The sequence below is a fragment of the Aureibaculum luteum genome (assembly GCF_003449015.1).
Classification (GTDB): Bacteria; Bacteroidota; Bacteroidia; order Flavobacteriales; family Flavobacteriaceae; genus Aureibaculum; species Aureibaculum luteum.
Genome location: NZ_QRGD01000013.1, coordinates 1 through 96188, shown reverse-complemented (window position 1 = coordinate 96188; position 96188 = coordinate 1). Strand labels below are relative to the sequence as shown.

The following is a 96188-nucleotide window of genomic DNA, read 5'->3' as shown; positions in this document are numbered from 1 at the left end:
GAAGATACAAAAAAGTTATAAAACCAATATGATTCTTTTAAAAGAAAATGTTAGAAGTTATTAGACAGTCTGACGTTTATGTATAAGAATAGTTGCGGGTTTGTATGCGAGGATTTTCCGAAGGAAAATCAGACGTTACAAACACGCAACGACCTTTGATTAAGCACTAAGCCGCAATTATTTTTATACGGCTTAAGTTTACAATCTCTACTTTTAGAGTTATAATCAGAAAGAACAAAAGAGAGAATTAAGGTTAATTTATACGGTGAAGCTATAGACTTCGACAACATTGATAATCCTCTCTCTTTTCTACTAAAAATCACGTTCAGTTCTGTGAGACCTAGATCTCGTTTTCAAGTTGTTGTGAGTCAAGTAGGTTGTTCTTTCATAAATCATTTCTTATGAATAAATATACTGAAACTTTTGGAATTGATATTAGTAAAGATGTTTTTGATTGTTATGGCAGTAAGCAAGGTCATTTACAATTTAAAAATGATGAAACGGGTTTTAATAAGTTTCAAAAAAAATTAGTTATTAATAGTTTAGTTGTTATGGAAGCTACGGGCTATTACCATTACAGGTTTGCACAGTTTTTATATAGTAAAAAAGTAATAGTTTCCGTAGTCAATCCTTTATCTGTAAAGCGTTTTATCCAAATGAAATTAGCAAAAGTAAAAACGGACAAAAGTGATGCTAAGGCCATTTGTGAGTATGGATTAGTTAATGAAGTTCCACTTTATAATGCACTTACCGATGTGCAAAGCGAATGTTTACAACTCTTTAGGTTAATGGATAGTTTTTTAAAGAAAAGAACAGCTACCAAGAACAAATTACATGGAGAAGAAGTATTAGGTATTCCATCAAAATGGGTTTATCGATCTTTAAAAAGAGACAAGAAACATTTAGATAAAGAACTTTTAGGAATTCAAACCAAGCTATTATCATTAGTAAAGCAAGATCAGCAACAACAATTAACACTCTTGCAGAGTATTCCAGGCATAGGAATGAAGACTGCTTTGTTTTTAATTGTAATTACAGATGGTTTTTCCAAATTTGAAAATTCTTCTCAATTATGTAGCTATGTTGGAATTACGCCAACAATAAGAGAATCAGGCAGTAGTGTAAGAGGTAGAAGTAGAATTAGTAAGGTTGGCAATAAAAAGCTAAGAAACCTTTTGTTTTTATGTGCATTTTCGGCCTGTAAACACAATAAAGCTTGTAGAGAAGTCTATGAGCGTATTGTAAACAAAGGGAAAAGCAAGAAACTGGCTTTAATTGCAGTAGCTAACAAGTTGTTAAAACAAGCTTTTGCCATAGCAAAATCAGGATTACCCTATGATGAGGGTTTTGTATCTGTGCGAAGGTAAATGAATGCTAAATAATAATAAAAATAGTCAATTGAAACTTAGAATTTATTTTAATTGACAAAGAATAATAGTGTCAAAATTTAATGAAGAATTTGTTTGTTTTTTAACTCAGTTCTTTGTTAGCGGTAGTTTTTATTCGTTCATTTTGATTTTATGTTCCGTATATTTCAAAGATTCAATCTCCGATATATTAAGTCCTTGTTCAGAGATATAATCCGTATTTTCTTTCATTGAAACTTGAATTTCGTTGCTAATTGTTAGATTTCCATACTCGTCATAGGCTTCTGGTAAATAGATTGAAAATGATTTTCCGTTTCTAAAAGTTCCGATTTGCGTGTCTCCATATTCGTTTTCAGGGTCTAAAAAGAACAAGTAATCTTCTTGTGAATCAGTTTTATTTTTAGAAAATCCAATTGAAAGTTCGGGAATCGCTGTGTTTTCCTCATATCCACTTAACCAGCCAACAAGATTGTGATAAACATAAAAACTAATCGATAGGTCAGCTTTTATAATTTTCCAATCTCCGTATTCCGCAATTCCGAAATTGTATATTTTGTATTCTTCATTTCCTGAAAGTTCTCCATATTCTTTAATTCCTTTGAGAATGTAACTTTCTGTTGTGCTTTTTGTAAGTATAAACCTGTTGTAATCTTCGCTCTTTATTTTCTTTAATGTCCCGAGAGTCGGTTTTTCTTTTTCAGGTGTGTTTTCTTTAGTCTCAACACTATTTTTGTTTTGACTAATTACATTGTTTTCCTTTTTTCCTCTAAATTGATTGAAAAGAATAAAAATAATTACAATTGCAATTACGCTTATTATTATGTACTTCATTCGTTTTTTTTAAATTACCGCTAACTATTGTATAAACGTATTACGTTTATCCCCGTTAATTATTATCGTATTTTCTTGAATTTACGTAGCTAAGGTGAACAGCACTTCAATTGGGTTGGAGTAGGGTTTTATTTAGCGACAGCCTTTCAAATGTAGCATTAAAATGGCAATAAAGCAAATTATAAATCTAGGTAATAAGTGTTATCAAAGTGCTCTGTGAAATTTAGCATGAATAGCAGTATGTAAACAGTACTTTGTTGTGCTTTCGTTATTCTTTTTTCACTAATTCGGATTCAATTTGTACTATAATATTTTCAACAAACTTTAAAATATTTTTTTGATATTCCAATCTATTCTTTTCTAAATCAGATTTTGTTACCAAAACACCTAAAAACGAATCATTTTTTAGATGTTTAATAATTGCACTATTTCTTTCTTCTTCAGTTATTGGTTTGTTTAAACCATTACTTTTTCTATCTCTTTCAGGTTCCAAATAGGCAGCATAATTACTCGATTTCTCCACCAATGATGATGTCAATTCTAAACAAAAGTCTTCATCTTCAAAACCATATTTGATTTCTGCTGAAAATTCTGCAAGTAAACTCTTCAATTTTTGATTTTTTATAACGTCAGTTTTACCAGAGCCAATCAGTCCATCATAAGTTCCATTAACGGGTTCTACTCTCCAGTATGATATTGCTCCGCGATAAATATATTCTCCAATAGAATCAATATCTTTTTGTTCATTCATTGTCATTTGCAATTTGTAGCAAAACTTAACGACGGTTTCTTGATTTTTGATTGTCGCTTTAGTTCTGTTTTGGGTTTCCAAAAAATCTGTTTTCATCGCTTTTAGAATTGCGACTTCTTCATTTTCAGTAATTCTGTTTTGGTTCCAATTATTTATACCTAGAGCAATTAAAATTCCAATAACTACCAGAATAATTTCTCCGATTGCATATTTTAGATATTTTCCAGTTTTGTTTTCCTTAAGTAAGTTTTGACGAATACGTCTAAAAAATTTTATCATTGGTTAGTGGTTTTCTTAATGAAGCACAACGGTTGGTATAAAAAGGGTTGCGGGTTTACATGCGAGGATTTTCCGTAGGAAAATGAGACGTAGTAAACTTGCAACGAGCTTTGGTTACACCCAAAATTGAGCAATTATTTTTATACCGTGTTATACTCGGTTATTTATTCTTAAGTGTCGGAATTATTCTGTCTTGCAAAGCTCTATAAGTTGACTGTTCTGGCTCATTATTTATATTCCAACCATTAAAGACAATTATTAAATTATGTTTTGGTGCTATCATTAAATACTGACCTCCATATCCGTTGGCGGAATAAATATTGGTTTTGTCATTATCCGTATATTCAGGAATCCACCATTGATACCCGTATCCCGTAACACTTTTCCATTGAGGTTTTACGTTTTTAAGTAAAGGGCTTGTGGATGTTGTAACCCAACTTTCAGATACAATTTGCTTACCATTCCATTTCCCTTTGTTCAAAAACAATGAACCAATTTTAGCCAAGTCTTCTGCCTTAAGATATAAACCTCCTTCTGTATCAATTTCTCCATCAGGCGTTTCTTTCCAATAGTAATCTGTAATGCCGAGTGGCTCAAATAATTTTTCTTCTGCCCAATCATCAATTCGTTTGCCCGTAATGGTTCTAATGATTTTACCTAAAAGAACAGTTCCTCCTCCATTATACACGAATCTTATTCCTGGTATGATATCCATAGGCTTACTCAAAACATATTCTACCCAGTTGTCGCTTGATTCCAGCCTAAAACAGTCATTTGTAGTATCATTATGGTCAGTCTCTTCATTCCATTGTAATCCACTTCTCATTGTCAATAAATCTTTAATAGATATATTTTGCTTTCGTTTATCTAGAAAGTAAGTATCATAACCAGTCAACAAAGGCATTATTTTGTTGTCAACATTATAATCTTCGTTCAAATCTAACGTAATACCTAAAAGGATTGAAGTAATACTTTTGGTTACAGATTGAAGGGTGTGTAATTCAGTTTGCTTGTAGTATGGATGCCAATCTGTACTATTGAAATTATATTGATGATTAGTTGTGTCATATTTTTGAACAATAGTTTTATTGTCCTGCTTATATTTAAAATCTGCCAATAACTCATCATTTTGTATGACCATAAAGCGGTCAATTAATCCATAATATCCATCATTTATTTCTGAATGAATAGAATCAATCACTGAGGAAAGGACATTTTGGGAAGCCACTCTTTGAGCGTCTTTAATGGACTCTTTATCTTTGTTTTTTGAGTTACACCCCATTAACGCAACTATAAACAAAATTGAAAATGTTAGCGTTTTAATTTTATTTATAATTGTTCTCATAATTTTTGTTGTAATTAGATATAACGATTAATAGTTGGTACGTAGCATCACGAAAGGTGCTATGATTTTACATACCGTGTTATACTTATTTTACTTGTGTTTCTATATTGTCGATAAACTGCATGATTTCAGTATTAATAGTATCGCTATAGGAAGTAAAAAAAACATAATGGTCTTTTCCTTTCATTTCAAAAAGCGTTGAATTTGGTATTCTTTTGGCCGCATTCTGTGAGTGAGAATAAGGAACGTTATCATCTTTATCACCATGAAATAGGATGGTAGGAGACATTATTTGATCCAATTTTAAATCTTTTAAATGGAAGACCACATTGTTATCGTTTTCTAAACCATCATCAATTGACACGAATGGGAATAGACCTCTTTCAACAAACCAATCCATGATTTCACCTTCTTCCTTTGACATTTGAGTTTTAGCAATTTGAATTCCTAACCATGTACCAAATTCAGTTTGAAAGAAGGAACTTAAAAGGCCATTGTCATCCGTTGTGTCTTCCATTTTTTCAGAAACAGCTGCAGATAGTATCAGTCCTGCACATCTGTCTGGATAATCTATCGCAAACTGAATACTTGGGGGACCACCACCAGATATTCCATTGACATATACAGCATCAATTTTTAGCTCATCTAATAAGCTTTTATAGAGTGCCGCTTCATCTTTGGGGGTTCCCCCAGAGGATAAAGGTGTTTTATAATAACCAGGTCTTGAGACCGCCAACACACTAAAACCTTTCTTAAGAAATGATTCACCCCCTGCAACATGTACACTACCTGGAGATCCATGAATCATGAGCATATATCGGTCTGAATTACCCTTTAAAGTGTATTCTACAGGTCCTTCGGAGGTAGTTATGACTTTCGAATTTTGAGGTAAATTTTGAATTGCAGCTTTTTTCCAAAAGAAGAAAGTGATATAAAGGCCAATCATTAAAACTGCGATTAAGCCAATGATTGCTATTAAAATTCGCTTAATCCATTTAAGTAACTTTTTCATTCTAATCTTCAATTAAGTATAATGTTAAACATATGGCAAGTTGGGCAGAAAACAAGCGATTACTTTCGTTTTAGCCACAAGCCAAATCTTTCGCTCCCGAAACTTCGGGATTGTTTTAATTTTCTCTTTTAATACCAAATCAAAAGATTTGGCGACCTTATTAAGAATATAATATCGTTTAATTAAACTTTTCTTATTTACCAGCGTCTGGAAACAGATATTGAAAAGTCTCCACCTTTATATTCAGGATGCTTGATAAAAGTGATTTCATAATTTGGGTTTTCAACTAGTTGATAAACCCAATCTTTAAACTTGCTACTTCCCTCTTTATTTGGCATTCTTACATATTTTTTAGATGAAGAAACTGTTTGGTATAAATCATTAAAGTGTTGTTCATCATCTGTATAAATTATAGACATAAACTTTAGCTGGAAAACTAAAAAATAAATTGAATTTATTTTAGCCGTTTTATCTGTACTTTTTGGTCCGTAATGCATCTTTCTAGCTCCAATCTTACTGCCTGTATAACCTTCATCTCCTTTATCATAATCCAGTCTGGTATATTTATGTTCTTTAACAATTTTCACGAAACAACTACTTGTATCATAAACTTCATCACTCTTACAAGATACAATTTCAAAAAGTTGATCCATTGTTATTTCTTGTGCAGAAATAGATAAATGAATTAAGAAACATGTTATAAATAAGTAAATTACTTTCATTGTATATATAGTTTAAAATTAAATAATATAACCAAAAGGTATAAAATATTTTTCATCGTTTATTTAGACTCTAGAAAGCAATTTAGAAATAAAACGTCATAATCCCAAAAAATGTTCGTTTTATAAATATGTTGAAAATATTAATTTTGGAGTACTTGATTAGTGCTTTTCATAGGTCATGGTGTCTACATAGTGTTTTATTTTTTTATCAGTTTCAATGCCAGAAAAGGTGTTGCAATTCCAATTCCAATTAACATGGTTGAATAAAAGTCAAATGGTTCAATCAGCAAATATTCTGGAAACAATGGATTTGGACTTCTTCCAATATAAATAAGAAAATAAAGTCCAATTCCGAATATTATTAGTACGCAAAAAAGAACAGTTAGTAAATCCAATAATAATTCCGACTTTTTAAATTCCGCTCTTGTTGAGTTATATAACATTCCAAAAACAGGAATTGAAGCAAAGGTCAGATAATCTAAAGTATTTGTTGATATGCCAAAATGATATCCCGTCATTTTTTGAATCAAATTGATTGAATCAACTATTAAATTAATTCCGAACATAGAGTTAAGAGATAAAAATATCAAAGTTGAAATTCCAATTATGATGTATTTAATATTTTTCGGTATTTTTTTCAATTTGGATTTCGTTTTTCAACATTATGCACAACGTTGTTGTGAATTAGTTGCGTGTTTTAAGTACTAAAATAAATAAACACAGATAGAATTCCGAAGTCTCGGAACACTAGTCCCGTCGCTTTAAGATTCGTAAGTCGGCAGTAAACTAGCCATGAATTTTATACGTTATTATGTTTTCGTTATTTTTCTAATTCATTATCGATTATATTTTCGATTTCTTGACATTTCTTGATTAGTCCTTCCAATATTCCATTAATGGCAAAACTGTTTACTCTAATTACTTTAACTGTATTAATAAACTCTATACTAGATGAAAGGGAATTGTAGTCAGCAGGCTTCATAACAGGATCTTCATAATTCTCTATTGTGAATTGGGTTCTGGCAATTGGTCTTCCATAATCATGAATATTAATACGATAATTTTCATATTCATAATCCAACTTTGGATATTCTATGTTGTATAAGTCTAAAACTTGTTTTTTTAGTTTATCACTTGATATTAAGTCGATTCCTTTCGACTCAAGAACTTTATATATGGAAATTTGTGGCGAAAACATTTTTTCTATTCCTGCCATTGAAATAATAACGAATTGCTTATTAAGCGAATCATTATAAGGTAATTTTTTCTCTACATGATTTAGTAACGAAGTCGCATAATGAATATCCCTTTTGCCCCATTCCAATCTTAAATTTAATTGCTTAATGTCTGTTGATATTGAGTTTTTGAGTTCTTGAAGTATCTTTGTTTCTTCTATGGCGTTCTTTCTGTTTTCATTCCAATTATTTATTGATAGAGCAATCAAAATTCCGATAACTACAAGTACTATTTCACCAATGGCATATTTTAAATACTTTCCAGTTTTATTTTCCTTAAGTAAGTTTTGACGAATCGTCTAAAAAATTTTATCATTGGTTAGTGGTTTGTCTCGAGTACTCGGGATGAAGGCTAACGTTTCGTAAAAGCGGACGTTTTAATGCCGCCTATTCAATGTTAGCAGTAGTGCTTTATTGTCTTAATACAGTCACAATACATTTACATTACTTCAACTTCATCAACAAATAGGAAAACGTTAAAGCGTTTGATTTAGCTCTTTGTTCATTAGTAGATGAGCCTGCATGGCCTCCTTCTGTATTTTCATAATAAAAGGTTTTGTAACCCATATCATTCATTTTAGCTACCATTTTTCGGGCATGACCAGGATGAACTCTATCATCACGTGTAGAAGTGCCAAAGTATACTTCCGGATACTCCGTGCCTTTTTTAAGATTGTGATAGGGTGAATATTTTTTAATGTATTCCCATTCTTCAGGAATATCAGGATTACCGTACTCGCCCATCCAGCTAGCTCCTGCTAATAGTTTATTATACCGTTGCATGTCTAACAAAGGCACTTGACAAACCACAGCATTGTATAAATCAGGTCGCTGTGTAAAAGCAACTCCCACTAATAATCCACCATTACTTCCACCCATGACACCTAAATGCTTTGGCGAGCTTACTTTTTTGGAAATCAAATCTTCGGATACGGCATATAAATCATCGAATACATTTTGACGCTTTTCTTTTTTACCATCTTGATGCCATTTTGGACCAAACTCTCCACCACCACGGATATTAGCGAGAACAAAAACACCACCCTTATCTAACCATGACACTCCATATGTTGATGCGTAATATGGTGTTAAGGAAATTTCAAATCCACCATAAGCATATACAAGTGTTGGATTAGTGGTATCATTTTTCATGCCCTTGGCTGCTACCATAAAATAAGGAATCATCGTACCATCTTTTGACTTTGCTTTATGCTGTTTTATTTCATATTTACTCGCATCAAAAAAAGCTGGTAATGATTTATAGGTTTTAAAAGTATTGTTACCTGCATCTGCCGAATACAAGGTAGTTGGTGTTATAAAGTTTGTAAAGTTAAAGAAATACTGATCTGAGAGGTCATCGGTTGCTGCTATAGAAATAGTTCCAAAATCTGGTGCATTTACTTTTTCACTAGTCCATTTTTCATTATCGAATGAATAGATATGTAATTGACTAGTAACATTGGTCAGTAGTTCTATAAGTAATTTGTTTTTAGTAGTTGAAACCCCAGAAATACTCGAAAATTCATCTGGCTCTATGATTAGTTTAATTTCTTTATTTCCTTTTAATAATTCAGAAAAATTTATACTTAGTAATGTTCCGGTTTTATAGGTTTTGGTATTCACAGTCCAATCTGATTTCAATTGTATAATCATTTGATTATTTAAAATAGCACTAGGACTGGCATCTTCAGGAATGTCTAACTTAATTGCTTTATTATTGTCCCAAATGAAGCTGTGGCTTGTATAGAATGTAAGTGCCCGACTAATCATCGTATATGCTTGTGAACCATCACGCATAACGCCTCCCCAAGTACCTACATCAGAAGATTCTCCCTTATAAATTAGTTGAGCATCTTTTAACAGCGTACCACGTTTCCATAGTTTTACTTGACTAGGATAACCAGATGTTGTCATAGTGCCTTCTCCGAAATCGGAAGAAACAATCAGGGTGTTTTCATCTATATAACTGGCATTACCTTTAGATTCATCAATTGAAAATCCATTTTCTATAAATTGTTTTTTATTTACATCAAATTCTTTGGTAACCACCGCATCGCCACCACCTTCAGACAGTTGAACTAAAAAACGATTGTAATCAGGATATAAACCATTACTACCTTTGTAGACCCATTTTTTATCATCTTTTTTTGAAATTTCATCTATATCAAGGAGCGTTTCCCAAACTGGATTTCCACTTGTATAGCTGTCTAATAAGGATCTCCTCCAAATACCTCTCACATGATTTTCGTCTTTCCAGAAATTATAAACGTAATTCCCCTGAATAGATGGATATGCTATTTTTTCATTAGAATTATATATTTCTAAGCTCTTATCGTAAATAGACTGATAGTCTTTTTCGGTACTAAGTTCTTCAATGGTAGCTTTGTTTTGACTCGCTACAAATTCCAATGCTTTTTGGCCATCAACTTCTTCTAACCATAGGTATTTGTCTTCCTGTGCTTGAGTAATTAGGACTATTCCAAATAATGCTAAGAACAATAAAGTGTACTTTTTCATGTTTATTATTTTATTTTTTGTCAAACTATTTTGAGCTAATTGCCATTTTTTCATTACTGCTAACAATGGAATATATGTAATCCCTACACCATCCTTTAATTCTATAAATGTAATTAATTTTTTATAATAATGCTACAACCTATATTATTATTATTATGGGACTTCTTACATGGTTTAAATAGTATTAGCCGTTTGTTAATCGTTAAGCTACGGCTAAATTTTAGTAACATAAAAACCCACATAAAGCTTGGCTTTATTTGGGTTTTAAAAATTGTACATTTTTATAGTATAAACGTCAATTACAAACGTCCTTGGTTTTTCGGCGGGTACGGTTCTTTTTTTAGTAAGCTTAACTCTCTGCTGGTTTGTCCGGCTTCGGAAGTATTTTCTTCAGCCCTATATATTAAATAAGGCATCACATCTCTTACCGCTCCATAAGGCATGTATTTAGAAACATTACACCCTTCTTTTGCCAAATTGTACGTAATATATGATCATTCTTATTAAAGTCCTTTAGTGGAAAATTAATGAAGTTTTACTTGTTTTTTTACCACAGTACTTTGTTGTAGTAAGTTATTTTTGTTCCAATTCAAACAATATTCCAATAAAGTCAAAATAGATTTTTCCATTTTGGTATTTAATGATAATTCTTTTAGGCACAGTATTACTTGATATTTCGAAGAGTTCAATTCTATTTTCATTCGCGATTGTCCATTTGTAATCATATAATCCAATAAAAGGTGTTGAGTTTTTTTCGTTCTCAAGTCGATTTTTCTTGTCTCGATAAAGTAATTCTTTAGTTTCTAAAAATTGGATTGATGCTCCAATATAATCTTGTTTCAATCTGGTTTCTATTTCAGAGTTTGATTCCGCATTTGGTCCACAGTTTGAAATTATGGCGTTATATGTGACATCTTTAATAATCCATTTTCCAATAATTTCAGAATCGGTAGATTGAGAATAAGTAATTCCGTTAAAGCATAAAAAACAAAAGAATATTAGTGATGATCTCATATTCTAATGACGAATTGTATTCTGTTTTGTTACTAATGTAATTCCGTCACGATAAGGTTCCGATTAATTTACTACAACAATTGTATAACCGTATTGTGGTTATACCCTTTATCAATGCAAGTTAATGAAATTCCATGAAATTGTATACTGAACAGGTCGTAATGTAACTTGTCAATTTACAATAGCCGTTTGTTAACCGTTAAGCAACGGTTAAATTTTAGTAAAATAAAAAACCAGATAAAGCCTGTCTTTATCTGGTTTTTAAAAATTGTGAATTTTTATAGTATAATTGTCACTTATAAACGTCCTTGTTTTTTACGGCGGGTACGTTCTTTTTTTAGTAAGCTTAATTCTCTACTGGTTTGTCCGGCTACGGAAGTATTTTCTTCGGCTCTACGTATTAAATAAGGCATCACATCTCTTACCGCTCCATAAGGCATGTATTTAGAAACATTATACCCTTCTTTTGCTAAATTGTAGGTAATATGGTCGCTCATACCATACAACTGGCCAAACCAAATGGTTTTATTGTCTTTTTCTAATCCTTTTTTTGCGGCCAATTCCATCACCTTCATCGTACTTAATTCGTTATGTGTACCCGCATATAAAGACAAGCCTAATCCAGTTAACATATAATCGATACCGGCATCATAATTTTGGTCGGTCGTTTGTTTATCAGCACAAATAGGAGACGGATAGCCCTTTTCTTTGGCTCGCTCTCGCTCTTTTTCCATATAAGCTCCTCGCACTAATTTCATCCCTATCTTATAACCTTTGGCTTCCGCTCTTTGATGTAAGTTCTTTAAATACTCTAATCGATCCCATCTATACATTTGTAGGGTACCAAAAACAATGGCTTTCTCCGTATTGTATTTCTCCATCATGCTCTCAATTAAATCGTCAGCGGCATCTTGCATCCAACTTTCTTCGGCATCTATCAATAAGGGTACATCTTTTTCGTAGGCAGCCTTACAAACCGTTTCAAAACGTGCTACTACCCTACTCCAATCTTTTTGTTCTGCATCTGTTAAGGCAGTACCAGCAGTAATCTTTTCATACAATTTAAACCTGCCAAAACCAGTAGGTTTAAATACCGCAAACGGAATACTAGGCTTCTCTTTTGCAAAACCTATATTTTTTAGGGTCTTTTCTAAAGCCATTTCAAAATGCTCTTCGTCTTCTTTACCCTCTACGGAATAATCTAATACCGAATGTACATGGTGTTCGTACATCTTTTCTATAGTATCTAAACAATCCTTCTCATCTACACCACCACAAAAATGATCAAAAACAGAAGCTCTAATCAATTGTTCTACCGGTAAATGGGCTTTTAATGCAAAATTGGTTATGGCAGTACCAATTCTTACCAACGGTTCACTTTTTATCATCTTAAATAAAAAGTAAGCTCGTTCTAACTCGGCATCGGATTTTAATGTGAATGCCGTTTTTGTATCTTCAAATAATGTACTCATTCGGTTGATTTGTTTAAACAAATATAACAAGAAGATTGTTCTACTGATTCAATAAAATCAATTTATTTTAAGGGTAAAAACGGACTCTTTTTCACCTTTTTTTTGGCATTTTTATTTCCATATTCGCAACAATCCATTTCAAAAAAGCAGCAATTGCCCAGAATTATGACTTATTTTCGCTTTAATACCAAAAGTTGAAACCAGTTCGTATAATTTTCAATAAATTCGCAAATATTTTTATTACTTATGAAGCCAATTACATCTGCCAGTTATTCTATTTATTTTAATGACGATGCTTATCAAAATCTCAATGCTTATATTGCTAAAAATGAGATTGATAAAGTTTATATTTTAACTGATAAAAACACGCATAAATTTTGTTTACCAAAGTTTAAAACAAAAATTCCGAGTACTGTAACTATCCAAACCATTACCATTAACGATGGTGAAATCAATAAGAATATTAACACCTGTGTAGAAGTTTGGAAAGCGTTAACCGAATTAGAAGCCGATCGTAAAAGTTTAATTATAAACATTGGCGGCGGTATGGTAACAGATCTTGGCGGATTTGTAGCGTCTACCTTTAAACGAGGTATTAAATTTATTAATATACCTACGACGCTACTCAGTATGGTTGATGCTTCCGTTGGAAGTAAAACGGGAGTAGATTTAGACAATTTAAAAAATTTAGTAGGGCTGTTTTCTAATCCCGAAATGGTTTTAATTGACAGTACCTTTTTAGAGACTTTACCTGAACGGGAATTAAAGTCTGGTGTGGCTGAAGTGATCAAATACGGTTTAACTTTTGACGCCGACTTATTAGAGACTATAAAACAAGATAAATGGAAAGAGGTTGCTGCTTTAAACAACATTATCTATCAATCTATAGAAATAAAAAACAAGGTAGTTTTAGAAGATTTTAAAGAAACAGGATTACGAAAAGTGCTAAACTTCGGACATACCGTAGGCCATGCTATTGAATCTTATCATTTAGATCATAAAGATTTAGACCGCTTATTACATGGTGAAGCTATTGCCATTGGGATGGTTGTTGAAGCTTATATTTCTAAAGAACTCCATGGTTTTCCTGAAGAAGAGCTGGCTTCTCTTAAACAATATGTACTAAAAACCTATGGAAAAACAACCATTGCAAAAAAACATGTTCCTGCAATTTTAGAATTGATGAAACATGATAAAAAGAATATAAAAGGAACGGTTCGTTATATTTTATTGAAAAATATTGGTGAGTTTGTAATTGATGCAGAAGCTACCAATACCTTGGTTATTGAAGGCTTAGACTATTATGAGCGTTAGTTGAAAATTCTAAATAAGGCCTACTATAACTATCGAATAAATAGTATAAATGATAGATGAAATACCCTAAATGAGATTGCCACGGGCATTTTAAGAAGTTATTTAATAATGGACTTTATCGAATGGCTTCGCAATGACAATTACACTAATGACTTCAATACATAACTATTGATAAAAAATAAAACAACGATGAAAACAATAATTACAACTTCAAAAGCACCAGCACCAATAGGTCCGTACAACCAAGCTGTTTTAGTAAATGGTATGCTTTTTACTTCTGGTCAAATTGCTTTTGATCCGGCAACTGGGAATCTGATTTTAGAAGATATTCAATCGGAAACCAAACAGGTAATGGAGAATTTAAAAGCGGTATTGGCTGAAGCCGAGTTGACTTTTGAAAATGTAGTGAAAACATCTATTTTTATAGCAGACATGAACGATTTTGCTAAAATAAATGAAATTTATGGTGCCTATTTTAATGACGAAACAGCCCCAGCAAGAGAAACGGTTCAAGTAGCTTGCTTACCGAAAAATGTGAATGTAGAAATTTCTATGATTGCTGTTAAATAGCACCAATCAATAAATCTGCTGTTGCAGGATTAGTTGCCAATGGCACATCATGTACATCACACAAACGCATGAGCATTAATACATCAGGTTCATGCGGATGTTTTTCTAAGGGATCTCTAAAAAAGAGTACCATATTACATTTACCTTCTGCTACTCTAGCTGCTATCTGGGCATCGCCTCCTAGTGGCCCTGAAAGTAACTTCTGAACTTTAAATCCCGCTTTTTCCACTTTCTCTCCCGTTGTTCCGGTAGAAACAAAAGTGATATTTTTACCTAATAATATATCTCTGTGTTCATTTAAAAACTGAACCATCTCAGCCTTTTTTCCATCATGTGCTATTAAAGCGATTTCCATAAATCTTTATATTTATTTTTTACTTTTACTGTGGCAAAATTAATTATAATATAAATATGGAGCTCATATTTAACTTTACGATACTATTAACTCTTTGGCTTAATGAATATTCTTAGCATGATAAGAAACCAATCCTTCAATAGGTCTTCTCACAAAATTACCAACTTTGAAACCCATTTCTGCACCAACTTCATTTATTTCGTCTTGAGCATAAAAAGCAATAGAACCCGCAAAATGTACAGGTACTGTTTTTATCTCTTCTTTATATTGCATTATCATACTTTTAGTAAATACTCTAATGCCACTTTTAATTAAATCTGTACTATATTTTAAATCTTTATTTAAAAATAAAAATTCTGCAAAATCTGCTAAATACGCATTTGGGTTTGGTTGTTTGTAGAGATTATATTTAATAAAATCTTCATCCATATTATAACGCTCTGCCATACCTACTCGTAAACTTTCAGGCATTACCTTAAAGAAATAATCTCTTATCATCTGCTTTCCGTAATAATTACCACTGGCATCATCCATTAACATATACCCTAATGATTTTACGCGTTGCTCAATACCTTCTCCATTATAATACGTACAATTAGAACCGGTACCTAAAATACAAACGACAGCAGGCTCATTATTGTCAATAGTAGAATATATGGCTGCCAAGGTATCTTCAGCAACAACAACTTCTGCATTTGGAAATAATTTTTCTAACACTTCTGTTAGGGCTTTATTGGGGGCATCCGTGCCACAACCCGCTCCATAAAAATAAATATGTTCTACTTCATTTTTGTGTAGTTTTAGCCTATCACTTTCTTGAATTCTCCCCATTAACTCACTAGGAGTTAAAATAGCTGGGTTTAATCCTTTTGTTCTCACCTTTTCAAACAATTGGATGCCATTGTCATCAATTGCTATCCAGTCACATTTTGTAGATCCACCGTCTGTAATTATCGTCATAATTGTTTAATTTAAAAAATTGAACTGACTCAAACCCTCTATGTTTATGAAAAAGAAAGAGCTTAAATCAGTCCAGTAAAAGTAGTTAACGAATTTAAGAAAAAAGATGATAAACGTCATGATTATTTAGAAAAATCATCTTAATCGGTCAATGTTAATAGTATAGTTCATAACTAATTTCAAAAACGATTAGATAACCCCGTGAAAATCATAATTTTGATGTGTTATAATAAATTTTATTACAACAACTCCTTTTTTCCCTATAAAAGTCCTAGATGTCCAATTTGGGACTTTTTTCAACTTATATTAGCCCAAATCGCTTTATTCTTCGTTATTTCTTGATAAGTTCTCTTTAATTGTAAATGATTTGGATCTAATAAGTACGGGTCTTTTTTTAAGAGTTCAAAAGCCATTTCTCTTGCTCGTTTTAAAATAGCACCATCTTTAACAAGATCTGCAATCTTTAAATTTAAAACCCCACTTTGTTGGGTGCCCATCATATCTCCAGGACCACGTAATTTTAAATCAACCTCAGCAATTTCAAATCCGTCATTGGTGGCCACCATCGTTTCTAGTCTTGTTTTGGCATCGCTCGTTAATTTAAAGCTTGTCATTAAAATACAAAAACTCTGCTCTGCACCTCGCCCTACTCTACCTCTTAATTGATGTAATTGAGAAAGTCCGAAACGCTCTGCACTTTCTATGACCATGGCACTGGCATTGGGTATATTAACGCCTACTTCTATTACCGTTGTAGCCACCATAATTTGTGTTTCATGGTTTATAAAACGATTCATTTCGTAATCTTTATCGGCTGATTTCATTTGGCCGTGAACAATACTAATTTGATATTTCGGTTGCGGAAATTCTCTCGAAATACTTTCATAACCGTCCATTAAATCTTTAAAATCGAGTTTTTTTGATTCTTGTATTAATGGATATACCACATAAACCTGTCTGCCTTTAGCAATTTCTTCTTTCATAAATTTGAAAACACTCAATCTATTGCTATCATATCTATGAGCCGTAATGATCTGTTTTCTACCTGGCGGTAACTCATCTATTACAGAAATATCTAAATCGCCATAGACACTCATGGCTAAGGTTCTAGGGATAGGTGTTGCCGTCATTACTAAGATATGTGGAGGGATTGGAGCTCCACCTATCTCTGGGAGGCTTTTCATGGCTGCTGAAATTTGATGTAGCAAATTCTCGCTATTGCCCACAATCTCTTCCGTAGTAAAACGGAGCACATGGTAGCCAAATTCAGTTAAAATTTGACTTCTCATTTCACCGACGTCCTTTTGTTCTGGGCTATTTTTAGTAGCTACATCAATTTCAATAATCAATTTTTTAGAGCTACATATAAAATCAACAAGGAACATATCTACACTTTGTTTCCTTCTAAACTTGACATCTAATTTTCGGGTTCTTAAACCTTCCCAAAGCATTTGTTCTGCTTCTGCTGTTTGTTTTTTCTTTTCTTTCTGAAGCTCCTTTACTAAAGCATAAATAGAAGGGTTAGCCGTTTCATACTTTTTATGAATTTCAGCTTGCTTTCCTTCAGGCAATTTTGTGGGTGGACTCTTCATCCACATTTTTGCTCGTTGAGCTACCCCAAAGCGATGTTGCTCGTCAATAACCGCAATTCCTAACTTTTTGAATTGTACTTTATCTTCAAACAAGGCATGTGTACCTATTAAAATATCTAAAGACCCATCTTCTAACGCCGCATGAATAATTCTTCGTTCTTTTGTTTTTGTTGACCCTGTCAGGATTTTTACATGAATATCCATATCAGATAGTAATTCTGTTATGGCAATAAAATGTTGATTTGCTAATATTTCTGTTGGGGCTATTAAGGCCGCTTGAAATCCGTTATCTAAGGCAATTAAAATGGTTAAAAGTGCTACTATCGTTTTACCAGAACCTACATCTCCTTGTAAAAGCCTGTTCATTTGAGCACCAGTACTCATGTCTTTTCTAAATTCTTTAACCACTCGTTTTTGAGCGTTGGTCAATTCAAAAGGTAAATAATTGTTATAAAACGTATTAAAATTATCGCCAATGGTATCAAAAACATACCCCTTAATTTGGGTTTTATGAATCATGTTTTTGCGAATCAGTTGCAACTGAATAAAAAATAATTCTTCAAACTTTAAGCGTTGTTGGGCTTTCGTTAACAGTTGTTGACTCTTCGGAAAATGAATATTAAATAAGGCTTCCCCTTTAGAAATTAAATGCAAGGTATCAATAATACTTGCAGGTAGGTTTTCTTGAAATCTATTTCCTAATTCGAGAAACAAATTTTGAATCATTTTAGAGACAATCCTATTGGTGACTCCTTTTTTAGATAATAACTCTGTAGATGGATATACCGGCTGCATAGCCGTTTGTAAACTCTTTTTATATTCCGTGACCAATTCCAATTCAGGATGTGGCATACTAAAAGTACCATTAAAATGATTTACTTTTCCAAAAGCGACATAGGCTGTATTTAGTTTTAGCGATTCTTTGATCCACTTTACACCTCTAAACCAAACCAATTCCATAGTGCCCGTATCATCAATAAAGGTGGCCACAAGTCTACTTCCTCTTTTTTGTTGAACCGTTTTAATGTTTACTATTTTACCAACAATCTGTACTTCTGCCGAATTCTGGAGCAAACCGTTTACCTTAAAAAATTGGGTACGATCCATATATCTGTTCGGAAAAAAATGCAACAAATCAGACAAGGTTCTAATACCTAATTCCTTACGCAGCAAATCTGCCCGAGCGGAGCCCACACCTTTAAGGTATTCTATAGAAGTATGTAAATTAGTTCCTGCCAAAAATTAGTTTTGAGAACGAAGATAGTAATTTGGATAGTTTTAACGAATAAGAATTTCTATATTTGAATCGAACACTTTTCACAACGCAATGCAGAAACTTATAGTCCTGTTTTTATTTTTTACAAGTATAGTGGCTTGTCAAAAACCTAAAGTAAACGATAGCAACGAAAATAATAACACTGATTTTTCTACTATAGAGCTAACAGTAGAACGCGGTGCATTTCACTATGACACTTTTGTTTTAAAAGACACCACCATTACTTTCCATCCGCAAAAGGAAATGGATTCTGTAGAGCATCAAGAGTATTACACCAAATCTGAAAAGCATATTTCTAAAGCAGATAGAGATGTATTGGTTCAAAAAATAATAGCTGCTGATATTTGGGATTTAAAAGATAAGTATACCCCTGATGAATCTTGTACCAGTATGCTAACGGTTACGTTCAGTTTAAATGGTAAAACAAAGAAAATTGTTAGCGAAGACTTTGATCGTGGTTGTCCTGAAATTATTAAATATATTGAAAGTGAACTGGTACGTCTTCATGGTAAGGAGCTTAAACGGATCTTTTTACCAGGATAATTTAAAATAACCAAAGAGGTACTTCTTACAACATTAAATCAAATAGATATTCAAATTATAGTTAGATGAAACTTAAAATTCCGCCAGCAATTCAATTTTTATTTTTTGCGATTGCCATGTTTATCATTACAAAGTTAACAGGTAAAAATTTTTCATTTGCATTGCAAAATGTTGTTGTGATCCTATTATTTGCTTTTGGAGCCTTCATTGGTTTACTTGCTGTATTATCTTTTAGAAAAGCTCATACAACTATTAATCCCTTAGACCCTTCAAAAGCATCAAAGCTGGTAACGTCTGATCTCTACCAGTATACTAGAAACCCAATGTATTTAGGGTTGCTGATCATACAAACGGCATTGTTTTTCGGATTTGGAAATTACTATAATATCATTATTTTGTTTATCTATGGTTGGTATCTCACCAATTATCAAATTAAACCTGAAGAAGAGGCATTGACAAAACTATTTGGTGATGGGTACACGCAGTATTGTGAAAAAGTACGAAGATGGATATGAAAAAAGCGGAGCTAAAAGAATTTTTAGAGGTGAAGGTTATTGATTTTAAATTTTTTAACCGCAACTATCGCTATGGGGAACCGAAAAATGATGCGAATAGTATCTAAAATGTTAACTTTGGGTTTAAATTTAAAATCTAATATAGTGATGGATTATTCAAGGTTTTAGGTAGAGCTTAACTAATCATCATTCACTATAATATATCAAAAAAAATAGAAAAAATTTAATCACTTCATTCTTTTGCTTATTTAGCACTGAGTGTCGCATTATTCAAGACTTATAAATATTAAGAAAAATCTCATGAAACATCTTTTATCCCTTTTATTTTTTATACTATTCTATGGTTTCTCTCAATTTGTTAATGCTCAAGATTGCAAGGTACTCGTTCTAAAAATTGATAGTATTTACACTGGAAAATGCAAAAAAGGCTTTGCCCATGGTAAGGGAACCGCAATAGGAGAAGATACATATAAAGGGAAATTTGTTAAAGGATGGCCTAGTGGTAAAGGAACCTATACTTGGGCCAATGGCGACAGTTATACTGGAGATTTTCAAGAAGGAAAACGATTTGGAGAAGGAAAATTAACAATAAAAGGAATTGACCGTGATAGTATTATGGATGGTCTCTGGGAAAATGATATCTATTTGGGGGCAAAACCTAAAAAACCTAAGGTGATTATTAAAGAACAAATTGATAGGTATACTTTTAGAAAAATAGGAGATGGAAAAGACCGAGTACTCATTAATTTCTTACAAAATGGACTTCCAAATAAAACCCTTGAAAATCTAACTATTAATACTTCAAGTGGAACTGAAACTAGATTAGGAAATTCTACAGGCTATGAATTTATCGACTTTCCAGTCACCATTAGGGTATCTTATAGTACAATGAACAAATTAAACACAATGAGACATGAAGCCCTTTTTGAATTTAAAATAACTGAACCAGGAGATTGGGTACTAAATTTAGTCAATTGATAATTGACCTTTGCTTGAATTATTGTAGTTTATATTTTTAACATTTTACGCGTAAAACAATAAAGAAATAATTTCTCTAATTTTTGTAAAATAGTACGTCAATGGGTATGAAAAAAGCTGAGCTAAAAGAGTTTTTAGATGTTAAGGTTATTGAATACAATAACCCGAAGTTTATTGAGTCTGACCCTATTCTAATTCCACATCGTTTTCAGCTCAAAGAAGACATTGAAATTTCAGGTTTTTTAACGGCAACTATCGCTTGGGGAAACCGAAAAATGATCATCAATAATGCCAATAAAATGATGGAATTGTTGGATAATAGTCCACATGATTTTATCATCAATCATAAACCTAGTGAATTAAAATCATTAGAAAATTTTGTACACAGAACGTTTAACGGAAATGATTTTGCTTATTTTATCCAGGCATTACAACATATTTATAAAAATCACGGAGGCTTAGAAGCTGTATTTTCACAACATATTGAAAATAACTCGACCCAAAATGCCATTCACAATTTAAAAAAAGTGTTTTTTGAATTGGACCATTTACCAAGAACTCAAAAACACATATCAGACCCATTAAAAGGTTCTGCCGCCAAAAGAATCAATATGTTTTTACGATGGATGGCCAGAAAAGATACTGCGGGTGTAGATTTTGGAATCTGGGAGACCATTGCCCCTTCAACGCTATCTTGCCCTTTAGATGTTCACTCTGGTAATGTAGCCAGAAAATTAGGTTTACTTACCCGAAAGCAAAATGACGCCAAGGCGTTGGCTGAACTAGACTACAATTTACGTGAATTGGATCCAAACGATCCAGTTAAATACGATTTTGCCTTATTTGGATTGGGAGTGTTTGAAAAGTTTTAGTGCTCTACTTCGCTTGCACTGACAGTATTATTAGTTACATTTGCACATTAATTCAAAAATAAAATTATTGTTTTTGAATTCATAGTTACACGAATAGAAAATTCAACGATTACACAATAGCAAATGCGTTTACATAGAAATTTAGTACTAGCCGTTATAGATTCACTTAATTATATTTATAATGATGGTTTATATGCCGATAAAGTTGTAGAAAAGACTTTAAAAAGAGATACCCGTTGGGGAGCCCGTGACAGAGCTTTTATTGCCGAAACAATTTATGATTGTGTGCGTTGGAAAAGACTCTACAACGAAATTGCAGGAACAAAAAATCATTTTTCACAAGAAAACTTATGGAAAATATTTACGGTTTGGGCTACGTTAAAAGGAATTTCTTTACCAGATTGGAAACAATTTGAAGGTACACCTGTACGTCGTTTAAAAGGAAAATTTGATGAGTTTCAAAGTAACCGTGCTATTCGCGAATCTATTCCAGATTGGTTAGATGAAATGGGGGTTAAAGAATTAGGCAAGCAATGGGATAAAGAAATTGAAGCTTTAAACCAACAAGCAAGTGTGATATTGAGAACCAACACCTTGAAAACCACTAAAAAAATTCTGCATAAAGCTTTACTTGAAGAAGAAATATGCTCTGAATTTGTTGAAGGATACCCTGATGCCTTAAAACTGATGGAACGCAAAAATGTATTTAGAACAGATATCTTTAAACAAGGATTTTTTGAAGTACAAGATGCTTCGTCACAATTGGTGGCTGCCTATTTAGATGTACAACCAGGTATGCGTGTCATTGATGCTTGTGCTGGAGCTGGAGGAAAAGCATTGCATTTAGCCGCATTAATGGAAAACAAAGGGCAAATAATTGCACTTGACATTTACGGAAATAAACTGAAAGAATTAAAACGTAGAGCGAAACGAGCAGGAGCTCATAATATTGAACCTCGCACTATAGATTCTACCAAAGTAATTAAAAAACTATACAATCAGGCAGACCGTGTGCTTATCGATTCACCATGTAGCGGATTGGGTGTTTTGAGAAGAAACCCAGATGCCAAATGGAAATTGCAACCTGAATTCATAGAAAACATTAAAAAAACACAAGCCCAAATCTTAGAAAGTTATTCTAAATTTTTAAAGATTGGTGGAAAAATGGTGTATGCTACCTGTTCTATCTTGCCTTCTGAAAATGAAAAGCAGGTACAGGCATTTCTAAAAACACATGATAATTTCCATTTAGTTAAAGAGAAGAAAGTTTCACCGGCAAAATCTGGTTTTGACGGATTCTATATGGCTCTTATGGAGAGAACCGCTTAAAAATAGTAAATACCGTCCCCTTTCTGAACTTTAAGAACTCTGGGACTGTACTTTTGTTCCTAAAAATAATAGTTTCGTTTTATGGATTGGCATGCTATGCATACATAAAATGAAGGTAATGCTGTCTCGGTTATGATGGCATTTTTTTATTCTATATTCGTATACATTTCCTCCCAATGCATACAATTATCCTTTAATTGGTACGTTTTATGATATAGCTATTGAAAAATCATATAAACATACCCTGTTATGCTATTAAAGAAATCTATATTTACGTTACTACTATTAGTGGCTTTTACACTACCTATGAGTACCCTTTTTGCTCAACAAGACAGTATACCGAAAGAAAATTACAACGTTTCTATTGGTAAATCTATCCTCAATAAAAAACTGTGGTCACAACCCTATCGTTATGAGGAAAAAGTACTACAAACACTTAGTATTCAAGTAAATATTGAACGGTTAGACCGAAAAGCAGAAGAATTTGATTTCAACTTATTTTCAATGACTGATGAAGAGAAAAAATGGAGAATTAGACCTGTAGCCATTTATTATTACAGAGCAGATAGAAAGATCTATTTAAAATCAAAAGCCGACAATCGTAATTATGAAGATTTTGAAAAATACCCCATAGAAGGCTATGAAAATTTTGAAGCCAAAACCTATAAAACAAATACCCTAGGAATAAAAAAGAAGCGTAAAGAATCGCCTTCTATCCAGTCTTTAGATAAAATGAAATTGAGTAGTTCAAAAATTACTTATTATTTAGATTTTCCTGTAAGACCTGAATTTGACTATGGTAAAATATTTTTTAAAGATGCACCTATTGGATTTGCTGGTATAAAGCATTAAAAATCTATATTTCTGGCTTTTCCCATCCATTATGATACGATGCTTTTAGTAACGCATTGGCTTTAGCATTGTTTTTGAACATATTAGCATCAGCATCCCAAAACAACTTTTCGCCAGTCTTATAGGCTATATTGCCCATTTGTGCATTAATGGCAGCAATACTACCCGATTTTATTGGCGTATTTAAGATTTTAGAATTTTTAGATCTAACGGCTTCAACAAAATTCTGTGTATGTAAATCCAAATAATTGACATCTTTGGGTCGTGACTTTGGCAGTATCTCTTCCATCGAATCTTTCGCTGAATCTTCAACAATTACCTCATAACCTCCTCGGTTAACTACTAACGTAGCATTATTACCTATAAAAGCAATTCCTTCTGTTCTACCGTATGGACCTGAATCTATTCCCGTGGCGTGCTCCCAAAGCATATTAAAATTATCGTATTCAAAAATGGTTTGTAAGGTATCTGGTGTTTCAGAGGCATCATCAGGATAAGCTAATTTACCACCACTAGCCATTATTGATTTTGGAGCTGTTGCTCCCATGGCGTATAAAGCAATATCAATTTCATGCACCCCCCAATCAGTCATTAAACCTCCGGCATAATCCCAAAACCATCTAAAATTAAAATGAAAACGATTTGGATTGAACGCCCTTTTAGGTGCAGGGCCTAACCAAAATGGATAATCTACACCCTCTGGTGCTTCTTGATCTGGTTGTGGTTGTACAGGTTTCATCCAACCTTGATAAGCCCATACTTTAACTAGCCGTATGTTACCTAATTTACCTGATCTTACAATATCAATAGCTTCTTTATAATGAGGACCACTACGTTGCCACTGCCCTACTTGCACTATCGTATTATATTTTTCTGCAGCTGCAACCATAAGGTTACATTCTTCAATGGTATTGGAAATAGGCTTTTCTACATAAACTTGTTTACCAGCTGCACAAGCATCCACCATCATTTTACAATGCCAATGGTCTGGTGTACCAATAATTACTGCATCAATATCTTTATTTGCTAGTAATTTTCTATAATCACCATAGGTTTTAATCTTTTTAGCAGCCTTACTATCCTTTTTACGGATTTCTTCAACACGTCTGTTGATTACATTATTATCTATATCACAAATACCAATTAAATGAACGCCTTTATTTTTTAGTATAGAAACGGTGTTAGACCACCCCATACCATTACAGCCGATTACGCCTATACGTAAGGTTTCTTGAGAATTGAAAAGTTGACTTGAAAAAGCAGTTCCATAAGAGGGTATACTTAATGCAGCCATACCTAAGGCAGCATCTTTAATAAATTTTCTGCGTTGGTTTTGCATGGTGATGGTGTTTGGTTAAGCATATAAATTTAACTAAAATATTCTTAGCAAATATATCACCTCGTAATATGCAATTATGATGGTATTTGTAAACCAAAAAAAAACTGCTTAATTTTATTAAGCAGTTTTTTAAATTTTTTAAGAGTAACTTATCTATAATTAATCGTTATCATAGACACCGTTTGCACCAATACCAGCAGAAAAGCTAGTTATAAGAGTTCCATCAAGGTCATAAACTTTTACTTCAGAATTTTCAGTAAATCCTTTTACATCCGTATAAAACAATTTATCATTAACAACATTAAAGCCATATCCAATAAACCATGAAGCGTCATTTACCTGTGTGTCTAATAATTCCGTATTGGCCATTGACGTTACATCTGTAGCATATTTAAAGATTTTAGAACCTGATATAAAATAGATATAGTCATCTTCTACTTCCAATTTACTCACACTTGAAAGTCCATCTTCAAAAGCTATTTCACCTATAACATCATTCGTACTGGTATTTACTTTTGTAATACCTGTACTGTGTAATGCATATAATATACCATCTTCAATCTCCATTGAATTTAAACCATCTCCAACAGTTACTGAATCTATTACAGCATTGGTGCTAGCATCAATTACTGTGATTTCATTTCCGTAACCCCAAGCAGCATTCATAACATACAATTTGCCATTATCTTCTTTAATTTCTTCTACCGTTTTATTAAGAGCTATTTGAGTAATATATTCAAAGCTATTGGCATCAAAAACCTCAACCGATTGTTTACCACTATTGGTTACAAACAATTTATCGTTTTCTACCACTGCATATCTAGGTAATTCAATACTATCGGTTATGGTTTTAACACTATTAAAAGTATATCTGTTTACTACTTCAATTTTATTACTATTATTAACTACTAAAAAAGCATAATCGTCATCAAAAGCTATTGATTGCAATATATCACCCAAGTTACCTCCATTTATACTTGAAAATACAGTATTCGTTTCTTGTAAAAAGTCACTATCAATAAATGTTATTGATGAATTTGGAGATCCAAAATTACCTTCGTTACTTACAATATAACCATTTTCAAAATCACCTTTTGGTAATGGCTCTGGATCGTCAGAATCATCACACGAAGTAAATCCTAATAGGACTGCTAAACTTAATGTACTGAATTTAATAAATTTTCTAATCATTGTTTTTATAGTTTTAAAGTTAAATTAATATGATAGTTTGTACCAGGCATAGGTCTATAGGCCTTGGTTTCATAATTGGTATTAAAAAGGTTATTAACGCCGCCACCAACAATCCAGTTTCTATTTTTTGTAAATGCATAATTCATTGATAAGTTGGTCAATAAAAAATCATTTAGCACAGTGTCTGGATTGTTGTTAGAATAGGTAAAAACCTCTCCGGTATATATAGTGTTTAGCCGTGCAGAAAAATCTGCTATTTTGTAGGATACTCCTAAAGTTGCTTTATGATAGGGTACATATATGAGTTGATAATCTGTTTCTTTATTTTTAGATACGGTATAGCTATACAACGTATTGATTTTAAATTGATGGTCACCTAAGGAAATTCCATATTGCAAATTGGTTTCAATTCCATAAGACTGCACCTTATTTGTATTTACAGGCCTCCATAAATCACCAGAATAAGGCAACCAACGTATTAAATCCTTAATATCATTATAATACCCCGTTAGCGTAAATTTTAAATTCCGCAAATGAATTTCATTAGAAAGTTCATATTGTAAAGATGATTCTGCTTTTAAATCAGGATTTTCAGCTCCCGGCCAATACAGATCATTAAAAGTGGGAATTCTATAATTTTTAGAAATAGATGTTTTTAAGGTATATTCAACAAATGGATGCCAACTCGTACCCACTGAAAATAATAACGGACTATCATAATCTTCATTCAACTCCCCTCTTAACGTTGCCTGATAGGTAAAGTTCTTCGCTAACTTGTGTTTTAAATACACATTTGCACTTCCTGTATTTCGTTGTACATTATCATAGTTTGTACCCGTTGCCGTTGCTAAATTATATTCTCCACCTACATTAAATAATAACTTTTTTAATTGCAATTGATAATTGTAATTGGCAATGTACGTCCACCCATTACCATTATTTGATCCTTCGCTAGTATCCAAATCTGGATAAAACCGATACTTTTCATTAATTAAAGCCAGTTTTACCGTAGACTGATTTTTACCAGAATTATATTGGTATTTTCCCAATACACGTATGTGTTCATCGCTATATTTATTCCGAGTTTGTGTTGTTTCTATAATTGATAAATGTCTTTCACCTGTAAACCAATTAGAATAAATTGAAAAGGAGTTTTTTGCATTGGGCTTATAAGCAGCGTTTAGAGATGCATTGATGTTATAAAATTGGCCATTTTCATTCCTTTGGTCTGAATCTATGTATTCATAATCATTATCAGAATCTAAATAACTAAGCCCGATTTGCAGATTGGTTTTCGCACCCGATATACTGTGATTTGTACTTAAATTTTTGGTATTAAAGCTACCATAAGAAGTATATATTTCATGTGTGTTTTCGGTATCAATATCTAAATTATTATTCAGATAAACCACACCTCCAATAGCTCCTGTTCCAAATTGCGAACTACCACCACCAGGACGCACCAACACTTCTGAAATATTTTGAGTATTGATTAGATTAAAATCTGTTTGTCCTAAAAAAGGAGAGTTTATATTAATACCATTCCACACTACAGCGGTTTGTTGAGCGGTTGTACCTCTAAAAGAGGCTGAAGAAACCATACCAAAACCATTTTCTTTAAAATAAATAGGTGTTTCAAATTGTAACACCTCTGTTAGTTGTGGACGATAATTTTTTAAAAGTGCTTTACTTATTTTTATAATAGGTTGACCAACAGATTTGTCTTCTAATTTATCAGCAGAAAGAAAAACTGTATCCAAGACAGTACTAGTCACTTGCGAAAAGCAAGGAATAGTAAATAAAAAAATAATGATTACGATGTTGTATCTCATAATTTCTGCTTATCCCGAACAGGTAATTTGTTTTAATTGTTTTCAATTGGCAGGTCTCCTGGCTTGCGTCTTATTGTGAACCTTCCCGCGAAAAAAGCAGTGGTAAGTAGCATTACAATAAGCATCTTGAAATACATCAAGACTGAGCGTACAGTTGCGGGAACAGCTTCTGATTTTAACAGAATTCCCATTTAATTTTTCTTTTATTTCTTAAGATAAAAGTGTAAAACCAATAAGCGGCAAATATAACTATTTTTTAGATTTTGAAGTAGCGAATGACATCAAAGTGTCTATAATTTTATACTATTTCTGAATTAGATAATTTAGATAAAAAATAATTACACTATCCTTAAAATTAAGACAGTAATTTATATGATTAGCATAAACTCAACCCCTTTCTATTAGAATCCGCAAATAGATAGGGGTATTACATTCTTAAACTAGCCAAAAAAGGTTTTCTTAATAAATTACCTAAATAACTAGCGTGGTAAATCAATTGGTAAAAACAGGTAAAAGGTAGTTATCCTATTCCTTTTTTAAATTGTTATTTTTTTTCTAAATAACTTCCTATTTTTTACTAATTAGTTCCGAAAGTACTTGTTTAAAAGTTTCTATGGGCTGTGCACCCGTTACTGCACTTTTTCTATCAAATACAATTGTTGGAACAGAGTTTATCCCTAAATTTTTCCAATACCCTTCTTTACTTTTCACATTGTAACGAGCTTCGTCATTATCTAATCTAGCTAATCCCTCTACTGCATTTAAACCAACATCTAATAACGCTTGTTTTAAAACTTCTCTTTTAGATACATCTTTTCGCTCACTAAAAAACGCAGTTGTCAAACGCATTTTTAATTCCGTTTGCTTCTTAAAGTCTTTTGCATAATCTAATAAAACATGGGCATCAAAAGTATTGACCATTCGCATATCATCAAAATAATCGAATTTAAATCCAAGTGCTGCACCAACGTCGGTCATATTTTGTTTCGATGCTATTTGTTGCTCTTTCGTAGAACCATATTTTTCTGTAATATGTTCATCTACATTCTGACCTTCAGCAGGCATATCCGGATTCAATTCAAAAGGGTGCCATTCAATGGCTACTTGATCTTCAACACCTAGTTCTGCAATGGCTTTTTCTAAACGTTTGTAGCCAATGGTACACCACGGACAAACAACGTCAGAAACAATATCTATTTTTAATTTTTCTTTCATTTTTTTTATTTAAATATGTATCATAAAATTCCTAAAACGAATGGTAAGAGAATTTTACAACTTTTTTAGATATATGATTATCAGGTGCATAGTCATAAAAATAATGATATGCACCTTTATATAATTTAAAATTTCATATCAATATTTTCCTTTTTCAACCCTTTTATATAAGCAATAGTTTCATTCATAACTGGTTACATATCACCAACAAATGAAACTGTTATAGGGAAAATAGTGTAATCTTTATTCCTTGCTGCTACTACTTCGTTAGCAGGAACTTCTTCATTATTATCTCTAATATCTCTTAAATATGAATTCCTCTTTTTTTGTTTGATTTTGACTTCCAAACCGGAATTGAGATCATTTCCATAGCTGACTTCGTTTTTTGAAAATCATCTATCGTTGGTTAAAATGGCATTTGAAAAGCGATGTTAAAATCACCCGTATCTCTTGCTTTTAAGGCAACATCAGAAACAATATCTATTTTCAGTTTTTTATTCATGATTAGTAATTATCCTTCCAATAAAATTTGACGAATCATTTGATTTGTAAAACCCCATTCATTATCATACCATGTCATTACTTTTAATAAGTCACCATCAACTACCCTGGTCATACTCAAATCAACTGTTGAGGCATGTGGGTTTTTAACAATATCTGAAGACACTAGTGGTTCTGTAGTTGTCGATAATATGTTCTTGTATCTTTCTGATTTTGCTTCTTCTTCAAAAATGGAATTTACCTCTTCAATTGTTACTGGTCTTTCAGTTACAAATGTAAGGTCAGATATAGAACCAACAGGAATTGGAACACGAAGTGCTACGCCATCAAACTTACCTTTCAATTCTGGTAATGCTTTTGTAGTTGCAATAGCTGCACCTGTAGTTGTAGGTACTATATTTGCCGCTCCTGCACGCCCCATTCTAAAGTTCTTTTTTGATGGTGCATCAACGATCCCTTGTGAAGCCGTATAAGCATGTACAGTGGTCATTATAGCTTTTTTGATACCAATTCTCCTACCTAACACCTCTACTACAGGACTAATATTATTGGTGGTACAACTTGCACATGAAAATATATTTGTCTTACCATCCGCACTATTTACACCATGCACAACTGTGGGAATATCTTCACTTTTTGTAGGTGCAGAAATAATAACAGATTTCGCTCCTGCTTTAATGTGCTTTTTGGCATCATCGCTGCTTGTAAAAAAGCCTGTGCTTTCAATTACAACATCAATCTTATTGGCTGCCCATGGTAACTCTTCAGGATTACGAACAGAATTAAATTGAATTTTTTTACCATTTACATAAAGGTTGATATCATCATGAGTTACCTCATGCTCATAAATACCATACACAGAATCATACTTAATTAAGTAGGCTATATTATCAATAGATACTATATCATTTACTGCGACCAATTCTAAGGTTGGTGTATCTAAAATTACTTTTAGGGCAGCTCTACCGATTCTCCCCATTCCGTTTATTGCTATTTTTTTCATCATAATAAACTTTTAAATTGTTATTGATATCTTTTAATCTTAATCTCTAATACTTTTCTTTCATTTTTTAAAATGTTATCAATTCACTAATTTGTAATGCTCCTTTTACATTACTGTAATTTTTTAAGTCAGCCGCAAAAAATTCAGCATGTGGACCAAATGAAGACTGAAAAGAAGCTACATCATCAAATAGTAAATGTGCAATAGCAACATATGGAGCAGCCTCGCCAAGAACGCTACTTGCTACCCCTAAGTCTAACTCCAACCCTTTTAAGGCATCGCCAACTTTATTAGAAACCATTGGTAAATGATCGTTTTTGTAATAGTCTACATCAAACTTTACATCTTTACTGTTTGGATACATTACAGATACTTTTATCATAATTGTATTTTTTTAATTTACAAATTAATAATCCTTCCGACTAAAAAAACGAAAGGATTATTTATCAATTTAATTTTTTCTTTTTAAAGCTTAAGATGCGACATTATCTTTAGACCAAGCAAACTTTTGAAAAGGAGCATCTACAGGTGTATTCGCAATATGATTCGTGTAATTACTAATTACTTTTTGAGATAAACCTAATATAATTTCTAACACTTGTTGTTCTCCATAACCTGCTGCATAAAAAGTAGCTAACTCTTCTTGAGATACATGACCACGATTTCTAACAATTGTTAACGTCATTGTTCTTAATGCTTCTAATTTTGCACTTTCTAAAGGTGCTTCGTTACGTAAAGCTTCTGTAATACTGTCATCTACTTTCATCATTTTTGCTATTCCCGTATGTGCAGGTACACAGTAATGACATGCATGTTCCACATTTATTGTTTGCCAAACTACAGTTAATTCATCATTATTAAATGAAGATTCTGTAAACAATTTGTGTATTGTTTGATACGCTTCTAAGATACCTGGAGCTCCAGCTAAGACACCGTGCAACCCAGGAATCATTCCGTTTGATTTCAAAGATTGTTCTAATAAAGTTTTGCTTCCTTCTGGAGCTGATTCAATGTCGTGAATTTTTAATGTTGTCATAATTTCTGTTTTATTTTGTTATTGTTATTATTATTTTTTCTAAACAATCGTTTAGTTATTGTGCAAAAAAAAAGGCTTATATATTTTTAAATGTCATCTCAATATAGTCTTCTATTTCTTTTTGCGTATTTACTCTTGCTGCTGCCGCTAAGCCATGTTTAGCTAACAGTAAAAAATTGGCTTCTTTAAGAACCGTCTCTTCACTTTTTGTAGCATCCATACTTAATTTTTCAATAAATAAGGCTTTCAAATTATCCATAAAGGCAACCATTTCCTCTTTAATTAATTGATCCTGGTTTTCTGAAAACTCATTATACGTATTGGTTACCAAACAGCCTTTTTGATTTCCAGCTTTATAATTTGAACTTACAGAGTCATAGAAAAATTGTTTAATATCTTCTACACCACTTGATGCTTTTTTTAATTTATCTAGCGTAGCACCAACTTTCGTTTTATAACACTTTAAACTTTCAAGAAAGAGACCGTGTTTATTACCAAAACTAGAATAGATAGAAAATTTATTAATGCCCATTTCTTTTTCAAGCATTTGCATTGATGTTGTTTCGTAGCCTTTTTTCCAAAAAAGCTTCATTGCTTTTTCAACAACTTCATCTTCTCTATATTCTTTTTTCCTTGCCATTATTTCTAATTACGCTGCAAAACTAAACAATCGGTTAGTAATAAAAAAACTTTTCCGGATTTATTTCTATTTTTTAACCAAACTACGAAATTTCAAATCTCGTTTACTTTCAGCTAAGCCCCTATGAATGTTCTATTTATTTATTGTACAACACCCTTAATGGTTCCCATTTTAGAACTGATTATAGAATGGGGTTTACAGGCAGCAGAAACTAAAGGTGAATTTTATTTGATGAATAAAAGAACTTTAAAAGCATAAAAAGGCAGCCACTGGCTGCCTTTTTTATACATCATAAATTACAATTTTGTATGCATTAAATACTTACAAACCTTCAATAATCCCTTGATTTTAATCGCATCATTAGCATTTGTAAACGTTGATAAAAATAAAGATTTCCATGCACGTTTTCTTTATTAAAAGTTTGATCTTTTCGCTTCGTTTTGTATAACGTAAAAGTTGCCATAATACTCCATATTAAATTAGACACAAATGAAGGGATGGCATTATAATAATAACAATTTATTGCAATTAAAAGTGCTCCAAAAAGATTTAAGTACTTAGCATAATCAAAATACTTTTTATTTTCAATAAGTGTTAGTCCGTAAGCAAGAATTAAAAAGCCAGAACCTGACCATCCTAATATATCAATTACTAATTTCATTTCTCTTAATTTGTTTCATTTTTTGTTGTTAAACTATGAAGCAAAATTGCTCTAAGACCATTAATATATTATGATAAAAAAGCAGCTATAAATGGTAATTTTACGCCATTTTAAAATATTAAAATCGATTTCTAAATTCTATTGGTGTAATATGTTGATGTTTTTTAAAAAACTTCACAAAATTTGTAGGTTCATCAAAACCAAGCGTATATCCAATTTCTTTTACACTATCTGTAGTATGGACTAGCAAACGTTTAGCTTCTAATATTATCCTAGCATCTATCATTTGCTTTGGTGTAATATCCATTATTTTTAAGGTAGCATTACTTAAACGCTTTTGCGTAACATTGAGTTGAATTGCGTATTTACTAACCGATTTTTGTGTTTGAAACTGTTTGTCTAAAAAATCTCTAAACTTAATTACACATTCTAAATCTGACCCTTTATTTATTTGTGTACTATTTTGATTTTGTCTTTCTCTCTCAGACAACAGTAATAAGTTCTGAAGATAATTTCTAAGAATATCTGACTGATAGTTATCTACATCTGAAGCTAATTCCGTTTTAATAAGCTTCATAAAGCTATCAAATACAGCTGTTAAACTTTTCACCTCAATACTAGAAATAGCATATAAATCGTTAAAAAGCATACTACTTCTTAAAAACTTTGTGTCATATTCTGTTTTACAAAAAAAGTTATCCGTAAATAAAAGTATTTCTCCGTCTATAGGCTCTTTACTATCATAACATTGAACACTATTTTTATCGACAAATAAGATAGAATTTGGTTGTATTTCTATAGGATGAAAATCTACCATATGCTTTGGCATTCCACTTTTAAACCAAATAATCTGATAGAAATCTGTTCTATGTGGTATAATTAAATCATCAAAAAGATTCGCATAATGCGTGCCCAAGTCTAAAAGCTCAAACTCATGAGGCACCCCTTCTTTAAACCCATACTTTTTAATATTTGATGTCACGTATAGTGGTGTTTATTTATAAAACAAAAGTATCTATTTTTTGATTGTAAATTTCAACATACTCACATTGAATTATAAATATGAAAAATAAAGAAATAAGAACCCCTAAAAATAAAAAACTCCGAGAGCTATTGCTCTCGGAGTTATAAACTAAATCTATTTAAACCTATACTGCCTAATAAAGATTGGTAAAACTTAAAGAACTATTTATAGTAAACCGTTGGTAATACTTAATAACTTTTCGATTTTACCTTCGTCATACGCATCTGGATGTGCAGGAGAAAAATGTCCTTTAACTTCACCTTTATCATTGTCAAAATAGTTACCTGAATCATTTTTATAGTCTTCAGACAATGCTAAATCAACCAAAATATCGCTCCCTTTTTCCGCTGGTGACCAATGTTGACCATACGCCTCTTTAGCCATTTTTGTATTTAACAACGATCCGGGATTTACGGCAATAACTGTAATATTTGGCTCTTGTTTTGCTAAATTAAAACTCCACATCGTTAATGCTAATTTACTTTGTGCGTAGGTTGAATTTTCGGACTGTTGTTCTTTCCCTGTTAAAACAGCTTCTGAAACTGGTGCTTGTGCTGCAGAACTTAAATTGATAATTCGTGGTGCTTCCGATTTTTTTATGTTCGAAAGAATAGCATTCGTTAATACATAAGGAGCTAAATAATTCACCACCATTCTCATATCTAAACCATCTTTATTCTCTATTGCTTTACTTTTAAAAACACCTGCATTATTGATTAAAATATCAATTTTAGGAATTTCCTTTTTAATTTTATCTGCCATTTTTATAACGGATTCTAAATCTGAAAAATCAGCTACAAAACCTTCTATATTTTCATTATTTGAAGCCTCTTTAATTTCCGAAATTACTTGAAGCACTTTTGCTTCATTTCTTCCGTGTACATATACGGTATGACCTTTTTTCGCTAAATTTAAAGCCGTAATTTTACCTATTCCGTCTGTACTTCCTGTTACTATTATTACTTTAGACATGATTTTTATTTGTTTTATTCTAATGTCACTTTGAGCATAGTCGAAAGGTCTTTTTAGTTGTCGACTATATACATACTTACATTTTCTTATTTTTTTTTGAACCTTGGTATGAAATTCTGGCAATACCTTTTTTGCAATTCGCTCTAAAGTAACGTCCATATTCATCGTATTGAACCTTAAGTTTAAAGCTAAATGATTTACACCTTCTACACTAGTTATAAAACTGCATATACAACATGGTTTCGTCGCTACGCTTTGCCTATCATTAAAGTGGCACCCCTGTCTACTTACGTGGCGGATACATACATATGACCATCTGTGTGGTTATTACTTACACCATCGGGCAAAATTAAATGATCATCTTGTGTATACTACGGTCTTTTGCCAAAACCTCGACTACACTTTTACCCTATTTTAAGTAGCGTTAAATAAACAAAAATACAATCTAATTTCTGGATTATAAGACTCTGTTAATCTTCCGGTGGATGACCATGAATTTGTTCAAAAACGGCATCAAAATTTTCACGAAGATAGGTGTTAAGCTTTTTTTGATAATCCAGTTTTAGCCAACTTATAAAATTATTGGTGCTTTTACTTATACACTTGCCATAAACTTTTATCCTATTATCAATGTCTTCTTTAAGTAATTTTGCCAACGTAAGGGCATCATACACATCTTCACTGTTTTCTATACAGATATAGCCATGTTGTTCAATGGATTTTTCCAAAACCACTTTAGAGGATTCTCCGGAAAAGGTGGTATCCTTATATAAAGCATTAATATCCAAGTAAGTGTCCTTGGATTTTGAAAACTCTGACCGAATGTCATCGGCCAACTCATGTTTAAAGGCACTTTCAATATCTTCATCGTCCTTAATACGGTCTATGTAATAATTCGGGAATTTAAAAATGGCCTCCCAGTTTAGATCTGCACCCCAAGGACCAAAACGATAGATATTATTGCCAAGATCTATAACGGTAAATTTAGATTTGTTGTTCAACACCCGAGAGCCCCTACCAATCATTTGGTAGTACAAGGTCAAGGACTTTGTGGCCCTGTTTAAAATAATGGTATCGATAGTGGGTTCATCAAAACCAGTCGTCAGTATACTTACAGATGTTAGTATGGCGTCTGGAGTTTCATGAAACCACTTTAAAATTTGTTTTCGTTGTTTTTTGGTAGCGGTATTGTCCAAATGCATAATGGGTAACCCTGCATTGTTAAAGGTATGGTATACCTGGATTGAGGTATCTATACCATTGTTAAATATCAATGTTTTTTTTTCCTTGGAATGTATTATATAAGCTTCCAGTAATTTATTTAACATGGACGGACTCGTATACAGGTCCGAAGAAGATTTAACTGTATAATCCCCATTGGAACCTATCTCCAAAGAAGTCAGTCCCATGTCATACTGGTGCGTTTCGGCTCTCGCCAAAAAGTCGTTTTCAATTAAATTTTCTATGGATTCGCCAGGAATCAGCTCATCGTAGTTGCTATTCATGGGCAACTCCTTATTGGAACTTAAGGGCGTAGCAGTAACCCCAAGAATAAATGAGTTTTCGAAAAATTTGAACAGTTTTGTAAACGAATTATAATGAGCCTCATCTACAATGACTAAACCAACGTCCGAGATATTCAATATACCGTCGTTAAGCCTATTATTTAGCGTTTCCACCATGGCCACATAACAATTGTAGCGTTCATGGTCATCTAAATTGGCTTTGCTATTGACTACTTTATTGACCACTCCAAAACTGGTGAGCATTTTAGAAGTCTGGTTACAGAGCTCTACACGGTGTGTCATGACCAAGACCTTTTTTGAGTGATTTTTAAGGTATTGCCGTACCATCTCAGAGAAAATTACGGTCTTTCCCCCACCAGTAGGTAATTGATATAAGAGGTGGTAATCATCTCTTTCATTATCGAACTTTTCAAATATTTGATTAATAGCACCTTGCTGGTAGCTGTAAAGTTCTTTGTCCGTCTTTTTTTCCTGTATTTCAAATAGGGGCTGTTGCATAATATCTTTTTCTTGAGTGTGCAAATGTAAAACCTTCAATAAGTTATTACTAATATATTGAAAGGCTTTCTGAAACAATTCCCTGTTATTTTCTTAAATGATATCCATTGCCAGATATTCATCGTAGGAATTTCACCAAATTAATCCCCAAAACAGGCGGCTATCCGAAAGTTGGCCACTTGCAACCGATGATGTAAAGTCATTAAGTATTTAACTCGGTTTTATCTAAAAGAAACGCCTTCTACTATAGGTTTAAACCTGAAAATATAAAATGGTTTTGTAGAGAGATCTTTACCTTCATTAAATACGGCTCCTCTATTTACTTGTGCTGCAGAAACATACATATAACCATCTACATGATTATAACTTACACCATCTGGCCAAACCATATTAGGGTCTTTTATCATCGTTTTTACACTTTTATCTTTTGCTAAAACAACAGCTACGCTATTCGATTCTAAAGCGGTGAGATAAATATTCCCTTCCGTATCAATACTCATTCCTCCATTGTTTGGTTTCTCTGAATACATTTCAATTCTACCATCTAATTCTGTTTCTGTAAAGTTCTCATTTACTAAATCAATGGTTTTAATTCTGTAGATTTTAGTTCCGTTTAACGGACCATAATAAATGTATTCGAAATTAGCATCAGCGGTAATTCCGTCATTACCCACTAATAAATCAACACCATTAACCGCTAAATGTTTTCCGTTAATTACCGTTGGTGTATTTTCTGGCAACGTTGTACGCGTACCTTCTAATAATCGACGTGCTTTACCCGTTTTCATATCCACAATAATAAATGCACCACTGGTTCCATCTCCTCCATTGCCAATACCTTCATCTGCTATTATAAAATAACCGTTTTTAGTATCTACAACCATATCATTTGGTTGAGCATGCTCAGGTACTACAGGTTTTGGCAAATAATAAATACGCTCTAATTGATTGGTTTTTGTGTTCCAACCCACTATTTTGGGTGTTACATTATTACGTTGTGCCATATCTAACATCCAAACAATTCCGTTTTTATCGTTTCTAATGCCTAAAACATTACTTAAATAATTATCGTCGGTAGTTCTTGGTGTATTCCAAGCTTTATTAGGAAACGGTTGGCTTATTTTTGTTTTAGCATTCATAAGCATTACTCTATTATCTGGTGAGAAAAAGGGATGATGACTATACACTAAATCTCCAGTATTAGTAAACGTAATATTACCAACAGCTTGATCTGTAGTGGCAAAAACCTCTGCTTCAGTTATTGTGTTTTGTGCTTGTATTGACATAACTGTTGTGATGATAATAAATGTGATATTAATGATTTTCATTTTGAATTTAATTGTGTCGTCAGTTCGAGTGACATTCGTTATTTAAAATTTTGTATCAAGAACTTTTACTTAACCCAAACTTCTCGATACTAATTTCTCGTACCTCAAAATTCACTCGAAGTGACGTTCTATTTAAAGTTTTATTTACTCTTTTTTAAATACGCTGGTAATTCTTTGCTTAACCAATCTTCACGCACAGGAACGTGAACATCTAAATCAACCGTTTCTTCTAGAGCCCAAAACTCGTGAGGTACATTTTCTGGAAACACAATCACTTCTCCTGCTCCAACTTCTACAAATTGTTCTTTTCCGTCTATAATGGTCTTGATTTTTACTTTACCAGACATAATATATGTAATCTGCTCATTAGGATGCTGGTGCCAAGGAATATGTGCTCCTTTTTCTAAATTAAAAATGGTCATTTGACCTTTTTCACCATGAAACCACTTACGCTTTATCCCCTCACCAATAGTTTCTGATTCCATTTTATCAAAATTGAAATGTTGCACTTTTGAAATTGCTACAGAATCTTTGGTTGTTACTTGTGCATTTACCGTATTACCTACAAATAGTGTAGTGACCGCTAATGCCGCTATAATTGATTTGAAATTCATTTTTTGCATTATTTATTTGAGTCAGTTCGTGTGAACTTCTTTTTCAGAATTTTTTATTTAGAAATATTAGAGCTAATAAGCTTCTCGATACATTTTTATTTTCATTGCATTTCAATAAAAACACTCGAAGTGACAATTGATTTTTTATGTATTACTTCCTAATAAAATTAAAAACCTTCTAAAACTATTTTACCTTTTGCTTTACCTGTTTCTAAGAATGCATGAGCTCTACGAAGATTTTCAGCATTAATAATTCCGAAATTCTCACCTAAAGTGGTTTTTATAGTTCCTTTGTCAATTAATTCTGAAACTTTGTTCAAAATGTTGTGTTGTTCAATCATATCTTCCGTTTGAAACATAGATCGTGTAAACATCAATTCTATATGTGTTGAAACTGCTTTTCCTTTAAAAGGCATCACATTTAACACTTTTGGATCATCAATAAAACCGAATTTACCTTGAGGTTTTATCAACTTTACAATCTCATCCACATGATGCTCTGTAGCGTTTAAACTTACTACATATTCAGGAGCAGGAAGATTGTACTTCTCAAATTCCTCACTTAATTTATTTCTGTGATTTATAACGGTATCTGCACCAAATTCTTTTAACCAATTGGTCGTTTCTTCTCGAGAAGCCGTACCTATTATATTCAATTTCGTTAGCTTTTTGGCCAGTTGTACTAAAATAGACCCTACGCCTCCGGCCGCACCAATTACTAAAATAGATTTACTTGCATCGTCTTTTGAAACTTGTAATCTATCAAACAACATTTCGTAAGCTGTAAGTGATGTTAATGGTAAAGCAGCAGCTTCTGGAAAAGATAAACTTGTTGGTTTCTTGCCAACAATACGTTCGTCTACAATTTGGTATTGAGCATAACTTCCTTGGCGTGTAAAATCACCAGCATACCAAACTTCATCGCCAACCTTAAAAAGTGTAACCTCTTCGCCTACTTCTTTTACAATACCAGTTGCATCCCATCCGATAACTTTCCATTCGTCACCTTCTACTGGCATTCCTGCACGCACTTTATAATCTGCTGGATTTACAGAAATAGCTTTTATTTCTACTAAAATGTCTTTTCCAGTAGCTTTTGGTGTGTTTAATTCTATGTCTTGTAATGAGTTTTCATCTTCAATTGGAAGATTCTCTTTATACCCTATTGCTTTCATTTTTATTGTATTTTTTAGATGGAAGTGTTTACTTAAACGTAACTATATCTTCAAAGTTTCTTCTTGATTTTCCAAATTCTGGATCTGTTTTTCTATAACCAAAAGCAGCCATAAATGATAAACCATATTTATCTGTATCTATATCAAATTTTTCTTTTAATAAGGCTTCGGCTTTTTCTTGATGAAATCCTTCAATCGGACAAGAATCAATACCTATTAAAGCTGAAGCTGTTAACATATTACCTAAAGCGATGTAGGTTTGTTTGGCAGACCAATCGAATAATTTTTTGTCTGTATCTAAATCGAAATCATTTTCTTGAAATTCCCTATAGAATTTAGAATACATTTCAATTACATCGGCTGGTAATTGTTTAACATCCTTCATCATGTGCATAATATAATCTGCATCATGTTTTACCATCGGTGCTTTCATACTTAAACCCAATACAAAATGACTTGCCGTATCTAATTTTAAAGGTGCTCCCCAAGCTACAGGTTTTAATAATTCACGTAACTCCTTGTCTTGAACTACTATAAAATGCCAAGGTTCGAAACCAAATGAACTTGGCGATAAATTTGCTGTTTTTAAGATGAAATTCATGTCTTCATCTGAAACCTTTTTGGTAACATCAAACTCTTTAGTAGCATGTCTAAAATTAAATGCATTTAATATCTCTACTTTTGCAATGTTTGGTATCTTCATTTTATATGTTTTAATAAATTGGTTCTTAATTTTGTACAAATGTAAAACCACATACATTATTAAAAGTGTATAAAAAAAGGTGATATTGGTATAAATAAAGGTTTTTAATCATTTAAACCGTAAATTAATATGACATAAGTGTATTCACGTCAATAAAAACAATATTTTATACCAAAAAGGATAACATAATCCTTGAATAATACAAACTCCATTATTACGTTATCCATCTAAAAGTCAAATTGATTCTTGGTTTAATTTTCTTTGCTGTTTTTGGTATTTTGTGCTTCCAATTGTCTTGTGTAGCACCTTGCATCAACAATAAACTTCCGTGAGCTAGTGGAATATCAATACGTTTCAAATCCTTACGTGTAGCATGTTTTAACTGAAAAGGTCTTGTTTCACCATAAGTCACTGAAGCAATAACTGTGTTTTTACGTTGTTCACCTTCATAATCTTGGTGCCAATCTACACTGTCTTTTCCATCTCTGTAATAATTGAGTAAACAGCGTGTAAATTTTATATCTACCTCCTGCTCTATTCGGTTTTTAATAAATAATAAATCAGCATTCCAAGCATGCATTTTACTTCTCTTATCTGTATAAGACACATCTGTTTTTGTATCGCCATACCAAGCCGTTAACCGTGGTAAATTGACTTGTTTGCCGTAAATAATCATCTGATCTTGCTCCCAAACTGTATTATTTAACAAACTATCATAAAGCCTATTGCTTTCGTCAGTAGTAAAGAAATTTTCAAATAAAGTTACATCAGCACCAGGTAAATCAAACTCCGTTTTAAGAATTTCATCTGAAGAAAATAAGTCCATTTGACTAAATAAATTCATTTTGGAAGAATCTAAATTCGTTAATTATTTTAAAAGAACTAAAATATTCTTAATCCTTTGTTGTTTTTCTCAAGCCTATTATAAAATAACTGAGCATTATTATAATAAAAAAAGCAAAGGGTAATGAGGTTATAATTAACAGACGTTGTACAGCCTCCAAAACATTAATATCTGTTTTAAAATTACCCAATAACACCAAAGCAATTGTGGCTAAGAGAATAAAAATAGACCAAACTACCCGATGGGTTTTACTTGGGTTTTTAGAACCATTATCTGTAAACATACTTAACACGAATACAGCAGAATCTACAGACGTTATTAAAAAACTAATTAATAAAAACGCTGACGTTATATTTAAAAATGTAGCAAAAGGATAGTGTTCAAAAAAAACAAAAATAGAAGAGAATACATTACTAAATTGGCTGTTATAGACACCCCATTCATCAATCAAATTAAATGCGGATGTGCCAAAAACAGAAAACCAAAAAAATGTACCCAGAGAAGGAATAATTAAAACACCTAATAGCAACTGACGTATGGTACGACCTTTAGAAATACGAGCAATAAATATACCTGTAAAAGGTGCCCAAGACAACCAAAATGCCCAATAATAGAAAGTCCAGTCTGTTAAAAATTCCGTTCCTGGGTTATAAGATCCTATAGCCAAGCTCATCGGTATAAAATCTATAATATAATAAAAGGTGGCCGTAGCAAATGAGGCAAGAATAGCACTCATATCACTAGTAACAAAGACAAAAATTAAAATAGCAAGAGTGATTATAATATTTAATTTAGAAAATATTTTAATCCCCTTGTTTACACCTTGCCATGCAGAATAACAAGCAACAGTACAAATAAGCACGCACAGTAAAATAGTTGTCATTAATCCAAAATTCGCATCTGTAATATGATTAATACCACCATTAATTTGGGTGGTTCCTAAACCTATTGCAGCAATTAATCCAAAAACAGTCGTTATAATGGTGATGACATCAACTCCTTTTCTTACAATTTTGCTTTTTATATGATCTTCAATGGTGGCACTAATACTCACTTTCTTTTTTCTAATGTATAAACCATAGCCAATGATCATTGCAAATAGTCCATAAAAAGCCCAAGCCGTTAGCCCCCATTGATAAAAGGTAAATTCTAGTGTAAAGTATCTGCTGGTAAATTAGAAGTATAAGGTGGATTTTGTTGCATAAAAACAGGCTCTTGTACTGCACGTAACAAAATACCAGATCCCATTCCTGCACTATATAACATAGCAGTCCAAGCCCAAAGTGAATGTTCTGGTTTAGAAGTTGGCTTACCTAGTCTAATATTTCCATAACGAGAAAATGCGATAACTAATAGAGACAAAACTAAACCTAAACCCAAATAAAGATAAAAATATCCAAAATAATTTCGTACCCATAATGAGGCAATTTCTATAGCATTATAACTAGCTTCCGTAGCAAAAAACACCAATAAAGTACAGCTAAAAATAATACCAACAGAAATGGATAATATAGAATGTTTCTGAATGTATTTTAGCATCAAGTTTAATTTTAAACAAAAATAGGGATTAGAATTTAAATCTTAATCCCTAACGATTTCACTATTTATGCTTTTTAAACCTAGTTTATTATTTCGGTCATTTCATTTAAAATGAACTCGTTTACCTTACCCTCTGTAACTTTTAAATAATGAGCTAAATGCTTATTACCCATATGTTTTTGCCATAACTCACGATTAATCCATTTTTCATGGAATAAAAAGAAGTTTGGATTCCCATTATCTTGTTGAAGATCATAACTAATATTACCTTCCTCTACTCTAGTTACCTCTAATAATTTTAGTAATTCAGCTTTCACAAATTCTCTGTGTTCTTCTTTTACTAAAATCCTAGCCACTATTGTTAAATATGATTTTTCCATACTATTGTTTTGAATTGGTTTAATTATAATGCAAAACTATACGGACTCCCCAATCTTTTAATGTACTAAAAATGGATAATAATGTACATTTAAAGGTTTCAATCACAATTTTTTGCTTTCATATTTCTTTTTTATCTAATTTCGCATCAAATTATTACTAATACACATCAAAATGCAAGTAATTGAAGCATATAAACCTTTTGAAATACAAGAAATCGAACTGACAGAATGGAAACAACGGCCTGTTAAAAACAATTTTTTCGAATTGGTTTTAATAAAAAATGGTGAAGGATCGCAATGCATTAACTATAATGATGTCCGTTACAACAAAGGCAGTATCTTTTTATTGCCTCCATTAAAATGTCATTCGTTCAACATCGAAAAACCTACAAAATTTGTATTTCTAAAGTTTACGGATTCATTTTTTAAAAATATAAACAGAATTACTATTGATAGAAACGAATGGTTTAAAGAAGCCTCTTATATCTTATCTAACTATAATCAATTGCCTGGTGACATTATTAAAAATGATGTAGACCGAAATCATTTGAAAAACTTAATTTCTATGATTTTAGAAGAATCTCGAAGTTATGGTAACGAATCTATAAACCTAATAACTAGCTTAATGACAAGCATCTTAGAATTATTGATTAGAAACATAAAGAAGAGCAGTTATTTTGAAATGCCAAACAACAACTCAGACGATAGAATAACAAAAATGCTAACCTATATTAACGAAAACATCGATAAAACAGCGTTGTTAAAAGTCGAAAACTTAGCAGATGTCTTTATGATGTCTCCAACTTATGTCAGTGAATTTTTCAAGAAACAAGTCCACATGCCTTTGCGAGAATATATACTAAAAGCCAAACTTAAATTGGTTGAAATCCGTTTATTAAATTCAGATTTTACATTAACGCAAATAGCGGACGAACTAGGATTTACAGATGTTAGTCACCTTTCCAAAACATTTAAAAGGTATGCAGGCACTTCTATACGAGAGTTTAAGAACAATGGTGAGTATATGTTATTAAAAAGAGCAACTTGCTCTCCAAGTATTACTATTTAAAAAACTTAATTACCTAAAGTTCATAAGACAAACAATAAATCGACATTTGTCATATCACAAATTAGTTATCAATTCTCTTTTCACCAACCAAAACTCCAGTAACTCCCCAATGGCTAAAACTACTACCTTCATCGTTACCCTGATCAATTACAACTTGAATAATATGTTTTCCTGGTTCTAAATCTTTTAGCGGAATTAAATAAGGAGGTGTTAGTGTACCAGGGCACCAATTAGAACGACTCAAATCGCTAGAAGACAATCCATTTCCAAAATTACCTGAGGCGGGATTCGAAAATCGATACGTAGCACAATCTGTCCGCCAAGGCACTATCGTAAATACTTCTTTACCATCAATAAATATTTTATTCATTTTCGGAACAAATTCGTCTCCAGCACCCCATCCTCCATGACCTGTGGAAGTATATAGCATCTGTAAGTCTTCTATATTTTTAGGGATTTCAAAATCAACAGTAAGTGTATCCGTTTTAAATAATCTTCCATAATTCTGACCTGACATTTCTAATGTATTAACCGTAGAGAATAAAGGCTCGATATATTTCACATCCACAGTATCATTGCCACCGAATGATGGATAAAAATTAAGTTCAAGACTCACTTTATGTCCTCCTTTATCATAATTACCAACAAAAACACCTACCCAAATTTCATCAACATCTGTTGGGATTAAAGATGTTACCTCTTGCTTATAGCGAACATCATCTGCCCAATCGTAATTGTTAATAACCCGCTTGTCATTAAAATGATTCGCTCCAAACGATGTAAAAAATCGCATGATTTCAATGGGTGGATTATAATTTCCTTCTTTAATAATTCCTTGGTATTTCTGTCCTGTATTATCGGTATAAACTGGTAATTGATCTAACCCTTTTAAATATGCATCCATCACAGAACTATTTTCATCTACTGGGACAATAAAGACCGAACCTGTCCGGTCATAGGCATCACCATTAGAACGGCACTGTAATTTCGCAAATACATTTCCACTCTTTTTTAATTCAGGGGTTAGTTTAATCTTTTTTACAATTACAGAGCCTACACTTAAATGATAGGTTTTATTAAGCTCAATAGTATTGGTATCAGGAGCTTTTAAAGAACCATCAAAATTGACCGTTTCATTATCAAAAATAGTAACTTTAGTAAACCTTGAATTGATTTTAATCTCTTCAAATTCGGCGGCAGTAACCTCCAATGCATTATCAGCAGTATATTGACGCGGTTCAGCTTTTTTAATTTTATCTATAGCACTCGCTAGTGAAGTACGATTCCCATTTCTTGTTATTTTTAATACCAACGCATTTTTATTGGGTAAAAACATAGGGCTTGGTGACCCCTTCACTTTTGCATCTTCCGTAAACCATACTTCTATGGAATTAGAAAAATAATTATACTTGGCATATTTACATTTAAAACCTAAAATAGTTTCTGGCTTATCTTCAAAAATCGGTTTTGGAAGGCTATCAAAAAGAGTTACTTGTTTATAGAGTTGGTCATTATAAGTTATCGTACTTACAACTTCACTGGTATTAAAATTAATAAATTGTTGAATTTTGTCATCAGCATTAGATAAAAAAACGATTTGATTTTGATAATCTATACTGGTGGTTCTATCACTCTTTTTTCCATTTGAAATGTTGTCGTAAGTAATCTTATAACTATGAGGTTTCTTTTGAGTGTAAGCTAAAATAGGTAATATAAAAAGTAGGGTTACAAATATTTTTTTCATGTTGGGTTATATTTTACCCTTACAAAATTAATACATTCCCCTTACCCTACAATTATAGAAACCTAGAGATACTAACAAAACCTTGTTAAAAACATTTGTCATTTTTGTTTCTTTTGACACATCCTTAACCATCTAAATATGTATTTTTACTGCTCACAAAATCAAAGCAATGATCTATTTTTTTGGAGAGTCACACACCAAAGTATTCGCAGTACAAACCGCAAACAATTTAACAACAGATTCCATTAATAAACTTACTTGGTTATTTGGTAATAAAACCATGCTACAACAAGCAACTATTGACGCTTATTTTGTTGGACCGCGTGCTGCAATGATAACACCTTGGAGTACCAATGCTGTTGAAATAACTCAAAATATGGGTATTGAGGGGATTCTAAGAATAGAAGAATTCATCGCTTCAAATGAAGTATTTGCAGATTTTGACCCTATGCTTCTTCAAAAATATATAATATTAAATCAAGAGATTTTTGATGTTCACATACAACCAGAAGCCGTTTTAGAAATTGAAAACATCGCAGAATATAATCAACAAGAAGGGCTTTCGTTAAGTGATGACGAAGTAGAATACCTAGAAAATCTATCTGCAAAATTATATAAAGAATCTGGGAGAAAACTAACAGATTCTGAGGTTTTCGGATTCTCACAAGTAAATAGTGAACATTGTCGTCATAAAATTTTCAATGGCTCTTTTGTTATTGATGGTAAGGAAAAACCATCTTCTTTATTCAAATTGATTAAAAAAACTTCTGAAATACATCCTAACGATATTGTTTCAGCATACAAAGACAATGTGGCTTTTATTAAAGGTCCAAAAGTGGAGCAATTTGCTCCAAAAACAGCTGATAAGCCTGACTTTTATGAAGTTAAAGATTACAATTCCGTTTTATCGTTAAAAGCAGAAACACATAATTTCCCAACAACTGTAGAGCCTTTCAACGGTGCAGCAACAGGTTCCGGTGGTGAGATTCGTGATAGACTAGCAGGTGGAAAAGGATCTTTACCTTTAGCGGGAACAGCAGTATATATGACTTCGTATTCTCGATTAGAGCAAGATTCGGTTGACTCGAATCAAGACAAGCCTTGGGAAGATGCGATGCCTGCACGTCCATGGTTATATCAAACGCCTATTGATATTTTAATTAAAGCATCAAATGGTGCTTCTGATTTTGGTAATAAATTCGGCCAACCCTTAATTTGTGGATCTGTTTTAACTTTTGAACATGGAGAGCATTCTAGAAAATTAGGTTACGACAAAGTGATCATGCAAGCTGGTGGTATCGGATATGGAAAGGCAGAGCAAGCCTTAAAAGACACCCCAAAAACTGGTGATAAAATTGTCCTTTTAGGTGGTGATAATTATAGAATTGGAATGGGTGGTGCTGCAGTATCTTCTGCAGATACTGGTGCCTTTGAAAGTGGTATTGAATTGAATGCTGTACAACGTTCAAATCCTGAAATGCAAAAAAGAGCGGCAAACGCCATTCGTGGTATGGTAGAAAGCGATATAAATCATATTGTTTCTATTCACGATCATGGAGCGGGTGGTCATCTGAATTGTCTTTCTGAATTGGTGGAAGATACCGGTGGAAAAATTGATTTAGATAAGCTTCCTATTGGAGATCCGACACTATCCGCCAAAGAAATAATCGGGAATGAATCTCAAGAAAGAATGGGATTGGTTATTGGTGAAAAACATTTAGAAAATTTACAACGAATTGCAGAACGTGAGCGTTCTCCTATTTATACTGTTGGTGATGTTACAGGGGATAATCGTTTTACCTTTGAGTCAAAAACAACTGGTGAAAAGCCAATGGACTTAGCGTTGGAAGATATGTTTGGCAGCTCTCCAAAAACGATAATGAATGATGTAACCATTCAACGAAATTATGAAGAATTGGTATATGATAATGATAAATTTACAGACTACCTTAAACGCGTATTACAATTAGAAGCTGTTGCCTGTAAAGACTGGTTGACAAATAAAGTAGACCGATGTGTAGGTGGTAAAGTTGCCAAGCAACAATGTGTTGGCCCGTTACAATTACCACTTAACAATTGTGCGGTAATGGCGTTAGACTATAAAGGTAAGGAAGGAATTGCGACTAGTATAGGGCACTCCCCTATTTCAGGTTTAATTGACCCTATTGCCGGAAGTAGAAATTCAATTGCTGAGGCGTTAACAAATATTATTTGGGCACCACTTGAAGAGGGACTTAAGAGTATTTCACTTTCAGCAAACTGGATGTGGCCTTGTAGAAATGAAGGTGAAGATGCTCGTTTATATGAAGCTGTTGAAGCTATTTCAGAATTCGCCATTGAACTGGGTATAAATGTACCTACAGGGAAAGATTCCTTGTCAATGAAACAAAAATATCCTAATGAAGAAGTAATCGCTCCAGGTACTGTAATTATTTCGGCAGCTGGTCATTGTAATGATATTACCAAAGTTGTAGAACCTGTGTTACAAGCCAATAAAGGATCTATTTATTATATCAATCTTTCACAGGAAAGTCACGAATTAGGAGGAAGTTCATTTGCTCAAACATTGAATAAAGTGGGTAGCAAAGCTCCTTCAATAAAAGATGCGAAGCAGTTTGCAACAATTTTTAATACCATTCAAAAGCTAATTAAAAATGACAAGATTGTTGCCGGACATGATGTTGCATCTGGTGGATTGATAACGACACTATTAGAAATGTGTTTTGCAGATATAAGCTTAGGAGCGACCATAGACGTATCGGCAATTAATGAAAAAGACACTTCCAAACTATTGTTTTCTGAAAATGCAGGAATTGTTTTTCAAGCTGAAGATAATTCAGTTGAAAAAATATTAACTGATGCTAATATTGAATTTTATAGGATAGGAAAAGTAACTTCTAACGAAACACTTTCCATAAAGAATCAACATGAAGATTTAGTGTTGAATGTTTCTGAGTTAAGAGATGTTTGGTTTAAAACTTCGTATTTATTAGATAAGCATCAAACAGCAAATAATTTAGCTCAAGATAGATTTGATAATTATAAAAATCAACCGTTAGCCTACGTTTTTCCAAAACACTTTACGGGTAAGCTGAAAGATATAACAGGGTTGTCAGGTCGAGCGTCCCGAGATATTCGGGAGAGACCTAAAGCTGCTATTCTCCGTGAAAAAGGTAGTAACTCTGAACGAGAAATGGCAAATGCCATGTATTTGGCAGGATTTGATGTAAAAGATGTTCACATGACCGATCTAATTTCTGGTCGTGAAAATTTAGAAGATATTCAATTTTTGGGAGCTGTTGGCGGATTTAGTAATTCGGATGTGTTGGGTTCTGCTAAAGGTTGGGCAGGTGCCATTAAATACAACGAAAAAGCCAATAAGGTAATCAACGATTTCTTTGCAAGAGAAGACACTTTATCTGTTGGAATTTGCAATGGTTGTCAGTTATTTATGGAATTGGAAGTTATCAACCCCGATCATACTAACCATGGAAAAATGAAACATAACGACTCTCATAAACACGAAAGTTCATTTACTTCAGTATATATTCAAGAAAATAATTCAATAATGCTATCTTCTTTAGCAGGAAGTACTTTAGGTGTTTGGATTAGTCACGGTGAAGGTAAATTTAACTTACCAATGTCCGAAGACAATTATGATGTTGTCGCCAAATATGGTTATGCTGAATATCCCCATAACCCTAATGGTTCTGATTTCAACACTGCCATGTTGTGCGATACCAGTGGTCGTCACTTAGTAACGATGCCACATATAGAACGTTCGACTTTTCAATGGAATTGGGCTAATTATCCTGAAGGAAGAAAAGATGAAGTTTCTCCCTGGCTAGAAGCATTTGTGAATGCTAGAAAATGGATTGAAAAGAAAAATCCATCCTAAATCCTTCCCAAAAAGGAAGGACTTTGACTATTACAGTGATACTATTTCTTAAGCGTTTAAAAGACACTATTTTTTACCCATACTTGAAAATTGCTACTTATCAATTTATAATAAATGTCAATGAGAACAGCTCCTTGCTTTAGGCAAAGAGAGGTGACATATGACGAAGGAGGATGGCCGTGGGTTTGACTAATTAAGTCCCAAGATATTATATTCTAAAAAGGGTTTTAAATTACAAGTTTTCAAACTCCCCTTTTATCGTTTTATTAGCATTGACTTTATATCCGTATTACCCTTTCTTCACCCTAAAAGCGGTGCTAAAAAAATAAGAGAACTTATTTTATTGCTTTATTAATAACTTATTAATTCGCTTTACCAATGCAGGACCTTCATAGATAAAACCTGTATAGACTTGCACTAAATCTGCACCGGCTTCAATTTTTTCAAGGGCGTCTTCCGCAGAATGAATTCCTCCAACACCAATTATAGGAAATGCTTTATTAGATTTATCAGCTAAAAATCGAATCACTTCTGTAGAACGGTTAGTTAACGGCTTACCACTTAAACCTCCTGTTTCATTTTTATTTTCAGATTGTAAACCTTCTCTAGAAATTGTAGTATTTGTAGCAATTACACCATCAATTTTTGTAGTTTCAATAATATCAATAATATCAAGTAATTGGGTATCCGTTAAATCGGGAGCAATTTTTAATAAAATTGGTTTTCTAGTGGCTTTCTTATTATTTTCTTCTTGTAAGGTATTTAACAATTTTGTTAAAGGCTCTTTTTCTTGTAAGTCTCTTAAATTAGGAGTATTGGGTGAGCTCACATTGACCACGAAATAGTCAACTACTTCAAAAAGTTTATTAAAACAGATGATATAATCATCAATAGCGTTTTCATTAGGCGTAATCTTATTTTTACCAATATTACCACCTATAATAACATCTGTTTTTTTATTCTTTAATCGTTCTACAGCAGCATCTACACCTTCATTATTAAACCCCATTCTATTAATAATACCACCATCTTCTTTAAGTCGAAATAAGCGTTTTTTAGGATTTCCTGGTTGTGGCTTTGGTGTTACGGTACCAATTTCCACAAATCCGAATCCATAATAGGAAAGCTCATCAAATAAAAAGGCATTTTTATCCATTCCTGCTGCTAAACCTACTGGATTTCTAAACGTTAGTCCAAATAAATTACGTTCTAACTTTTTGTCTTCAACTTTAAATTTACCTTTAACTATGGCTTTTATAAAAGGAATTTTAAAACCATTTTTTATAAGAGAAAATGTAAAATAGTGGACTTTTTCAGGATCAAATAAAAACAGTACTTTTCTGATGAGTTTATACATTGTTTACGCTCTTAATTCTGCTTTTAATTTGGTTTCAAATGTTTGTTGTAACTTATTCATCACACCGTCAATTTGATTGTCTGTTAACGTCTGTTTATCATCTTGTAATATAAAACTCACGGCATAAGATTTTTTACCTTCTGGCAATTTATCACCTTCATACACATCAAATAAATCGACAGATTTTAATATTTTTCTATCTGTTTGAAATGCCAATTGATACACTTCATTAAAAGTCACTTTCTTATCCAATAATAATGAGAAATCTCTTTTAACCGATGGAAACTTAGTTAAACCACTAACTTTTAGTGTTTTGTTTTTTATAAATTGAAGCATCGCATCCCAATTAAAGTCTGCGTAAAGTACTTCTTGCTTAATTCCAAATTGCTTGGTAATGGTCGATTTAACCACACCAAAATCTACAAGCGTTTCTTTTCCAACCTGTAATGATATGCCTTCTGAAAAGAAATCATTTTCAAGTGGTAGCGATTTATATGAGCTAAGACCAACTCTTTCTAAAACATTTTGAACGATTCCTTTTCCATAAAAGAAATCAGATTTTTTTGTTTTAAGCAACCAATTATTATCATTCCTATTTCCTGATATTAAAAGGGAAAAATGTTTTTGTTCTTCATATTTACCATCAAATTTATGATAGGTATTTCCAAATTCAAACAATTTAATGTCACTACTTTTTCTGTTGATATTATAGGCTACAGCTTCCAAACCACTAAAAAGTAAGGTCTGTCTTAACACGGATAAATCAGCACTTAAGGGATTAAGCATCGTTACATTATGCTTCGAGTCTATTTGTTCTGAAAATTCAACATAATCAGGACTAGTTAATGAATTGGCCATCATTTCATAAAATCCTTGACTAGCCAGTTGATTGCTAATTAAATTCTGTAATTTATTAGCATCTGGATTAGGAACATATGAAATTGAAGTATTCAACTTCGGTGAAGTTTTGACATTATTATAGCCATAAACTCTTAAAATTTCTTCAATAATATCTGCCTCTCTAGTAACATCAACTCGGTATGAAGGTATTGTTAATCCTAATCCTGAATCGGTTTGATTGTTAATTTTAATATCTAATGAAGCTAAGATATTTTTAATGGTATCTGGTTTTAACCTTTCTCCAATCAGTTTTTCTGCATTATCAAATGAAAATCGCACTTGATGATCTTCTATTTTATCTGGGTAAATATCAATTAGGTCAGAAGAAATTTCTCCTCCAGCTATTTCTTCAATTAACAAAGCAGCTCTTTTCAATGCATAATCAGTAATATTTGGATCAATCCCTCTTTCAAAACGGAATGAAGCATCCGTATTTAAACCAAATCTTTTAGCTGTTTTACGAATAGAAACAGCATCAAAATAAGCACTTTCTAAAAAGATAGCGGTTGTGTTTTTGCTTACTCCAGAATCTAAACCACCATAAACACCTGCAATACATAAAGGATTTGAATCGCCATCGCAAATCATAATATCATCTTTATGTAATTTTCGCGTTTCTCCATCTAAGGTTACAAACTCCGTATCTTTTGGTAAATTTTTTACAATAATTTTATTTCCATTTATTTTCGATGCATCAAAAGCATGCAACGGTTGTCCCAACTCATGTAACACATAATTGGTAATATCAACAATATTATTAATTGGGTTTACGCCAATTGCCTTTAATTTATCTTGCATCCATTTAGGAGAGTCTTCCACTTTAATCCCTGTAATTGTTACTCCTGCGTAACGGGGCACTTGCTTTTTATTAGCAACGTCAACCTGTATTTTTAAGGAACGGATGTCAACATCAAAATTACTTACTGAAGGAGTTATTAATTCTTCATCAATATTTAGTTGCAGTAAACCCGCTTTTAAATCACGTGCTACTCCAAAATGACTCATTGCATCAGATCTATTGGGAGTTAACCCTATTTCAAAAACATAATCTGTCGATATTTCAAATAATTCAGCAGCAGGCGTACCTGCTTTAACTTTTTTATCTAAGACTAAAATTCCATCATGACCTTCACCCAGTCCTAACTCATCCTCAGCACAAATCATTCCGTGACTAGCTTCACCTCTTATATTTCCTTTTTTAATTTTAAATCCGTTACCTTCATTATCATATAATGTGGTGCCAACAGTTGCTACTGGTACTTTTTGACCAGCGTCTACATTAGGAGCTCCACACACAATTTGTAATGGCTCTCCATTGCCCAAGTCTACTGTAGTCACTTTTAATCGATCTGCATTAGGATGCTTTTCGCAAGTCAATACCTCTCCTACTACAATCCCCTCTAAACTTCCTTTTATAGATTCTACTTTTTCAATACCCTCTACTTCCAAGCCTAAATCGGTTAAAATTTCACCAACCTTTTCTACCTCTAAATCAATCTTTAAGAATTGTTGTAACCAATTATAAGAAATCTTCATTTATTCTATTTTTTTTAAATCGGCACAAAGATAATCAATACATTTTACTAGTTGCAATAGGGAATGTATAAATTTCATCATCTAAAAATTAATATAATTACGATCATATTAAACACTGTTTTTCGCTTGTATATTCCTTTTAATTTTTATACTTTGCATTACCAAATTACAAAAATATGCCCATAGAAATTACGAGATTATTTGATTTCCCCTACTATCAATTGGAGAAATACAATTTAGACGCCGCATTGGTAACTAAATATGATGGAGAATGGGTAAAAACATCCACAAAAGAATATTTAGATAAAGCGAATGCATTAAGTAGAGCCTTACTTAAATTAGGAGTTAAAAAGAACGATAAAATTGCAATAATATCTTCTACGAATCGAACGGAATGGAATATTACTGATATAGGTGTTTTGCAAACAGGTGCTCAAAACATTCCAATTTACCCCACTATATCTGCGGAAGATTATGAATATGTATTAAACCATAGTGAATCCATATATTGTTTTGTTTCTGATAGTGAAGTGCTAGCTAAAGTCAATGCTATCAAAAGTAAAACCAGTTTAAAAGAAGTCTTTTGTTATGATCAAATCGAAGGATGTAAACATTATTCTGAACTGTTTGAGTTGGGTAAAGATTTAGATAACCAACCCGAATTAGATCAACGAAAAAGTGAAGTATTATATACCGATTTGGCTACCATTATATATACATCTGGAACAACTGGAAAACCCAAGGGAGTTATGCTTTCGCATAAAAACATTGTTAGCAATGCCTTAGATAGCGACCCTAGATTACCTTTAATTGACGGTGAGACCCGAATTTTGAGCTTTTTACCTATTTGTCATATTTTTGAAAGATTATTAATTTATTTATATCAATATGCTGGTTGTACAGTCTATTATGCTGAAGGTTTAGATAAAATTGGTGATAATATTAAGGAAGTTCAACCTCATATGATGAGTGTTGTGCCTCGTTTATTAGAAAAATTATATGATAAAATATATGCCAAAGGAGGAGAATTAACAGGCATAAAAAAAGCCTTGTTTTATTGGGCAGTTGAAATTGGTGAAAAATTTGAGCCCTACGAGGTAAATGGCTGGTGGTATGAATTTAAACTTAAAATTGCTAGAAAATTAATTTTCAGTAAATGGCAAGAAGCCTTAGGAGGTAACTTAGGCACAATGGTTTCTGGTAGTGCCGCTTTAAATCCGAGATTAGCAAGAATATTTTGTGCGGCAGGAATGTATGTTATGGAAGGTTATGGCCTTACAGAAACTTCTCCTGTAGTTGCTGTTAATATGTATAAAGACAAAATGTTTAAAATTGGTGCCGTTGGTAAACCTATTAGAAATGTTGAAGTAACTATTGCTGAAGATGGCGAAATATTGATTAAAGGCCCCAATGTGATGATGGGTTATTATAAAGATCCTGAAAAAACAAAGAGTGTTATGACTGGAGATTGTTTCCATACGGGAGATAAGGGTGAGATAGATAGTGAAGGTTTCTTAAAAATTACTGGACGTAAAAAAGAAATGTTCAAGACCTCTGGAGGTAAGTACGTTATACCAACACTATTAGAAAATATTTTAAAAGAATCTCAATTTATAGAACAAATAATGGTGATTGGTGAAGGCGAAAAAATGCCAGCTGCCTTAATCCAACCTAATTTTGATTTTATAAAAGAATGGGCTAAAAGAAAAAATGCAACCATCGGCAATAGTGATCAAGAAATCATTAAGAATCCTGAAGTTATTCAACGTATTCAAAAAGACATAGATAAATGCAATAAAAACTTTGGTAAATGGGAACAAATTAAACGTTTTGAACTCACTCCCGATGTTTGGAGTATTGATGGTGGGCACTTAACACCTACCATGAAAATGAAACGAGCCGTTATAAAAGAAATATATAAAGATTTATACGATAAGATATATAGTAATTAATACCTTTGTCCTCACCCAAGATTATAGAAAACAATAATCTTGACCTCTCCGAAGGTGAGGTAAAAAATTTGTTGGAATTTTGAATTTTAAATATTGATTTTTTAAATTTTCTATGGAACATTTTATAGTATCGGCACGTAAATATAGACCTCAGGTTTTTGATGATGTTGTGGGGCAAAAAGCCATTACTAACACACTAGAAAATGCTATAAAAAACAACCATTTAGCACAAGCTTTATTGTTTACAGGCCCCAGAGGTGTTGGTAAAACTACATGTGCAAGAATTCTAGCAAAAAGAATTAATCAAGCTAATGCAGAAACGATTGACCCTAATGAAGATTTTGCTTTTAATATCTTTGAATTAGATGCAGCATCTAACAATTCGGTTGATGATATAAGAAATTTAACAGATCAGGTTCGTATACCACCACAAACAGGAAAATATAAAGTTTATATAATTGATGAGGTACACATGTTATCTCAAGCTGCATTTAATGCATTTTTAAAAACGTTAGAAGAACCTCCTGCTCATGCTATATTTATTTTAGCAACTACAGAAAAGCATAAAATTATTCCTACCATTTTATCTAGATGTCAAATATTTGACTTTAAACGGATTGGTGTTGTTGATATTAAAGAATACCTGCATAAAATAACCAAGGAAGAAAAAATTAAGGCAGATGATGATGCCCTACATATTATCGCTCAAAAAGCGGATGGAGCTTTACGTGATGCTCTTTCTGTTTTTGACAGAGTCGTTAGTTTTTCTAATGATAATATTACAAGGCAGGCCGTTGCAGAAAACTTGAATGTATTAGATTATGATTCTTATTTTAAGATTACTGATTTAATTCTTGAAAATAATATCCCTCAGGTGTTAATTGCTTTTAATGAAATTTTAGCTCAAGGTTTTGAAGGTCATCATTTTATTGCTGGCTTAGCTTCACATTTCAGAGACTTATTGGTTGCAAAAGATAGCATAACTATTCCATTACTGGAAGTAGGTGAGTCTACAAAAAAACAATACGACGAACAAAGTAAAAAATGTGAAATATCATTTTTACTTAAAGGGATTGATTTGGCCAATGATTGCGATTTAAAATACAAAAGCAGTAAAAATCAACGACTGTTAGTGGAATTAACATTAATGCAATTAGCGTCAATAACTTTTCCGAATACGGACGAAAAAAAAAAGCATAAAAACTACATAATTCCCGCCATACACTTTATAAGTACATCAGTTGCTAAAAAAAATAAAGTGACTCCAGTAATTGCTAAAAAAACAACTGCTGTAGTAAAAAAACCTAAAATTAACGTAGAACAAGAAACACCTACGGAAAAACCAACGCTATCTACAAGAAAAACAAGGCGTTCTTCTGCCCTATCTCTAAGTAGTATTCATAAAAAGAAAGAAACCGTTAAAAAAACGGATGATGAATTAGAAGATAATTCTAATAAACCAAGGGATGAATTTTCTGAAGCTGAATTCTTAGAATATTGGAAGAAATACATTCAAGAATTAGAGCAAAAAGGCGTGCGTAACCTGGTAGCTATTTTAAAAGCGGATATTCCTAAAGTTAAAAAAAACAGCGTTCAGTTAGATATGCCTAGTGCAATGATGAAAACGGAACTTTTAAAAGTAAAACCGAAATTAGTACGCTATTTTCGTGAAAAATTAAATAATTACGGTATTGATTTGGTGATTAATGTAAATGAAGATAACCAAAAGAAATTTGCCTATACGCCGCAGGAGAAGTACAATAAATTATTAGAAAAGAACCAAGCGTTGGCACTACTAAAAAGTAAATTTAAACTCGATTTATAACAACTATGTTAGGACTTAAATTTGAAACAGAAACTTCATGGGCAGAAATTGCCAAAAATGATTTACAGCAAATATTAACAGACCACGCTTTTTTAGAGCAAAAGGCTGCATCTAATGCTGTTTCTATTATCATAAACTACTCTGAAGAAACAGAGTTAGTTTCCGCCATGAGCGAAATTGCCATAGAAGAAATGCAACATTTTAAAATGGTGCATGATTTAATGACTGCTAGAGGAATGGTATTAGGCAGATCTCAATCAAATAACTATGCCAAAGATTTACAAAGCTTTTTTGTAAAAACAAAGGACAGAAATGAAGCTTTAATACAACGTTTATTAGTTGCAGCACTTATAGAAGCTAGAAGTTGTGAACGTTTTAAAGTGTTTTCAGAAAATTTGGAAGATCAAGAATTATCTGACTTCTATAAAGACTTAATGATTTCTGAGGCCAATCATTACACCTTGTTCTTAGGTTTTGCAAGAAAATATCAGGATAAAGAGATTGTGAATAAGAAATGGGATCAATTATTAGCCTATGAAGCAGAGTTAATGAAAGCAGGAGGCAAAACGGCTAAGGTACATGGCTAGATAGCTATTAAAACGATTCATCTAATTACTTCAAATAATTTAAAAGAAGCTAGAACATTTGTAGATCTTTAACTAATAAAATGAATTTACGTGTACTATCAATAGTTGCATTTCTAAGTTGCCAACTTTTTTTATTCCAAAAAAAGTGTTTCAATTAAAATTGACGATGTTCGAAAAAAGATGATTGATAAAAATATGAAAAGAATCTATCGTGAATAGTACTATTGACTTTATGAAAAAATGGTAGAAAATAATAAGAAATAAATTTGATTTTAAAATAGTAAGGAGAAAAGCTACTTGTAGTGTTAAGCTCATACTTAACCTTTCGCTTCTCTCCTTTCTCCCCTGAGTTGAACTCCTAAGAGTAATACTTTTATACTTATACTTACAATTCTTTTAATAGAAGGAGAAAAGCTACTTGTAGATTTGAATCTTCATTCATAATTTTCACTTCTCTCCTTTCTCCCCTGAGTTAAACTCCTAAGAGTAATACTTTTATATTTTATACTAATTATAATTTTAATAGAAGGAGAAAAGCTACTTGTAGATTTGAATCTTCATTCATAATTTTCACTTCTCTCCTTTCTCCCCTGAGTTAAACTCCTAAGAGTAATACTTTTATATTTTATACTAATTATAATTTTAATAGAAGGAGAAAAGCTACTTGTAGATTTGAATCTTCATTCATAATTTTCACTTCTCTCCTTTCTCCCCTGAGTTAAACTCCTAAGAGTAATATTTTTATATTTATACTAATTTTAGTTTAATAGAAGGAGAAAAGTTACTTGTAGATATGAACTTTAATTCATAATTTTCACTCCTCTCCTTTCTCCCCTAATTTTAGTATTCAGATATTATAACGTCGTATTTTCGTTTCTATTATATATTAATTTTATAAAGCAAATGTATGTTCTCAGACGATACCAGTCAATAGTGTAAATGGGTGATTTTAAAAATCAAGGAAAATGGGTAGTTTTTACGATTTACTATAAGGTGTTGATATTCAATAACTTCAATCGTTTGTTTTGATGCTAAGGATGAACATTGATGTAAATAAAATCAAAATTTATAGCAAATTAATTCTAAAAATTTTCATCATTTATAGAATTTTTAGGGAAAATGGGTAGTTTGGGGGCTCATTATTACTTGCTTTTATCGCATTTATTATTGGAAAAATAAAATAAAAGACACCAATTACTGCAAATCCAAGTAATCCTAAACCAAAAAATAGTATTAATGGAATACATATTAGCATGTAAATTATCATACTTAACCGAAAATTGATAATTGATCTTCCATGTTCGTCCATAGTAAAAACTTTATCTTTATTTGTTATCCATATAAATAATGGTACTAATAATCCTCCTACTAAGGTTACCAAATCTAAAAGTTGGCTTAAATGTGTAATTACGATTAATTGATTATTTCGTTTCATATGTTGTGTTTTAGAGTGTTTGTTTTCTTATAAGACGCATTATTTCAGAAAATGTTACAAACATAGCTTTACTAAACACCCGTAAAACAAGAGAATTTGCTACTTTTGCATAGAAATTAAATTATGAATACTCAAGATACAATTATTGCTTTAGCAACTCCATCAGGTTCTGGTGCCATTGCCGTTATACGGTTATCAGGTAGTAATGCTATTTCTATTGCCAATCGCTATTTTAAGTCTATTCATAATAAAAAATTATCCAATCAAAAAACCCATACTATTCATTTAGGTAATATCATTGATGGTGAACGTGTGCTTGATGAAGTTTTAGTTTCTCTCTTTAAGAATCCTCAATCATATACTGGTGAAGATGTGGTTGAAATTTCTTGTCATGGCTCACTATATATTCAGCAAGAAATTATGCAACTTTTTGTACGCAATGGATGTAGAATGGCTGACCCTGGTGAATTTACTTTACGAGCTTTTTTAAACGGTAAATTAGACCTTAGCCAAGCGGAGGCTGTAGCTGACCTAATAGCTTCAGATTCAAAAGCTTCTCATCAAATTGCCATGCAACAGATGAGGGGTGGTTTTTCTAATGAAATTGAAAATCTGAGACAAGACCTTTTGAATTTTGCGTCTCTAATTGAATTGGAATTAGATTTTTCTGAAGAAGATGTTGAATTTGCAAATAGAGACGATTTCCAAAAATTGGTCACTAAAATCTCAACTGTCCTAAAAGCATTAATTGATTCATTTGCTTTTGGTAATGTTCTAAAAAACGGTATTCCAGTTGCCATTATCGGAGAACCCAATGTAGGTAAGTCTACGTTATTAAATGCATTATTAAATGAGGAAAAAGCAATAGTAAGCTCTATTGCGGGTACAACTAGAGATGCTATTGAAGATGAATTAATCATTGAAGGAGTAGCATATCGCTTTATTGACACTGCGGGAATTAGAGACACCACCGATGAAATTGAGAGTATCGGAATTAAAAAAACTTTCGAAAAAACGGCACAAGCTCAATTGATAATTTATTTATTTGATGCCTCAATTATAAGAAGTAGACATGATGGTGAAATAACTGAATTATTGAATTTGATTAAACATGAAATTGAAAAGGTTTCTACAAAGTTTCCTGATAAAAAAATGTTGATAATTGCAAATAAATCTGATTTACTTTCCGAAAAAGAAATGAATCAGATTGAAAACCAAATTAAAAATATCTTATTTCTTTCTGCAAAAGAAAACGAAGGTATTCATGAATTAAAAAATCAACTAACGGCATTATCTAATATTGGAGTCTTAAGTAATAATCAGACTATAGTGAGTAATAGTCGTCATTTCTCCGTGTTAAACAAGGCTCTAATTGAAATTAAAAATGTTCAATTTGGTATTGACAACAACATCAGCTCTGATTTAATAGCTATCGATATCCGCCAAGCCCTACTCTATTTGGGTGAAATTACTGGAGCAGTAACTAATGAGGATTTACTTGGTAATATTTTTGCAAACTTTTGTATTGGAAAATAAACAGTCATTTTAGTTGATGCCAAATGATATTATTTGACTGTAAATCAAATAGTTGTGAATAACTTTTTTAGTATTTCTTTCTTTTAATACCCCTATTTTCATACATTTATTACACCATTTTTACACCACGTCGTCTTTTTTTGAACCGTGGTGTAAAAATTTACACCACGCTTGCGGTAATTTCGCCGATTTTGTCGCTTAGCGGTACTTAGAGAAATCTAGCGATATCTAATTCTTTATAATAGAATGAGTAGTAATATTAAAATACAGAGAATTTGCAAGTACTGTAAAAATGAATTTACGGCACGAACGACTTCGACCAAATACTGTTCACATAAATGTAATAGTCGTCATTATAAAGAGAAAATAAGAGAGACAAAAATTGCAAAAAGCAATCAAGAGTCCAAAGAAGAAATAACCTTTTCACTAGAGGTAATAAAAGCTAAAGAATTTTTAACGGTAAAAGAAGCCGCTACACTTTTAAACTGTTCTAATAGGGTAATTTACTACAATATCAATTGTGGTTATATTGAAGCTGTTAATTTGGGGCAAAGGGTGACAAGAATTAAAAGATCTGTAATAGATAGGTTATTCGAAGTACGATAATTTATTTGTGGAACATAAATAACTATTAAAACATCAATTATGAAGATTAGTTTAAGAAAAAGAAAAATTGCAAACGGACGTATTACCCTATTTTTAGAATACTACTTAGGGTACTTAATTGATAAAAACGGGAAGATGAAACACCATAGGAGTTTTGAATACTTAAAACTTTATCTCCATGAAAATCCAATTACTGCAAATGAAAAAAAGTATAATAAAGAAACAATGCAGTTAGCCCAGAATATTCTTACTATTAAGAAATCAGATTATATTAAAGGTAAGTTCAGTATAAAGGACGATAAAAAAGGTAAAATTTTATTTTTAACTTATTACAACAAACTTAAAGAAGACCGATATGAAAGTAAAGGCAATTATGATAATTGGGAAGCCGCCTTTAAACATTTAGAACGCTATTGTCCAGCTAATTTGATGATAAAGGATGTTAATGAAGATTTTTTAAAAGGATTTAAAAAATACTTACATACAGAAGCCAAAACCACTGGCAACACTCCCTTATCTCAGAATACTAAATATACCTATTTCAATAAAATTAGAGCTGCATTAACTGAGGCTTTTAACCAAGGTTATTTAGATACAAATATAGTACGAATGGTTAAAGGGTTCGACCAAGGGGAATCCAAAAGGGAATATCTCACATATTCAGAATTACAAGCTTTAAGTAAGGCCAGTTGCAAACACCCGGTTTTAAAAAATGCTTTTATTTTTAGTTGTCTTACAGGGCTGCGATGGAGTGATATCAATAAACTAATCTGGTCAGAAGTAAGAGATGAAGAAGAACAACCTCGAGTCATTTTTAGGCAGAAAAAAACTGATGGGCTTGAATATTTGTATATATCTGATCAGGCCAGAGCACTACTAGGAAAAAGAGAAAACCAAAATGATAGAGTTTTTACAGGTCTCAAATACGGTGCTCATTTTAATTCAGAAATTTTACGGTGGTGTATGCGTGCAGGTATAACAAAACATATTACTTTTCATAGTGCCAGACATACGAATGCCGTTTTGTTATTAGAAAATGGAGCAGATATTTATACTGTATCCAAAAGACTTGGACACAAAGAAATAAGAACAACCGAAATTTATGCCAAAATAATAGATACTAAAATGAAAGAGGCTGCAAATAGCATTCCTGTCTTAAAATTTTCTTAGACATGAGCTTTTTCATATAGTATTTTCATGAAATACTCATCTCTATTTGTAGATAACCCATAGTTTTTATCCAAAATCATTTTTTCATGATTTTCTGATTAAATATTGATTATTCTCGTTTAATCCTTTTTTATTTCAAATAAAATTAGGAGATAAAATTACATCAACAAATCAACACAAAATTAATTAACTCTTTGTTTATCAATTATTTGTGAACAACTATTTAGTTGTGGAATTAGATCCACTTTACTATTTCCCTACATTTATCCTAAGAATTCTATAAAAGAAAACAAAAGTGCTTTTGTTCATTTATTAATCCTAAAACAGATAAAATGGACAACTTATTAATCTTAGAACGCTTAGATCGAATAGAACGATTACTAACCGTAAGTAAGGACGTATTAACCTTTGAAGAAACCTGTGATTATACTGGTATCTCTAGAAGTTATCTTTACAAACTTACAGCATCGGGCAATATCCCACATTCCAAACCCAATGGAAAAATGATTTATTTCGAAAAGAAAAAACTCAATACGTGGCTACTTCAAAATGGACGCAAATCCAATGATGAAATCGAGGCAGAAGCCATTGCATATTCTTTTAGAAATAAAAGAAGGTAGAGGAAACTAATTTTACAACATTCTTTTGATAAATCAAACGGTAGCGTTTCTTGCCGTATTCTATACTGTCTAACAGGGCTCCAATATACAATGAACTTTACCCCCTTAAAGATTAAAAAAAATACTGATGATTTCTCAAGACACACAGCGAGAAATGCTAACCTCCCTGTAAAAGCTATTGTAGGTGTTGGCGGCTATGGATATATGGAAAAATTATTGGGTAACAAATGGGATGACCGTTAAATAATATTTTGATAAAACGCTATGTATTAAACATCCTTTAATTATTTTAATAACTATAAGACCGGATCAAAGAAATAAACAATACAAAATTCTAAAAAGAGTAGTTAATATAGGATACAATCAATAAGGTACTAAATCAAAAATTGAAAACCTCCCTTCAAACATGACAATCCAATAGTCATCTCAACTCCTATCAACAACGGGATTTAGAATTAATAACTTAACTTGCGAAAATATTATATGTGCAAACTGAATTGTTAGAAGTAACATTAGATTAAAACAAAATTAAACTCAATGAAATTAAAAGAGAAAATTAGGGAGGTAGTAAGTTGTTCTAATATATTGAATGAAAGGGAGATTGAACTTATCGTTGAAAAAACGATCGTCAAACAATTCAAAAAAAATGAATTCTTATTAAGAGAAGGTCAAATTCCAAACAAGTGTTATATGGTCGTTGAAGGTTGTGTAAGAGAATATCTGATTAAAGACGGAGTAGAAAAATCAACAGCTTTCTTTACTGAAGGAGATACATTTACACCTTTTGCTCATAACGGAAAGGGGGCACCATCCAAACATTACTGGGAATGTAGAGAAGATTGTGTGCTTACGATTAGTGATCAGGCTTTTGAAAAAGAATTAAGGGCAGCACTCCCTAGGTTAGATGCTGTTTTTCAGCAAATTGCAGTAGAAAAATTGAATAAAGCAAAAACAGAATGGAGTCTTTTTATATCTTCTTCGCCCGAAGAAAGATATCTAAATTTATTAGAAGCTAGACCAACACTTTTTAATCGAGTACCACATCACCAAATTGCAAGTTATCTTGGTATGGAACCACAATCACTTAGCAGAATTCGCAAAAGAATTATTGATAATTAATCATATCTTTTAATTATATTATTTTTTCCATTTGCGTGCTCTTAATAGCAAGTACCATAAGGTAATTAGAAACGAATCATGCCTGACATTATTTTCTTCATCAATAAGGTAATAATATTGCAAAACTTCCTTATCATTTAATAAGATAAGAAAATTCACATCAATTAGTAATTAGTTTTATTGGGAGAATTGATAAAAAGAAACACAAATAAATTAACTTTAGTTAATAAGAAGTAATTTAATAGTGTTTAGGTTTGCAACGCAATTACGTTGTGTATTTTATTAAAAAAAAATCAAAATAAACACAAAAAATTAGATGAATGAAAAAAAACGCTTTATATACTACAATTTAATTTAAGTGTCTCTAGCCAAAAAATTCCATTAAATAATAAAGTTAGTAAAAGTATTATCAAGTCTGAAACATCACAGTTGACTTGGTTTATGTTTCGAGATATACTTAAAGAGAAATTGGGAAGGTTGAAATTACTGATGAAATTTCAAACAATTCTGCTGTAAGCATCTATTGTATAGATGTCTTAACAAGAAAAATTCTTAGACTAGACATTGATTTTTGTGGTTGAAAAATGCAAATAGAATTAGTAAAACAATATGACTAAGTTTTTAACTAATCAATTAAGACAATTAGAGTTGGTTTAAAATGAACGACCTGTTATGCTCACTTAAGTTAAAACAATCACTAATAAAAAATATTCTTATATAAATTTTGTACAAATGTTTCGGAAACTAGCATAATCAAAAACTCATAAAAGCATTACATTTTATAAGAAATACACTAAAAATTGAATAAAAAAAATAGAACCATGAGAATATTATTATATACTGTATTATTTTTCTTCTTGATAGCTGTCCAAGCGCAATCAAATACCGAGGTTTTCTTGGTTGATATTATTAAATCCAATAATAATAATAATAATAATAATATTGAATTGGCAAATCTTCAAAATATTTCCAATAATGAAGCCCATGACAATCAGCCTAATTTTTTCGATGCTAATACTGTAATGTTTTCATCTACAAGAGATGGTCAAACGGACATAAGAGGTTACGGTATAAATAATCAGGAAACTTCTTGGTTGACGGATACTCCATTTGAAAATGAATATTCTCCATTAAAAATCCCTAATAGTGAAGCTATTTCTGCGGTTCATTTAGATAATGACGGATTACAGCGATTATATCAATATGACTTGGCCAATGGAACATCTAAAGTTCTTTTGAAGGAGATAAAAGTTGGGTATAATGTTTGGTTCAATTCTACGATCTTAATTTCATCAGTTTTGGTAAACGACAAGATGGATTTAGTAGTGTCCAACCTAGATGATAACAGCAACATTACTGTGGCACATGACGTGGGTAGGTCAATACATAAAATTCCAAATTCTGGTTTGGTAAGTTTTATAAGTTATGAGAATAATACTTCATCAATCAAATCTTTAGACCCAATTTCTGGAAATATCAAAACGATAAAATCGTTACCCATTCCGATTAAAGATATTTGTTGGCTAGTCGATAATATAGTTTTGATTCCTAATGGTAAAAAAATAGTTCAATTAAATATCAATGACGATAATATTAGTGTGTTATATAGTTTTAAAGAGAAAGAAATAAATGAAATCTCAAGAATTTCAATAAGTCCTGACAATAAGCACTTGGTTTTTGTTTCAGAAGAATCTCCAGAAATTATAGTTCAAAAACAAGTTGAGGCATACAATAAAGGTAATTGGGAAGAATTTGCTTCTTATTTTTCTGAAAATATAACGGTTAAAAATTTTCCGGATGACACACTTTACGAAGGTAATTCTAAATTAAAATCAAATTATAAACAATTCTTTTCTGACAACCCTAAATCCAAAATTAAAATAGTTAAAAGAATTAGTAATAGGAATATAGTTATTGATGAAGAACTTATTACTATTAACGGAGAAGAACATCATCAATCTGTGCTCTATAAAATTAATAAGGGTGAAATTATTAGTATGTATTTTATTAGAGGAAAACAAGGTTCTCCTAAAGTTGAAGCTATTGTTCAAAAACAATTTGACACATGGAATGAAAAGGATATTGATAATTTTGTAAAAACCTTCAGTGATGATATAAAAGTTTATGAATTTCAAAATAAGATTTATGTTGATGGTCAAAAACAATTGTATGATATCTTTTCTGAGTTATTCACAAGTAGTCCAGATTTACATTGTGAAATATCCAACCGAATTATAATTGGCAATACTGTCATAGATAAAGAGGTGATCTCTGATAAAACAGAGGACAGTCATGAAGCAATAGTTATTTATGAAGTTGAAAATGGTAAGATTTTTAGAATGACAACGCTTAACAATTGAAAAGAAAAGTATTCAATAAACTAGTTAAAACTAAATAAACAAGGCGTAATGCTAAGTTTTAAAAGAAATTGTTGAACCTTTTTGCAAGTCACATTTTTTTTCATCTCGTCTTATTTAGAAAAAAACAAGGAATGAGCTTATCAAAAATATAAAAAAGTTAGTAATGAAATTATCAGTTTTAGTAATATTTCTATTTAGTATTAATATATATGCTCAACAGCAAGGGCCAATACCTAAGAATTATTTGGGGATTGGTATTGGCTATCGTTTAGACAATTTAAAAGACACTAATTTCTCGCCTCTTAATCAAAAAGGAGGCTCTTTTTTTTACTCTGTTTTCTATGAGAGACATTCAAAAAACATAATGAAATTTAATATTAAATACGGAGATGGCATTTTAAAATCCGGGCGCTCAGATAGACTCAAAACTTCATATTATGCGGGAAGCGTTGGTTTTACTTATTTAAAGAATCTATCTACTAATCAAGAATCTGCCAACTTTTACGTTGGAGGCTCGTATAACTTAGATCTTTTATATATGGATTGGTTCAACCAGGATGCATTTAGTTATGTTTCTGCACACGGTTTATCAATGAATGTTGCAGTATCAAAACAATTAGCACCAAGGCAATATATTGAAAGTACAGTAGCTATACCAGTATTACAATTTTTAAGTCGTCCACCTTATAACGGTATAGATGAGTATATTATTGAAAACCAAGATGAACCACTCAATATTATTTTTGCTGGAAAGTTAACATCGTTGAAAGCATACAAATCAATACATTGGAATGTCAATTATAGATATGAAATTTCAAATAATTTTAATTTAAAGTTTGATTACGATTTGAATATTCAAAGTGTAAAAACAGTAAACGAATTTAAAAATTTATCCAATAGAGTCTCAACTAGCTTGTTATATCAATTTTAATATGAAAAATATAATATTTCTATTCGCACTAATTTTATTTTCATCTTGCTCCGTAGCAATTATTGGCGAAGATCAACCAGATACACAAACAAATAACTTTGATATTTTTTGGAATGATTTCGAACAGCATTATAGTTTATTTACTGTAAGAGATATAAACTGGAATGAATTATATAATGTTTACAGACCACAAGTAAATGATGAAATCTCAGATGAAGAACTATGGAGCATCTTATCTAATCTAATTGAGCATTTAGACGATAGCCACACTACATTATATGATGGAAATGGGCATCATTATACTTCGGGTTATTTGTTGAATGAGCAATCTTCATTTGAGATAAGTGAGGAGCTTATTATATCAAAATATTTAGATTTTGTAACAGAAATACCATCAGAAGATAGACTTCTTTACGGAAAAGTAAAAGATAAAAATATCGGGTATATTTATTTAGGCGTTATGGATGGTGAAAACCCAGCTATTATAGATAAAATAGCAGAGGAATTGAAAGATTACGACGCTATAATCTTTGATATAAGACAAAATGAGGGTGGTGATGATAGATATTCTGCTAGAATTGCACAAGCATTTTCAGATGGAGAGCATTTTATTTATACAGCTCAAACTAGAAATGGCGTAAGTTATGATGATTTTGATGAAATAAAAGAATTTTACACACATCCAAATCAAGAAAATTCGTATGTAAAACCAGTAATTATTTTAACGGATAGAGCAACTATAAGTGCTGGAGAAACACTCTTATCATACATGAAATCTTATGAACATGTTATTCAGGTTGGAGACACTACCGCTGGGGATTTTTCAACACAAAGTAATATGCGATTTCTACCTAATTCTTGGCATTACATATATTCAATACAAAAAGTTTTATTTCCTAACGGAGAAAGTTTAGACGGTGTTGGTCATGTTCCTGATATTTATATAAAAAATACAGCGGCAGATATTAGTGCTTTAAATGATAAAGTTTTTGACAGAGCAATTCAATATCTTTTTGAAGAACACAATATTGAATAAAGAAATACTTGTAAAATCTAAACTAAAACTAGCACATACTTTCGAAAATCGCTGAACACTTAATTTGACTTAATCATCAATCTTAAATATGTTCACTTGTATTTATGATATATAATTGACAAAAAATCATCGCAAATAAAACTGATCAAATGAATAAAAAAATAGACTTTAATAAAATATTGTTATTAATATTTTCAATTCTCGGATTAACCTCCTGCGATACCAATAATATAGATTGTATTCGAGGAGAGGGAAGCATTACCACACAAGTTTTGTCAATTTCCGATTTTGATGGAATTAACTTATATGGCTCTGAGAATATTAGGATTTCCCAAGGTTTAATACAAGAAGTAAAAGTAATAGGAAACCCAAATATTATAGAAAACTTAAGAACATCGGTTTCTAATAATATTTGGGACATCCGGTTAGAAGCAGGTTGTTATAGAAATTACAAATTAGCAATTGAAATAATAGTTCCAAATATTAAGTATTTAGAAATAAATGGTTCTGGAAATATAATAGTGAATGATTTTGAGGATCAAAACAACTTAAACATTGAGATAAATGGTAGCGGCAACATTAGCTTAAATCAATTTGAAGGGTTTACTAATTTTGATGCTAGCTTAAATGGTTCTGGTTATTTTAAAGCAAATTATGATATTTATACTTTAGAAAATTTGAATGTAAATAATAGAGGTCGAGGAAACTTTTTAGGTTTTAAGCTTAATACGGACAATTGCATTATTAATTCCATTGGAGTTGGAAGTATAAAGGTTACTGCAACCGATTTATTAGATGTAAGGTTAACTGGGAGAGGTGATGTTTTTTATAAAGGAACACCTGAAATTACTCAAAATATTATAGGCACTGGTAATTTAATCAACGCTAATTAATATTTAAGCTAAATTAATTAATCCATCAAAGAAGGTCGAATATCTAAAGAAATAGTGTTTATGGTTTATCTATGTCATTTATAACTCATTTGAGGAAGGGAAAGCAATATGCTGTTTTTCCTTTTTATTTTTTTTGTTTGTAACTAGTCTTCTTTCTTGTCACAAACACAAACAATTGAAAATATACGAGGCTTAACTAATATAGGAACATTAATTATTTAAAGAGAAGAAATTTTAATTGTAGAGAAATTAAATACAAATTGGTTGAGACAGTTCAAACGTATAGCAGAGCAAGAATATATCAAAATAGAAAAAAAATGCCATGTTGAAGAAGAAAACTACTAATTAAAGATACTTCAAATTAAACATTACAATTAGATAAATGAACACAGATAAATTAATAACACTTTTTGAAAGAGTCTTGAACAAGTCAATCACAGAAATATCACTTCATAAAATGAAAAAAATATTTAGCGAATAGAAAAAACCATAAAGAAATGAAATATAAACAAATAGGTATTTTCTATTTTCTTGCTGCATTTTTACTGTTAGGATGCAGAAAACCTGAGAAAAAAGAAGTAAACAAAGAATCTAAAAAGAGAGGTTCTTACGTTTTAGTTGAAGAATGGCCCAAATTATCTAAGAATCATGTTTTAGGTCTTCCATCTGGACTAGGAATTGATTCAAATAATAATATTGTAGTTTTTCACAGAGCAAGTAGGGTCTGGGAAGAGGAGTTCCCTAAAGTTAAAATTCAAGAAAACACAATTTTGACTCTCGATAAACAAACTGGCGAAGTATTAAAAAGTTGGGGAGCTGATTTATTTATTATGCCACATGGTTTAGAAATCGATAAAGAAAACAATATCTGGGTTACAGATGTTGGCTTACACCAAGTCTTTAAATTTAGTTCAGAAGGAAAGCTGCTTTTAAAATTAGGAGAAGCTACTGTCCATGGAGATGACTCTTCACATTTTAATCTTCCAACGGATATAGCCGTATCAGACGATGGTTCATTTTATGTGAGCGATGGATACTATAACAGAAGAATAGTTAAATTCTCTAAAGACGGAACATATTTATTTGAATGGGGCAAACATGGAAATAAAAGAGGAGAGTTCATTGTCCCACACGGAATTGATTTAGATAATTTGGGTAACGTATATGTAGCTGATCGTGAAAATAATAGAATTCAAAAGTTTGATGCCGAAGGAAATTTTATTACGGATTGGAATAATAATGAAACTGGAATGCTATTATCTGTAGTTATAGACAATAAGAATGATTATTTGTTTGCAATAGATTTAATGATTGAAAATGACACAATTCCCAAAGGTTCAGATATTTTTCGTTTTGATTTAAATACTAACCTGCAAATGCAATTCGGTAGGACAGGATTCTACGATAATTCAACTTCTATGTATCACGATATTATTATTGATGATGAAGGAAGCTTATACGTTGCAGATGGTTCGGACAAAACAATTAAAAAATTTCGAATAAAGGAAAATGAATAAAAAAGGAATGCACAACAAAGACTGAATAATTAATTGCACGGTTCTAGCCTACTTGATTAAATCTTCTCGAATTTTCTAGTATGTGTATAAACTAAGCAACTAAAATTATATAATCTCATTATCAACAATCAAATATATTATGAAAAAGAAAACAGTTTTAAGATTAATATTGGGTATAATTACTACGGTATTAATAATGGCATTATTATTTTATTTTTTCCTATTCCTCAACCCGTTAAACATATATGAATCTAATACACTAAAATGGATTCCTATATTAATTTGTGTCATTAGTTTACTTGCCAGTGGGTTCATAAACAAAGAGACACCATCAAAATTTCTTGTGTTTTTATTCTTGCCATATATTATCTTTCAATTGTTCAATTTCACATATTTCCCATTTATTTTAATATTAGTTATTACTGGGATATTAACCTTATTAGTTACGCGAAAGAATCAAACTAGTATATATAAATTATTTGGTTGGGCTGGAATTATATGTATTATATTATTTCACTTATTTACCCAACCTTTAATTTTAGAAGGGGAAGGTTTTGGTTTTGACGATACCGGTGAATTAATAAATGCCAATATATTATGGGATTTTTCTGAAGAGGAAGTTCTAGTGCTTCCAAGTCATGTGCTGTTAGATCAAGACAATTCCAGTTTTGATATGATAGATATCAAAGGAAAAACACATTTTGTAACTTTCTGGGCTACCTGGTGTTCTGGGTGTATTGAAAAAAAACCAGATCTGGAAAAACTGAAAGTAGCTTATCAAAATAATCTTAACACAAAATTTATTGACATTTCTTTTGATGACATCGAAGGAAATAGATGGTTTAAATATTTAGAAGTTAAAAAACCACTTGGGCTACAGTTGATTTCAAAAAGCCAAAAAAAAACGAGTAGAGCATTGAATTTTGAAGGTATACCAATGTACTTTATTGTAAATCCTGACGGTACTTACAAAGAATATAGGTCTTTTGATATTGCACAAAAAGTGTTCAATAAAACATTCAATAAATTGTCAGTTAATGGCTATACAAATTATAATTTAAGTGGTTTTGATGTGCTAGTTGAAGAAAGGGCTTTTCTCGAAAATTTAATATTAACTAACACCGCTATTGATTTACTAAAAACTAAACTCCATGAGATCTCACAATTTAAGATTGATCAAGATAAAATGGACGCTTTAAAAGCTGTCCCTATTTTTATGGATTGGAATACCACGACCGGAGGTTCTCAGTATCACCCTAGTAAGCAATGGTTAATTACTAACGGGTATATCCCTGAAAAAGCAATGTGTGTTGAGATTTCCAATATTACAAATTTCATCAATTGGACGAATAAAAATCAACCGTATATGGTTATGCATGAGTTAACTCATGCATATCATCACAGGGAACTAAATAATAATTCAACAATTACAAATGCTTTCAACAATGCAACCTCAAAAAGCTTGTATACAAATGTTTCATATCATACTGGTGGAGAAGATTACATCATCATGCCAATAGCCTATGCTCTTAATGATGAACAAGAATATTTTGCTGAAATTTCTGAAGCTTATTTTGGTCTGAATGATTACTTCCCATTTGACCGCAATGATTTAAGTAATTACGATGTCCTCGGGTTTAATGCTGCAATATCTGTATGGGGAGATTAAAGTACTAAAACTTTATCCAAACCATATTTTTTACAACATTAAATACAATAATCACAAGCTCATCATCATTAGGGTAACTCTTATTAACTGAATTTATTAATAAAAAATCTAAAAAAACTACTCACAATAATGACTAAAATTAATTGCTTAGTACAGATCTTCACAGAAAATCCTTTGAGTTTTCCTATGGCTCGTCCACTATTTCTAAATTAGTAGCATGATTCAGCAACTAATCAAGATAAACAAATCGTTAGCAACAATAAAAAATCAAAAAAAATGAAAGAGCAAATCAAAAAACATTTTAGTAGATATGTTGCGTTTAGCGACCTAGAAATAGATGAAATTTACTCAAAATTAACTCATAAGACTTTCGAAAAAAAAGAGTTTTTACTTAAAGAAGGTGAAATATGCAAAAGCAATTATTTTCTTCTATATGGTTTGGTTCGTTCATTTTATATTGACAATAAAGGAAATGAAAAAATAACTCAATTTGCACTAGAAAATTGGTGGGTAACTAATATGGAAAGTTATATAAAGAATATTCCTTCTTATTCATCTATTCAAGCAATTGAAAAAACTACAGTTCTTATAGTTGATAAATTAGAATTAGAAAAGCTATTTAAATCTATTCCAAAACTTGAAAGATTTTTCAGAATAATTACCGAAAATATGCTGATTGCTATCCTGCGTAGAAACGACATTTATCTACTAATGAGAAGTAAAGACAGATATGATGGTTTTATGAAACACTTTCCTCTTTTTGCTCAAAGAGTACCTCAATATATGATTGCATCATATTTAGAAATTACACCTGAATATTTAAGTGAGTTAAGAAGAAAATAGCATTTTTCTTATTTCTTAAGATACCTTAATCATTAAAGAAGAGGTAAACGATAAATTTGCTTCTTAACTTATTTAAATAATATAATTATGGAACGAATTACGTATCAAGACATCCCAAATGGAATGTTTGAAAACTTGAGAACTATTGAAGACTCAATTATCAATTCTACATTAGATAGAAAATTGATAGAAATGATAAGGTTAAGAACAGCTCAAATAAATGGGTGTGCCTATTGTGTGGATATGCACTACAAAGAGTTAAAACATTTTGGAGAAACGGAACTACGATTATCCTCTTTATGTGTTTGGGAAGAAACCCCTTATTTCTCAGAAAAAGAGAGAGTTGTATTATCATTTACTGAAACCTTAACAAATCTAAAAAGCAGTCCTATTTCTCAAGCATTATTTGATGAGTTGACCAGTCATTTTTCTAAAGAAGAAATTTGCTATTTAACACTAACTATATCTCAAAGTAATACTTGGAATAGGTTGATGAAAACTTTTGAGTTTACTCCTGGGAAGTATATAGTAAGCGAATAAATGGGATAATGTATACCTAATTTTTAGCTGAATTAGTAATGATAATATAGAAGGAACTCTTATAAGTTTGAAACTTATGTAAACAGACTATGCACTTGAACTTTATATTAACAGCTTTTTTAAGCTACTCAACAATTCAATTTATAATCATTAAAATTTAACAAACATGAAAAATACATCAAAAGAAGTTATCGAAGCTTGGGTTTCAGGCTTTCACAAAGAAGATGTTGCTCAACTAACTTCCTTGTTCTCAGAAGAAGCCACTTTCTTTGATCCACGATATCCTTTATTAAAAGGTAAAGATACCATAGAGGCTTATTATATGCATTTACTATCTGAAACGACAGCTTGGGGAGCAACTATGTTTGAAGGTCCCTATTTGCATGGCGAAGATTGCTTTGCTATACATTCTCGTTTAAAATTTACTTGGCGGGAAAACAATGTAACTGTAGATTGGCCTTTCGTTGCTTTTTTCAAAGTACGTTTATCTGATAATAAAATAATTCGTTATGACGAATATTGGGATACAGCAGATACTTTAAAAAAAATAGGAATTAAGACTTGGGGACCCCTGCCAGAATTTGCAAAGTCTAAATAGCAACTTTGCAGAAAGAGAGGACACTTATCTTTAATGAAAAATTTTCTGAAGTAGGTTGTTTCCCTCTTTTTCTGCGTAGAGGCTTTTGCAACAGGAATAAAAAGCATATCAATATTAATTTGAAAACGTTCACCCTAAATTATGATTTTATCATTATTATTAAGCATAATTCTAATTGGACTTGGAATGATTCATTTTAATTGGGCAATTGGAGGAAAATTAGGATTTTCGGTAACATTACCTACAAAAGAAAATGGAGAGAGAATAATAAATCCGAAAAAAATTGATAGTGCAATAGTTGGAATTGGATTAACTTCATTCGGTGTCTTTTATGTCTTTAAATCTGGACTAATTGAATCTAATCTTCCTGAATGGACAATAAAATTTGGAAGCTGGATAATCCCAATATTGTTTCTTTTACGAGCAATTGGAGAATTCAGATATATTGGATTTTTTAAAAGTGTAAAAGGAACTGATTTTGGAAAACTTGACACTAAATTCTTTTCGCCTTTATGTTTATTAATCGGAATATTTGGAATAACAATTCAACTTATGATATAAACAGGTGTTAACTTAAGACATGTATAAGTAATAGCGATTTAAGTTTTAATTCAAATCGCTATTCTTTTTTATTTCGTAAATTGCTTTTCGAAAAGTAGTTCTGCAAAACTCGCTACTACTCATACAAAAATTCGTTTTACAACATTAAAATACAGTCCTCAATCCAAACTTTATACATAAGGAAAACAAATGCAAATGGATATTACAAATATTAAAAAAACTAAATTTTAATTAATGAATTTAGTTTTAGATTTCTTTTTAGTGGGTGGTACTGTAATTATTGCAATAATTTTATTGCGTCTATTAAGAATAAAATCTAAAGAACTTCCTCAAAAAATTTTGCTACTGCTTTTTTTACTTCTATTTTTTGTGACTGTTTACTTTTATGCTTTGTTACATAATATAAATTGGTTAATAAAACTCTGTTTTATTCCAAATGATTTAACAACAATTACTTTAGGTCCTTTGTTATTTCTATATGTAAAATCTTTGTTTTTAAAAGAAGAGAATTTAGTTAGGAATACACTACCACACTTTATTCCTACTTTATTGTTTGCCTTTGGAATTTCAATTCCAACGCTGCTATACACTAGTTTTAAAATAGATATCTTTTCGTATGCATTAAAAGATTTTATATTCATTTTTTTTAGAATTGAAAGTTTCTATTTCATCCTATATTTAATTATTTCTTTAAGATTGTTATCAAAGTATCAAAAATTAACGAAATACAAATATTCGAACCTGACGAAGTTTGATTTTAATTGGATAAAGGTCATGCTTTTTTCCACATTGGGTATTATAAGTGTTGATTTAGTTCTTAAAATATATGAGTCCTTTTTTGGTGATTTTCAATGGAATGTCGATAATATTTCTGTATTGGCTATGATTGTCTTAGTTTCATATTTAGCATATTATGGTTTAAACCAATCTAAAGTATTATTACCAACCTTTCTATTAGATATTGAAATAGAACCTAAAATTAATAAGAAAAAGAATAAGACTTTATCTTCGGATAAAAAAGAAGAGTTTGAAAACCTGAAAAATAAACTTGAACATATTATAAAAACCGAACGGCCATATTTATATGAAGATTTGACATTACGGAAATTAGCTGAACAACTTTCTACAACAGACAAAAAACTGTCCACAATGTTAAATCAATACTTGAACACTACATTTTATGATTTAATAAATAAGTATCGTGTAGAAGCTATAAAAGAAAAGATAAACTTAGATAGTTATATAAATTATGACCTATTTGGAATTGCGTGCGAATGTGGTTTTAAATCAAGAACCAGTTTCAATAGAATTTTTAAAAAAGAAACTGGACTTTCTCCTTCCGATTACAAAAAAAGTATTTCATAAACATTGTTCTGTCTTTTTTAACATAATATAACGTACCAATGCTTCTATTGGTCAACCTAAATCATTGTAAGTTTATTTATTTGTGGCCAAATTATAAGTTTTATTAAAAAATGAATAAAAAAGGACAAATAAATGGCTACACATGTATTTTACTTAATATACTAACCTACTTTACATTTTCACTACTTAGTCCTCCAATAACAGCACAAACAAATTACACTGTAAGTGGAATAATTTTGGACAAAGAAAATGGAGAAACTCTTTTTGGTGCTTCTGTTTTTTTTAAAGGTACAACAAATGGTGTAGTCACTAACGAATATGGTTTCTATTCAATCACAGCTCCAAAAGGAAATTACACACTCATCGTTTCCTATATAGGATATCCAGAAATAACCAGAGAGATTCTACTTGACAGAAATCAAAAATTAGATTTTAAAATTACCGAAGCTTCGACGAAACTAAATGAAGTAGTACTAACAGGAGAGGAAACAGAACGAATAAACCTTAGGAAACCTGAAATGAGTGTATTAAAATTGAATATCAAAACAATTAAACAGATACCGGTAGTGTTGGGAGAGGTAGATATCATAAAGTCACTGCAAATGTTGCCTGGTGTAGCTAGTAGTGCTGAGGGCACAAGTGGTTTTCATGTGAGAGGTGGAGCTGTAGATCAAAATTTGGTTTTGTTAGACGAGGCCATAATATATAATACTTCACACTTGTTGGGATATGTTTCTGTATTCAATGCAGATGCGGTTAAAGATATTAAATTATATAAAGGTGGGATTCCGGCACGATTTGGAGGTAGAGCTTCTTCTGTTTTAGATGTTCGCCAAAAAGATGGAAACAGTGAGCGAATAGCGCTTACTGGTGGAATTGGAATCATTTCTAGTAGACTTACGGTAGAAGGCCCTTTATTTGGGGAAAAGGGATCATTTATGGTTGCTGGTAGAGGTTCCTACGCTACTCTATTTTTAAAAGCATCGAAATCTGATACTGATATTGGTTTTTATGACTTAAACCTTAAAACCAATTATAGATTAGATGAAAATAACAAACTCTTTCTTTCAGGCTATTTTGGCAGAGATAAATTGAGTTTTGGAGATGATTTTGGTGTAGGCTATGGAAATGCATCCGGGAATTTAAGGTGGAATCATATTTTTAATAATAAGTTGTTCTCCAATTTATCTATTATTTACGGTAAGTATGATTATAACATTGATTTTAATATTGATGAATTTGAATGGATTTCTTCAATAAGTAATATTAACTTAAAATATGACCTCAAATACTACCTGAGTAATACTTTTAAATTAGATTTTGGCGCCAGTAGTATTTATTACGATTTTAATCCTGGACAGATTACACCAACATCTGAAAATTCTGAAGTAAATCTATTAAAATTTGATAATAAAAGAGCATTCGAAAACGCTTTGTATATCAATGCTGAACATAAACTAACAGACAAACTTACCGCTCAATATGGGTTTAGGTATAGTATGTTTAATCGTTTAGGAGGCCAAGAAATCTCAAACTACGCAAACGATCAACCTGTAATTTACAACAATACGTTGGGAGTTTATCAGCGTAGTTCTGAGACCGGACTAACTAATTATGATAATAATAAAACTATAAAAAAATTCGGTAACCTAGAGCCAAGAGCATCATTGGCGTATCAATTAAATGAATCATCTTCAGTTAAAATGGGATATACCAAGGCAGCTCAATATATTCATTTAATATCTAATACAAACGCAGTTTCACCCTTAGATGTATGGACTCCAAGTGGAAAATATATAAAACCACAAATATCTAATCAGATTGCGTTAGGATACTTTAAAAATTTCAAGAATAAATCGTATTCGTTAGAAATAGAAAGCTATTATAAAACTGTTGACAATCGTATCGATTATATAGATGGGTCAAACTTGATTACAAATACAATAGAGACAGAAATTTTAAAGGGAGAATCTAGAGCCTATGGCCTTGAATTATTGATTCGTAAAAACCAAGGCAAATTTACAGGTTGGTTTGCATATACGCTCTCAAAATCAGAACAGAGAACATCTGGTGGCGATGCAAGAGGCCCAGGAATCAACAATGGGAAATGGTATAACACTTCAAATGACAGAACTCACGATTTTTCCTTAACGGGAACTTATCAACTAAATGATAAATGGGCTTTTGGAGCTAATTTTGTTTTTCAAACGGGCAGACCAGTAACCTATCCAGATAGTCAATATGAATATGAAGAACTTTCGATTGCCAACTTTTCAGATAGAAATTCGGATAGATTGACGGCTTACAATAGACTAGATTTCTCTGCGACTTACAAACCGAATAGAAAACTCGACAAAAAATGGAAAGGAGAATGGGTCTTTGGAATTTACAATATTTATAATCGTAAAAATGCAGCGGCAGTTTCATTTGGACAAAATTTGGAAACGAGCGTAAACGAAGCAACTAGAAGTTCAATATACGGGATTATGCCTTCAGTAACTTATAACTTTAAATTTTAAGAAAATGAATAGATATTTAAGAATTATAATTTTCCTGTCAGCTGTGCTAATTACAGCATGTGAAGACGTTATAGATGTAGATGTACAAACGGTCCCTCCTAGGCTAACAATAGAAGCATCTTTAGATTGGGAAAAAGGTACTACAGGAAATGAACAAACCATAAAATTAAGTACATCTACTCCTTATTTTGATATTACTTCAAATACAGGTGTTAATGACGCCACTGTAAAGGTTACAAATGATGATAGTCTAGATGAATTCGTTTTCGTAAATCAGAATAATGGTACGTATACTAGTTCTAGTTTCGTTCCAGTTGTTAACCAATCCTATACTTTGGAAGTCTTATATAACGGAGAACGGTACTCGGCTACTGAAACTTTAACTCCTGTGGTTGATATAGCAGAAGTTTTTCAATCTAATCAAGGTTTAGGCGGTTTAGATAACAATGCACTTGAAGTTAATGTTTCATTTGATGACCCCGTAGATATAAATAATTACTATCTCATCAAATTTAAAGAACAAGGTGATTTATTACCAAGGCTTGATTATACTGATGATGAATTCAGAGATGGAAATAGAATTGAAGTATTTTATGAAAAATATAAGGAGGCGGATGAAGATGAGTTTATTCCTGGCGATATAGTCGATATTAATTTCTTTGGCATCTCTAGAGATTATTATAATTATGTGAAACTACTTATTATACAATCTGGAGGTAATGGTCTTTTTGGACAAACACCTGCCATCGTAAAAGGAAACTGTATAAATATAGACAATACTGACAATTATGCTCATGGGTACTTTAGATTAACTCAAGTGGTTCGTACAAATTACACGTTTCAATAAAATAATTATGAAAAAAGAAAATTGTTTAAAATCGAAAATGACACGCAATCCATTTATGATTAGAACTGTTATTTTATGCTTAGTTTTTTTATCTGTAATTAGAATAAATGCACAGCAAGAAGGAGTAAGTGGAAATAATATTTCTATTCCCGAATCCAAGTTTACACTCCATGATTTTGCATATCCTATAGATTTATTTAACAAAGAACAACATTCTAATTTTGTATTCCGCTATAAAATAAAGTTAAAGTTTATAATAGAATTAAAGGGGTTTTACGACACTTATTTGTTGGCAGATGTTTTTAAAACACCAATTACGACAAAACTTTATGTTACTAATAAACTTTATCTTTTTTCAGGAATAGAATTAGAATCAGAAAGTGACAAATTACAGTTAAATCTTCAGCCACCACAATTAAAATTCAAAAACGGAATGGGTTATGATATTGAAAAAAACCTCTTCATACAATTTGACCATGACCTGCACTTTAATAAGTCTGCTGTCGGTGCATATGGAACTCCTAGTCTATTTTCGTTGAGCGGTAAATATAAATTTTAACTGCAAGATCAACGACTTAACTCAATGTTTTTTTAGGAGTATCATCTAATATGCTTAAAATGGAACGTTAAAATTTTGCTGTGTAAATCCAATTAAAATAACTTATATAGCATCAATCAAAAGTTCAAGTTCTAACTTTAGAGAAAAGTGGTTGAAAAAAATAAATTTGTTAGGCGAAAGCATGAAATAACTACTACCGGCACAGTATTCACAAATACCTTGTAGCACATTACTCAAACCAGTATGGGAAAAGTGTTTTATATGAAAAGGTCAAAAAACTCATAGATACCTCTTTGAATTTTGGAATTTATTTTAATCAAAAACTAATTGGATAGACACGTGTAATTTCTGATTTTTCTACAACTGCATATTTAGGAGATATATTGATTTTAAAAGAACATCGAGGTCTTGGCTTAAGCAAATAGCTTATGGAAATAATTTTAGAGTATAACGACTTACAGAATTTAAGACGTTGGATTTTATTGACAAGTACAGCGGAATGGATTTATAAAAAATACGAATTCACAAAACTTGCAAAACCTGAAATCTATATGAGAAAGTTTAATCCAGATGTTTATCGAAACATACAGAATGCAAGAAAGTTTAGATTTAACGATTAAATTAAGCAGTGAATTTTAACAAATAGAAAAACCGAAATAGCATTGAGAAATGAACAAATTAGTTTTAATATAGGGAACTGGTTTCCTCTTTATAATAGTATGTATAAAACATATTCGCTTTCACCCTTAAACACTCATTTTTTTTCAATTTGATGCTTTAAAAGCTATTCAATACTTCCTTTCTCAAGCGCACACTTATGGGAATTTTAAAGTTTCTTATAATAATTTTATTCTTTACTATTTTATCAACTTTGTACTTGGATACTAAATAAGATTTATGGGTTTGTACAAAATCATCAGGCAACATATCTTTAATCAACTTTAAAGACATGTGAGCAGTCAATGTATGCTCAACTGTTACAATTCTGATATAATTTTGCATTGCTTTAATAAATAAGATATCACCTATTCTGACCTTTTTAATTTTTTTATCACTCTTAATGAATAGGACTTCTTTTTCACTTTCATTTCCACAATATCTATTTACTTTATTTATAGTGTGCAAAAAACGTTCAAAAGAGATGGGCTTTACTAAATAATCTAGCACGTCATAATTAAAACTTTCTAAAGCATATTCAGTATATGCAGTAGTCATGATTATTAATGGAGAATCTTTTAGGGTTTTTAACCAATCGATTCCCGATAAGATGGGCATGTTAATATCTAGAAATATTAAATCGATTTGATATGTTTGAAGGTATTGATTTGCCTGCAAAGCATTTTTACAAAGTGCTACAACATTTAAAAATGAAAACTCATTACAGTACTCTGCAATACCTTCTCGAGCTATGGGCTCATCATCTATGATTAAACAATTAAGGTGTTTCATTTCTGATTGTTATAAGTTAATTGATAAATCGACAATAAAATCGGTATTTCCCTTTTCTATTTCTAAATGATATTCATTAGGATACAATAACGACAATCGTCGTTTAACATTGTTTAATCCAATTCCTCCTATAGGGTTTTCAGTATTTAAGTTATCAAAACTATTAGTGCTATTTAGTGTAAGTGTACCTCCTGTTTCTATTATTCTTATACTAATCTCACTCTTTTCTGCATGACTACTACAATGCTTAAAAGTATTTTCTATAAATGGAATTAATAGCAAAGGAGCTATTTTTTTAGTGGAACTCTCAAATTCTATTTCATAATCCAATTGAATATCTGAACCTTTACGGGTTTCCTCGATTTTAATATACTGTAATACGTAATTAAGTTCTTTTTCTAATGAAATATAAGTTTCACTTTCATATAGTTGATAGCGCAATAATCCTGAAAATTGAAGTAAAGTTTCTTTCGCTAAGGTGTCGTTTTTCCCAATTAAATGATAAACACTATTAATGCCATTAAATAAAAAATGTGGGTTTAATTGTGCCTTCAAATATTTTAATTCGGTTTTATAATTTTCTTCTACTAAAGCTTGGCTTATTTTTTTTGATTTTTTGTATTCAAATTTCAGAATATAGTAAAAACCCGCAATACTATAAAGTATATGAAATATTGTATTAGTATTAAAATTTGCGTCTACCGGTATATCATTTACACCATAAAAAATAAGAAGTAAATAATCAAAATAAGCTTCGGTTATAGAAATTAAAAGAATTACAAAAATTGATACTACATAAAACATCCTTTTTTTACCTTGATTGTACATTTTTGGAAACAACCAAAAAATTTGTATGTAAAATACAAGTGCATTAAAAAAAAGTCCATATAGGTATGCATATTGAAAACTACCTGAATCATGAGTAAATCCATTCCAATTAAGACTAGTAGCAAAAGCTATTAACCAATAGTTAAATAACCAAAACAGAATGTGACCTGCAATCAAAGCTATTTTAGATGTATTTAATTTACCCATATCAACAAAGAAACATATAATTTATTAATACTATGTTAATTTTCTACGCTCATCAGCAATTAAGCAACGCTTATCAAATTATAATTTTATTAAGTGTCTTTTTCATTCTCTTTGTCTCAAAATAAATAATATGAAAAATATGAATCGCTTAAACTTGATTATTTACACTTTTATAATTGTCGCTTTCTCGTCCTGCAATAACGATGACGATAATACTTCGTCTAACCCATTTGAACAAATTTCAGATATAGCAACGCAACATGGTAATTTAGAAGGAAATATTGTGGTCGTTGTTGCTCAGGGAGGTCCCAGTACTACGCTTGAAGATGGGGATATAAGTGAAGTTATAGAAGAAACAGAAACCCAATCAGCATTGTGGGTAAATGTTCATCAAGTGCAAACAAAAGATCCAAATCTATTCACAGATTCAGACATCACTTTTGAACAAGCAAAACAATTCGATTTACAAAGTACCGCCTATTTAAAACGTGTTGTTGATTTTTATAAAAATCAACAAGGAAAAACGGTTTATGTTATTGGAGTTTCATTTGGTTCCTTTGTAGTTCAAGATTTAATCGCTGCTCATGGCGTGGATATCGCTGATGGTTATCTCATACTAGGAAATCGTTTAGCTGTCGATGATGTTAGTTGGCAGAATCACAGCGAAGGACAGTTCGTAGCATATATTTATGACGATAATGGAGATTATACTATTGAATTAGAAAACGATCCTTATTTTGATACCATTGAACAAAGGAATATGGCAAAATTAATTGCAGGGTTCGCATTTAACCGTTACACAGAAAGACTAGACAATAACGTAAGCCTTTCCAAAGTAACCTATATTTATGGTAGTAGAGATGAGATCGCCGGACCACTTTCGGCTCAAGAACTTGAATTTCTAAATGACAAAGGTGCAAAAATAGGCCGCGTTGAGGGCGGAGGTCATGATGACGCTATAGGAACTGGAGTAAATATATTAAAAGAAGTCTTTGGGATAGAATAATACGCTTTAAAAAAGTAAAATCAAAAAAAAAGTTATTTCTAAATTTATTACCATAAGCCTTATGAATAAAACCATTCTATCCTTAATTTTTCTATTGTCAATTACAAATGCCCTCGCTCAAGAAGATTCTCAACTAAAAAAAAATAGTATAGAATTTTCAACTGGTTACACTATTGGCTATTTAAAAAATTTAACATTTGCACCTCTTTCACGCTATGACTACAATGCACTAAACTATCAATTAAAATATACGCGTATTACCAAAAGAGAAAAGCTTTTTGAAGTGCAATTAGATTATTTGAATTCTGAATTAGAAACTAATATAATTCCTGAGCCTAATCCCCAGTTTTCAAAAATTGTACTGAACATTTCTTCATTGAAAGAAATTTATAAAAATGAGAAACTTAAAATACATTTAGGCATACAGACTCAATCAAACGTATCTTCTTTTTACGATTGGAAACAATATGATTTTCAACAGAAACTTGGGATAGCTGGTCGCTTTACTTTTCAGGTAGATGACAAACAATCACTATCATCTAAAATAACAATTCCCCTTGTTATGTGGAGAACTTCTACTTTCGAAGAAAATTTATACTCAGTAGGTAAATACCAAAGTATTTTATGGAGTACTGACTATTCATATAAACTTTCTAATCATTTTGTTGTAAAAGCAAGCTATAATTTTAATTACGATAGGCTTCAAATATCTAATGCGTTTAGAGAATTACAACATCAAATTAATCTAGGAATTAACTATAAATTTTAATTATGAAACATCTTAAAATAGTAACATATATCTTATTCATTATAGCAATGACATCTTGCACAGATACTTTAATGGGTGATCAAGGAAAACTAGACGAAGACATCTATCTAAATTACCAAACTGTAACAGATTTAGAATTGCCTTTTGAAGACGAATGGTTTGTGGTTAATGGTGGAAAAACACATTTTGAAGGTGCTCATCATTTTACTAGTCGTGGCGGAGGGGAACGATATGCAATTGATTTTCTCATCGTACAGGATACGATATTAGCTGATGGAACCGTAAGAAAGAAAAATTATTCAGGAGATTGGAGACAAAATGAAAACCATTATTGTTTTGGTAAACGCTTAAATGCTCCAGGTGATGGAAAAATAATAGAAGTTGTAAATACTATTGATGATAATCAAGTTGGCACTACTAATAGAGACCAACCAGGTGGCAATTATATTATAATAGACCATTTAAACGGTGAAACCTCGATACTGGCCCACTTAAAAAAAGGGTCTATTATAGTTTCCCAAGGTGATACTCTAGTTAAAGGTCAAGAAGTGGGGCGGGCTGGGAATAGTGGTTCTTCAGATAGGCCACACTTACATTATCAATTACAAGGGACATCAGGTCAATTAAGAGGATTAGGACTTCCTGCTCAATTCTCAAATTACTATGAAGATGAAGTATTTACAGAAAAAGGTGAGCCAGTTCGTGGTCAGTTTGTAAGTAAAAATTAGTTAAAAGCAATTATTAAATTAATAACTCTACATGTTGGCACTTCCTTAAATGATAATACTGTCTGGGAAAAGTGCTTTAAATTCACTTTTCCCGAATTCGGTCAAATAAGGATAGAGCATAAGCATTAAACTATCAGATTGTGATTCTATATAACTTTGATTAATTTCATTTTGATATAGGATAGAATTATATAGCCAAGTATTGCTAAAACCTATCATTCGTTCTATTAAACATTGGCGTTCTTTACTAAATTCAAAAGTTATAATAATTCCTTTTTCTATTAAAGTATTAAGTAAAAAGTTATAGCCTTTAAATCGTGTTTTATAGACTTCCTCAAAATGAGACTTTATTTTATCATTTAAGCGGAGTAAGTTATATATATCAGTCCAAAAGAAATGATATTTGCTCATTCTTAACATACTTAAAAGAATATCTTCTTTAATCGTTTTTAAAGTAAGTTCTCTTTCTTCTAAATGTTTAATTCGAGAATCGAATTCTGCAACCATTTCGAAATATAAAGCTTCTAGAATATCTTCTCTTTTCTTAAAATGGTAATTCAAATTTCCTGAACTTATTTTTAGCTCTAATGCAATCATCCTAATTGTTACATTACCATATCCAAAATTATTAAATAACTTTCTGGAAGCTGATAAAATATTTGTTTGTCTATTTCCCATTGGTAAACTTGTCCTAATATGTATTTTTTTAGTAAATTTGTCCTAAAATAAGAAAAATGAAGTCATTATTTAAATCTGAACAAGGAAAAAGTGAAATTTTAAATCTTTATGATGAAAAATTGGAAGCGTTAAATATTAAACATAATTACATATCTATTGATACGACTTATGGACATACACATATTATTGTGTCTGGAGCACCATCAAATGTCCCAATTATAATAATTCACGGTTCGAATGGTTGTGCACCAATTGCTCTTGAAACATATCCGAATTTATGTGAAAAATTTAGAGTTTATGCAATTGATGTTTTAGCTCAACCAAATAAAAGTGCTGAGTCAAGATTAAGTATGAAAGATGATTCTTATGGGCAATGGATAAATGAAATAATTGATTCTCTAAAAATTGAAAATGTTATTATGGCAGGTTTTTCATTTGGTGGATTGATCATATTAAAAACGCTAGAATTCGATGAAAGCAAAATCAAGAAAGTTTATTTATCTGCACCAGCATACATTGTAAATGGAAATCCAATCAAAGCATTATTCAAAATATTTATTCCAATGAAAATGTTTATGAAAACGCAAAAAAGCAAATATGTTGAAAAATTTTTAGCAGCCATTTTTACAGAACGTGATGAATTTGCAATCAAATATTTATCAAAGGTATTCTTACATTTCAAAATGGATTTTACACCTGTTCCAGTAATAAATAAGGTAAAAGCAAATTTGATACAAACACCGATAATATTGTTTGCTGGAGAAAACGACATACTTTTTCCTGGAAAAAAAATGATTAAAAGAGCATCAAAAATTTTTCCTTCTTTAAAAAGTACTAAACTATTTGAAAACTCTAAACACGTGCAAAATAAAAAACAAAATGTATTAATTGAACAAACAATCTTGGAAGATAACCTACGAACGAAAACACTATAAGTAATATATCCTTAAAGTATATATCATTGGTGGATTTATTTAGAGTCCAACTATAGATACAATAATCACAATAAAATTGAAAAGACGTCCTATTTATTCTCTATACTAAAGCTTCGTAATACAAAACCTTGTAGATTTTCTAACTTTGGTTTAATACTATGCTTACTTTGAATTTATAAAACCAAAGGTTAAGTTATCTACTACTGTATCAGATATACCATAGTAATAATTTTCATTACTTCCAGATTTTATATTAAATTGAATGGCCAAGTATTCAATTTCTTTTATATTCAAATTATCTAAATTAATACTAAATCCTTGAAACTTTGTTTGAGGTTCTGTATAAATGCGGTAAAAATCATCTTTTCCAATTCGACCATCATCAAGTCTTTCCATTTCTGCTTTGTTTTTTACACTTGGAGACGGCAATGATAAGAGTGTCCTTCGTTTGATAAATATCTGATCCAGAAAATTTGTAACCACCACGTCTATTTTTAATTGTACTGAACAGCTCACTCATATCAAGCAAAATAAATCCGTTATTTAAACACCCTTTGGGGCTACTATATAATGCATAAGAAATACCCCAGTCATCAGGCAGATTATATTTATAGGAAAACCCTTTCCAGTCCGTTTTTCTGTATTCTTCATATTTGGATGAATCATTCCATGTTGGAATGATCTAAGCCTCTAAAATTGAATTATCAATGGTTGTTTTAATTGAACCCTTGAAAATTATAGACATTTACCATGTGCCAAAGCCATGTTAACACTGCGTAAAATGCCATTGGAGCTATTGACCATCGTATACTGTTTCGCTTCATTTTACTTATACTTAATTTTATCTCTATGCATAATCATCCTTCAAATAGAATTTGTTATTGATGAACATTTTTTTTTAGTTTCAACTTTAGATATTCTATTTTCAATGAAATCATCAAAAAATTGTAGAATGCATAAAACGATATATCCTTTATTAATCGCATAATTACTTGTGTTATTGATTTATTAACTTCCATTCTTTAATACAGACTAATTAACTAACATCTTCATTTACTGTGATTACAACATTCCCTTTTTTATGTCCTTTATCAACGTATCTATGTGCTTCAACAATCTGATCCATTGAGAACTTTCTATCAATTACAATTTGAAGATGTCCTTCTTCAACTAATCTTTTCAATTTTAATAGTACTTCAGCGGTCTCTGGAGAATTTTTTCCAACAACCAATTTTTTACTACTTATTAAGGAAGTCCAAATCATAGAAATACTTTTCATTGGTCTTCCTACATTTAAATAGCATCCATTTTTATTAAGTGCCGCTATACAAACTTTAAAGGGGCATTTATCTACAGTTATAAATATAATATCATAAGTTTCGAAGTTTTTCGTGAAATCAGTTTTTTCGTAATCAATTACTTTATCAGCTCCTAAAGATTTCACCAAATTTAAATTAGCCTCGCTGCAGACTCCTGTTACCTCTGCTCCAAAGTATTTGCCGAGTTGAACAGCATAGGTCCCTACACTTCCAGAAGCTCCATATATCAGCACTTTTTGCCCCGGTTTTACATTTGCTATTTTTTTGAGATAATAAAATGCCGTTCGAGCTCCTATAGGTATTGCGGCAGCTTCTTTATAAGTAGCATTATTTGGTTTCAAAGCAATCGGTCCATCTTCAGGTAAACATATGTATTCTGCATAAGCGCCAAAAGTTTGCAAGGTAGCTGCAAAAACTTTATCTCCTTTTTTAAACAACTTAACATCTTTACCGATAGATTCAATTTTACCAGAAAGTTCCATCCCTAAAATAGATTTTCTAGGCTTTCTAATCCCCACCATTAATCGAGCAGGAAGCCAGAAAGAGGCTGGGATATCAAAACTCCGCACCCTATAATCAGCAGCACTTACCGAAGTAGCATAAACCTTCACAAGTACTTCATTATCCTTTGGGACAGGTTTTTCTACTTCTTGAATTTGTAGAACTTCTGGCGGTCCATATTTTGTGCATAATACTGCTTTCATTTTTTTAAATTAGACATGAGATTCAGTATTATTAATATTATCATGAGTTGGCAATTTCCATGCAATTCGGAATATCCATAAAATAGCTGCAGTCTCAATAGTCATATGAAAAGCATCATCGATATCTAGCGAAGATATACCTGTTGCAAATACTCCTAATGTGATTATACCAGCGATTATGTTAGCCCATTTATTTGCATTATCACTTAATATTCTGGAAAGAAGTACCATCAAAATGGGTATTTCTGCTAAAAACCCACCCAATAACATTAATTCGTCTGTTATTTCGATACCATTAACAGTTCCAGTCATTATCTCTTCGATAAATCCCGATTTGACGAATTGATGTAGGTCTCTAAAAATTATATTGAGCAATACAAATATCCATAAAGTTGAAAGCAGCGTTTGAGGTTTAATTTTATTATTTATCATCTAATTTATATTTGTTTTGAAGTGTTTCTAATGTCTTCCAATCCTTCTTTTAAAAACTTATACACCATAGGGTTAATCAACCAAAGTGGCATTCCTTTTGGGTCAAATTGCACGCTATTTATTGCTTTACTTGAGTTATTCGTAATTGGAGAGAAACTCCAAGTCCCCCTAAAAGTTTTAACACGATTTAGTTTTTTCGAGGGCTTAATCTGAGATTCTTCCCATGCTTCATTCCATCTTGCACCAAAACTACCATCATCATCACTAAAAAACAGATATCTGACACTCATTTCTGTATCTTTTAAGGGAAAAGGTTCGTTATGTATCAGATAAGTCAAAAGACCATCTTCAGACTGATCTGAAATCTCATAAGTGGGGTACTTTTTATTTTCAGTACCATTAGCTAGTTTATGAATATCTTTCTTGAACGCCTTAAGGCAAGATTCTGGAGATAATTGTATATCCCCTTCAATTTTATACTCTAAGAAATTTGTTTCTTTTAGTTTTCGTTTATAGATTTTCCAAGTAAGATCTTTAGTTTTATTTACTTTAACTATCTGCCATTCATACTTTCCCCATTCTTTAATGTTTCTATCCCTTGCTGATACACAGCTTTGTAGAAAGAATATTACAAATCCAAACAAGAAAATGAGTCTAGTAAATTTTGTAGCTTTTTTATTCATTAGAAATAATGCTTTTATCGGTGCAAAATTATATTACAACAAGAACTTTATTATTAACTTAAGTTACAATTATAATAAAAGATTGTTACCAACGCGATCGCAAATAACTTTAGTGGTTTCGCAGGAGAAATTCAATACAACCTACGATCTTCGTACTATAAGATATTTCCACTAAAATTGAAACATCAAGTAAAATTGAAACCCTTGATTCGTGTGTTATGATAATCCAAGTGACCACCAAATGAAGTAATTCACAACATGCATTAGAGCTACTTTTTTATTGTAAAAATGTTGAAAGTATATATAAAAACTTTTTTCATAAACAATATATTTCATTTGTTCTACATCACTAAGGAGAAATAATGCAAATCAAAGTGTTAACAGGAACTGAGTAAAAAGTTTAAATAATTGATTATAATTACAATTCAATTTAGTTCTGTAAAAGGTTAATTAACAAAACTTCTAAAAAGAAAGGTCAATGGAACTAATATTCTAAAAGTAATTTGAGATATTTCTTAATTCCGTAAAACGACCGTTCTAGGGGACAAAGAAACTTAATTATTAATACTCAATTAAAAAGGTGTAAATATTCAAAATTATTGGTAACTATATTTCTTATATTTGGAGTATATAGATAATGGTATCTATATACTTTTGTTGCCCACAATATAAAGAAACATCCTACATAGCATTAAAATTGGTTTCATCTATCTATCCATTTTCTAAAATCTTTAGTGGAAGATGTACTTGTGATTATAGAAACGGACAATCCCTTTACCTTTAGAGATAATCTATTTTTGCTATATGGAACTATTTTTTCAATAAAATCTATATTAACTATATAGCTTCTATTGATTCTAAAAAAATGGTCTGGATTCAATTCAGCGGAAAGCGAACCTAAAGATGCTGAAATACTATGCAAATTGGCATCACTATCTTTTAGTTTACAAAAATCGCCACAAGCTTCAAAATAACTAATTGCTTCGGTATTGACCAATTTTATACCTTCAGGTTTCTTAATGGCAAAACGTTTTTTATAAGTGTCTTTTTGCTCAATTAAAGTTTTGAACTGTTGAAAAAAATTAGTTTCATTGAATTTTTTATCAAATAAATCCTTATACTTTATTAATGCGTTTTCAATTTCCTTTTGTGTATAAGGCTTTAAAATATAGCCAATTCCATTGGTTTTAAACGCTTTTAAAAGATGTTCATCAAAAGCGGTACAAAAAATTATCGGTGTAGAAGTTTTAATCGAATCAAATATATCGAATGATGTTCCTCCAATTATTTTAATATCTGACACAATTAAATCATAACTCGTTTCTTTAAGATGCTTTATGGAATCTTCAACAGAACGTGTATGTGTATAGTTAAAATCTGAATTTAAAGATTCATTCACGTAAGCAAGTAACTTTTTAAATGCTGGAATTTCGTCTTCTATTATTAGGATGTTCATATATGACTAATCTACAATTTTTAAAAATGGCAACGTTAAAACAAATTCTCGGCCTGTTTGCTTAATTTCCATTTTTTTATCCGATAATAATTTATAACGTTTTTTTAAGTTCTTCAATCCAGTTCCTAACGATTCATTCACAGCAATTTTTGAAATAGTATTAGATATTTTCATTTCATTTTGATTTACAAATATCATAGTTACAACACTTATATTGTTTACTGGTCTATTATGTTTTACAACATTCTCCAAAGCTGACAACAATGCTCCATTTGGTAAATATTTATCTTTATAACTTTGTTCAACTTCAAAATTAAACTGATAATCATTCTCAAATTGTGTTTCTATCAAATAACAATAATTTTTTGCCAAAGCTATTTCTGATTCCAAAGTTGCAATATCTTCATCTTTTACTGCAATCAAATAGCGATATAAACCTGAAAGATTAGAAATATATTCCTTAACCTTTTCTTTAGGAGAATAATCTACCAATGCGTCAATGGTGTTGAGACTATTGTATAAAAAATGTGGGTTGAATTGAGACTTCAATACTTTAAGTTCCAGTTCTTTCTGCGTACTTAAAAGTTCAACAGATTGCAATTGATACTCATAATATTTTTTTGCTGAAATAATTGTCAAAGGAATTGCCAGATTTGCAGCAGAACCGTTTATGTTGATGAAAATCAATTCAATAAAAGACGGTAATTCATTCCATTTAATCATTCCAGAACGTGTTATCTCGCCTGATATTGATGCCAAAAAACCAAAAAGCCAAAAACTAAAAAGGGCAAAAATAATTAAGGCAAAGTAGTATTTACTCTTTATAAGAAAGGCATTGATTAACACTTTGCTGACATACAACAATATAATAGTTTGTACCCAAAAAACGGGGATATCGATAAGAAATTCAACTAATGTATATTTGTCAATATAAAACTTGAAAATAAGCCATATCGTGGCTACCAAAAGATAACCGCCAATAATTTTATAGTCTGATTTGTTTAATTTAAAAGCATCCATAATTCAGCACCAATATACATATTTATGGAGCTAATTTTCCATAATAATTTTTAAGGGTTTCAATAATTTCATTGGTATCCTTATAAATTGTTTTGGTGGTTGATGTATTACAAAACAACATATAACCTCTAGCTTGCTTCTTGTTATAATAGGCATACGTTAGCACTCCAACAATATCGCCCTCGTGTCCAACTGTACTACTTGGATATACTTCCCAAAGAATTCCGTGTTCAAATTCGGGTTTGATTTGGGCTTTAAGCATTTCATTAAATGACGCTGTCGTTAAAATAGAAGGTTTTTCATTATAACCACTTGCCATTGACTGCATAAATTTGTTAAAATCATCAATGCTCGTTTCAAAACCACCAGCTGGATATAGAATAAGTTTGTAGTTATTCGGAACTTTAATTCCTGCGTGATATAAAGACGATTTTTTATCTTTTAGATAACCTTGCATATTGAAATCAAAACCGGAATTGTTCATTTGCAATGCGGATAAAATATGTGTTTGTACAAATTCCGAATAAGATACACCACTTGCCTTTTCAATAATTAGCGCCAACAAAGACGCTCCTTCATTACTATAAACTTCTTTTTCGCCAGCTTTCACATTCTCGAAATGGTTTTTGTTATACCATTTACCGTTTGGGTCGTATAAATTTTGAAGAAATTCATTGAGTGGTACATCTTCATTTTTATTGATTCTTTTTGAAAGTTTATTCAATAGTGTTCTTCGCAAACCAAAAGGCAACTCATCTTTGATTTTGGGAATAGGCGTTGGAAAATACAATGCTTTTAAATCATATTCTGGTAATTTCTTAAGTCCAGCGGTATGTGTGGCTAAATGCCGAATCGTAATAACTTGCTTTGGAAAATTTGGGTTTATCAGTTTAAATGGCAAATAATCGTTTACATTATCATCCAAATGCAAAAGGTTCATTTCTTGTGCTTTCATTATAGAAACACCCAACAATAATTTTGAAATAGAAGCTATTTTCTGTACGGTCTGCGTTGTATAAGGATTATTATTTTCAACATCAGCAAATCCAAATCCACTTTTATACAAAACGGAATCCTTGGTATAAATGGCAACACCGAAACCTTGTACAGAATTGTGCTTCGCTAAATTCTCCAATTTCAATGTTAAAGAATCTGATGCTGTTTGGCAAAAAGCACTTAATTGTGCTACGCTAAAAACTATAATAAAAATGGCTTTAATTTTCATTTTGTTCGTTTTAATTTTTTTCGAATGAATTTTACTGTATAGAATATTACTATAATGATTATGATTAAAACAGTTCCAATAATGATGTATAATTTGTACAAGTTTGGACCTGTAAGTAAATAGAAAAATAATTCTTGCCCTAATTGTTCTCCATTTTCAGAATTTGCAAAGAGAACAAAACCCCATTTTTTATCACTATCCAAAGCATACCAAGAAGTAAAACCTTCGTTATTGCCAGAGTGCAATACTATATTCGTAAATGGAAAATCTATGGCCAAAAAACCCAATGTGTAATGAACATTAACACCATCATACGGAACTTTGGAATGTGGCTTGAATAATTCGGTACAACTTTTTTCAGTTAATCCTTCTTTGTTCATAATGGCAATCATCCATTTAGAAAAATCAGTACACTCCGTATGCAAAGATGAAGCAGCATAAAAAACATTATCTTCCTTTTGAAACCAATAATTATTTTTCCAATCTATCCAGTTTCCGTTTTCATCATAAGGTTCGGCTTTAAGTTCTCTTGTATATGGATTTTGAATAAATACAAAATGTTTCAAGCCGAGTGGGACAGCAACCTTTTCCTGAAATAATTCCTCCAATCCATTCCAATCGGTTTTTTCAATCTCTTTTAATACCATAGCGAGATATTGATAACCTTCTCCAGAATATCCATAATCTGTATTTGGTTCAAATAATAGCTTCAGTTTTTTATCATCTTCATTTTCTCGCCAATTAGGAAAACCAGTTCTATGGCTCAAAGCCATTCGTGCAGTAATCAATTTATATCTTTCATCATAAGCAATATCAGGATAAGGCAGATATTTGTATAAAGGCATATCCAAATCCAATTTTCCTTCTTCAACAAATTTCATAGTAAAAAAGGCAAAAACAGATTTAGAAATTGAAGCTCCTTCAAAGATGGTTTCGTTTGTTATTGGTTGTTTTTGCTCAACATTCGCATAACCTTTATTCATTTGGTAAACGACCTCGCCATCATTTATCATTGCAAATGACAACCCAGGAATGTTTAGTTCCTTCATTTTAGAATCAAGGTAATGGTCAATGGAATCTTTTGGAATGCCAAAACCAATATAACTGTCAATCTCATTGGTTTTATTATCTGAACAACTTGTGAGAATTAAAGCAATTAAAACGACTTTGAGAATGTTACTTTTCATTATGAACCGTTTAGAATTATTTGTCGAAAATAAAACGTTAGGATTAAGTATGCAATTGGAAAATGTTGAATAGGCATATTAAAACGGTTAAGCGGATTAAATTCAAGACTAATAAATTTTAGGATTGAATTTAGCGGAATTGAGAACGGAAAAATACTGTGGGCAACACCGGTAATCGTTGCACAAGCAGTAAAAACACTCTTTTAAATCAATAATTGACTTGATTTCAACCATTTTAAGAACGGCTG

Annotated in this window: 87 protein-coding genes, 2 pseudogenes and 1 riboswitch; of the genes and pseudogenes, 39 read left to right on the top strand and 50 right to left on the bottom strand. The window is 31.4% G+C overall.

Annotation, left to right across the window (positions count from 1 at the left end; all coding sequences use genetic code 11):
- Positions 1-401 precede the first annotated feature (401 nt).
- Complete coding sequence (locus D3P13_RS20935) at positions 402-1367, top strand: IS110 family RNA-guided transposase (RefSeq protein ID WP_117885449.1); 966 nt, start codon at positions 402-404, stop codon at positions 1365-1367.
- A 132-nt stretch (positions 1368-1499) separates the two neighbouring features.
- Here D3P13_RS20935 and D3P13_RS20930 read toward each other — a convergent pair whose 3' ends face one another.
- The 11 genes and pseudogenes from D3P13_RS20930 to D3P13_RS20880 all read right to left on the bottom strand — a co-directional run bounded on the left by D3P13_RS20930 (position 1500) and on the right by D3P13_RS20880 (position 12545).
- Complete coding sequence (locus D3P13_RS20930; RefSeq protein WP_117885447.1) at positions 1500-2198, bottom strand: hypothetical protein; 699 nt, start codon at positions 2196-2198, stop codon at positions 1500-1502.
- Positions 2199-2466: 268 nt separating this feature from the next.
- Positions 2467-3228, bottom strand: a complete 762-nt coding sequence (locus D3P13_RS20925; protein ID WP_117885445.1) for a DUF6090 family protein — start codon at positions 3226-3228, stop codon at positions 2467-2469.
- Between the two features lie 160 nt (positions 3229-3388).
- Positions 3389-4573: a serine hydrolase domain-containing protein gene (locus tag D3P13_RS20920; RefSeq protein WP_117885443.1), complete on the bottom strand. Its 1185-nt coding sequence runs from the start codon at positions 4571-4573 to the stop codon at positions 3389-3391.
- An 85-nt stretch (positions 4574-4658) separates the two neighbouring features.
- The gene (locus D3P13_RS20915; RefSeq protein ID WP_117885441.1) at positions 4659-5585 is read right to left on the bottom strand and encodes an alpha/beta fold hydrolase; all 927 of its coding nucleotides are present in this window, start codon (positions 5583-5585) and stop codon (positions 4659-4661) included.
- A gap of 197 nt (positions 5586-5782) precedes the next feature.
- Positions 5783-6307, bottom strand: a complete 525-nt coding sequence (locus tag D3P13_RS20910) for a hypothetical protein (RefSeq protein ID WP_117885438.1) — start codon at positions 6305-6307, stop codon at positions 5783-5785.
- Between the two features lie 197 nt (positions 6308-6504).
- Positions 6505-6948 (bottom strand): hypothetical protein, encoded by a 444-nt coding sequence (locus D3P13_RS20905; protein ID WP_157972988.1) that lies wholly within the window; start codon positions 6946-6948, stop codon positions 6505-6507.
- Positions 6949-7127: 179 nt separating this feature from the next.
- On the bottom strand, positions 7128-7751 hold the full coding sequence (locus tag D3P13_RS20900) for a DUF6090 family protein (protein ID WP_117885434.1): 624 nt from the start codon (positions 7749-7751) through the stop codon (positions 7128-7130).
- 235 nt (positions 7752-7986) lie between these two features.
- Complete coding sequence (locus D3P13_RS20895; protein ID WP_232829262.1) at positions 7987-10059, bottom strand: prolyl oligopeptidase family serine peptidase; 2073 nt, start codon at positions 10057-10059, stop codon at positions 7987-7989.
- Positions 10060-10354: 295 nt separating this feature from the next.
- Positions 10355-10550 (bottom strand): annotated as a pseudogene (locus D3P13_RS20890) (proline dehydrogenase family protein); the annotation flags it as partial.
- Between the two features lie 82 nt (positions 10551-10632).
- Positions 10633-11073 (bottom strand): hypothetical protein, encoded by a 441-nt coding sequence (locus tag D3P13_RS20885; protein ID WP_117885430.1) that lies wholly within the window; start codon positions 11071-11073, stop codon positions 10633-10635.
- A 296-nt stretch (positions 11074-11369) separates the two neighbouring features.
- Positions 11370-12545, bottom strand: coding sequence for a proline dehydrogenase family protein (locus D3P13_RS20880; protein WP_117885427.1), 1176 nt, complete (start codon positions 12543-12545; stop codon positions 11370-11372).
- A 246-nt stretch (positions 12546-12791) separates the two neighbouring features.
- Here D3P13_RS20880 and aroB point away from each other — a divergent pair, with 246 nt between their 5' ends.
- A complete protein-coding gene (gene aroB / locus D3P13_RS20875; protein WP_117885426.1) occupies positions 12792-13859 on the top strand; it encodes a 3-dehydroquinate synthase in 1068 nt (355 codons plus the stop codon).
- A 189-nt stretch (positions 13860-14048) separates the two neighbouring features.
- The gene (locus tag D3P13_RS20870) at positions 14049-14429 is read left to right on the top strand and encodes a RidA family protein (protein WP_117885424.1); all 381 of its coding nucleotides are present in this window, start codon (positions 14049-14051) and stop codon (positions 14427-14429) included.
- On the opposite strand, the gene D3P13_RS20865 is transcribed toward D3P13_RS20870, so the two are convergent.
- From D3P13_RS20865 to D3P13_RS20855, 3 genes are all read right to left on the bottom strand, one after another.
- Positions 14422-14784 (bottom strand): methylglyoxal synthase, encoded by a 363-nt coding sequence (locus D3P13_RS20865; RefSeq protein ID WP_117885422.1) that lies wholly within the window; start codon positions 14782-14784, stop codon positions 14422-14424. The two genes, D3P13_RS20870 and D3P13_RS20865, sit on opposite strands and share 8 nt — an antisense overlap.
- 99 nt (positions 14785-14883) lie before the next feature.
- Positions 14884-15744, bottom strand: coding sequence for an N-acetylglucosamine kinase (locus tag D3P13_RS20860; RefSeq protein WP_117885420.1), 861 nt, complete (start codon positions 15742-15744; stop codon positions 14884-14886).
- A 296-nt stretch (positions 15745-16040) separates the two neighbouring features.
- Positions 16041-18575 carry a DUF559 domain-containing protein gene (locus D3P13_RS20855; protein WP_117885418.1) on the bottom strand — a complete coding sequence of 845 codons (2535 nt, stop codon included), beginning with the start codon at positions 18573-18575 and terminating at the stop codon, positions 16041-16043.
- A gap of 88 nt (positions 18576-18663) precedes the next feature.
- On the opposite strand from D3P13_RS20855, the gene D3P13_RS20850 reads away from it, so the two are divergent.
- From D3P13_RS20850 to D3P13_RS20825, 6 genes are all read left to right on the top strand, one after another.
- Positions 18664-19155 (top strand): DUF6438 domain-containing protein, encoded by a 492-nt coding sequence (locus D3P13_RS20850; RefSeq protein WP_117885416.1) that lies wholly within the window; start codon positions 18664-18666, stop codon positions 19153-19155.
- A 65-nt stretch (positions 19156-19220) separates the two neighbouring features.
- The gene (locus D3P13_RS20845; protein WP_117885414.1) at positions 19221-19670 is read left to right on the top strand and encodes a methyltransferase family protein; all 450 of its coding nucleotides are present in this window, start codon (positions 19221-19223) and stop codon (positions 19668-19670) included.
- A 300-nt stretch (positions 19671-19970) separates the two neighbouring features.
- Positions 19971-20648, top strand: a complete 678-nt coding sequence (locus tag D3P13_RS20840) for an MORN repeat-containing protein (RefSeq protein WP_117885412.1) — start codon at positions 19971-19973, stop codon at positions 20646-20648.
- 107 nt (positions 20649-20755) lie between these two features.
- Positions 20756-21520 (top strand): TIGR02757 family protein, encoded by a 765-nt coding sequence (locus D3P13_RS20835; protein WP_117885457.1) that lies wholly within the window; start codon positions 20756-20758, stop codon positions 21518-21520.
- Between the two features lie 123 nt (positions 21521-21643).
- On the top strand, positions 21644-22849 hold the full coding sequence (locus D3P13_RS20830) for an RsmB/NOP family class I SAM-dependent RNA methyltransferase (protein WP_117885410.1): 1206 nt from the start codon (positions 21644-21646) through the stop codon (positions 22847-22849).
- 249 nt (positions 22850-23098) lie between these two features.
- Positions 23099-23701: a hypothetical protein gene (locus D3P13_RS20825; protein ID WP_157972987.1), complete on the top strand. Its 603-nt coding sequence runs from the start codon at positions 23099-23101 to the stop codon at positions 23699-23701.
- Positions 23702-23705: 4 nt separating this feature from the next.
- Here the strand turns inward: D3P13_RS20825 and D3P13_RS20820 are convergent, their stop codons facing one another.
- The 21 genes and pseudogenes from D3P13_RS20820 to D3P13_RS20730 all read right to left on the bottom strand — a co-directional run bounded on the left by D3P13_RS20820 (position 23706) and on the right by D3P13_RS20730 (position 43722).
- Positions 23706-25040 carry a Gfo/Idh/MocA family protein gene (locus D3P13_RS20820; RefSeq protein ID WP_117885406.1) on the bottom strand — a complete coding sequence of 445 codons (1335 nt, stop codon included), beginning with the start codon at positions 25038-25040 and terminating at the stop codon, positions 23706-23708.
- Between the two features lie 159 nt (positions 25041-25199).
- Positions 25200-26231, bottom strand: a complete 1032-nt coding sequence (locus tag D3P13_RS20815; protein WP_117885404.1) for a YncE family protein — start codon at positions 26229-26231, stop codon at positions 25200-25202.
- A 5-nt stretch (positions 26232-26236) separates the two neighbouring features.
- Positions 26237-28063 (bottom strand): TonB-dependent receptor plug domain-containing protein, encoded by a 1827-nt coding sequence (locus D3P13_RS20810; protein WP_117885402.1) that lies wholly within the window; start codon positions 28061-28063, stop codon positions 26237-26239.
- Between the two features lie 31 nt (positions 28064-28094).
- Positions 28095-28312: riboswitch (cobalamin riboswitch) on the bottom strand.
- Positions 28313-28630: 318 nt separating this feature from the next.
- Positions 28631-29278: a DsbA family oxidoreductase gene (locus D3P13_RS20805; protein ID WP_117885400.1), complete on the bottom strand. Its 648-nt coding sequence runs from the start codon at positions 29276-29278 to the stop codon at positions 28631-28633.
- A gap of 194 nt (positions 29279-29472) precedes the next feature.
- Positions 29473-29625, bottom strand: a complete 153-nt coding sequence (locus D3P13_RS21995) for a hypothetical protein (protein ID WP_157972986.1) — start codon at positions 29623-29625, stop codon at positions 29473-29475.
- A gap of 164 nt (positions 29626-29789) precedes the next feature.
- Complete coding sequence (gene gap / locus D3P13_RS20800; protein ID WP_232829261.1) at positions 29790-30785, bottom strand: type I glyceraldehyde-3-phosphate dehydrogenase; 996 nt, start codon at positions 30783-30785, stop codon at positions 29790-29792.
- Positions 30786-30849: 64 nt separating this feature from the next.
- Complete coding sequence (locus D3P13_RS20795; protein WP_117885395.1) at positions 30850-31164, bottom strand: EthD family reductase; 315 nt, start codon at positions 31162-31164, stop codon at positions 30850-30852.
- 90 nt (positions 31165-31254) lie between these two features.
- Positions 31255-31818, bottom strand: a complete 564-nt coding sequence (locus D3P13_RS20790) for a carboxymuconolactone decarboxylase family protein (protein WP_117885393.1) — start codon at positions 31816-31818, stop codon at positions 31255-31257.
- A 76-nt stretch (positions 31819-31894) separates the two neighbouring features.
- Positions 31895-32458 (bottom strand): TetR/AcrR family transcriptional regulator, encoded by a 564-nt coding sequence (locus D3P13_RS20785; RefSeq protein ID WP_117885391.1) that lies wholly within the window; start codon positions 32456-32458, stop codon positions 31895-31897.
- A gap of 331 nt (positions 32459-32789) precedes the next feature.
- Positions 32790-33119, bottom strand: coding sequence for a CBU_0592 family membrane protein (locus tag D3P13_RS20780; protein ID WP_232829260.1), 330 nt, complete (start codon positions 33117-33119; stop codon positions 32790-32792).
- Positions 33120-33237: 118 nt separating this feature from the next.
- Entirely contained in the window at positions 33238-34101 is an 864-nt protein-coding gene (locus D3P13_RS20775) for a helix-turn-helix domain-containing protein (RefSeq protein ID WP_117885389.1), read from the bottom strand.
- A 207-nt stretch (positions 34102-34308) separates the two neighbouring features.
- Positions 34309-35274, bottom strand: coding sequence for an SDR family NAD(P)-dependent oxidoreductase (locus tag D3P13_RS20770; RefSeq protein WP_232829259.1), 966 nt, complete (start codon positions 35272-35274; stop codon positions 34309-34311).
- Positions 35275-35585: 311 nt separating this feature from the next.
- Entirely contained in the window at positions 35586-37139 is a 1554-nt protein-coding gene (locus tag D3P13_RS20765) for a DEAD/DEAH box helicase (RefSeq protein ID WP_117885387.1), read from the bottom strand.
- Positions 37140-37360: 221 nt separating this feature from the next.
- The gene (locus D3P13_RS20760; protein WP_232829258.1) at positions 37361-38467 is read right to left on the bottom strand and encodes a major royal jelly family protein; all 1107 of its coding nucleotides are present in this window, start codon (positions 38465-38467) and stop codon (positions 37361-37363) included.
- Positions 38468-38607: 140 nt separating this feature from the next.
- Positions 38608-39081, bottom strand: a complete 474-nt coding sequence (locus D3P13_RS20755; RefSeq protein WP_117885453.1) for a cupin domain-containing protein — start codon at positions 39079-39081, stop codon at positions 38608-38610.
- 167 nt (positions 39082-39248) lie between these two features.
- The gene (locus tag D3P13_RS20750) at positions 39249-40256 is read right to left on the bottom strand and encodes a zinc-binding alcohol dehydrogenase family protein (RefSeq protein WP_117885383.1); all 1008 of its coding nucleotides are present in this window, start codon (positions 40254-40256) and stop codon (positions 39249-39251) included.
- Positions 40257-40284: 28 nt separating this feature from the next.
- Positions 40285-40959 (bottom strand): NAD(P)H-dependent oxidoreductase, encoded by a 675-nt coding sequence (locus D3P13_RS20745; RefSeq protein WP_117885451.1) that lies wholly within the window; start codon positions 40957-40959, stop codon positions 40285-40287.
- 214 nt (positions 40960-41173) lie between these two features.
- A complete protein-coding gene (locus tag D3P13_RS20740; protein WP_117885382.1) occupies positions 41174-41803 on the bottom strand; it encodes an alpha-ketoglutarate-dependent dioxygenase AlkB family protein in 630 nt (209 codons plus the stop codon).
- Positions 41804-41852: 49 nt separating this feature from the next.
- A pseudogene (locus D3P13_RS20735) lies at positions 41853-42899 on the bottom strand (BCCT family transporter); the annotation flags it as partial.
- Positions 42900-42952: 53 nt separating this feature from the next.
- Positions 42953-43342 (bottom strand): BCCT family transporter, encoded by a 390-nt coding sequence (locus D3P13_RS22325; RefSeq protein ID WP_262511834.1) that lies wholly within the window; start codon positions 43340-43342, stop codon positions 42953-42955.
- An 80-nt stretch (positions 43343-43422) separates the two neighbouring features.
- Entirely contained in the window at positions 43423-43722 is a 300-nt protein-coding gene (locus tag D3P13_RS20730) for a putative quinol monooxygenase (protein ID WP_117885380.1), read from the bottom strand.
- Positions 43723-43894: 172 nt separating this feature from the next.
- On the opposite strand from D3P13_RS20730, the gene D3P13_RS20725 reads away from it, so the two are divergent.
- Positions 43895-44791 (top strand): AraC family transcriptional regulator, encoded by an 897-nt coding sequence (locus tag D3P13_RS20725; RefSeq protein WP_117885378.1) that lies wholly within the window; start codon positions 43895-43897, stop codon positions 44789-44791.
- A 61-nt stretch (positions 44792-44852) separates the two neighbouring features.
- Here the strand turns inward: D3P13_RS20725 and D3P13_RS20720 are convergent, their stop codons facing one another.
- Positions 44853-46535, bottom strand: a complete 1683-nt coding sequence (locus tag D3P13_RS20720; protein WP_117885376.1) for a PNGase F N-terminal domain-containing protein — start codon at positions 46533-46535, stop codon at positions 44853-44855.
- A 169-nt stretch (positions 46536-46704) separates the two neighbouring features.
- Between D3P13_RS20720 and purL the strand changes: the two genes are divergently transcribed.
- Positions 46705-50433, top strand: coding sequence for a phosphoribosylformylglycinamidine synthase (gene purL, locus D3P13_RS20715; protein WP_117885374.1), 3729 nt, complete (start codon positions 46705-46707; stop codon positions 50431-50433).
- Positions 50434-50773: 340 nt separating this feature from the next.
- Here purL and D3P13_RS20710 read toward each other — a convergent pair whose 3' ends face one another.
- Together D3P13_RS20710 and pheT are read right to left on the bottom strand one after the other, a co-directional pair.
- Complete coding sequence (locus D3P13_RS20710; protein ID WP_117885372.1) at positions 50774-51790, bottom strand: quinone-dependent dihydroorotate dehydrogenase; 1017 nt, start codon at positions 51788-51790, stop codon at positions 50774-50776.
- Between the two features lie 3 nt (positions 51791-51793).
- Positions 51794-54226 (bottom strand): phenylalanine--tRNA ligase subunit beta, encoded by a 2433-nt coding sequence (gene pheT / locus D3P13_RS20705; protein WP_117885370.1) that lies wholly within the window; start codon positions 54224-54226, stop codon positions 51794-51796.
- Positions 54227-54402: 176 nt separating this feature from the next.
- On the opposite strand from pheT, the gene D3P13_RS20700 reads away from it, so the two are divergent.
- The 3 genes from D3P13_RS20700 to miaE all read left to right on the top strand — a co-directional run bounded on the left by D3P13_RS20700 (position 54403) and on the right by miaE (position 58590).
- Positions 54403-56178: an AMP-dependent synthetase/ligase gene (locus D3P13_RS20700; protein ID WP_117885368.1), complete on the top strand. Its 1776-nt coding sequence runs from the start codon at positions 54403-54405 to the stop codon at positions 56176-56178.
- A gap of 112 nt (positions 56179-56290) precedes the next feature.
- Positions 56291-58003: a DNA polymerase III subunit gamma/tau gene (gene dnaX / locus D3P13_RS20695; RefSeq protein WP_117885367.1), complete on the top strand. Its 1713-nt coding sequence runs from the start codon at positions 56291-56293 to the stop codon at positions 58001-58003.
- Between the two features lie 5 nt (positions 58004-58008).
- Positions 58009-58590, top strand: a complete 582-nt coding sequence (gene miaE, locus D3P13_RS20690; RefSeq protein ID WP_117885364.1) for a tRNA-(ms[2]io[6]A)-hydroxylase — start codon at positions 58009-58011, stop codon at positions 58588-58590.
- 1099 nt (positions 58591-59689) lie between these two features.
- Here miaE and D3P13_RS20685 read toward each other — a convergent pair.
- The gene (locus D3P13_RS20685; RefSeq protein ID WP_117885362.1) at positions 59690-60025 is read right to left on the bottom strand and encodes a DUF4870 domain-containing protein; all 336 of its coding nucleotides are present in this window, start codon (positions 60023-60025) and stop codon (positions 59690-59692) included.
- 123 nt (positions 60026-60148) lie between these two features.
- On the opposite strand from D3P13_RS20685, the gene mnmE reads away from it, so the two are divergent.
- The 21 genes from mnmE (at position 60149) to D3P13_RS20580 (ending at position 81934) form a co-directional block, all read left to right on the top strand.
- Positions 60149-61561 carry a tRNA uridine-5-carboxymethylaminomethyl(34) synthesis GTPase MnmE gene (gene mnmE / locus D3P13_RS20680; RefSeq protein ID WP_117885360.1) on the top strand — a complete coding sequence of 471 codons (1413 nt, stop codon included), beginning with the start codon at positions 60149-60151 and terminating at the stop codon, positions 61559-61561.
- A 246-nt stretch (positions 61562-61807) separates the two neighbouring features.
- Positions 61808-62167: a helix-turn-helix domain-containing protein gene (locus tag D3P13_RS20675; protein ID WP_117885358.1), complete on the top strand. Its 360-nt coding sequence runs from the start codon at positions 61808-61810 to the stop codon at positions 62165-62167.
- Between the two features lie 39 nt (positions 62168-62206).
- Positions 62207-63337: a tyrosine-type recombinase/integrase gene (locus tag D3P13_RS20670; RefSeq protein ID WP_117885356.1), complete on the top strand. Its 1131-nt coding sequence runs from the start codon at positions 62207-62209 to the stop codon at positions 63335-63337.
- Between the two features lie 332 nt (positions 63338-63669).
- Positions 63670-63957, top strand: coding sequence for a helix-turn-helix domain-containing protein (locus D3P13_RS20665; protein ID WP_117885354.1), 288 nt, complete (start codon positions 63670-63672; stop codon positions 63955-63957).
- Between the two features lie 90 nt (positions 63958-64047).
- Positions 64048-64200 carry a glutaminase domain-containing protein gene (locus tag D3P13_RS21990; RefSeq protein ID WP_157972985.1) on the top strand — a complete coding sequence of 51 codons (153 nt, stop codon included), beginning with the start codon at positions 64048-64050 and terminating at the stop codon, positions 64198-64200.
- A 294-nt stretch (positions 64201-64494) separates the two neighbouring features.
- On the top strand, positions 64495-65076 hold the full coding sequence (locus D3P13_RS20660) for a Crp/Fnr family transcriptional regulator (RefSeq protein WP_117885353.1): 582 nt from the start codon (positions 64495-64497) through the stop codon (positions 65074-65076).
- An 821-nt stretch (positions 65077-65897) separates the two neighbouring features.
- Positions 65898-67436, top strand: a complete 1539-nt coding sequence (locus tag D3P13_RS20655) for a nuclear transport factor 2 family protein (protein ID WP_157972984.1) — start codon at positions 65898-65900, stop codon at positions 67434-67436.
- Between the two features lie 163 nt (positions 67437-67599).
- Entirely contained in the window at positions 67600-68367 is a 768-nt protein-coding gene (locus D3P13_RS20650) for a hypothetical protein (RefSeq protein WP_117885349.1), read from the top strand.
- Between the two features lies 1 nt (position 68368).
- Entirely contained in the window at positions 68369-69403 is a 1035-nt protein-coding gene (locus D3P13_RS20645) for a S41 family peptidase (RefSeq protein WP_117885347.1), read from the top strand.
- Between the two features lie 149 nt (positions 69404-69552).
- Positions 69553-70296: a head GIN domain-containing protein gene (locus D3P13_RS20640; protein WP_117885345.1), complete on the top strand. Its 744-nt coding sequence runs from the start codon at positions 69553-69555 to the stop codon at positions 70294-70296.
- 497 nt (positions 70297-70793) lie between these two features.
- On the top strand, positions 70794-71813 hold the full coding sequence (locus tag D3P13_RS20635) for a peptidyl-alpha-hydroxyglycine alpha-amidating lyase family protein (RefSeq protein ID WP_117885344.1): 1020 nt from the start codon (positions 70794-70796) through the stop codon (positions 71811-71813).
- Between the two features lie 139 nt (positions 71814-71952).
- Positions 71953-73482 (top strand): TlpA family protein disulfide reductase, encoded by a 1530-nt coding sequence (locus tag D3P13_RS20630; RefSeq protein WP_117885342.1) that lies wholly within the window; start codon positions 71953-71955, stop codon positions 73480-73482.
- A gap of 276 nt (positions 73483-73758) precedes the next feature.
- Positions 73759-74325, top strand: coding sequence for a Crp/Fnr family transcriptional regulator (locus D3P13_RS20625; RefSeq protein ID WP_117885340.1), 567 nt, complete (start codon positions 73759-73761; stop codon positions 74323-74325).
- An 87-nt stretch (positions 74326-74412) separates the two neighbouring features.
- Complete coding sequence (locus tag D3P13_RS20620; RefSeq protein WP_117885338.1) at positions 74413-74865, top strand: carboxymuconolactone decarboxylase family protein; 453 nt, start codon at positions 74413-74415, stop codon at positions 74863-74865.
- A gap of 166 nt (positions 74866-75031) precedes the next feature.
- Entirely contained in the window at positions 75032-75463 is a 432-nt protein-coding gene (locus D3P13_RS20615) for a nuclear transport factor 2 family protein (protein ID WP_117885336.1), read from the top strand.
- A 141-nt stretch (positions 75464-75604) separates the two neighbouring features.
- Complete coding sequence (locus tag D3P13_RS20610) at positions 75605-76024, top strand: DUF3995 domain-containing protein (protein ID WP_117885334.1); 420 nt, start codon at positions 75605-75607, stop codon at positions 76022-76024.
- Positions 76025-76258: 234 nt separating this feature from the next.
- The gene (locus D3P13_RS20605; RefSeq protein ID WP_117885332.1) at positions 76259-77389 is read left to right on the top strand and encodes a helix-turn-helix domain-containing protein; all 1131 of its coding nucleotides are present in this window, start codon (positions 76259-76261) and stop codon (positions 77387-77389) included.
- 110 nt (positions 77390-77499) lie between these two features.
- On the top strand, positions 77500-79908 hold the full coding sequence (locus tag D3P13_RS20600; protein WP_117885330.1) for a TonB-dependent receptor: 2409 nt from the start codon (positions 77500-77502) through the stop codon (positions 79906-79908).
- 4 nt (positions 79909-79912) lie between these two features.
- Positions 79913-80755 (top strand): DUF4249 domain-containing protein, encoded by an 843-nt coding sequence (locus D3P13_RS20595; protein ID WP_117885327.1) that lies wholly within the window; start codon positions 79913-79915, stop codon positions 80753-80755.
- Positions 80756-80762: 7 nt separating this feature from the next.
- Positions 80763-81314 (top strand): hypothetical protein, encoded by a 552-nt coding sequence (locus D3P13_RS20590; protein WP_117885320.1) that lies wholly within the window; start codon positions 80763-80765, stop codon positions 81312-81314.
- Positions 81315-81742: 428 nt separating this feature from the next.
- A complete protein-coding gene (locus D3P13_RS20580; protein ID WP_117885318.1) occupies positions 81743-81934 on the top strand; it encodes a hypothetical protein in 192 nt (63 codons plus the stop codon).
- Positions 81935-82091: 157 nt separating this feature from the next.
- On the opposite strand, the gene D3P13_RS20575 is transcribed toward D3P13_RS20580, so the two are convergent.
- Positions 82092-82763 carry a LytR/AlgR family response regulator transcription factor gene (locus D3P13_RS20575; RefSeq protein WP_117885316.1) on the bottom strand — a complete coding sequence of 224 codons (672 nt, stop codon included), beginning with the start codon at positions 82761-82763 and terminating at the stop codon, positions 82092-82094.
- 9 nt (positions 82764-82772) lie between these two features.
- Positions 82773-83798, bottom strand: coding sequence for a sensor histidine kinase (locus tag D3P13_RS20570; RefSeq protein WP_117885314.1), 1026 nt, complete (start codon positions 83796-83798; stop codon positions 82773-82775).
- Between the two features lie 130 nt (positions 83799-83928).
- Here D3P13_RS20570 and D3P13_RS20565 point away from each other — a divergent pair, with 130 nt between their 5' ends.
- From D3P13_RS20565 to D3P13_RS20555, 3 genes are all read left to right on the top strand, one after another.
- On the top strand, positions 83929-84804 hold the full coding sequence (locus D3P13_RS20565; protein ID WP_117885312.1) for an alpha/beta hydrolase: 876 nt from the start codon (positions 83929-83931) through the stop codon (positions 84802-84804).
- A gap of 61 nt (positions 84805-84865) precedes the next feature.
- Positions 84866-85573: a hypothetical protein gene (locus D3P13_RS20560; protein WP_117885310.1), complete on the top strand. Its 708-nt coding sequence runs from the start codon at positions 84866-84868 to the stop codon at positions 85571-85573.
- A 2-nt stretch (positions 85574-85575) separates the two neighbouring features.
- A complete protein-coding gene (locus D3P13_RS20555) occupies positions 85576-86301 on the top strand; it encodes a M23 family metallopeptidase (protein WP_117885308.1) in 726 nt (241 codons plus the stop codon).
- Positions 86302-86346: 45 nt separating this feature from the next.
- Here D3P13_RS20555 and D3P13_RS20550 read toward each other — a convergent pair whose 3' ends face one another.
- Positions 86347-86979 carry a TetR/AcrR family transcriptional regulator gene (locus D3P13_RS20550; protein WP_117885306.1) on the bottom strand — a complete coding sequence of 211 codons (633 nt, stop codon included), beginning with the start codon at positions 86977-86979 and terminating at the stop codon, positions 86347-86349.
- A gap of 56 nt (positions 86980-87035) precedes the next feature.
- Between D3P13_RS20550 and D3P13_RS20545 the strand changes: the two genes are divergently transcribed.
- Entirely contained in the window at positions 87036-87914 is an 879-nt protein-coding gene (locus tag D3P13_RS20545) for an alpha/beta fold hydrolase (RefSeq protein WP_117885304.1), read from the top strand.
- A 162-nt stretch (positions 87915-88076) separates the two neighbouring features.
- Here the strand turns inward: D3P13_RS20545 and D3P13_RS20540 are convergent, their stop codons facing one another.
- The 8 genes from D3P13_RS20540 to D3P13_RS20505 form a co-directional block, all read right to left on the bottom strand.
- Entirely contained in the window at positions 88077-88310 is a 234-nt protein-coding gene (locus D3P13_RS20540; RefSeq protein ID WP_157972983.1) for a hypothetical protein, read from the bottom strand.
- 640 nt (positions 88311-88950) lie between these two features.
- Positions 88951-89937, bottom strand: coding sequence for an NAD(P)-dependent alcohol dehydrogenase (locus D3P13_RS20535; protein ID WP_117885300.1), 987 nt, complete (start codon positions 89935-89937; stop codon positions 88951-88953).
- A gap of 9 nt (positions 89938-89946) precedes the next feature.
- Positions 89947-90369, bottom strand: coding sequence for a DUF6326 family protein (locus D3P13_RS20530; RefSeq protein ID WP_117885298.1), 423 nt, complete (start codon positions 90367-90369; stop codon positions 89947-89949).
- A gap of 5 nt (positions 90370-90374) precedes the next feature.
- Entirely contained in the window at positions 90375-91052 is a 678-nt protein-coding gene (locus D3P13_RS20525; protein ID WP_117885296.1) for an SRPBCC family protein, read from the bottom strand.
- A gap of 703 nt (positions 91053-91755) precedes the next feature.
- Positions 91756-92508 (bottom strand): LytR/AlgR family response regulator transcription factor, encoded by a 753-nt coding sequence (locus D3P13_RS20520; protein ID WP_117885294.1) that lies wholly within the window; start codon positions 92506-92508, stop codon positions 91756-91758.
- Positions 92509-92514: 6 nt separating this feature from the next.
- On the bottom strand, positions 92515-93528 hold the full coding sequence (locus D3P13_RS20515; protein WP_117885292.1) for a sensor histidine kinase: 1014 nt from the start codon (positions 93526-93528) through the stop codon (positions 92515-92517).
- Between the two features lie 22 nt (positions 93529-93550).
- Positions 93551-94753 carry a serine hydrolase domain-containing protein gene (locus tag D3P13_RS20510; protein WP_117885290.1) on the bottom strand — a complete coding sequence of 401 codons (1203 nt, stop codon included), beginning with the start codon at positions 94751-94753 and terminating at the stop codon, positions 93551-93553.
- Complete coding sequence (locus D3P13_RS20505) at positions 94750-95940, bottom strand: serine hydrolase domain-containing protein (protein ID WP_117885288.1); 1191 nt, start codon at positions 95938-95940, stop codon at positions 94750-94752. The genes D3P13_RS20510 and D3P13_RS20505 overlap by 4 nt, the downstream gene beginning before the upstream one ends.
- Positions 95941-96188 lie beyond the last annotated feature (248 nt).

Coding starts and splice junctions, on each gene's coding strand:
- D3P13_RS20935 (WP_117885449.1), top strand. CDS start 402: ATGAATAAATATACTGAAACTTTTGGAATTGATATTAGTAAAGATGTT.
- D3P13_RS20930 (WP_117885447.1), bottom strand. CDS start 2,198: ATGAAGTACATAATAATAAGCGTAATTGCAATTGTAATTATTTTTATT.
- D3P13_RS20925 (WP_117885445.1), bottom strand. CDS start 3,228: ATGATAAAATTTTTTAGACGTATTCGTCAAAACTTACTTAAGGAAAAC.
- D3P13_RS20920 (WP_117885443.1), bottom strand. CDS start 4,573: ATGAGAACAATTATAAATAAAATTAAAACGCTAACATTTTCAATTTTG.
- D3P13_RS20915 (WP_117885441.1), bottom strand. CDS start 5,585: ATGAAAAAGTTACTTAAATGGATTAAGCGAATTTTAATAGCAATCATT.
- D3P13_RS20910 (WP_117885438.1), bottom strand. CDS start 6,307: ATGAAAGTAATTTACTTATTTATAACATGTTTCTTAATTCATTTATCT.
- D3P13_RS20895 (WP_232829262.1), bottom strand. CDS start 10,059: ATGAAAAAGTACACTTTATTGTTCTTAGCATTATTTGGAATAGTCCTA.
- D3P13_RS20885 (WP_117885430.1), bottom strand. CDS start 11,073: ATGAGATCATCACTAATATTCTTTTGTTTTTTATGCTTTAACGGAATT.
- D3P13_RS20880 (WP_117885427.1), bottom strand. CDS start 12,545: ATGAGTACATTATTTGAAGATACAAAAACGGCATTCACATTAAAATCC.
- aroB (WP_117885426.1), top strand. CDS start 12,792: ATGAAGCCAATTACATCTGCCAGTTATTCTATTTATTTTAATGACGAT.
- D3P13_RS20870 (WP_117885424.1), top strand. CDS start 14,049: ATGAAAACAATAATTACAACTTCAAAAGCACCAGCACCAATAGGTCCG.
- D3P13_RS20865 (WP_117885422.1), bottom strand. CDS start 14,784: ATGGAAATCGCTTTAATAGCACATGATGGAAAAAAGGCTGAGATGGTT.
- D3P13_RS20860 (WP_117885420.1), bottom strand. CDS start 15,744: ATGACGATAATTACAGACGGTGGATCTACAAAATGTGACTGGATAGCA.
- D3P13_RS20850 (WP_117885416.1), top strand. CDS start 18,664: ATGCAGAAACTTATAGTCCTGTTTTTATTTTTTACAAGTATAGTGGCT.
- D3P13_RS20845 (WP_117885414.1), top strand. CDS start 19,221: ATGAAACTTAAAATTCCGCCAGCAATTCAATTTTTATTTTTTGCGATT.
- D3P13_RS20840 (WP_117885412.1), top strand. CDS start 19,971: ATGAAACATCTTTTATCCCTTTTATTTTTTATACTATTCTATGGTTTC.
- D3P13_RS20835 (WP_117885457.1), top strand. CDS start 20,756: ATGAAAAAAGCTGAGCTAAAAGAGTTTTTAGATGTTAAGGTTATTGAA.
- D3P13_RS20830 (WP_117885410.1), top strand. CDS start 21,644: ATGCGTTTACATAGAAATTTAGTACTAGCCGTTATAGATTCACTTAAT.
- D3P13_RS20825 (WP_157972987.1), top strand. CDS start 23,099: ATGCTATTAAAGAAATCTATATTTACGTTACTACTATTAGTGGCTTTT.
- D3P13_RS20820 (WP_117885406.1), bottom strand. CDS start 25,040: ATGCAAAACCAACGCAGAAAATTTATTAAAGATGCTGCCTTAGGTATG.
- D3P13_RS20815 (WP_117885404.1), bottom strand. CDS start 26,231: ATGATTAGAAAATTTATTAAATTCAGTACATTAAGTTTAGCAGTCCTA.
- D3P13_RS20810 (WP_117885402.1), bottom strand. CDS start 28,063: ATGAGATACAACATCGTAATCATTATTTTTTTATTTACTATTCCTTGC.
- D3P13_RS20805 (WP_117885400.1), bottom strand. CDS start 29,278: ATGAAAGAAAAATTAAAAATAGATATTGTTTCTGACGTTGTTTGTCCG.
- gap (WP_232829261.1), bottom strand. CDS start 30,785: ATGATGAAAAAAATAGCAATAAACGGAATGGGGAGAATCGGTAGAGCT.
- D3P13_RS20795 (WP_117885395.1), bottom strand. CDS start 31,164: ATGATAAAAGTATCTGTAATGTATCCAAACAGTAAAGATGTAAAGTTT.
- D3P13_RS20790 (WP_117885393.1), bottom strand. CDS start 31,818: ATGACAACATTAAAAATTCACGACATTGAATCAGCTCCAGAAGGAAGC.
- D3P13_RS20785 (WP_117885391.1), bottom strand. CDS start 32,458: ATGGCAAGGAAAAAAGAATATAGAGAAGATGAAGTTGTTGAAAAAGCA.
- D3P13_RS20780 (WP_232829260.1), bottom strand. CDS start 33,119: ATGAAATTAGTAATTGATATATTAGGATGGTCAGGTTCTGGCTTTTTA.
- D3P13_RS20770 (WP_232829259.1), bottom strand. CDS start 35,274: ATGGACGTTACTTTAGAGCGAATTGCAAAAAAGGTATTGCCAGAATTT.
- D3P13_RS20765 (WP_117885387.1), bottom strand. CDS start 37,139: ATGCAACAGCCCCTATTTGAAATACAGGAAAAAAAGACGGACAAAGAA.
- D3P13_RS20760 (WP_232829258.1), bottom strand. CDS start 38,467: ATGAAAATCATTAATATCACATTTATTATCATCACAACAGTTATGTCA.
- D3P13_RS20755 (WP_117885453.1), bottom strand. CDS start 39,081: ATGAATTTCAAATCAATTATAGCGGCATTAGCGGTCACTACACTATTT.
- D3P13_RS20750 (WP_117885383.1), bottom strand. CDS start 40,256: ATGAAAGCAATAGGGTATAAAGAGAATCTTCCAATTGAAGATGAAAAC.
- D3P13_RS20745 (WP_117885451.1), bottom strand. CDS start 40,959: ATGAAGATACCAAACATTGCAAAAGTAGAGATATTAAATGCATTTAAT.
- D3P13_RS20740 (WP_117885382.1), bottom strand. CDS start 41,803: ATGAATTTATTTAGTCAAATGGACTTATTTTCTTCAGATGAAATTCTT.
- D3P13_RS22325 (WP_262511834.1), bottom strand. CDS start 43,342: ATGCTAAAATACATTCAGAAACATTCTATATTATCCATTTCTGTTGGT.
- D3P13_RS20730 (WP_117885380.1), bottom strand. CDS start 43,722: ATGGAAAAATCATATTTAACAATAGTGGCTAGGATTTTAGTAAAAGAA.
- D3P13_RS20725 (WP_117885378.1), top strand. CDS start 43,895: ATGCAAGTAATTGAAGCATATAAACCTTTTGAAATACAAGAAATCGAA.
- D3P13_RS20720 (WP_117885376.1), bottom strand. CDS start 46,535: ATGAAAAAAATATTTGTAACCCTACTTTTTATATTACCTATTTTAGCT.
- purL (WP_117885374.1), top strand. CDS start 46,705: ATGATCTATTTTTTTGGAGAGTCACACACCAAAGTATTCGCAGTACAA.
- D3P13_RS20710 (WP_117885372.1), bottom strand. CDS start 51,790: ATGTATAAACTCATCAGAAAAGTACTGTTTTTATTTGATCCTGAAAAA.
- pheT (WP_117885370.1), bottom strand. CDS start 54,226: ATGAAGATTTCTTATAATTGGTTACAACAATTCTTAAAGATTGATTTA.
- D3P13_RS20700 (WP_117885368.1), top strand. CDS start 54,403: ATGCCCATAGAAATTACGAGATTATTTGATTTCCCCTACTATCAATTG.
- dnaX (WP_117885367.1), top strand. CDS start 56,291: ATGGAACATTTTATAGTATCGGCACGTAAATATAGACCTCAGGTTTTT.
- miaE (WP_117885364.1), top strand. CDS start 58,009: ATGTTAGGACTTAAATTTGAAACAGAAACTTCATGGGCAGAAATTGCC.
- D3P13_RS20685 (WP_117885362.1), bottom strand. CDS start 60,025: ATGAAACGAAATAATCAATTAATCGTAATTACACATTTAAGCCAACTT.
- mnmE (WP_117885360.1), top strand. CDS start 60,149: ATGAATACTCAAGATACAATTATTGCTTTAGCAACTCCATCAGGTTCT.
- D3P13_RS20675 (WP_117885358.1), top strand. CDS start 61,808: ATGAGTAGTAATATTAAAATACAGAGAATTTGCAAGTACTGTAAAAAT.
- D3P13_RS20670 (WP_117885356.1), top strand. CDS start 62,207: ATGAAGATTAGTTTAAGAAAAAGAAAAATTGCAAACGGACGTATTACC.
- D3P13_RS20665 (WP_117885354.1), top strand. CDS start 63,670: ATGGACAACTTATTAATCTTAGAACGCTTAGATCGAATAGAACGATTA.
- D3P13_RS21990 (WP_157972985.1), top strand. CDS start 64,048: ATGAACTTTACCCCCTTAAAGATTAAAAAAAATACTGATGATTTCTCA.
- D3P13_RS20660 (WP_117885353.1), top strand. CDS start 64,495: ATGAAATTAAAAGAGAAAATTAGGGAGGTAGTAAGTTGTTCTAATATA.
- D3P13_RS20655 (WP_157972984.1), top strand. CDS start 65,898: ATGAGAATATTATTATATACTGTATTATTTTTCTTCTTGATAGCTGTC.
- D3P13_RS20650 (WP_117885349.1), top strand. CDS start 67,600: ATGAAATTATCAGTTTTAGTAATATTTCTATTTAGTATTAATATATAT.
- D3P13_RS20645 (WP_117885347.1), top strand. CDS start 68,369: ATGAAAAATATAATATTTCTATTCGCACTAATTTTATTTTCATCTTGC.
- D3P13_RS20640 (WP_117885345.1), top strand. CDS start 69,553: ATGAATAAAAAAATAGACTTTAATAAAATATTGTTATTAATATTTTCA.
- D3P13_RS20635 (WP_117885344.1), top strand. CDS start 70,794: ATGAAATATAAACAAATAGGTATTTTCTATTTTCTTGCTGCATTTTTA.
- D3P13_RS20630 (WP_117885342.1), top strand. CDS start 71,953: ATGAAAAAGAAAACAGTTTTAAGATTAATATTGGGTATAATTACTACG.
- D3P13_RS20625 (WP_117885340.1), top strand. CDS start 73,759: ATGAAAGAGCAAATCAAAAAACATTTTAGTAGATATGTTGCGTTTAGC.
- D3P13_RS20620 (WP_117885338.1), top strand. CDS start 74,413: ATGGAACGAATTACGTATCAAGACATCCCAAATGGAATGTTTGAAAAC.
- D3P13_RS20615 (WP_117885336.1), top strand. CDS start 75,032: ATGAAAAATACATCAAAAGAAGTTATCGAAGCTTGGGTTTCAGGCTTT.
- D3P13_RS20610 (WP_117885334.1), top strand. CDS start 75,605: ATGATTTTATCATTATTATTAAGCATAATTCTAATTGGACTTGGAATG.
- D3P13_RS20605 (WP_117885332.1), top strand. CDS start 76,259: ATGAATTTAGTTTTAGATTTCTTTTTAGTGGGTGGTACTGTAATTATT.
- D3P13_RS20600 (WP_117885330.1), top strand. CDS start 77,500: ATGAATAAAAAAGGACAAATAAATGGCTACACATGTATTTTACTTAAT.
- D3P13_RS20595 (WP_117885327.1), top strand. CDS start 79,913: ATGAATAGATATTTAAGAATTATAATTTTCCTGTCAGCTGTGCTAATT.
- D3P13_RS20590 (WP_117885320.1), top strand. CDS start 80,763: ATGAAAAAAGAAAATTGTTTAAAATCGAAAATGACACGCAATCCATTT.
- D3P13_RS20580 (WP_117885318.1), top strand. CDS start 81,743: ATGGAAATAATTTTAGAGTATAACGACTTACAGAATTTAAGACGTTGG.
- D3P13_RS20575 (WP_117885316.1), bottom strand. CDS start 82,763: ATGAAACACCTTAATTGTTTAATCATAGATGATGAGCCCATAGCTCGA.
- D3P13_RS20570 (WP_117885314.1), bottom strand. CDS start 83,798: ATGGGTAAATTAAATACATCTAAAATAGCTTTGATTGCAGGTCACATT.
- D3P13_RS20565 (WP_117885312.1), top strand. CDS start 83,929: ATGAAAAATATGAATCGCTTAAACTTGATTATTTACACTTTTATAATT.
- D3P13_RS20560 (WP_117885310.1), top strand. CDS start 84,866: ATGAATAAAACCATTCTATCCTTAATTTTTCTATTGTCAATTACAAAT.
- D3P13_RS20555 (WP_117885308.1), top strand. CDS start 85,576: ATGAAACATCTTAAAATAGTAACATATATCTTATTCATTATAGCAATG.
- D3P13_RS20550 (WP_117885306.1), bottom strand. CDS start 86,979: ATGGGAAATAGACAAACAAATATTTTATCAGCTTCCAGAAAGTTATTT.
- D3P13_RS20545 (WP_117885304.1), top strand. CDS start 87,036: ATGAAGTCATTATTTAAATCTGAACAAGGAAAAAGTGAAATTTTAAAT.
- D3P13_RS20540 (WP_157972983.1), bottom strand. CDS start 88,310: ATGGAAAGACTTGATGATGGTCGAATTGGAAAAGATGATTTTTACCGC.
- D3P13_RS20535 (WP_117885300.1), bottom strand. CDS start 89,937: ATGAAAGCAGTATTATGCACAAAATATGGACCGCCAGAAGTTCTACAA.
- D3P13_RS20530 (WP_117885298.1), bottom strand. CDS start 90,369: ATGATAAATAATAAAATTAAACCTCAAACGCTGCTTTCAACTTTATGG.
- D3P13_RS20525 (WP_117885296.1), bottom strand. CDS start 91,052: ATGAATAAAAAAGCTACAAAATTTACTAGACTCATTTTCTTGTTTGGA.
- D3P13_RS20520 (WP_117885294.1), bottom strand. CDS start 92,508: ATGAACATCCTAATAATAGAAGACGAAATTCCAGCATTTAAAAAGTTA.
- D3P13_RS20515 (WP_117885292.1), bottom strand. CDS start 93,528: ATGGATGCTTTTAAATTAAACAAATCAGACTATAAAATTATTGGCGGT.
- D3P13_RS20510 (WP_117885290.1), bottom strand. CDS start 94,753: ATGAAAATTAAAGCCATTTTTATTATAGTTTTTAGCGTAGCACAATTA.
- D3P13_RS20505 (WP_117885288.1), bottom strand. CDS start 95,940: ATGAAAAGTAACATTCTCAAAGTCGTTTTAATTGCTTTAATTCTCACA.